Genomic DNA, 115,343 nt, shown 5'->3' with positions numbered 1-115,343 from the left:
ACCAAATTGGTACTGGGTGATGCCTTGGCGTTCGAGCATCAGCTCAAGAATCTGCCTGGCCGTTTTGTGCTGGAAGATGCGCCAGTTGGAGCGCAGGCGAGCCCGGGCCAGTTGCGGCTCGACGAGTGCTTTGTAACGCGTACGATGAAAGCCGGTATCGCCTTGAGTGAAGCTGCTGACCAGGCCGTGCACATACCGCACCGGACGCTCGCCACGCCAGATGGTGAACAGCACAGGTTTGTCGAGCAGGTGACCGAAGTTTATAACGTGCTCGAAACTGACCAATTCCAGCGTCAGGGTGAATGGCTGGCTCAGTTCCTCTTTGAGCGTGAACGACACCACATCGAATTCGCCATCGCCCACAAGCGGCTGAAAGGTGTAACGCAGATCGGATTGGCTAGACACGGTTCCTCCTGGAAGCAGTCATCCCGTTACTGCTGCAAAATGAGGTCGAGGGATTCGAGGACTTCTGCGGTGAGCAAGCTCAGACGGAAGCTGTAATAGTTGTACACGGCCACCATGGCCAAAGCGGATATCACCAGCGGACTCCACCAAGGCAGCCAATTGCGTGGCTTTCTGTACGGGCGCACAACGACATTGGTGTAAGGGTCGCAAACGTGTTCAGGCACAGGGCCGCGAAGTTGACGGATGATGCCGTGAAGTTCCGTTATCAGTGCTTCGAGCGTTTCATCGCCTTTGGGCTCTATGGCGTACTTGCCTTTCAGGCCAAAGCACAGGCACAAGTAGAGAAATTCCAGAACATCCTGGAAACGCTTTGGCTCTTGCATCATGCGCGAAAGCACCGCAAATACTTTTTCGCCACCCTGAGTTTCCTGATGAAAATCGCTGAGCAATGTTCGGCCACTCCAGACGGAGTTGCTGCCCCACGGTGTGGCCATGACGGTTTCGTCGAGGTGCAGGCACAAGGCATAGGAGTAGGCCTGCATCTGGGCGGCCTCGTAGCCGCGCTGGCCCAGCTCTTCGAGGATGGCGGAAATCTGCGTGTGCACCTGCTGGCGTACCTGCGCGATATTGGGGAGTGCGTCCAGGGTGCGAAGGCGCATGGCCAGGCCAAACAGAGGCCTGGCTGCATCGATCATCAGGTTGTTGTGGCCGCCCCTTAGCTGGAATTGCGGGTCGGCTGGATAGCCGGAAGCGTTGATATCAGCGCTTGTTGAAGAGGCTTGAGCCGATGAGGGGGGATCGCCCCAATCCGACTGTTTGAGCAGCAAATTTGCTCTGCGCTCGGTTACGTCATAAGGGGGAGGGTTCGAATCGCCCGTTCCAGTGCATCGCCTTGTTTTATCCGGCATTGGTCATCCTCGCGCACTGTCAGTGCCCACGTTTTAGCTGTGGACCTAACACTAACGGGGAAGTGATTCTTGGGGCAGTATTCGGCGTCCTAAAATGATGTAGGAATTGTCGCTGTTATAAGCGTGTGATTGTTGCAGAAAATTACGGCAACAATTAATCAGCTTGAAGTAACAGTTGGCAACATGGGCAACTCACCCAGGTTTGCGCAATGTCTTCTGCTTCAGGATATACAGGCTGACCAGCACCGCACTGGTCAGCATGAATGCCCGCGCCCAGAACAGCGGTACCAGGTAGCACGACAGGCCAATGCTCGCCCACATCAGGCCGATGGCGTAGACCTTACCCTTCAGCGGGATGCCTTCACCACTCAGGTAGTCGCGGATCCACGGCCCCAGCTTGGGGTGGTTGACCAGCCAGTGATGAAAGCGGGGCGAGCTGCGGGCGAAGCAGGCGGCCGCCAGCAGTAGAAAAGGGGTGGTGGGCAACACCGGCAGGAAGATCCCCAACACCCCCAGCGCGACGCTGAGCCAGCCGATGGCCAGCAGCAGGTAGCGCACGGCCGACTCAGTGGTGGCGTGGCTTGAGCAGTGCCGGCTTCTCGTCTGGGGCGTGCAGCAGCAGGAACAATGCGCTCAGCGCCTCCGGGATCTGCACGATCATGTCGTCCTGCAGGTTGGCGTTGCTGGCGATATCGGCGAACTCGGGTTGTTCGTCGAACAGGCCCGAACCGACCATGATCGGCAGCAGCATCTCGCTGACTTCCTCTTCGGCGTTCTCGAACCACGCCTCTTCGCGCAGGAACACGCCTTCCATGAAGCCGATGCACCAGCCGCGCAGGTCGGAATCGTCCGGCTCTTCGGTCAGGTCCAGCTCGCATGGCAGGTCGAATTCTTCATCGCTGGCCAGCTGGCGGGCGATATGGCCCTTGAGTGCCACCAGGGTCGCTTCGATTTCGGTGCGTTGGGCATCGCTGGCGTAATGGGGCTCTTCGGCGAACAGCGCGTCGATCCATTCACGCTCAGGGACGTCTTCCGAGCTGATCGACAGCGCGGTCAGGTAGCCGTGGGCGGCGACGTAGTCCAGCGCTTCTTCGTGCAGCTCATCGGCGTCGAGGAAGGCTTGCAGGCGGGTGAGTTGCTCGGCGAAGGACATTACAGGGCTACCTTGGGGGAATAAACGATAATGAATTCTAGCACCTTGAGGCGATGGCGGGGCAAAGGGAACGTCTGTCACAGGGGCATCCTGTGAGGGATGGCACTGCGGTATACTTCGCGATTTTTCACCCAGGGGCGGGGTTTCCGGCCATCTGGCAAAAGCCGCTTACGCATTTGGCGTGTGCGGGGCGGGTTTTTCGTCCAGCCTGTGCGCAGGGTGGTACGGCGATTTACGGAGTTGCACATGCTCGAACAGGCTCAGCGCGTTCTCAAGGATATCTTCGGCTACGACAGTTTCCGTGGGCGCCAGGCAGCGATCATCGAATGCGTGGCCAATGGTGGCGATGCCCTGGTGCTGATGCCAACCGGTGGCGGCAAGTCGCTGTGCTTCCAGGTGCCGGGGCTGTTGCGCCCGGGCCTGACGGTGGTGGTGTCGCCATTGATCGCGCTGATGGACGACCAGGTCGCCACCCTGGATGAACTCGGTGTCGCGGCCGCAGCGCTGAACTCCACCCTGAGCGCGGAGCAGCAGCGCGAGCTGGCCGGGCGCCTGCGCCGCGGCGAAGTGAAGATGCTCTACCTGGCACCGGAGCGCTTGGTTCAGCCGCGCATGCTGGACTTCCTGCGGGGGCTGGACGTTTCGCTGTTCGCCATCGACGAGGCACACTGCGTATCGCAATGGGGCCATGATTTCCGCCCGGAATACCTGCAGTTGGGCCAGTTGGCCGAGCTGTTCCCGCATGTGCCGCGCATCGCCCTGACCGCCACCGCCGACATGCGTACCCGCGAGGAGATCGTCCAGCGCCTGCACCTGCAAGGTGCTGAGCGCTTCCTGTCGAGCTTCGACCGGCCGAACATCTTCTACCGCATCGTGCCCAAGGAGTCGCCGCGCAAGCAACTGATGGCGTTCCTCGGCGAGCGCCGCGGCAATGCCGGCATCGTTTACTGCCTGTCGCGCAAGAAGGTCGATGAAACCGCGGCCTTCCTGTGCGAGCAAGGCTTCCCGGCGCTGCCGTACCACGCCGGCCTGGCCGCCGAGACGCGCTCCGCCAACCAGCACCGCTTCCTCAACGAGGAAGGCCTGATCATGGTCGCCACCATCGCCTTTGGCATGGGTATCGACAAGCCGAACGTGCGTTTCGTCGCCCACCTCGACCTGCCCAAGTCGCTGGAAGCCTATTACCAGGAGACCGGCCGTGCCGGCCGTGATGGCCTGCCGTCCGACGCCTGGATGGCCTATGGCCTGCAGGACATGGTGATGCTCAAGCAGATGCTGCAGAACTCCGAAGGGGATGAGCGCCACAAGCGTGTCGAGCAGCACAAGCTCGACGCCATGCTGGCACTTTGCGAAGAAACGCGCTGCCGCCGCCAGGCGTTGCTGGCCTACTTCGATGAAGTGCTCGAACAGCCGTGCGGGCACTGCGACAACTGTGTCGACCAGATCCAGACCTGGGATGCCACCGAGCCTGCACGCCAGGCCTTGTCGGCGGTGTTCCGCACCGGGCAGCGCTACGGGGTCGGCCACCTGGTCGACGTGCTGCTGGGCAAGGACAACGAAAAAGTGCGCAATTTCGGCCACGAGAAGCTGTCGGTGTTTGGCGTCGGCAAGGCGCTGGGCGAGGTGGAATGGCGTTCGCTGTTCCGCCAGCTGGTGGCGCGTGGCCTGGTTGACATCGACCTGGAGGGCTATGGCGGCCTGCGCCTGTCCGACAGCTGTCGGCCGCTGCTGCGCGGTGAAGTGACCTTGCAGCTGCGTCGCGACCTCAAACCGCAAACCGTGGCGAAGTCGTCTTCCGGTGGCGGCAGCCCGGCCAGCCAGCTGGTACGTGCCGAGGAGCGCGAGCTGTGGGAGGCGTTGCGTACCCTGCGGCGCAAACTGGCCGAAGAGCACAGCGTGCCGCCTTACGTCATCTTCCCCGACTCGACCTTGCTGGAAATGCTGCGCAGCCAACCGACCAGCTTGAGCGACATGGCCCAGGTCAGTGGTGTGGGTGCACGCAAGCTGGAGCGCTACGGCCAGGCCTTCCTCGAGGTGCTCAACGGCGCTGGCGGCACCGAGGAGGCGCCCAAGGTGGTGCTCGACCTGCGCCACGAACTGGTCAGCCTGGCCCGCGCCGGCATGACCCCGATGCAGATTGCCGGCCAGCTCAATTGCAGTGAAAAGAACGTCTACAGCCTGCTGGCCGAGGCCATTGGCCGCCAGGAACTGAGCCTGGATCAGGCCCTGGACCTGCCCGAAGAACTGATGATGGAAGTGCAGGATGCCTTCCTTGACGGCGAAGGGGAGCTGCCGCCGGTCTCGGCCATTGCGCCGCTGTTCGGTGCGCGGGTTCCCGAGGGCGTGCTCTACTGCATACGCGCGGCGTTGGCGGCAGAGTTCGAGCTCTGATCGGGGACATTTCGGACATCCACTGATCGTTGTCATCCTTTTTGACGATTATCGGACGTTTGCGGGCAGGGCAGCCTTGCCTGATGGGCCGGGGCATGGTTAGCTGACTAACAATTAGTTCTAGTCAATGAGTTGCTTATGCCCCTGACCGACAATCAACACCGCTTCGGCATGCAGCTGGCACAGATGTCCCGCGGCTGGCGCGCCGAGTTGGATCGCCGCCTGGCCGGGCTCAATCTGTCCCAGGCGCGCTGGCTGGTGTTGCTGCATCTGGCGCGCTTTGAAGAAGCGCCCACCCAGCGCGAACTCGCCCAGAGTGTCGGCGTTGAAGGCCCCACGTTGGCGCGGCTGCTGGACAGCCTGGAGGCGCAGGGCCTGGTGCGGCGCCAGGCGGTGCTGGAGGATCGGCGGGCGAAGAAGATCCAGCTGTGCCCGCCAGCCAAGCCCTTGATCGAGCAGATCGAAACCATCGCCAACGCGCTGCGCCTGGAGTTGTTCACCGGGGTGGATGAAGCGGATCTTGAGGTGTGCATGCGTGTGCATGCAAAGATTCTGGCCAACCTCGAAAAATCCTGAAATTCACGCGCCCATTCGCGGGGCAAGCCCGCTCCCACAAGGACAGCGCTGAACCCGTGGGAGATTACCCAGCCCTTCGGGCTGCGCTGTCGCGCAGAAAACAAGCCCGCTAGCGCGCCGCATACCCTGTAGGAGCGGCTTCAGCCGCGAAGCAGGCGCTGCGGTGGATGGCACCGGCTTCGCCGGTGTTCGCGGCTGAAGCCGCTCCTACAGGATCCGCGCCAAATCAGTAAGTTAGCGTTTATTCTGTGGGAGCGGGCCTGCCCCGCGAATGGGGCGCGAAGCGGCCCCTGCGGTTTAGAACGTATGCCCCAGGTTCAGGTACACCGCCTGCTCATGCGCACTGTTGGCCCCATACGTCAGGTTCAGCGGCCCCAACGGCGTATCCAGCCCCAGGAACACGCTCGCCGCATTGATGTACCCGCTGTCGAATTCATTGTCGTTGTTCCACGCCCGCCCGCGCTCGAGCGAACCACCGACATACAGCGGCAAGTCCAACGGCAGGTAGCCCCGCGGTGTCAGGCGCCGGTAATAGACCATACGCAGCAGGCTCACGTTTTGCCCAGACACCGAGTCCTGACGGAAGCCCGAAAGCTCCCGCGCACCGCCCATCACGAAGCTCGAGGTGACCACCTCGGTCTGATCCAGCGTGCGCCCGTAGCGGCCGCCGAATACCCAGGTGTTCGGCCCGCTGCTGATCGCCTTGTCCAGGTTGAGCAGCCACTGCCGGTAGTTGCCGTCCGAGTCGAGCGATTTGTCGTACTTGCGCAGGGTCAGGCCGATGTCTTCACCACTGTGCGGGAAGTACACGTTGTCGAGGGTGTCGAACGAGTACTTCAGCTCATAAAACCCTTCGTTGAAACTCACCTTGGGCAAGTCCTGATCGCCGATGCGCACCTCGGCTTCGCCCCACGCCTTGCCCGCGCCCAGGCGCACTTCGCCATAGGTGCCGATCTGGCGGCCGACGTTGACGCCGAAGCCGTAGCGCGCGAGGCGGTATTCGGCCACGGGGTCGTTGTCCAGCGTCGCCTCAATGTTCTGTGAGCCGATGTCCAGATAGGGCGCGATGAAGTAGCGCGAGCCCACGTCCAAAGGCTGGTAGAACTCGCTGTACAGCTCTTGCTGGTCGCCGATCTGCGCGCGTGTCAGCCACTCAGCGCCCAGCTTGTTGATGCCATTGACGCGGTAGCTGGCGCCCAGGTTGAAAGCGCTGTCACCGCGCAGGTCGTCCGACAGGTTCAGGCCCAGGCGCAGGTAGTCGGTACCGCCGCGCTTGCCGCGGGCGTTGATCACCAGGGTGTGGTCGTCGCCCTTGTGCACCACGCGGTACTGAACGCGGTCGAAGTAGTCCAGGCCATATAGCGTGCCCATGTCGGTCTGCAGGCGCTCGAGCTCCAGCGGTTCGCCGATCGGCTGGCGGATGTAGTAGCGGATCACATCGTCGCTGACCTTGGAATCATTCTCCACCCTGATGGCAGTGATCACCGGCGTGCGCTGGCGCGGGGAGCGTGCCACGGCCAGGTCGGCATCACCTTCGGGGTGGCGCAATGCGGCCAGGCGCGGTTCGAGCAGGCGCGCGGCGCGGTAGCCCGCGTCGATCATGTCGTGGGCGCGGCCAAAATCGGTGACACCGTAGGCGGCCAGCTGAGGCTGGATCAGGATGTCGTCGCGGTGCAGGCTGGCCAGCTGTTCTTCGGAGTTGCGCCGGGTCATCAGGGTGATCGACTGGTTCAGCACGTCGACCACCGTGGCCAGTTGCTTGCGGTCGCGCAGTGGGGTGCCGATGTCGACCACGATGGCCAGGTCTACGCCCATCTCCCGGGCCACGTCCACCGGGATGTTGTCGACCATGCCGCCATCCACCAGCAGCCGGCCGTCCAGTTCGACTGGGGCGAACACCGCCGGGATCGACATGCTGGCGCGGATCACCTGGGGCAGGTGGCCGCGGCTGAACACCACTTTTTCGCCACTGGCGATGTCGGTGGCCACGGCGCGGAACGGGATCGGCAGCTTGTCGAAGTCGCGCGTGTCGGCAGTGTGGGCCAGTTTGCTTTCCAGCAGCAGTGCCAGGTTCTGGCCCTGGATCACGCCCAATGGCAGGCCAAGGCTGCCGTCGTCGCGAAAGCTCAGTTTCTGTTTCACCAAAAAGTCGCGGTCATCCTGCTTGCGCCTGAACGGCACGTCCTTGCGCGGGGGCGCGTCGGAAAGCGCCTGCTGCCAGTCGAGAGTGGTGGCGAGGTGTTCCAGCTCCTCGACGCTGTAGCCGGACGCATACAACCCGCCTACCACCGCACCCATGCTGGTGCCGGCGATGGCATCGATGCGCACGCCCTGTTCCTCCAGGGCCTTGAGTACGCCGATGTGGGCCAGGCCACGGGCGGCGCCGCCAGAGAGCACCAAGCCGACCTTGGGCCTGGTTTGCTCGGCGGCGAGCACGGAGAGGGAGGTGAGCGTCAGCAAAAGGCAGAACAGCAGGCGGCGCATCGTGAGTCTCAAACCGAGGGCGAAAGACCGCTAGTATAAGCGGCCACTTACCTGGAGATCGCTCAGCATGGCCGACAACAAGCCGGAAATAGTCATCACATATTGCACCCAGTGCCAGTGGCTGCTGCGCGCCGCCTGGTTGGCCCAGGAACTGCTCAGTACGTTCTCCGACGATTTGGCCCAGGTGGCGCTACAGCCGGGCACCGGCGGCATCTTCCGCATTACCTGTAATGGCGTGCAGATCTGGGAGCGCAAGGCTGACGGTGGTTTCCCCGAGGCCAAGGTGCTCAAGCAGCGGGTGCGTGACCAGATCGACCCGCAGCGCGACCTGGGCCACAACGACCGCTGATCAGGCCCCCTCGGCGACTGCCGGTCGCTTGGGTGGCTGCTCGGCCGCCAGGCGGCTGGACAAAACGATGGCGAAGATGATCAGCGCACCGCCCAGCAGCATGCGCAGGGTCGGCGTTTCGGCGAACACCGCCCAGGCCACGGCAATGCCATAGATTGGCTCCATGCCGAATACCACTGCGGCGGTGCGCGCCTTGATCACCGCCAGGCTGGCGACGAACAGGCTATGGGCGACGCCGGTGCAGAACACCCCGAGCAGGCCGATCCACAGCCAGTCCATCGGCGCCACTGCGCCCAAGCCCGGCGCGGCCACCGGCAGCAGGCACAGGCCGACCACCAGGTTTTGCCATAGCGCGGCCTGCACGGCGGGCAAACGGCCCGAACCTGCGCGGTTGGTCAGCGACAGCAGCGAGAACAGCAGGCCGGAAAGCAGCGCCCAGAGCAGGCCGCCGGTGGCTTCACTGGCCAGGTCGAAGGAAGGCGCCACCAGCACCAGGCCGATGCTCACCAGCACGACCAGGATGGTTTCGTTGCGGCGGATGCGTTCGCGGAACAGTAGCCCTTCGAGAATCACGGTAAAGGCCGGGAAGCTGGCAAAGCCCAAGGTGGCGATGGCCACACCGCCGACTTTCACCGCGACGAAAAAGCTGACCCAGTGGCCGGCCAGCAGCACGCCGCCGAGCAACAGGCGGCGCACGTCCTGGCCGCTGAGGCGTTGCCAGCCCGGGCCGGCCAGGCTGGCGAAGACGGCCAAGGCGAGCACCGCGAAGGCGGCGCGGCCAAAGACGATGATGGCCGGGCTGGCGCTGGCGGCCAGTTTGCCGAAGACGCCGGTCAGGCCGAAGAATAGCGCGCCGATATGCAGGGCGCCCAGGGCGGTGCGGTGGTTCATGGTGGTCCTTGGGTCTGTGTAGGAGCGGGTTTACCCGCGATGAGGCCAGCACAGCCAGTGTAAAGCCCCAGACAAACACAGTCTGTCGCCATCCTAGCGTGCTTTAACGCCAGACTCTCGCCGCAGCGCCCCCGGCGTACACCCGAACGCCCGCAGCATCGCCGCCGAAAACGCACTCTGCGAGGCATAACCCACCTGTGCCGCAATTTCACCCATGGGCAACAACGTCTGGGTTAGCAACCGCCGCGCCATGAGCAAACGTCGCTGGCGAACGTAGTCCATCGGCGTCATCGCGCATTCAGCGGTAAACCGCGCATGCAACCGGGCAACCGACAGCCCGGCAATCCGCGCCAGGTCGGCAACCTGCAGCGGATACGCCGCATGCTCCTCGATATGGCTGTCGAACGCCGCATAGGGCAGGCGATGGCTGGGTGTGACGATGGCCGTCGCCGTCGGGTTGAGGCTGGCCAGCAGCAGCACTGCACCCTGGCGGGCAATCAGCGGGTCCTCCATCGGGCTTGCCGCCAGCCAGTCCACCAACTGCTGCTGGCGATTGTCCAGGCCCACGGCGGCCGGGCGGTCAAGCAGGCGTTGGCTGGCGTCGGCATGCTCGCCCAGTTGTTCATGCAGCCAATGCTGGCCCGGCACATCGAGTACCAGGCAATGGCTGCCGGCATCACTGCCGCAGGTGTGATGCGCCACGGCCGGCACCACCATGAGGCCTTGGCGGTCGATGCGCGCACCGTGCCCCTGCACCTCGAAATCCAGGCGCCCGCGCAAGCCGAACACCAGCTGTGGGTGTTCGTGGCTATGGGCTATCAGGTCGTCGCGATAGTGGCGCAGGGAAAGTATCGGGCCGGCGGCCATGGGGCGTCCTCGCAGGGCAGGGCACCATTGTGCCGCATTAGTGGCAGGCCATCACCGGTCACATCGTTGCCCGTCAACAGCGCCGCAGATGTGCTGCGCGAACCTGCCTCGTGCGCCTAGAGGCTGATCCTTCCCAGCAGGATGTCGCGGAACATGGCGAAATCGCCGATCAGGCTATACAGCGGATGCTTGAAGGTCGCCGGCCGGTTCTTCTCGAAAAAGAAATGCCCGACCCAGGCAAAGCCGTAGCCGAACACCGGTACCGCCAACAGCAGCAACCATTTGCCACTGCCGATGGTGTACGCCAGCAGGGCGATGACCAGGCTGGTGCCGACAAAGTGCAGGCGCCGGCAGGTAGGGTTGCTGTGCTCTCCAAGGTAGTACGGGTAGAACTCGGCAAAACTGCGAAACTGCGCTGTGCTGTTCATGAGCAGTGCTCCGGGATTAACACTTTTTGACAGGATACACGGCGTGGAGCCTGAATCGAGTCTAGAGTCATTGGCGGGGCCGGCCAGTGACAATGGGCGCCAATTGAGTATCCTTCGAGTTCACCGCATGAAGCGGTCAGCATAAGAAGCTTGCCATGAGTGAGAGAACCACGTCAGCCAGCTGGGCATCAGGGATTGTGAAGGCGCTCGAGCTGGAGGGGCTGGATTGCCCGGCCATGTTCAAACAACTCGGCCTGGATTTCGCCGCCCTCGACGACCCGGACGCACGCTTCCCTCAAGACGCCATGACCCGCTTGTGGCAACTGGCCGTGGAGCTGTCGGGCAACGAAGCCATCGGCCTCAACATGGCGCGGGTGGTGCGGCCGGCGTCCTTCCATGTGGTCGGCTATGCACTCATGTCCAGCCGCACCCTGGCTGAAGGGTTCGAGCGCCTGGTACGTTATCAGCGCATCATTGCCGAAAGTTCCGACCTGAGTTTCCGCCTGGGCCCTGAAGGCTATTCGCTGATCCTCACCGTGCACGGCGATCACCTGCCACCCACCCGGCACAGCGCCGAAGCCTCGCTGGCCTGTGCGCTGGCGCTGTGCAAGTGGCTCAGCGGGCGAGCCATCCAGCCACGACGGGTGCTGGTGCAGGGGCCGCAACCTAAGAACGTGGAACCCTACAAAGTGGCATTTCATTCACCGCTGGTGTTCGATGCGCCGCACGATGCACTGGTGTTCGAGCGCGCTGACATGGAGGCGCCGCTGCCGACCGCCAACGAGGCCATGGCCATCCTGCACGACCGTTTTGCCGGGGAATACCTGGCACGCTTCTCGGAAAGTCGGGTGACCCACCGCGTGCGCCAGGTGCTTTGCCGCATCCTGCCCCAAGGTGAGCCCAAACGGGAAACCCTGGCCCAGGCGCTGCACCTGTCCCAGCGCACTCTGCAGCGCCGCCTGCAGGAAGAGGGCACCAGCTTTCAGGCGCTGCTGGACGATACGCGGCGCGAGCTGGCCGAACAGTACCTGGCCCAGCCCGGCATGACCCTGCTCGAAACCGCCTACTTGCTGGGCTTCGCCGACCCGAGCAATTTCTACCGGGCCTTCCGCCGCTGGTTTGACGTGACGCCCAGCGAATACCGCGCCCGTATGGGTACGGGCCCCGAAGAGGTCAGTGACGCCAGAACGCCGGCATGCACAACACCAGCACCGTGATGATCTCCAGGCGGCCGAGCAGCATGCCGCCGGCGAGAATCCATTTGGCGGCGTCCGGCAGCGTGGCGTAGTTGCCTGAAGGGCCGATCACTTCGCCCAGGCCCGGGCCTACGCCCGAAACGGTGCCGGCGGCGCCGGTCAGTGCGGTCATCCAGTCCACGCCCAGCAGCGACAGCAGCAAAGCCATCACGCAGATGGTGATGGCGAAGAAGAACGAGAAGGTCAGGATCGAGCGCACGATCTCTTCGTCCAGGCGGTGGCCGTTGTACTTCTGCTTTATCACCGCGCGTGGGTGAATCAGCTGATTGAGGCTGGCCTTGAGCAGGATATAGGCCACCTGGAAGCGGAAGATCTTGATGCCACCGGCGGTGGAACCGGAGCAGCCACCGACGAAGCCCAGGTAGAAGAACAGCATCAGCGAGAAGTTACCCCACAGGCTGTAATCGCCCAGGGCAAAGCCCGTGGTGGTGACCACCGAGGTCACGTTCAGCGCCACGTGGCGCAAGGCGTCCAGCCAGTGCAGGTTGGTGGTGGCCCAGTACCAGGTGCCCAGCACCAACCAGGTCACCACCAGCATGCCGAGCAGCCCCTGCACCTGCTGGTCGCGGATCAGCGCCTTGCGGTTGCCGCGCATAGTGGCCACGTACAGGGTGAACGGCAGGCTGCCGAGGATCATCACCACCACGGCGACCCAGTGCACGGCCGGGATGTCCCATTTCGCCAGCGACTGGTCGGAGGTCGAGAACCCCCCGGTGGAAATCGCCGACATGGCGTGGTTGATGGCATCGAACGGGCTCATGCCGGCCCACCAGAAGGCCAGTGCGCCCAGGACCGAAAAACCGACGTATACGCCGACGATCGACTTGGCGACCATGTGCGAGCGGGGCATGACCTTTTCCGAACGGTCCGATGATTCTGTCTGGAACAGGCGCATGCCACCGATGCGCAGCAGCGGCAGAATCGCCACGGCCATGGCGATGAAGCCGATACCACCGAGCCAGTGCAGCATCGAGCGCCACATCAGGATGCCGGGTGACATGTTGTCCAGCCCGCTGAGCACCGTGGCGCCGGTGGCGGTGATGCCGGACATGCTTTCGAAGAAGGCGTCGGTGTAGCTGATGTGCTGGGTGAGCAGGAAGGGCAGGGCGGCGAACACGCACACCACCAGCCAGCTGCTGACGGTTAGCAAGTACATGTCGCGCGGGCGCAGGTGCACATGCTCGGGGCGGCCCTGGACCACCATCAGCAGGCCGGCGACGAAGGTGATCAGGCTGGCCCAGAGGAACGACGGCATGTCGCCTGTGCGTTCGAAGATCACCAGGGTCGCCATGGGCACGACCATGCTCACCGCCAGGGTGATCAGGAAGATGCCGATGATGAAACCAATGATCCGTAAGGTCGGCAACGCCATGTGATCTGCTCTGACTCTGAACGAAGGGCGCCATTCTACCTATGGGTCTGGTGATGTAAACGCTAGAATGGCCGCACATTCACCTGCCAGGAGGGTAGCCGATGGAGGCTCTCGACGCATTGCTCAACCGTGTTTCCGTGCCACGCCTGACCGAACCTGCGCCCAATGACGCCCAGCGCGAGGCGTTGTTCCAGGCAGCGCTGCGCGCGCCGGACCACGGCCAGCTGCGGCCATGGCGCTTCCTGACCATCGAAGGCCAGGGGCGCGAAAAGCTCGGTGAGCTGTTTGCCGAAGCGGTTCAGCACAAGGGCGATGCCAGCCAGGCTGCACTGGACAAGGCCCGCGCCATGCCGCTGCGTGCACCGCTGCTGATTGTGGTGATTGCCAAGCTGCAAGACCACTTCAAGGTACCCAAGTCGGAGCAGCGCCTGGCGGCCGGGTGTGCGGCGCATGGCATCCTGATTGCGGCGCATGCCCAGGGGATTGGCGCGGTGTGGCGGACCGGGGACATGGCGTTCGATGCGCATGTGCACAAGGGGCTGGGGCTGGGCGAGAACGAGGAGTTGATCGGTTACCTGTATGTGGGCACGCCGGTGAACGAGCCGCGCACGGCGCCGGTGCTGGAGACTGCCGAGTTCGTTAGCGCCTGGGGCGAGTAACGCAAGGGCTGCACCGCAGCCCCCCTTCGAATTCAGCTGCCAATCTCCACCACCAGCGGCAACTCCAACCTGGCCACAAAGCCACCCTGCGGGTGATTGCCCAGCTCCAGGCTGCCGCCATGCCGTTCGGCCGCCTTGCGCGCAATTGCCAGGCCCAGGCCATGCCCCGCCGCATCCTGCCCCGGCGCCCGGAAGAACGGCTCGCCGAGTTGCGCCAGGTACTCGGCTGACACGCCTGGCCCATGGTCACGCACGCTCACGATGATCCGTTGCTGCTCACGCTCGGCACGCACCTCTATCGGCTGCCCCGCGGGGTTGAAGCGCAGGGCATTGCGCAGCAGGTTATCCACCGCGCGTTCGATCAGCGTCGGCCAGCCTTGCAGGGTCAGGCCCGGTTGCGCCTCCAGGCGGACCTCCTGCTCCGGCGCGCTGAGCTGGGCGTCTTTGCGCACGCTGCCCAGCAGGGCATTGAGGTCGACAGGTTCGGCGTGGGGCTGCTCGGCATCGACCCTGGCCAGGGTGAGGATTTCGCTGATCAGGTCTTCCAGGCGGTCGCATTCGCGGGTAAGGCGCGGCCACAGCGCCTGGCGCTGCTCGGCTTCGGCGCGTTCGGCCAGGGCCAGGGCGATGCGCAGGCGCGCCAGCGGTGAGCGCAGTTCGTGGGACACGTCGCGCAGCAACTGCCGTTGGCTGCCGATCAGGCTCTGCAGGCGGGCGCCCATCTTGTTGAAGTCCTTGGCCAGCACGCCGAACTCGTCCCGCCGGGCGGCCAGTTGGGCCAGGCTGTTCTGCTGGTAGCTGGCCTGGCCAAGGTCGTGCACCGCACCGCGCAGACGGCTGAGCGGGCGGGTGATGGACAGGGTCACCAGCAGGCTGAACAGGGTGAGTACCACCAAGGCAATGCCCAGCGCACTCAGCGGCCAAAGCAGGCTCTCGCGGTGCCAGGCGTCCAGCTCAGGGTGCGGTATACGGTAGATCAACAGGTAGGTTTCGCCGCTGTCGGGGCTGGTGTACTCCTCGGTCAGGCGACGCCACGGCAGGCGGCGTTCGTCATTGTGCTGGCGCGCCTCGAAGGCGGCGGCGCGGCGCGGGAAGGTGCCGGGCACCACGGCATCGCCGCTTTCGTCGAGCACCTGCACGTCGATCTTGAAGCGCTGCTTGCGGCGTTCGAGGAACTGCTGCGCCGACTCCAGGCCTTCCTGTTCATAGTGCTTGGCCCAGTGGCTGGCCAGGGTGTTGAGGCCTGGGTGGCGGCTGAGAATCCAGGCGTCCTGGTTGAGCATGTGGCCCAGCAGGATCGACAGGCCTGCGACCAGGGTGATAGCCAGCCAGAAGCTGGCCAGGATGCGCCAGAACAGAGAACGCAAGAGCACCTCCTGTAAACGGGAAAAGCCCGGCCCGCTTGTGGGCGGGCCGGGCGTTGGGGGGACAGCTTACTGGGCCTTGCCGGCTTTTTCAGCTTTCCAGGCCTGGAATTCCTTCCATTCAGCCTTGCGCGCTTCACGCGCTTTCTGCAGTTCGTCGAACTTCTTCTGCTGCTCGGGCTTGAGCAGTGCGCGCACCTGGCTGTCGGTCTTGTCGTGGCTGGCCTTGAGCTCGTCCTTCATGGCCTTCTGGTCGGCGGCTGGCAGTTTGGCCAGGTAGCGTTCGGTGATGTCGCGGCGGTTTTTCATCTGGTCGCCCATCAGCTTGCCGATCTGTTGGCGCTGATCGCGGCTCAGGTCCAATTGGGCGAAAGGCGCGTCACCGCGATGATGCGGGCCGTCGTGACGCGGGCCGCCTTCTGGCATGGCCATGGCCACGGTCGGCAGAGCAGCGGCGAACATCAGGGCGATTAGGGTCTTGCGCATGGTGTCTCTCCTGTCATGGGCCGGTGGTTACCGGATGAGCTCAGTCTAGGGAGATCAAGGTCAAGCGCAGTCAGCGGAGGGTAAAGGCTGGGTAAAGATGGCCAGGGCCGCAGCGCGCTATCGCCGCGGTGGATGGCACCGGCTTCGCCGGTGTTCGCGGCTCAAGCCGCTCCTACAGGATCCCCGCCAAATCAGTAAGGTAGCGTTTGGTCTGTGGGAGCCGGCTTGCCGTGGCGACGAACCGCGGCGATGGGGCGCGCAGCGGCCCCGTCAACCTTACAGGCTGTAGTAATAACCGCGGCTGCGCAGCGCAACGATGCGCGGGCGGCCATCGGCGTGCGGGCCGATCTTCTTGCGCAGGTTGCTGACGTGCATGTCTAGGCTGCGGTCGTAAAGGGTCAGCTTGCGGCCCAAGCCGATTTGCGCCAGTTCCTGTTTGTCCAGCGGCTCGCCCGGCTGGCGCAGCAGCGCCTCGAGGATGCGGCTTTCCGAGAGGGTCAGGCTCATCTCACGGCCATCGATGCTGACCACGCCGCGCACCGGGCTGAAGGCCAGGTCGCCGATCTCGACTTGGGTGGTGGTGGCAGTCGGGTGGCTGCGGCGCAGTACGGCGCGCAGGCGGGCGGTAAGTTCACGGGGGTCGCAGGGCTTGGCCAGGTAATCGTCGGCGCCCAGTTCCAGGCCCAGAATGCGGTCCAGCGGCTCGCCGCGGGCCGACAGCATCAACACCGGCAATTCGGCATGGTCGCTGCGCAACTGCTTGAGCAGCTCAAGGCCGCTGCCATCGGGCAGCATCACGTCGAGCACCACGGCCGCTGGCGCTTGTTCGGCCAACGCTTTGCGCGCGCTCTGGCCATCGTGGCAGGCGCGTACAACAAAACCTTCCTGGGTCAGCCAGCTGCCGAGCAGCTCGCAGAGTTCCTGGTCATCATCAATCAGTAACAGCTCGCTCATGACTCACTCAATTCAAATCGACGGCGTCTGACGCGCTCGCCAGTGGCAAAGATACCGCAGACGCCGCCAATTTATCGATCAGGGCAGAACTTGCTTGAATGGCTTGACGATCACCTTGTCGTACACGCCCGCAGCAATGTACGGGTCGGCGTCGGCCCAGGCCTGGGCAGCGCCCAGCGAATCGAACTCGGCGACGATCAGGCTGCCGCTGAAACCGGCAGCGCCCGGGTCGTTGCTGTCGATGGCCGGGTGCGGCCCGGCCAGCACTACACGGCCTTCGGCCTTAAGTTGCTGCAGGCGCTCGATGTGCGCCGGGCGTGCGGCCAGGCGGTTTTCCAGGGAATTCGCGACGTCGCTGGCAATGATGGCGTAAAGCATGTCAATCCTTGGTCTTGGTGGTGGAAGGGTCGTCGTGCAGGTGGCGCGACAGGTACACACCCTGCGCCACCAGGAAGAGCACGGTCATGCCCAGGCTGCCGAACACTTTGAAGTCGACCCAGAACGCCTGGAAGGTGAACGCAACGAACAGGTTGGCTGCGCCACAGAACAGGAAGAATGCGACCCAGGCCACGTTCAGGCGGGCCCAGATGGCATCGGGTAGGGTCAGGGCGTGGCCCATGATGCGTTTGATCAGCACCCGGTCGCCAATGAAGTGGCTGCCGGCAAAGCCCAGGGCGAACAGCCAGTTCACCACAGGTGCTTTCCATTTCAGGAAGGTTTCGCTGTGGAAGGTCAGGGTCAGGCCGCCGAACACCAGGCAGGCGATCAGGGTCAGCCACTGGCCTTTCTCCAGCTTGCGCTGGCGCAGGAACAGCGCGCCATACACCACCAGCGAACTGATGATGAGCATCGCCGTGGCGCTGTAGATGCCGCCGAATTCGAAGCTGTGGCCGGCCACTTCCACAGGGCGTGGGTCGAGCTTGTAGGTGATGAAGAACAGCAGCAGCGGGATGAAATCGATGAATTGTTTCACAATGGCAGCCAGAAAACGGGATGTGACGGCATAATAACAAACATCGATTACAGCGGTAGCGCTCCTCCATGAATGTTGATCTGCACTGTCACAGCACGGCCTCCGACGGCGCCCTGTCGCCCACGGCCCTTGTCACCCGGGCCCATGAGCACGGGGTGCAGACCTTGGCACTGACCGACCATGACACCCTCGAAGGCCTGGCCGAGGCCCGCCAGGCCTGCGCCGAGCGCGGCATGCGCTGGGTCAGCGGGGTGGAACTGTCGTGCACCTGGGGTGGCGCGACCATCCATGTGTTGGGTTACGACTTCCCGCTGGATGCACCGCCGCTGCTCGAAGCGATCGAGTCGCTGCACCGTGGCCGCTGGTTGCGCGCCGAGGAAATCGACAAACGGCTGGCCGCCAAGGGCATGCCCGGCACCCTCGACGGCGCCCGCGCCGTGCAACAGGAACTCGGCGACAGCGGCAACGCCCCGGCGCGCCCGCATTTTGCCGAATACCTGGTACGCGCCGGCCACGTCAAGGACCGTGGCGAAGCCTTCCGCAAATGGCTGGGTGCCGGCAAGCTCGGTGACGTCAAGCTGCACTGGCCGACCCTGGACGAAACCGTCGCCACGCTTCGGCGGTCCAAAGCCTGGGTGAGCCTGGCCCATCCGATGCATTACGATCTGACCCGCAGCAAGCGCAGGCGGCTGATTGCCAACTATATTGAGGCAGGCGGGCAGGCGCTTGAAGTGGTCAACGGGATGATGCCGGCCGAGCAGGTGGGCACGATGTCCATCCTCACCCGTGAGTTCGGCCTGCTGGCAAGCGCTGGCAGCGATTTCCACGGCCCCGGCACCTGGGGCGAGATCGGTGCCTACCGGCCATTGCCTGAGGATCTGCCACCTCTGTGGCGCCGATTCAGCCATGAACAGCCTATGGCGATATGAACAGGAAGACTTCGTGAGCCAATTTTTCCAGATTCATGCGGAAAACCCGCAAGCGCGCCTGATCAAACAGGCCGTTGAAATCATTCGCAAGGGCGGCGTCGTGGTGTACCCCACCGACTCGGCTTACGCTCTGGGTTGCCAGATCGGTGACAAGGCGGCCATCGAACGGGTGCGCCGCCTGCGCGGCCTGGACAAGACCCACAACTTCACCCTGATGTGCTGCGACATGTCGCAGCTGGGGCTGTACGCCAAGGTCGATACCGGCACGTTCCGCCTGCTCAAGGCCCACGTGCCGGGCCCGTACACCTTCATCCTCAACGGCACCCGTGAGGTACCGCGGCTGCTTCTGCATGAAAAGCGCCGCACCATCGGCCTGCGCGTGCCCTCCAACCCGATCGTGCTGGCGCTGCTCGAAGAGCTGGGCGAGCCGTTGATGAGTGTGAGTCTGATCTTGCCGGGCGACGAAGAACCCATGACCGACCCGTACGAGATCCGTCAGCGCCTGGAGCACCATGTCGACCTGATCATCGATGGCGGCTTCGGCGACCTCAAGGCGTCCACCATCATCGACCTGACCGGCGATGAACCTGTATTGGTCCGCGAAGGCTGCGGCGACCCTTCACCGTTTCTGGTCGGCGCGTGAACCAGGTGGATGCCCCTGAGGCACCGAGCATCGATGCCGAATTGCCTCAACAGTTGCAGTTGGCCCTGGTTTACGGCGAAGCCCTGACCGAAATGCCGGTGGACCTGTACATTCCGCCGGACGCGCTGGAAGTCATCCTCGAAGCGTTCGAGGGCCCGCTCGACCTGTTGCTGTACCTGATCCGCAAGCAGAACATCGACATCCTCGACATCCCCGTGGCGGAGATTACCCGCCAGTACATGGGCTATGTGGAGTTGATGAAAAGCGTGCGCCTGGAGCTGGCCGCCGAGTATCTGGTGATGGCGGCCATGCTCGCCGAGATCAAGTCGCGCATGCTGTTGCCGCGTTCTGCCGAAATCGAGGAAGAAGAAGGCGACCCACGTGCCGAACTGATCCGCCGGTTGCAGGAGTACGAACGCTTCAAGGCCGCCGCCGAGGGCATCGACGAACTGCCACGGGTCGGCCGCGACGTCGTCGTGCCACGCCTGGAAGCGCCCCAGGCCAAGGTGCGCAAGCTGCTGCCCCAGGTCAGCCTGGAAGAACTGCTGGTGTCCATGGCCGAGGTCATGCGCCGCAACGACCTGTTCGAAAGCCACCAGATCACCCGCGAGACGTTGTCCACCCGCGAGCGCATGAGCGAAGTGCTGGAGCGCCTCAAGGGCGGTGGTTTTGTGCCCTTCGTCGAGCTGTTCGCGGCCGAGGAGGGCAAGTTGGGTGTGGTGGTGACGTTCATGGCGATTCTGGAGCTGGTGAAGGAGTCGCTGATCGAACTGGTGCAGAATGAGCCTTTCGCCGCGATCCATGTCCGGGTGCGTGCCGAGCCTGTCGAAGAATTTGATGAATCTGAATGAACCCCGCGACCTGGCGTCGCTGATCGAGGCCTTTCTGCTGGCCTCGGGCAAACCGCAATCCCTCGAACGCCTGTACGAGCTGTTCGAGGAGGCCGAGCGCCCCGAGCCGAAAGTTTTCAAGAAGGCCCTGGAGGTGCTCGGCAAGTCCTGCGCCGGCCGTGCCTTCGAACTCAAGGAAGTCGCCAGCGGCTACCGCCTGCAGATACGCGAAAACTTTGCCCCGTGGGTAGGCCGCCTGTGGGAAGAACGCCCGCAGCGCTATTCCCGTGCGCTGCTCGAGACCATGGCGTTGATTGCCTACCGGCAACCGATTACCCGTGGCGAGATCGAGGATGTGCGGGGGGTGGCGGTCAACAGCAATATCATCAAGACCCTCATCGAGCGTGAGTGGATACGTGTGGTCGGCCACCGCGAGGTGCCTGGGCGGCCGGCGATGTTCGCCACCACCCGGGCGTTTCTCGACCACTTCAATCTCAAGAGCCTCGACGAGCTGCCGGCATTGGCCGAGCTGCGCGAAATGGAGCCGGAACCTGAGCCGTTGCTCGACCCGGACGATGCCCCAGTGCCGGCGCACTTGCAGGCATTGGCCGATGCCAGCCTGGGTGAAGCAGAGGAGGGTGCCGAGCCGAAGGAGGAGACCAGCTTCCGCAGCTTGCTGGTGGAGCTGGATGCCATGGAAGAGGGGCTGAAGACCGACTTCGATGACCTGCGCGAAGATGAGGTGGAGCCTGAACCCTCCGTGGAGAGCGCGGGCAAGTTGCCGTAACCGACCCGCACGCAGGCTGCCACTGCCCGCACACGAGCTGCCCGCGTTGCGAGGGCAGCCCGTTGCGTCAGGGTTTGCTCAGCGCCGCACCTGCTTGAGTGTTTCGGCGATCAGGAAGGCCAGCTCCAGTGACTGGTCGGCGTTCATGCGTGGGTCGCAGTGGGTGTGGTAGCGGTCTGACAACGCATCTTCGGTAATCGGCCGCGCGCCGCCGATGCATTCGGTAACGTTCTGCCCGGTCATCTCGATATGGATGCCGCCGGCATGGCTGCCCTCGGCCTGGTGCACCTGGAAGAACTGCTTCACTTCATCGAGGATCTGCGCAAAATCGCGAGTCTTGTAGCCGCTGCTGGCCTTGATGGTGTTGCCGTGCATCGGGTCCGAGCTCCACAGCACCTTGCGCCCCTCGCGCTCGACGGTGCGGATCAGCCCCGGCAGGTGCTCGCCCACCTTGCCAGCGCCCATGCGCACGATCAGGTTGAGGCGGCCGGGGTCGTTACTCGGGTTGAGGGTGTCGATCAGGCGGATCAGCTCTTCAGGGTTCATGCTCGGGCCGACCTTGACCCCGATCGGGTTGTGCACGCCGCGCAGGAACTCCACGTGGGCACCGTCGAGCTGGCGGGTGCGGTCGCCGATCCACAGCATGTGCGCCGAGCAGTCGTAGTAATCGCCGGTCAGGCTGTCCTGGCGCACGAAGGCTTCTTCGTAGTTGAGCAACAACGCCTCATGGGCGGTGAAGAAGCTGGTTTCGCGCAATTGCGGGGCGCTGTCCAGGCCGCAGGCGCGCATGAACGCCAGGGTTTCGTCGATGCGGTTGGCCAGTTGGTGGTACTTGTCGGCCAGCGCCGAGTTGGCGATGAAGTCGAGGTTCCACTTGTGCACCTGGTGCAGGTCGGCGAAACCGCCCTGGGCAAAGGCGCGCAGCAGGTTGAGGCTGGCTGTGGCCTGGTGGTAGGCCTGCAGCAGGCGGTCTGGGTCGGGGATGCGGCTTTTTTCATCGAAGCCGATGCCATTGACGATGTCGCCGCGATAGGCCGGCAGGGTGACGTTGCCAATGGTTTCGTCACCCGACGAGCGCGGCTTGGCGAACTGCCCGGCCATGCGCCCCACCTTGACCACCGGGCAACCGGCGGCAAAGGTCATGACGATGGCCATCTGCAGCAGGACCTTGAAGGTGTCGCGGATCTTTGCGGCCGAAAACTCGGCGAAGCTCTCGGCGCAGTCGCCGCCCTGCAGCAGGAAGGCGCGGCCTTCGGTGACCTCGGCAAACTGCCGGCGCAGCTCGCGCGCCTCCCCGGCGAACACCAGCGGCGGGTAGCTGGCCAGGGTCTGCTCGACCTTGAGCAGATGCGCGGCATCGGGGTAGGTCGGTTGCTGCTGGATCGGCAGGGCACGCCAGCTGTCAGGGCTCCACGGTCGGTTCATCACAGGCTCGGTATTGTCGGTTATAGGCTGTCTGCCATGGTAACAGTTGGCGCTGAGCTTGTTGCATCGAGGGTGTTGACGGACAATGCGCGTTTTTGCGCAGGCAGGTGGCAGGTACATGGCGACGGAGCGGGAAGAGCGGCTGCTGGCCCGGGTCGAGGATGCCTTTGGCGTCATCAGCGTGTACGAGGTGGATGACTACCGCTTTCTCGAGTTTGGCGATGCCATCGAGCAGAGCTGCGTGTTCACTGCCGACCCCAGCTGGCTGGAGTACGACTACACCCGCGCGATGCTGGTGGGCGCGTTGTGCCACGAGCAGCCCGAGAGCGCGCTGTTTCTTGGCTTGGGTGCCGGCACCCTGACCCAGGCCTGCATGAAGTTTCTGCCGCTGGACGACATCGAGGCCATCGAGTTGCGCCCGGATGTGCCGCGCCTGGCCATGGAGTACCTGGGCCTGGACGATGACCCGCGCCTTTACGTGCGCGTCGGCGATGCCCTGGAGCTGCTGCCCACGGCGGAAAAAGCCGACCTGCTGTTCGTCGACCTGTACACCGACCACGGGCCGGGCGTTGGGCACCTGGCCTGGACCTTCCTGGAAAACTGCCAGAAGCAGCTTAACCCCGGGGGCTGGCTGGTGATCAACCAGTGGGCCGGGGATGACGGCAGGCCGCTGGGCGCGGCGCTGTTGCGCGGGCTGTACCACCGGCATTACTGGGAACTGCCGGTGAAGGAGGGCAATGTGATTCTGCTGGTGCCGGCGGACCTTGAGCAAACATTGGACCTGGACAGCGTGCGAGCGCGGGCCGAGGCACTGGCGCCGCAATTGGGCTATAGCCTTGAGGCGTTGATCCGGGTGATTCGGCCGGCTACCTGAAGCCCGCAAACCGGCTTTCATAGAACAAACGCTAACTTACTGATTTGGCGGGGATCCTGTAGGAGCGGCTTCAGCCGCGAACACCGGCGAAGCCGTGCCATCCACATCACCCGGGCATTAACGTTTCAGCCCGCGTTGCTTGATGGCCCTGTACTGGCATTGCAGAGCGAAAATTTTCCTCACCCGTTCTGTTAATTCGGGTATAGTACGCGCCGGTCTTTTAGCGGACCTCAAAATCAGGTGGTGCAAATCCTCCGAGTCCAGCTTCGGCTGCACGTCCGCTAGGCGGACCTTCCCAAGTTTTTCTTTTTCAATCGTTTTCGCAAATCCCCGCCGCCAAAGCTGCCTGGGTGACCTTCTGGTCTTTCAAGGCATGTGCAGCTTTGGAGCATGGGTCTTTGCGGATGCACCTAGAGGCAGACCCATGACCCAGGAAACCGGCGGATTCGCCGCTCTCGATCTCAATCCGAATATCGTTGCAGCTGTCGTAGCCACTGGCTATGAAGAGCCGTCCGCTATTCAGCATCAGTCGATCCCGATCATCCTCGCCGGTCACGACATGATCGGCCAGGCGCAGACTGGCACCGGCAAGACCGCTGCCTTCGCCCTGCCGATCCTCAACAAGATCGACGTGAGCAAGCGCGAACCGCAAGCCCTGATCCTGGCGCCAACCCGTGAGTTGGCGCTGCAAGTCGCTACCGCTTTCGAAACCTACGCCAAGCAAATGCCAGGCGTTAACGTGGTAGCTGTATACGGCGGTGCCCCGATGGGCCCGCAACTGCGTGCCATCCGTAACGGCGCGCAAATCGTCGTCGCTACCCCAGGCCGTCTGTGCGACCACCTGCGTCGCGACGAGAAAGTCCTGTCGACCGTACAGTACCTGGTACTGGACGAAGCCGACGAAATGCTCAAGCTGGGCTTCATGGACGACCTCGAAGTGATCTTCGATGCCATCCCGGCCAGCCGCCAGACCGTACTGTTCTCCGCAACCCTGCCGTCGTCGATCCGCTCGATCGCCGAACGTCACCTGCGTGAACCGAAGCACGTCAAGATCCAGAGCAAGACCCAGACCGTTACCGCGATCGACCAGGCCCACCTGATGGTCCATGCCGACCAGAAGATCCCGGCTGTTCTGCGTCTGCTGGAAGTGGAAGAGTTCGACGCGCTGATCGCCTTCGTGCGTACCAAGCAAGCCACCCTGGACCTGGCCGCCGCGCTGGAAGCCAAAGGCTACAAGGCTGCTGCGCTGAACGGTGACATCGCCCAGAACCAGCGTGAACGCGTGATCGACTCGCTCAAGGATGGCCGCCTGGACATCGTCGTGGCTACCGACGTCGCTGCCCGTGGTCTGGACGTACCGCGCATCACTCACGTGTTCAACGTCGACATGCCGTACGACCCCGAGTCCTACGTTCACCGTATCGGCCGTACCGGCCGTGCCGGTCGCGAAGGCCGTGCGCTGCTGCTGGTCACCCCGCGTGAGCGCCGCATGCTGCAGGTCATCGAGCGTGTTACCGGTCAGAAGGTTGCCGAAGCGCGCCTGCCGAACGCTCAAGCGGTGCTGGATGCACGCATCAAGAAGCTGACTTCGAGCCTGGCGCCGCTGGTTGCCGACGCCGAAGCCACTCATGGTGAGCTGCTGGACCGCCTGACTGCTGACCTGGGCTGCAGCCCGCGCGCCCTGGCCTCGGCCCTGCTGCGCAAGGCCACCAATGGCCAGGCGCTGGACCTGGCTGCCGTAGAGCGTGAGCAGCCGCTGGTTCCGGGCTTTGCGCCACGTGGCGAGCGCACCGAGCGTCCTGACCGTGGCGAGCGCAGTGACCGCGGCGACCGTGGTGACCGCGAGCGTCGTGCGCCAATGCCGCTGGCCGAAGGCCGTGTGCGTTGCCGTACCGCCCTGGGTGCCCGTGACGGCATCGCTGCCAAGAACCTGCTGGGTGCGATCCTCAATGAGGGTGGCCTGGCCCGTGATGCGATCGGTCGCATCCAGGTTCGCGACAGCTTCAGCCTGATCGAGCTGCCGGAAGACGGCCTCGAGCGCCTGCTGTCCAAGCTCAAGGACACCCGCGTGGCCGGCAAGCAGCTGAAGCTGCGTCGCTACCGCGAGGATTGATCCTGGCGCAATAAAAAAATCCCCGGCCCAGGCCGGGGATTTTTTTTGCCTTTGCCGGCCCTTTCGCGGGACCGTTCAGTCGAACCGGTAAATATCCATCCCCAGCGCGCCGAGGGTGAAGCCTTGGTGCACGATACTGAATTTGTCGCCAGCCCCCAGCGCAAAGAACAGCGGCAAGAAGTGCTCGTCACTGGGGTGGTTGCGAGCGGCAAAGGGCGCCTGCCGCTGAAAGTCCAGCAGCGCAGCCTGATCATCCTTACCCAGTTTTTCCACCACCCAATCGCGAAACGCCAACGCCCACGGCTCGATCACATCTGGCCCGGCATGCCAGTCAAGCTCGCCCAGGTTATGCGTGATGCTCCCGGAGCCTATCAGCAGGATGCCCTCGTCACGCAGCCCCGCCAGTGCTTGGCCGACCTCGAGTTGCAGCTCAGGCCCACCGTGGCTTGGCAGCGAAACCTGGATCACGGGAATGTTCGCATCCGGATACATCAACGACAGCGGCACCCACGCCCCGTGATCGAACGGCCGTTGAGCGTCCAGGTGCGCCGCCAGCCCGGCAGCGTTCAGCAGTGCCTCGACCCTGACTGCGAGTGCGGGCTCCCCCGGCGCCGGGTACTGCACTGCATACAGCGCAGCGGGGAAGCCATGGAAGTCGTGCCAGGTTTGTGGTTGTGGGCCACCGGTCACCAGCAGTTCGCGGCTTTCCCAATGCGCCGACACCACCACGATTGCCTTCGGGCGGGGCAGGCTATTTGCCAGCCGGGCCAAAGCCGGCCCGCTGGCACCCGGTTGCAGGGCGAGCATGGGGGAGCCGTGGGAAATGAACAGGCTGGGCAGCATGGTGGTGTCCTGAAGGTTAAGATGCACTCATCTTCGATCAGTCAAAGATCGATATCCAATATAAGATTTTTGCGCAATCCATCGAAAAACCAGGAGGAAACATGGAGCCGGCGTTTTGGCATCGAAAGTGGGCCGACAACCAGATCGGCTTTCACCAGGCTGAGGCCAGCCCTTATCTGCAACGTTATTGGCCAGCCCTCGGGTTGGCGGCGGGCAGCCGGGTGCTGGTGCCGTTGTGTGGCAAGAGCCTGGACCTGGCCTGGCTGGCAGGGCAGGGGCACAGGGTGCTGGGCGTCGAGCTGTCGCGGCGGGCGTTGGAGGATTTCTTCCTGGAGCATGGGCTGGCTGCGCAGGTGTCCCAGCATGGCGCCTTCGAGGTGTGGCGCAGTGGTGATGTTGAGCTGTGGTGCGGCGATGTCTTCGCCTTGCAGGCCGAGGACGTAGCGGACTGTGCGGGGCTGTATGACCGTGCAGCCTTGATTGCGCTGCCAGCGCCGATGCGTGAGCGTTACAAGGCGATGCTTACGACGCTGATGCCGGTTGGAAGCAAGGGCATGCTGGTGACGCTTGATTACGACCAGGCGCTGTTGGCCGGGCCGCCGTTTTCGGTGAGGGATGCCGAAGTTCGCCAGGGCTTTGCTGATTGGAGGATTGAAGCCTTGGAGGTCAAGGAGCTAATCGAGGAAAGCCCGAAATTCCAGCAGGCGGGCGTGACGAGCCTGCTGGAGCGGGTTTATCGTTTGCATGTATGACAAAAAAGAAAGGGCGACCGAAGTCGCCCTTTCTTTATGCCTGAGGATCAACCGCGGCGGCGCAGGGCCTCGATACGGTCTTCCAGCGGCGGGTGGCTCATCAGCAGGCCAGCCAGGCCGTGCTTGAGGCCGCCATTGATGCCGAAGGCCTTGAGGGTGTCGGGCATCTGCACCGGCAGGCCTTGCTCCACGCGCAGGCGCTGCAGGGCGCCGATCATCGCGGCAGTGCCGGCCAGCTGTGCACCGGCTTCGTCGGCGCGGTATTCGCGGCGGCGCGAGAACCACATGACGATCATGCTGGCCAGGATACCGAGGATCAGTTCGGCGACGATGGTCGCCACGTAATAGGCAATGCCCTGGCCTTCTTCGTTCTTGAAGATGACCTTGTCGACGAAGTTGCCGATAATGCGGGCGAAGAACATCACGAAGGTGTTCACCACGCCCTGCACCAGCGCCAGGGTGACCATGTCACCGTTGGCCACGTGGCCGATCTCGTGGGCCAGCACGGCGCGCACTTCATCGGGTGAGAAGCGCTCCAGCAGGCCCTGGGAGACAGCGACCAACGCGTCGTTGCGGTTCCAGCCGGTGGCGAAAGCATTCGCCTCGTAGGCCGGGAAGATACCCACTTCGGGCATCTTGATGCCGGCTTCGCGCGACAGCTCCTCGACCGTCTGCAGCAGCCACTGTTCGTGGCGGGTGCGCGGCTGCGAGATGATCTGGGTGCCGGTGGACATCTTCGCCATCCACTTGGAGATGAACAGCGAGACGAGGGAGCCGGCAAAGCCGAACACGGCGCAGAACACCAGCAAGCTGCTGAGGTTGAGGTCAACCCCGTTGGCGGCCATGAACCCGTTGAAGCCGAACAGGCTCAGGGTAATGCTTGCAACCAGCACCACCGCAAGGTTGGTGGCTACAAACAACAGAATGCGCATCATGGTTGTTACGTTCTCCTGACGGATGAGTGTGTTGCGTATGCGGGGTATATAAGGGGCCGGTCGCTCGGATTCAATCAGGCGACTATTTCAAACTGTGTACGGCGGAGTATGGCAGAGGATGGGGTGGGGGCTGTGAGGTAGAGCATTGCAGGATGTAAGAATCGGTTTGTGAGATGTGTAGGGGGCTGCCTTGCAGCCCAATCGCCGGCAAGCCGGGTCCCACAGCAATCCCACAACCTTCAGGCCTTTGGTGATCCTGTGGGAGCCGGCTTGCCGGCGATGAGGCCTTCAATTACTGCGAATACGTCCGCAGGAAATTCCCGATCCGCCCAATCGCCTGCTCCAAATCATCCACCCGTGGCAAAGTTACCACGCGGAAGTGGTCCGGCCACGGCCAGTTGAACGCCGTACCTTGCACGATCAGCAGTTTTTCCGACAGCAGCAGGTCCAGCGCGAACTTCTCGTCGTTAAGGATCGGGCAGACCTTGGGGTCGATCCGCGGGAACGCGTACAGCGCGCCCATCGGTTTCACGCAGCTGACGCCCGGGATGGCGTTGAGCAGCTCATAGGTACGGTTGCGCTGCTCCAGCAGGCGGCCTGGCGGCAGCACCAGGTCGTTGATGCTCTGGTAGCCGCCCAGTGCGGTCTGGATGGCGTGCTGGGCCGGCACGTTGGCGCACAGGCGCATGTTGGCCAGCATGTCGATGCCTTCGATATAGCTCTGGGCGTGGTGCTTGGGCCCGGAGATGATCAGCCAGCCCGACCGGAAGCCCGCTACCCGGTATGACTTGGACAGGCCGTTGAAGGTCAGGCACAGCAGGTCGGGGGCCAGCGAAGCGGTGCTGATGTGCACGGCCTCGTCGTAGAGAATCTTGTCGTAGATTTCGTCGGAGAACACCACCAGGTTGTGCTGGCGCGCCAGCTCCAGCATGCCCAGCAGCAGCTCCCTGGAGTACACCGCGCCGGTCGGGTTGTTCGGGTTGATGATCACCAGCGCCTTGGTGTTCGGGGTGATCTTGGCCTTGATGTCCTCAAGGTCGGGGAACCAGTCGGCCTGCTCGTCGCACAGGTAGTGCACCGGCTTGCCGCCGGCCAGGCTCACGGCAGCGGTCCACAGCGGGTAGTCGGGGGCCGGGATCAGCACTTCATCGCCGTTGTTGAGCAGCGCCTGCATCGACATGACGATCAGCTCGGAGACGCCGTTACCGAGGTAGATGTCCTCGATGGTGACGCCTTCGATTTCTTTCTGCTGGCAGTACTGCATCACCGCCTTGCGCGCGCTGAACAGGCCTTTGGAGTCGCTGTAGCCCTGGGCGGTAGGCAGGTTGCGGATCACATCCTGGAGAATTTCGTCCGGCGCTTCGAAGCCAAACGGCGCCGGGTTGCCGATGTTCAGCTTGAGGATGCGGTGGCCTTCCTCTTCCAGGCGTTTGGCGTGCTTGAGCACCGGGCCGCGAATGTCGTAGCAGACATTGGCGAGCTTGTTCGATTTGCTGAACTGCATGATGTGATCCCGATTGAGAATACGCGGTGCGCCGCCGTCGAAAGGTTTGAAAGGGCGGGGCGCGGGTGCCAGACTTGGAGCCCGTGCACACGAAGCCAACTAATATACGTGCCACCCGCGCTACGGAAAAGACGGCGCGAGGTGAAATTCAGCCTGCCGAGGTCCCCACATGCAAAAGATCGACAAAACCCTTGAAGAATGGCGTGCGATGCTCGACCCGGAGCAGTACCAGGTGTGCCGCCTGAAGGGCACCGAGCGGCCGTTCAGCGGCAAGTACAACAGCGAGCGCCGCGAGGGCATCTACCACTGCATCTGCTGCGACCTGCCGTTGTTCGATTCGCACACCAAGTTCGACTCCGGCTGCGGCTGGCCGAGCTTCTATGCGCCCCTGGCAGAAAGCGCGATGGTCGAGATTCGTGATACTTCCCACGGCATGATCCGCACCGAGGTCACTTGCGCCCAGTGCGACGCCCACCTGGGCCACGTGTTCCCAGACGGCCCGCCACCGACCGGCCTGCGCTACTGCATCAACTCGGTGTGCCTGGATTTCAAACCGCGTAACGGAGCCTGAACATGGCTGGATCGATGCTGGACATCCCCTGCGTGACGATCGGCGGCGAGCACAAGGTGCTCGGCGATTTTGCCGGCAAGGCGCTGCTGGTGGTCAACACCGCCAGCCAGTGCGGTTTCACCCCGCAGTACAAGGGGCTGCAGCAGCTGTGGCAGGATTACCGCGAGCGAGGCCTGGTGGTGCTGGGTTTCCCGTGCAATCAGTTCGGCAAGCAGGAACCGGGTGACGCGCGCGAGATCGCGCAGTTCTGCGAGCGCAACTTCGGCGTGAGTTTTCCGCTGTTTCGCAAGGTCGAGGTCAATGGCCCCGGTGCCCATCCGCTGTTCGTCGAATTGAAGCAGCGCGCACCGGGCCTGTTAGGGTCGCAGAAGATCAAGTGGAACTTCACCAAGTTCCTGGTCGACCCGGCCAGCGGCAAGGTCGTGCGCTACGCACCGACCACCAAGCCCCAGGCCCTGGAGGCCGATATCGAGCGCCTGCTCAGCCGCTGAGCGGCACCCAGTGGTCGATCAGCGCCAACAGCTCTTCGCGGCGGAACGGCTTGGCCAGGTAGTCGTTCATGCCCGCCGCCCGGCAGCGTTCGCGCTCCTCGGGCATGGCGTTGGCGGTCAGGGCGACGATCGGCAGCTCTGGCCAGCGGCCACTCTGGCGGATACGCCTGCTAGCCTCGTAGCCGTCCATCACCGGCATGTTGCAGTCCATCAGCACCATGTCGAAATCCGCCTGCTCCAGCCATTCCAGCGCCTCGGCGCCTTGGGTGGCCAGCTGCACCTGGCAGCCGAGCTTGGCCAGCATGCCCTTGGCCACCAGCTGGTTCACCGGGTTGTCTTCCACCAGCAGAATGCGCGCGCGGCCGCTAGCGGCGGTTAGCGATGGCGTGGCCAGCGGGTGCTCGGGGGCATGGCCCTGCAAGGTGCGGCGCAGGGTCTGGTACAGGGCATTGCGCGCCAGTGGGCGGGCCAGCTGGTGCAGAGGCGCCAGCTGCGCTGACTGCTCGGCGGGCAGGAAGTTGCCATAGGCGGTCACCAGCAGGATTGGCGTTTTGAGCGCAGGGCGCAGCTGGAACAGATGCTCCAGGTCGTCGGTGATCAGCAGGTCGATCGCGCGGCCATCCAGTGCCGCCGTGCTGTCTTGCCGTTGGTACGCCAGCCCCCAGGCCGGCAGCACGTTCTGCAGCAGTTCGCACAGGCCGCTGCCTGCATTGCTTAGGGTCACGACCCGGCCTTGCAGCGGTGCCGGCGGGATGGCTTCGGTATGGGTGGCCAGCGGCAATTCGGCGCTGAACACGCTGCCAAAACCTGGTGCGGAGCGGATATGCAGGTGGCCCTGCATGGCCTTGCACAGGTTGCGGGTCAGGGCCAGGCCCAGGCCGGTACCGCCATACTGGCGGGTGATACCGGCGCCGGCCTGGGTAAATGGCTGGAAAATCCGCGCCTGGGCATCTTCGGGTATGCCGATACCGGTGTCGCGCACCTCCAGGCGCACCCCGCCAACGATACGCGCCAGGTGCAGGTCGACGCGGCCGAAGCGGGTGAACTTGAGGGCATTGGACAGCAGGTTGCTGACCACCTGGCGCACGCGTGTGGGGTCGCCCAGCACTGAGCTTGGGAAGTCGCGGGCGATCAGGCAGGTCAGCTCGACGCTTTGCGCGGCGTTCTGTGACAGCAGGTTGGCGGTGTCCTCGACCATTGCGCCCATGTCGAAGGGTATGCGTTCGAGCTCCAGCTGCCCGGCGTCGAACTTGGACAGGTCGAGGATATCGTTGAGCAACTCCACCAGCACCTTGCCCGAGTCGTGGGCGATGGACAGTTGCTGGCGTTGCTCGCTGGCCAGGGGGCTGTCCAGGGCCAGGGCGATCATGCCAAGCATGCCGTTGAGCGGGGTGCGGATTTCGTGGCTCATGTTGGCCAGAAAGGCCGCGCGGGCCTGGGCCATGTCGAGGGCGCGCTGCCGGGCTTCGACCAGCTCCTGGTTGGATTGGCTGAGGCGGCTGTTGCTGGCCTTGAGTTCTTCGGTGCGAGCCGAGACGATATCTTCCAGCTCGTTGAGATACTGCGTCAGGCGATTTTCGGCGCTGCGCCGCTGCTGGATCTCGGTGGCCATGCTGACGAACTGCTGGTTGGCGACCTTGACCAGCACGCCGATCTCGTCCAGTTCGTGGCCATGGGGGCACTCCAGGCGGGTTTGCCCAGGCTGGCGCGGGTCACGCCCGCTGAGGGCGCCGATTACTGTCACTAAGGGCTTGGTCAGCATCATGTAGAACAGCGCCAGGAGAATGCCGGTGAGCACCAGGCTGCGGGCAAAACCGTTGAGCAGGGTGACCCCGGCACGCTCGAGGAAGCGGCTGCCAAAGGCGTAGGTGTCGACATCCAGGTAAAGGGTGCCGAGGTATTCCTCGGGCATATGGGTGAGGTAAAGACGCTCCTTGAACTGGCGCTGCTCGCCGAACAGGAAGTCGCTCAGGGGCCGGTAGCGGTCCTGCAGGGCCGCGCGCTGCACATCGGCCAGCACCGTCTCGTTGTTGTCGATCAAGCGCGCGCGGATGATCGCCGGTGACTGCAGCAGGCCGCGGGTCAGCTCCAGCGCCAGTTCCGAGTCGATGTTGTAGGCGATGCGCGAGGCCGGGTTGTGGCTGATTTGCAGCAACGCCTGCACTTCGCGGTTGATGGATGCGTCTTCGCTGGCATAATCGATGCCGATCTGGATGAGACTGAGCAATGTTCCCAGGATGAAGCCGACCAGGACTGTCAACCGGGCTTGCTTGTATGACAGGCGATTGGTGAACTTGATATCCATGGGTCCCGAGCCGGTTTCACGTCCCTTGCGCTGCGCAAGCATAGCCGATCAACCCCGGCTGCTGGTGGGCCTGTCACACATTCAGCCTTGATTGCTCAACTGTTAGTGCCGGCCTCTCGCGGGTAAACCCGCTCCTACAGGTCATATGCGTACCTGTGGCAGCGGGTTTACCCGCGAGAGGCCGGCACAGTAGCCCTGAACCTGAATTGCTAGGAGTCGTCATGGACGCCCGCTTGAATAGTTTCCTGGAACGCGCCGAGGCCGTGCTGGCGCGTCTCGAACCGCTGTTGCCGGCACCACGCCCGGACATCGACTGGGCCACCACCCTGGCCGCGCGCTGGCAGCGCGATGGCCGCACCGGTTATCTGATGCCGCTGCAGGTCAGCCTGGACATTCGCTTGACCGACCTCATCGGCGTCGACAAGCAACGTGACCAGCTGGGCCGCAACACCCACCAGTTCATCAATGGCCTGCCGGCCAACCACGCCTTGCTGTGGGGTTCGCGCGGCACCGGCAAATCGTCGCTGGTGCGTGCCTTGCTGGCCGAGCACGCGGGCGCCGGGCTGCGCCTGATCGAGATCGAGCGCGATCACCTGGCCGACCTGCCGCGCGTGGTCGAGCAGCTGCAGAAGCTGCCGCAGCGCTTTATCCTGTTCTGTGACGACCTCTCGTTCGAAGCCGGGGAGGGCGACTACCGGGTGCTCAAGAGCGTGCTCGACGGCTCGCTGGAACAGGCGCCAGATAACGTACTGCTGTACGCCACCTCCAACCGCCGCCACCTGGTGCCGGAGAAGGAGAGCGACAATGAGAACTGGAAGCGGGTCGATGGCGAACTGCACCCGAGCGAAGCGGTAGAAGACAAGATTGCCTTGTCCGACCGTTTTGGTTTGTGGCTGTCGTTCTACCCGTTCACCCAGGAACACTTCCTCAGCGTGGTCGAGCACTGGATCGGCCAGCTGGCGCAGCCTGCCGGGCTGGCCTGGCAGCGCACGGAAGCCCTCGACATCCTCGCCGTGCGCTGGGCCACCGGCCGCGGCAACCGTAATGGCCGTTGTGCCTATCAGTTCGCCCGCTACTGGGTCGGGCTGCAATTGCTGGAGCAGAAATAAATGATCGACCTCAATGCCAGTGGCGCTGGCCTAGACGGCTATGACCTGCTGGCTGCGCAAGTGCAGGCGCTGTTTGCCGACGAGCGCGACTTCATCGCCAATGCGGCGCAGTTTTCGGCGTTCCTGTACAACCAGGTGGCCGACCTGAACTGGGCCGGGTTCTACCTCAACCGTAACGAAGAGCTGGTACTGGGCCCGTTCCAGGGCCAGGTGGCCTGTGTGCGCATACCGTTCAGCCGCGGTGTGTGCGGCGCGGCAGCGGCCAGCCGGCAGACACAGCGGGTCGAGGACGTGCATGCGTTCCCGGGGCACATCGCCTGTGACAGTGCGTCCAACAGCGAACTGGTGATACCGCTGGTGAAGGAGGGCAGGTTGATTGGTGTGCTCGACCTGGACAGCCCGAAGGTCGGGCGGTTTAGCGAGGCGGACCAGGCGGGGCTGGAGCGGTTGGCAGCGGCCTTTCTGGAATTGACTGACTGCTGATGGGTGTTGACTGTACGGGCCTCATCGCGGGCAAGTCGGACCACGATGAGGCCAGTACAGGTTGATGCATCAGTCGTAGATCACCTTCTTCTTCCAGGTCTCTTCCTCATCGGTCTTGAGGCCATCGGTCAATTCGTTGTGCTCGTTCTCGGCCGGCTCCATCTGGTCCAGCACCTGGGCATTGGCACGCGCCAGCAGTTTCTCCAGGTACGTCAGCTGCTCTTCATACACTTTCGGTTCCGGCTGCTTGCGCAGGTACTGCACGCCGCGCTCGAAGGCCAGGCGGGCCTGGCCCGGCTGTTCCTGTTGCAGGGCCTGTTGGCCGAGGTTGTTGAAGAATTCGATGTGCAGTAGCACCAGCAGGTGGCGGATCTCCTTGACCCAGTGCTTGCCCTCGCTGGTTGGCAGGACGTTCTCCTGGGTGGCCTTGACGATCTGCGTGTGCAGCGCCTCCAGCAGGAAGCGCACGTCCTTGGCCTTTACCTCGGTCTGGATCGGGTTGGGTGGGTTGTTCACCGGGATGCTGTCGCCGAGCGCGATCAGCCCTTCAAGCTCGGCGATGCGCGCCTTGAGTTCGGCATTGTGCTTGTCCAGCGCCAGTTGGCGCTGGTTGAGGTTCAGCTCCAGGCGGGTCAGCAACAGCTTCAAGGCCGGGGTCATGAACTGGCCGGGGAAGGTCTCGGTGATTTCGCCACAGCGGCGCAGGCGGTCCGCCAGCTCGATCTTCAGCCGTGCGCGTTCCAGCTTGCTGTTTTCGACCACATTATTGAGGTAGCCGATCACGATCAGCAACGCGATGCCCGCCACGATGAGCAGGGTGATCAGAAGTGGTGTCACCGTTAATGCCTCATTGAAGAAGAATTACAGCCTTGAGTGTAGTGAGTTCGCCTGGGGACGAACAGCGCCTGTGCTGGCCTCCTCGCGGCTAAAGCCGCTCCCACAGGGCCCGCGCCAAGCTTGAGCGTGATGCAGTACCTGTGGGAGCGGCTTTAGCCGCGAAGAGGCCAGCACAGCGCTCCCTCTCTTTATATCGACAACGCGGCCCGCATCTGCACCCCCATCCACCCGGAAGTCATTGATTTAAATAAATTTCTACAAAGGGGTTGACGGGTGTTCGAACCATCCATAGAATGCGCGCCACTTGCAGCGTAAAGCACACAGCGAAACGCGGCAGGGAGTGAAAGCAGGCAGTAATGCCAGCAGCGTGTCCCCTTCGTCTAGTGGCCTAGGACACCGCCCTTTCACGGCGGTAACAGGGGTTCGAGTCCCCTAGGGGACGCCAATGCGGGAATAGCTCAGTTGGTAGAGCACGACCTTGCCAAGGTCGGGGTCGCGAGTTCGAGTCTCGTTTCCCGCTCCAATTTCTCCGGCAACGCTTAACGGCGAGGCAGGAAAAGAAAGCCCAGGTTGAATCGTGAGGTTCAATATCTGGCGCACTGAAAAGTGTTGTGTGTCCCCTTCGTCTAGTGGCCTAGGACACCGCCCTTTCACGGCGGTAACAGGGGTTCGAGTCCCCTAGGGGACGCCATTTGCGGGAATAGCTCAGTTGGTAGAGCACGACCTTGCCAAGGTCGGGGTCGCGAGTTCGAGTCTCGTTTCCCGCTCCAGTTTAAATACTGTGGCGTCTATGCGATGCAGTGGTGGTGAAGGTCTTTATGACGCTTCACGCCGATTAGCGGTAAAGCTTCAAATTGCGGGAATAGCTCAGTTGGTAGAGCACGACCTTGCCAAGGTCGGGGTCGCGAGTTCGAGTCTCGTTTCCCGCTCCAAATACAGGTTTACGGGGTTGAATCAAACTTTGTGAATCTTCGAAAAAGACGCTTCGGCGTCTTTTTTCGTTTCCGATCATTTGTTTTTATCGTCACACAGGCCGCAGGGTATTCACCCTGCGGCCTTTTTTTGCACGTTATTTGTAGCTTACGGTAAAGGTCAGCCCCCCCTCGGCCAAGCCCGGGGTTATCACTGGTGCGCTCTTGTAGTAGCGCGCCTGGAAGTCCAGATGGGTAGTGCCGACGCTTATTGGCTTGACCATTTCCTCCGATTGCAGTGGCATGGGCGAGCCATCGCTACGTAGCAGCTGGATTTCAACCCCGGCGGCATCGGAAGCGCCACCCAGGCTAAAGCGTCCCTCAGCTGGAACGGTCGGCACCGAGCCATTGGCGCCATCCAGCTCGATGTACACATTCGCGGGGTTGGAGCTGGGGTCTTTGCACTCGTTGAGTGTTATCTGGAAGGGAACGGGCGGGGTCGCGGGGTTTGCCCCTGTGAAATCGGCAGGGGTGTAATTGCCGAGGTTCACCAGGCCCTGGCTTACTGAGTTGGAATTCAGCGAACACTGCGCCTGGTACACCTTGGCGGTTATGCCGTACTCCAAGACCTCGCCCAGGTTATGCAGTTGCCCATGAAACACAGTGCTGTTGACGTCGTGGGAGCCGGGTGCGATTGGCCCGGTCTTGATGAGCCAGGCATTGCCCCTGATAAGCGACACAACGACGTTGTAAGGCTGGGTTCGCAGGGTCCCCGAATAGGGTATGACAGGGGAGGTGCCAGGATCAGGGACGAAGGAGTTGCCGGCCCGGCCGTCAAAAGGCCAACCAAGCTCCATGTACACACCAATCCCGGGAATGTTGGTTTCCAGGATGCGGCCATTGATGTTCTTGCCACCCAGGGGGGGCAAGGTGCCAGAGAAGAATGGCGCGGTATTGGTGAGCCTTGCCTTGGGCGGGTTGAGAGCGTCCGGCCGGCACGAGACGCTGGCGCCCTCCCTGTTGAACTCGTCCATTGGGTAGTTGCCGATCACGGTACCGTCTGGGGCATCGCGGGGTACCCAGAATGTCTTCATGTCAAGCGCGTAGGTCATGTAGGTGGCGCCCGTCTGGAACGTACAGGTGGCGTAAGCGTTGCCAGAGAACAGGCCCAGGGCCAGGCAGCAGGCGGTCAGGCGCAAGCTGCGGTCGATGTTGAAGGTGAACGCGGTCATCAGAGCATTTCCTGGGTATTGTCGCCGGGCAGCAGGGGCTGGCTGCTGGCTACGGGCAGTTGGCAGTGCAGGGTTTGCAGGCGATAGCCACTCTCTTGTGCGAGTGCTTGCGGGTCGATGTTCAGTGTGCAGGCTTTATCGCTGGCCTCGCCCCACAGCACGCGTATTGTTTGCGGGCCTGTGATGCGGGTAGACACCAGCGCCTGGCCGGCCTGGCCGACCACACCCAGGCTCTGGCCATCGGCATCGAGCACCTGGGCGCCAAACGGCACGGGTTGGCCATTGGCCTGCCGCAGGGTCAGCACCAGGCGGGCCACATGCTCGATTTCGTAGCTGGCCTTGACCACCGCGCCGCGGCGCGGCACCACTTGCTGGCTGGCATTGCCAATCACCACTTCCGGCGAAAGGTCGTCGGTTTGCAGTACCAGTGAATTCAGCCGATAGGGGCGCAGGTACGGCACCAGTGCATAACCCTGGGTATTGGTACGCGCCGAGGGGGTGTTCTGTACGCCGACGCTGGACACATCGGGCACGTGGACCAAGGCCATGGTTTCGCCCAGGTGGCTGCCAAACGCCAGGCCGTCGCCATGCAGCATCACGGCACCGCTGGCGTTCACCGACATGCTGCGGTAGTCGTTGCCTTCGTTGTAGCCCATGCCGACACTGGCCTGGCTGCCCTGGTAGTTGATAGACAGCCCACCGCTGTTACGCCCCTGGCCGTCGTTGGCCAGCAAGGTGCTGTAGCTGAGCTGGTTGTCCAGCAAGCCGCCGCTGAGGCTGGCGCGTTCGCTGGTCCGGCCATTGTTGTTGCGCACGTCGAAGCTCGCCTGATGCTGGCGGCCAAAGTCCAGTGGCAGGCTCAAGCTCAGGCCGAACATGCGGCTGTCGTCGTTTTTCGAGTCCAGGGCCTGCGAGGCAAACAGGTTGACCGCGACCTTGCCCAGGCGGGTGGTGTATTGCAACTGGTACTGGCGGCGCTGGTGGCTGGTTTGCCAGTAGGTGTCCTGAGATAAGGTCAGGTTGAGTGCGCTGCGGTCACCGACGCTCTGGTACACCGATGCTTCCAGGCGGCTGCGGCGGTTGCCAAGGTAGCTGCTGGCATTACTACGTTGCCGCACCGCTTCGTCGAAGTCGCGGTAGCCCTCGGTCGAGTAGCGATAACCGGCGAAGCGCAGGTTGGTGCGGCTCTGGAAGCTTTTGCCGTAGCGCAAGGCAAAGCTGTGGCCCTGGGCGTCGCCCAGCGTGGTGCCCAGGGCGCTGGAGGAGCGGGTGACATCGAACGACAAAGCGCCTATCTGGCCGATGTCGCGGCCCATGCCCAGCACGCTGGCGTTGTAGTACTCGCTGGAAAGCACGCCGCCATACAGCGTAGTGTCCCAGACACCGCCGCGGGCCAGGGTGGCCTGCCAGAACAGCGGATCGTCGAGTTGTTCGGCGCCATCGTAGCGGCCCACGGTCGCGCTGTAGCGCCACACGCCTTCGCGCAGCAGGCTGCCCATGCTCGAGTAGGGTTGAGTAAAGCGGCGGATCTGGCCATCGGCTTCGGTGATGACCACTTCCAGCTCGCCATGGCCAGAGCCCACGCTGAGGTCGTCGATGGCGTAAGGGCCAGGCGCAACGTAGCTGGAATAGATGGGGTAGCCATTGTGCAGGATTTCTACCTTGGCACGGCTTTGGGCTACCCCGCGGATTACTGGCGCGTAATGCTGCATTGCATCGGGCAGCATGCCCGAGTCGGACGCCACCTGCGCGCCTGTGAAGCGCACGCTGCGGAACATGTCGCTGTTGGTGAAGGTCTCGCCCAGGGTGAGGTTGGCCTGCAGGCCGGGCAGGTCGCGCTGCGCGAACGTGTCGCTACGGGTCCAGCGGCGTGCCCCATCGGCCTCCTCGCGCAGTGCCTGCTTGCTGCGCAGGCGCCAGGGCCCCAGGTTAACGCCGCTGTTCAGGTACAGGTCCTGGCTGCTGCGGCTGCGGCCATCGCGCTGGCTGCTGTGCTGGGCCGAAGCCTGGTAACTGATGAAGGCGGCGTTGATGCCGTTGCTCCAGCGGGCCTCGGGCACGCTGCCCGTACGGTCCTGGCGCAGGGCGATTTGCGGGATCGACAGCGACACGTGCAACTGTGCGGGGTCGAAATCGGCACTGGCGTGTGTTACCAGCTGCGCCAGGTCCACGCAGCTGTCGTCGACTGGCAGGGGTGTTTCCAGGGCCTGCTCGCGCAGCTCGAGGGTGCGTAGCAGTTCGGCCGTCAGGCAGGGCTGCAACCCTTTGCCATTCGGGCCCTCAATGAAGTCGATGTCCTGTTCGTGCAGGGGGCTGAGGTTGAGCGAGACCTGTACCCGGTAGCGCCCCGGCGGCAGGAGTGCCTGCGCGGCCAGGTTTTGCAGCGCCAAGGCCCCGGCCTCGGCGGACTGGCCGGGGGCCTGGCGCATGAAGCCGGGCTGGAAGGCAATGTCGGACGGGGCTGCCAAGGCAGGGTGGGCAAGGGCCAATGCCAGGCAGCCGCCAAGCAGTGGCGGCAGCGGGGCGAGGCGCGGGCGCAACGGCAAGAGCCTGCGCCGTTCGAGCTGGAGCATGAGCGTGTCCTGGGCGGCGCCGACGGACGATGCACAGTGGGCTCGTGGCAGGCGCCTGAAGCGAATGACGGGGCGTGCAGGCAGTTGTCTGCCGGGTCACGTTGAAAAGGCGGGGGCAGGTTAGAGGGCCGTCAGGGCTGGGGATGTAGGAAAAGGCTTCTGATTTCTTGGGATAAAAGGATGTTCTGGTGGTTATCTTGATGCTTGATGAGGCGTCTCGCTGCCAGAGGCAGCGAGACGTATAACCCGTTAGGGTGAGGGGTGAACTGGCCTACCGGTGTCCAAAATTACTTGGTCGCGTTAGGTGGGGCAGTGTAGAAACTTCCGTCATTAGCAGTATGCAATATGTACCTATTGTCCTCGCTCAGTGTTGTCAGATCAAGCTTGAAGCCATGGGGGGACGATGCTGCGCCGGTTGCGCTGCTAACGACATTCGTCTGAGAGACTGTGGAGGAACTTGTCCGAGAAGTGTTACTCGCCTGAGAAGCCGTGTTACTCGCCTGAGAAGACGTGCTAGAAGCCCTACTGCTTGTGGAGGACATCGACGGCGACCTTGATCTCACAGGTGATGACGTCCCAGGCTCAGTTATTGCGCGAATAGACGCACGAGTACGGCTGGGCTGAATTCTACCTGAGGTCTTTTGTATGAAGGTGTATGTTCGGTTATCAATATTTGTTACCACACTAGCATTGGTAGTTGCGGGCGCCGCTTGAGCACCCTTGGCAGCCGACTTTGCCGCTTTCGTAGCCCCAGCCGCAAATCCGCCCGCAAACATGCCGATAACGGAGAACACATTCGAGAAGTTGTGCAGCATGCCCGAAAGTTCCGGGTTTTCGTACGTGTAGTATGTCGCCACCCCCGCCAGGCCCGCAGCAGCGAGGTTGGCACCCGCGCTGATGGCGGCCGGAAGCGACCACGGCACGGTGAGCACCCCTACGACGAAAATGGCGGCGAGAGCAGCGACGCCCAACCAGGCATACCAAGGTACGTTGGGTGTGTCTTCTCTGCGCAGTTCCAGCGGTGCCTGGCGGCCACGGGTCACGGGTTCACCGCGATGGCCGGTGGGGTCGTGCCAGTAAACCGGATTGCCCAGGGCATACACGTACGGGTTGATGCCGGCCTCCTCAGGCGGCATCGAGTCTGGGCTGTGGAAGCGCATCAGGCCAGGGTTGTAGGCGCGGTAGCCGCTGCCCAGCAGGTACCAGCCCAAAGCGCGCTCGCGGGCTTCGCCGTTGAAGGCCAGCAGGCTGCGCAGGGGCTGCCCGGCGTCCTCGGGCAGTTGTTCACCGTACGGGGCGTAGTGGGCATGGCGCGTACCGTCGGCATCGTACTCGGTGTTCACGCTGCCTGCATGGTCGGTAAGCAGCAGTGTGGCTTTGCCGGCTTGTTGTTGTGCCCGAGGTTGGCCGCCGGCGTGCAGGTACTCGGTGAGCAGGCCGTCTTCCAATATGCTGTCCAGGCTATGGCCCAGGTAGCGGCGCTGCATCTTCGCGTCATTGCCCGAGTACAGCAGCTGATCATGCCCGTCATAGCGGTACTGCGCCGTCACCTGCCGGTTGGCGTCCTGCACCTGCTGCAGGCGGCCAAGGCTGTCGTAGTACAAGGTATTGCCGCGCTCATCGTTGAGCATGTTGCCCAGTTCGTCGTAGCTGAAGGTCTGTTCTTCCGGGTAGCCTTCAGGTGGCACATCATGGGTGACCTTTTCCAGTCGGAAGATGTCATGAGCGCTGTAGGTGAAGTACGCAGTGTCCCTATCGCCGTCATTGAACACTGTGCGGCAGCGTATGATGTTGTCTACCGCGTCGAACTGGAACATCTGGGTTGTGATCTGCCGGCCGCTGGCGGTTTCGACAGGGCAATCGTATTTGCTCAGGCGGCCAAGATTGTCATACTCGTACTTTTCCTCACGCAGTTTTTGCCCGTCTTGCCACAGAGTTCGCGAATGCAGCATGTCGTTGTCCAGCCACACTTGTACCAGCTGGCGTGCCTGGCCGTTGACGCACAAGGTGCGGCGGGTTTCCCTGCCCAGGCTGTCATAGTGCTGGGTGCACAGTGTCACATGTTGCTGTTGCGCGTCGGCGTTGCTGGTGTCGCGGGTTTCGGTGGTCTCCAGCAGGCCGGTGTCTTCGGCGTAGGTCAGCGTCGACTTGAGATTGCCCTGTACCACCGATACCAGCCGACCGTGGTCATCGAAGTCATAGTCGCAGGCTTGGCCATCGCTGTGCTTGCGCTGTGTCGGCAGGCCTTGCCAGGAGTGCTGGTAAGTGACGCTGTAAGGCGTACCCTCAGTCTCAGTCAGGTGTTCTTCGCTAATGTCGCCTTGGTCGGTGTACTTATAACTGCGTTTACCCAATGCATTGTTGGCGTGGGTAATTTCTGCGCTCTCGGGGTGATACACGAAGTCTGCGCTCTGCTGCTCCTCCTGGCGGGTACGGCCGTCCTCGTCCTCCAGTTTTGCAATAAGCTCGCTGGGTTGCTCGGTCAGTTCTGGCTTGTACTTATAGCTGATCACCCGCTTGCGGGTGCCTTTGTTTGTGGCCACCAGGCTGAACGCCGTGCGCTTGTCGACCAACTGGGTCAGGCCCTGATAGGTGTATTCCTCCACCCGCGAACCCACGGTCATGCTCACCAGGCGGCCAAGCCCGTCGAACTTGCGCTCGCAGAGCATCTGCACAGGTTTGTCTTTTTTCTCTTTCAACTGCAGTTCAGTGACGAGTTCGCCCATGCTGTGGGGGGCGAACGTGCGTATCAAGGTCGAGCCATCTGGCCGCTGATTGGTAGTCATGCGGCCCAAGGCGTCATAGGTGAACTTGCTGGTGCGTTTGATGACCTCGTTGTCGTCTTTCGGGTCCAGGATAGTTTCGGTCCGGCTCAGGCAGCGGCCGAGCCCGTCGTAGGTGAAGTCAGTGTGGCCGGCCCTGCGTGTAACCCGTTGCTTGCCTCCCTCAGGGGGATCCACTTCTTCCTCCAGCAGGCGGTACTCGTAAACCGGTTTGCTGAAGCGGTTGAGCTTGCTGACGGTCTGTTGCAGCCTCTGCCCGGGCGCTTTCGGGCTTTCGATCCAGCGGGTGACCAGTTGGCCACCAGGCTCGAGCGGCGTAGCGTCGATACATTCCTTGATGCCGTCAGGGCGCACTTCTTCACACAGTTGGCCCCAGCCGTCGTACTCGTAGCTTGACTTCAACTCGAGCACGCGCGGCTGTGGCTTGCCGTCTTTGTCCGGCAGGTAGTCATAGCCGATTTCGCTCACCAGGCGGCCCGCCGAGTCATAGTCCAGCTCGGCTACCTTGCGCGTCACGACCTCTTTTGTCACGGCGTCCCAGGCTTTACGCTCTTCCCGGATGGGGCGGTGGCAGCCATCGAATACGGTGCGGGTGACGACTTTCTTGCTGTCGGTGACTTCCTCACAACTACGTTTGCGCCCATCTTCTTCGAGCTGCGTGTAGACCGTGGTGCGTCTGGTGGCATGGCCGGCAGGGTTCGCGACTTCCGCGGTTACACGGCCCAGTACGTCATACTCATAGCTTGTAAATACGTTATTGGCATCGTGCTCCAATACCACCTGGCCGTTGTGCAGGGAATAGGTGGTGGCCGTTTTTTTCGCTAGCGTGTGGGTATGATCAGTAAAGGTTTCGGTGCTGCAACTCCAGGTGAGCTCGCCATTGCCGTCCTCGACCTTTTTGTAATTCCACTTGCTGGTGGTGCTTGCATCGTTGATTCGCGTTTCTTGTTCGTCCACCCGGCCATGCAGGAACGGGGTGTCGGGTTTATGCAGATAGTTGCGAATTTTGGTGTGCAGCAACTGGCGCGCATCGCCCTCGCCTTCGAAGATAGCTTCCCGTTCCAGCGACATCCATCCTGGCATTGTCAGGTCGGGGTCAACCTGTTGCAGTGCCGTCAGTTTAATCTAGAAGAATTCGCTGCTTATGATCTGGGCCTGCGGTTCGCCCGGGCTGGACGGGGCGGCAGGGTAGATGACGACGGACTTGAGGTTGCGTTCGAATTCCTCCGGGTCATCCGCACCACTGTAATACTCGCGCACCATGCGCGTGCCGTCGGCTTTGAGTTCCGTCAACACGTTGCCATAGCGGTCGTATGTGGTTTTCGTTTGCTCGTAGTCGCCTACCATTGGGTCATCCGCCTTCGTCCAGGATTTTGTCACGGTGTCTGGAAGCTGGAAGTGCTCAGGCTGGTATTTGAATTCTAGGTTATCTACTTCGTGATACTTCGTTGTAATGGTCTCGATGCAGCCATTGTCTGTGGTGACCTGGGACGTCATCAAATGGAAGCGGTTAAATGTGCTTACGACCGTCCGGTAGACGTCTTTATTCCGATAATGCTTGGCGGTAGAGCTGTATTTAAAGGTAGTGCCTGTATAGCGGTAGAGTTGGTCCGTGCCGTCTTCGTTTCCGTAAGTCAGGCCTGTGCCGTTGCCCAGGAAGTTGTCGGTGGAGTATGTGTATTTCGTAAGTATGTGAGTGCTCTCCTTCCGTATATCAGGCTTGACCCAGTGCTCATCAACTGAAGGTAGATACCGTGCGATACCAGGGTACTTATGGCCTCCAGTACCTTCGTGGTAAGTGATCGTCTCCACACCTTTGTCAGGGTTTTCGACGCTGGTCAGGAAGGGGAATCCGTCGTAAAAGTCGTAGTCCAGTTCCCAGTATTCTTCACTTGATGTAGGTAGGGTGACTTTTTGCAGTTTTTCTTGATGCAGGTCCAGTGTGTACCGGGCCGAGCTGCGGGTGTTCGGGTTGAACGTAAGCTCCGTCCGAAAGTCTGTGGGGTATTTTATTTCCAGCAGTATACGGCCAGTGTCATCGGTGATGTGTTCTAGGCGTACCTTGCTCGGGGTCTTATTGTCGTAGCATAGGGTGATACCGTGGCCAGAAGGCCCGATGACGCGCGTAGGCACGGCGACAGTAGTATCATTTTCCTGGGGCTCGAGTATTTCGACCAGGCCGCCTTTATGTGCAATACGAAAGCGCTCTTTATTGCCTGTGCTGATATTGCTGAAGTGAAAGCTGTCTATTTTTTTTTCTACGATAACGGGCTTGTTGCCAGGGCCGTTGTCTGCAACTAGGAAGGATTCACCCGTGTGCAGCGAGAGCATGCCGGGGTCGATCTTGAAACTGCTGAGTTTCAGGCTCCAGCCGATACCAAACCCTTTGTTATCTTTGCTCATTGGGTTAAAGCTCAATTGCAAGGGCAGGTCGGGGCCGCACAGGTCATTGGCGTTCAAGGCCGGAAGAGCAATGGACAGCGTGTACAGGCCAGTACGGGGGTCGACACTGCTCTGCATGAAACTTGAAAAATTGAAGGCATTCGATGTAGTTGCCATGATTGCAGGGTTCCTGAGTGTGCGCTATGCGTTTAATAGCCGGTGTGAAGCTATGGGGCCTATACCGGGCATGTTCGGGGGCGCGAGTTGGCGCTCCCTCTCACTGCCGCGAGGGCGTCAGGCTTAGTTCGAAACAACTGGTCTGCCGCGAAGACTAGGATAAAAAAATGATGTGCGCACCTGGCAGAATTACCAGGTACGCCTACCCCCACCGCCAGGGGTGGCGTGCGGGCTACCTGTTATTTTTGCCAGTTGTGCAGCAGGGGAGACTCCTCTAAAACTGTTGTGGCGAGCAACCAAGGTGGGTGACAGGCTGGAGCAGCGCCGTTAACGCTCTGTTTATTAATCTGCTCGACGAGTGTGCCTGCTTATCCAAGCAGCGTGCAGGCCCTCAACACTTCTTTTAATTGTTTATTCGGGCTGTTTACTTTTTTTGAGTGCAGGGCCCAGAGAGGGCGTGCCGCTACGTTATATGGAGATCTGTCATGGCTAGACCAACACTGGAGCAATATTACAAGTATTTGGCAGCGGCGCCTCGAACCTTCGGGTGGGGTGCGCTTTTGGTCTATGACCGCAAAAAGGCAAACCTTCTGCTAATGCAGGAGCATATTCTGCGCGCCGATAAAAAGGCCTGGATCGAACCGGTATCGGGTGAAACGGAGACGGAGAACGGAAAAGTTACCCGGCTGTCCAACTTTACGTTCGGTGCACCGGTACTGTCGTTCGAGAACGCGAACATAGGCAGCTCGATGGCCGCCTTGAGTATGCCAGTGGTGGGCGGCAAGCTGACCGAATGGAGCCGGGCGTCAGGTGCGACGTTGCCAACGCTGGTGGGTATCTCGCACCTTGACCCGCTGACCGCGCCCCGCGTGAAGATGAACATCAAGCTCAACGAGGGCAAAGGCGGTGTAGTTGGTGAAGACGGTCGCGTGTATCTGGACTTGTCGGATAGCACTGCTTATTACTTTGAAGTGAGCCAATGGGAAGAACTGAACATCAAGTTGGGTGATTTGATTGCGAAGAAGTTCAAGGATCCCGAGCGGGGCGAGCAAATTTGGGTGTTGAATACGCTGGCACCTGTCGAGGGCACATTGAACCCGACCACCTTCAGGGTTCGCACGCACTCCCTGGGCAAGGCGGGTAACCCGGTGGCCAGTACGAGCCTGGCAGAGCTGGACGACGGTGCGATCATTGTGGGTGTAGCGTTCAATGGCGCCCCGAATGGTGGGTTTCCTGGGGGGGATGAGGACATGCCGTATTTGCTGCCTGAGCGGCAGTCGGGTGCTCCGTATTCTTTGAACGTTGTTCTGAGTGACGAAGTGTGGGCAAAAAACGTTTTAAGTAGTTTGTTGGGCGGTCTTGCTGATACGGAATTCGTCCCCAGCGAGATTACGTACAGAAAAAATGCGCTGGGCTTCATTTCTGAGGCAGATGTGGGAGCGATTAAGTTTCAGTCGCAACATACGATGGTGCATAATTCCAATTTGAGGTGTGAATTCTATATCTATGGCGATTTAGGCCAGCTCACGGTGTCTTTCGCTCCTGGTAGGCTTGATCTCAAGTGGCATTATGCAGGGGAAATTGAGAATGGTATTCGGGTGGAGATAAATGTCGAGGGTTATTGGGAGAAACATGAAGTTCCATTGGGACTTGATCTTCATGCGTCCTGCTCTTTCTCAATAGGTTTGGAGGGCGGCGTAGCGACGCTGTCTAAGGGTAAGGTACTCGTTGGCGGTGATTGGAGCGGGTTTAAGTTAGATCCCGAAGAAGTAACAGAGAGGTGGGCCCGTTTTATAAGTTTTGTAGAGGGCCACGCTGGGAAGGTTTTCGATGAATTTGCGGGGAGGCTCGAAGTTGTTGACCTACTGCGCCTCAATGGCCTGCTCTTTCGCAATGAGCAACGCTCCGTAGCTGATACGCTCGCCACCCCTGGGGATGTGACGATGCTAGGCGAACTGGCCCCCACCCTCACTGCCTTCGCGATCGATCCGATCGAGAAAACTCTTATCGCCGGGGGCACGCATCCGCTAACTCTCACCCCCGCACCCCAGCCTGGCGAAGAGGTGAAATGGGAAGTCAAGGCGCTGCCAGGCGATCCCGAAAACCCCGAGGGGCCTGAGCAGTTGGGCGCAATCGTCGACGGCATATACACAGCGCCCAAGGCGGACACCATTACTGGCACGTTCCGTCAGGTCATCATCACCGCAACGGTGGGCGATACCAGCAGCAGCGCCCTGTTCACTGTCGTGCCCAGGTCCGTAGCGGTAAGGCCGATGCTGCTTAATGCACTCTATTCCAACCCCGGCCAACCGCAACGCTATGTGCTGGAGGGGGGAAGTGTCGATTCGGAATTGGTCTGGGCCAAGGGTGACGGTTTCAAAGGTGAGCTGCGTGACCCTATAGAGGACGAATATGACGAGTTGAAGATCCCCAGGGACAAGCAAGTTAAGGTCTATGTCGCCCCCCTGCGCGAACCGGCAACTGGACCGGTACTTGGCTCGCTCATGCAACTGGACCAGGTGCACGTTACTGGTGGAGGTCGTACCGAAACCATCGATATCACGGTTCTCTGGGCGCAGGCCTCTGCAACTTTGAAGGTGGAGGCACTGGATGGTGGAGCGCTGAAACTGGTGCTGAACGTTGCCGACTGGGAACACGGGTCGATAGACCTGCCTCCTGCGGAGACAAAATGGTTCGTGGCCAAGGGCAAAGAAACTGTTGATGAGGGCACGGGTATCTACAAGCCGGGGTTGGATGAAGGCGATTACGTGATCATTGCCGGTGTCGGGCGCGTTTCAGGTCAGTGGAATTACGCTGTTCTGCCGATCCCATACACCCCTGAAGAAGCCCAGGCGTTCGATGAGGTGAACCTAGCCATGAGTGGCACGAACGCCAACGCTCTTTACACTGAGGAGCAGATCAAGGCCTTTGAAGCGGTGAAAAAAGCCTTCAGCAGTTTTGGAGCTTCTCAACATGAATGAGCGGCTAGATCAAGACAAGGCTCTGGAGCTGGAGGCGCCCACGATTGAGGGCCTAACTGCATTCAATGAAATCGATGTGGATGCATTGGCCGGTCGCCCGCTGAAGACCTTAATCAAGTACACGGGCATGGCGGTACAGGACACGGTTGAGATGCTTTGGCTCGGTCGTGGCGCTGCCGGTGACGCCTGGGACCATGACGGAGTGCATGTCGTTCAGAGTTGGGATTTAGCAAATGGCTTCGAAGTCGAAATTGGCTACGACTATATCAAAGGTGCCGAGGGGGGGGAGGCCTTTTATTCCTACACTAGTAAGCCGAAGGACTCCCCGCAAATAGCAACATCATTACGAACCTTTTGTTATATCGGGGTAAGGGACCGCGGACAAGATGAAACGCTGTCTGTACTGCAAGTGGTAGACTCCCATGGCTTGATTATTCAGCCTGACAAGCTCCCGAGTTCAGGGATGCGTGTTGTAGTGCCCCCCTATCAGGCGATGCAGATAGGTGACAAGGTTACCCTGACAGTCGAATGCTATGAGCCGGACGGTAAGCTCGACGACACGTGGGAAGAAGAAGTAACCGTCGCAGAGGAGCATTTCGGAGAAAGCGCAATCAGTGGCGCGGTACCCAATGAATACTTTTACTGGATTGACCCAGGCTATGTACTTGCCTTCTATGAGATCGCATTTGCAGTGGGTGGGGATTTGAAATCGCCTGTGCAACGGCTGGAGGTCAAATCCGGCAGCGCCCTACCAGGCTATCTTGGCAAACCCACGATCGATGGGTACGTCGAAGGCCAGCCGCTGGACCCGCTGAGCTTCCCCGATGGCCTGCTGGTCAAGCTGCCGGCTTATCCTGGCATTGCAGATTCAGACTACCTCACCGTGCAGTGGTCCGTCCCCGGAGGCCACCTGCACATGCGATCGGCGCGGGTCGACCCTAGCACCCGGGCAGCCGCTTCGATCCCGTTTCATATCAGCCCGACAATGCTGGCTTTCAGCCAGGGCACCGATGTGAGCGTCTCTTACCTGTATGGGCGAGAAGGTGAAGCACTGCGTTCAGACGTTTTGCTAGTTACCGTGGAAGATGCACGCATGCTGGAGGTGCCGGTGATTGAGGGCGTTTCAAGGGATGGTGCAGCGGGCAGCGGCCATATATTGGCTGATCTGTCTACATCAGGTGTTTACGTCAATGTGCCGCGCGGCATCATGTTGCCGGATGAGGAGGCGCAGGTGCATTGGGTTGGTATTGGGCCGCTTGGCGAATACGTGGCCGAAAAGCCTGCCGCCCCGGACGAGCCGTTGCGTTTCCTTATTCCGCCCGAACAGGTGCCTGGCAACATGGGGCGTACCTCTGTGGATACCAGTTGGCGGTTCGAAGTGTTCTATAGGCTGTCGAACAAGGATACCGGCACGTACATCGATTCGAAGCCTTACATGTTGCGTATCAAACCATTGGATCGTGCAACGCTGCCGACGGTCGATTTGACTGATGGCCCCGTTTACCTCGGCCGGTTGCCTGAAGCTGGAGCCAGGTTGAACATGATTACCTGGCCGTTTATTGACAAGAGGCAACTGCTGACCATCGTGATGGAAGGGGTGAACCCTCGGGGTGAGGCTGTGCAGTATATTGTTCGGGACGGAAAGCCAATTACGGACGCCGAAGTGCGTAATGGCGTGAATGATGAATGGTTGCCCAAGTCCGAACTCCTAAAGCTGTCGGTAGGCGATAACTTCACTTTGTATGCTTGTGTGAGTTTCAATGATGGAGCGTTTTATTTGAAATTCCGGTCGCAGTCGACGAAGCTTAATCGGTAATTTTATTCGGGCTGTTTGCTTTTCTTGCGTGCAGGGCCCAGAGAGGCCGTGCCGCTACGTTATATGGAGTATTGCCATGGCTAGACCAACACTCGAGCAATATTACGACTATATGAAAGGGGCGCCTCGAACCCGTGGGTGGGGTGCACTTTTGGTCTATGACCGAAAAAAAGCAAACCTTCTGTTGATGCAGGAGCATATTGAGCGCGCCGGTAGAGAGGCCTGGATCAAACCGCTAACGGCTGACATGGCGACGGAGAACGGCAAGTTTTCCCGGTTGTCCAACTTTACCTTCGGTCCACCGGTACTGTCGTTCGAGAACTCGAGTATAGGCAGCTCTAAGGCCACCGTGAGTATGCCAGTGGTGGACGGCAAGCTGACCGAATGGAGCCAGGAGCCAGGTGCACGGTGGCCAACGCTGGTGGGTATCTCGCACCTTGACCCGCTGACCGCGCCCCGCGTGAAGATGAACATCAATCTCATGGAGGGCAAAGGTGGGGTGGTTAATGACGATGGTCGCGTGTATCTGGACTTGTCGGATAGCACTGCTTATTACTTTGAAGTGAGCCAATGGGAAGAACTGAATATCAAGTTGGGGCAGTTGATTGAGGCAGAGTTCAAGAATCCCGAGCGAGGCGAGCAAATTTGGGAATTGAATAAGCTGGCGCCTGTGGACAACCTATTGAACCCGACCACCTTCAGGGTTCGCACGCACTCCCTGGGCAAGGCGGGAAACTCGGTGGCCAGTACGAACCAGGCAGACCTGGATGAAGGTGCGATCATTGTGGGTGTAGCGTTCAATGACGACCCGAATGGTCATTTTCCTGGCGGCGATGCGGATATGCCGTATTTACTGCCCGCACGCGAGGCGGGTGGTTCATACTCGATGAACGTTGTGCTGTCTAACGAAGTGTGGCTTAAACAGGTGTTTTCAACGCTTCTCGGAGCAATGACTGATGTTGTCTCTTCTGGGTTCGAGTATAAGCGCGATGCCAATGGCTTTATTGTTGGGGGGACTGGGTGTCGGATCCGTTGTCAGGCAAAAAAGCATTTATTGAAGGTATCGGGTGGGCCGATCAAGGGGACCACTTGGAGTGCGATTATTGCACCTGAGGGTGCGGTGGGGGCTTATGAATTTACTGTGGATGACGACGGTATCCACGTTGACTGGAAGTCTGAAGATTCAATTGGTGTTCTAGAACGTGACATGGCCGGAGCAGGTTGTGCTGTGGTCTGGTGGCCGGTGCTCAAATCTAATCTTGGGGCGGAGATGACGATTAAGCTTGATAAGACAGGCTCCGTCCTTGCTTTGGTGAGAGGGGGGTTGAGGCTTCGGGGTGATGTATGGCTTGAGGGCTGGGACAGTGACGTGTTCGATGAATACCAAGAGTATGTTCCAACCACTAAGGATGAAATTTGGGCTGCACTTGCTAGGGCGTCCGGTTCCTTCGCCAACCGCGTAGAAGTGGTTGACCTCCTGCGGCTCAACGGCCTGCTCTTCCGCAACGGTCAACGCTCGGTCATGGACACGTTGTCGGTCCCCGGCGATGTCTCGATGCTAGGCGAACTGGCCCCCACCCTCACTGCCTTCGCGATCGAACCGATAGAGATAACTCTCCTCGCCGGGGCCACGCATCCGCTTACCCTCACCCCCGAACCCCAGCCTGGCGAAGAGGTGAAATGGGAAGTCAAGGCGCTGCCAGGCGACCCCGAAAACCCCGAGGGGCCTGAGCAGTTGGGCGAAATCGTCGACGACGTATACAACGCGCCCAAAGCAGACACCATTGCCAGCACGTTCCGTCAGGTCATCATCACCGCAACGGTGGGCGAAACCAGCAGCAGTGCCCTGTTCACTGTAGTGCCCAAGTCCGTATCGGTAAGGCCGATGCTACTTAATGCACTCTATTCCACCTCCGACCAACCGCAACGCTATGTGCTGGAGGGAGGAAGCGTCGACTCGGAATTGGTCTGGGCCACGGGTGCCGGTTTCAAAGGTGAGCTGCGTGACCCTGCAGCCGGCGAATATGACGAGTTGAAGATCCCCAGGGACAAGCAAGTTAAGGTGTATGTCGCACCCCTGCGCGACCCTACAACTGGGCCGGAACTTAGCACGTTCATGCAACTGGACCAGGTGCACGTTACCCGTGGTAGTCGTACCGAAACCATCGATATCACGGTTCTCTGGAAGCCAACTTCTGCAACTGTGAATGTGGAGGCACAGGAAGATGGTGCGCTGAAACTGGTGCTGACCGTTCAGCCTTGGGGAGAAGAGGAGCAAGCCCTGCCCCCTGACAAGACAAAATGGTTCGTGGCCAAGGGCAAAGAAACTATTGATGAGGGCACGGGTATCTACAAGCCGGGGTTGGATGAAGGCGATTACGTGATCATTGCCGGTGTCGGGCCCGATTCAGGTCAGTGGAATTACGCTGTTCTGCCAATCCCGTACACCCCTGAAGAAGCTCAGGCGTTCCATGAGGTGAACCAGGCCATCAATGGCAAGAACGCCAACGCTCCTCACACTGAGGAGCAGACCGAAGCCATGGAAGTGGTGAAAAAAGCCTTCAGCAACCAGAGTGCGGCGAGGACCTGACCATGACCACCATTACCAAAGAGGCATTGCCCGAAGAGCTGGCAAAAGGCGGAGTGCGTCTGCTTATCCACACGGCGTGCAGGCCCTCAACACTTTTTGGAACTGCTCGACATGAATGGGCGGCTAGATCAAGGCAAGGCTCTGGAGCTGGAGTCGCCCACGCTTGAGGGCCTAACTGCATTCAATGAAATCGATGTGGATGCATTGGCCGGTGACCCCGTGAAGACTTAATCAAGTACACGGGCATGGCGAGAAATGACCGCGTGCAGGTGCGTTAGTTCGGTCGTAGTGCTGCCGGTGAAGCCTATGACTTTGACGCGGTGCATTGGTGTCGGAACGAGGATTCAGTAGATGGCCTCAAGGTTATATGGAGAACTATCATGGCCAGACCAACATTAGAGCAATATTACGAGTATTTGAAAGGGGCGCCTCGAGCCCGTGGGTGGGGTGCGCTTTTGGTCTATGACCGCAAAAAAGCAAACCTTCTGTTGATGCAGGAGCATATTGAGCGCGCCGGTAGAGAGGCCTGGATCAAACCGCTAACGGCTGACATGGAGACGGAGAGCGGCAAGTTTTCCCGGCTGTCCAACTTTACCTTCGGTCCACCGGTACTGTCGTTCGAGAACTCGAGTATAGGCAGCTCGAAGGCCACCGTGAGTATGCCAGTGGTGGACGGCAAGCTGACCGAATGGAGCCAGGAGCCAGGTGCACGGTGGCCAACGCTGGTGGGTATCTCGCACCTTGACCCGCTGACCGCGCCCCGCGTGAAGATGAACATCAATCTCATGGAGGGCAAAGGTGGGGTGGTTGATGGCGACGGTCGCGTGTATCTGGACTTGTCGGATAGCGCTGCTTATTACTTTGAAGTGAGCCAATGGGAAGAACTGAATATCAAGTTGGGGCAGTTGATTGAGGCAGAGTTTAAGAATCCCGAGCGGGGCGAGCAAATTTGGGAGTTGAATAAGCTTGCGCCTGTTGAAAATCTATTGAAGCCGACCTCCTTCAGGGTGCGCACGCACTCCCTGGGCAAGGCGGGGAACCTGGTGGCCAGTACGAGCCAGGCAGAGCTGGACGACGGTGCGATCATTGTGGGGGTAGCGTTCAATGACGCCAAAAATGGTAGCTTTCCTGTGGACGATGGGGATATGCCGTATTTGCTGCCTCAGCGGCAGTCGGGTGTTCCGTATTCTTTGAATATTGTCCTGAGTGACGAAGTGTGGGTGAAAAATGTTTTTAATAGTTTGTTGGAGGGGCTTGCTGGTACGGCTTACGTCCCCAATGAGTTAACGTACAAGAAAAATGAGTCGGGCTTCTATGTCGGGGTGGACGCGGGCACGATTAGCTTTGAAGGGAGTTGGGTCGTTATAGATGTGCCACGTGTTAAGATTGTCTTGACAGTTGCAGCCAATCTAGGTCGGCTCTTGTTTTCTTTCGCTCCTGGTAAAATCGATTGCACATGGAGTTTTGCAGGAGTTCTTCCGAGGGCTATTAGGACTAGGGAAAATTGGGGCCATGGTTGGGAGAATAGGGAGATAGATTTGAATGTTGATTTTCGTGCATCCTGCTCCTTCGTAATCAGTACGGAAGGCGGCGTGTACAGCCTCACTAAGAGCGACGTAGTCACTGACGGTGGCTGGGATATTGACTTCGATGAGTATGGCGAAAATGACGTTCTTATCCAGTTCCTGCGCTACTTGAATAGCCGATTTGAAGAGGTTTTCGAGCGTTTGGCGGGAAAGATTGAAGTTGTTGACTCCCTGCGCCTCAACGGCCTGCTCTTTCGCAACGGTCAACGCTCCGTAGCTGATACTTTCGCCACCCCTGGCGATGTGACGATGCTGGGCGACCTGGCCCCCACCCTGACTGCCTTCGCGATCGAGCCGATCGAGAAAACTCTCATCGCCGGGGGTACGCAAAAGCTTACCCTCACGCCCGAACCCCCGGCTGGGGTTGTGGTGGAGTGGACAGTGAAGGCGGTGCCAGAAGAGCCAGAAGAGCCAGAAGAGCCAGAAGAGCCAGAAGAGCCGGAAGAGCCGGAAGAGCCCGAAGACCCTGAGCAGGTGGGCAAAATTGTCGGCGACATATACAACGCGCCCAAAGCGGATGCCATTACTGGCACGTTCCGTCAGGTCATCATCACCGCAACGGTGGGCGAAACCAGCAGCAGCGCCCTGTTCACTGTAGTGGCTAAGTCCGTATCGGTAAGGCCGATGCTACTTAATGCACTCTATTCCACCTCCGACCAACCGCAACGCTATGTGCTGGAGGGGGGAAGTGTCGATTCGGAATTGGTCTGGGCCCCGGGTGCCGGTTTCAAAGGTGAGCTGCGTGACCCTAAAGATGACGAATATGACGAGTTGAAGATCCCCAGGGACAAGCAAGTTAAGGTGTATGTCGCACCCCTGCGCGACCCTACAACCGGGCCGGAACTTGGCACGTTCATGCAACTGGACCAGGTGCACGTCACCCGTGGTAGTCGTACCGAAACCATCGATATCACGGTTCTCTGGAAGCCGACTTCTGCAACTGTGAATGTGGAGGCACAGGAAGATGGTGCGCTGAAACTGGTGCTGACCGTTCAGCCTTGGGGAGAAGAGGAGCAAGCCCTGCCTCCTGACAAGACAAAATGGTTCGTGGCCAAGGGCAAAGAAACTATTGATGAGGGCACGGGTATCTACAAGCCGGGGTTGGACGAAGGCGATTACGTGATCATTGCCGGTGTCGGGCCCGATTCAGGTCAGTGGAATTACGCTGTTCTGCCAATCCCGTACACCCCTGAAGAAGCTCAGGCGTTCCATGAGGTGAACCAGGCCATCAATAGCAAGAACGCCAACGCTACTTACACTGCGGAGCAGATCGAGGCCATGGAAGTGGTGAAAAAAGCCTTCAACAACCCTAGTGCGGCGAGGACCTGACCATGACTACCAATACCAAAGAGGCATTGCTCAAAGAGTTGGGAAAAGGCGACAGCATGCAGTCCTGGGGCGCGGTACTGGCGCTAGGCCGTGATGCTGTCAACGTTGCGTTGCAGGCCCATTTTGTCGAGCAATTCGATCTGCGTGGTGGCTTGCCGATCATCGAGGGTGAGTATTTTATCGACCCCACCGCCCGCACTGAAAAGGTGGCCTTCGAAAACCTCACCCTGGGCCCGCCGCAGTTGTCTTTCAAAGGCGCCTCAGGTGCTTCGACCCAGGTGCGGGTGAGTATGGAGTTGATCACCGGGCAGTGTGTTTCGTCGACGCTCATGTCGGCCAACGTCGAGCAATTCAGAAGAAGCCATGTGCTGGAAATGGGTCTGGGTTATCAGTTCGAAGTGTATGGGCGCCTGAAAGTGCAGCCACACGCGTATCTGGACAAGTACCAGGTTGTGCTCGACCTTACCGGTAGCAGCGAAGCCACGTGCACGCTGGGCGGCAATGGCACCGCTGCGCGGATGATGGGAGCGTTCATCCTCGAACAATTGCAGTACGAGTGGGTTATCACCAGCCCATTGCCGGTGGTGGCGTTTGACATTTTCGGGCATAGCGCCTTGTCCACCACTCGCATCGACGTGCTTGCGCAGCAAGCACCCGCAGGGGCGGGCGGTGGTTCAAGCCCGGACGACGATGGGGCGCTGCTGGTGTTCATGCAACTGATTGAAGGTGTCGAAGCTCGCCTACCAGACCCCCCCTTGCCTTATTTGTTGCCGCGCAAGAATGATACCGCCAACTACGGCAGTGCGCTGTTGATCAGCCGGGAGCGTGCGCCGCTTGCCAAAGGCCGCCCAGCCGTTGCACTGGAGCAACTGATGTTGCCTGATGACAACGCGGTCGTGCTGGAGAACGACGAGTATAACCCCCATGACATGATCGTTTTCGGCGATGTCCAAGCCACTGCCTTTTCCAGTCAGCCGCAACCGCGCATTGGCAAAGTGGCTGCGGGCAAGCGCGCCGAGTTCACGGTCGCGAATCAGTCGGTGAAAGCCTGGACTGCCCTGGATGTGCACAACCCACGCAATTCTGGTGAGATCGAAGCTGGCACTTATTGGGCGCCCGCTGCAAGCACGTTCCCGCTTCGGCAACGCCTGATGAATATCAAGGCCCATTTTGCCAATGAGCAGGAGGGGGCAAGCAAGTCGGCGTTGGTGGTCGCTTCTTCTGATGACCTGGTCATTTCGCCGCGGGTAGTCATCTGGGCCAAGGGCGACGATCCCGTCCGGCTGACCGCATCGCAGGGTGGAAGGCTGGAGTGGGACACTGATGGCGACAAGTTCGGCAGCATCGTGCGGGACCCGGCGGACGACAACGACACGCCGCACGCTCTTTTCACCCCGGATACACCCCCGAACAATGAACCCATTCGCCTTCAGCGCATCAAGGTAACCAACGGGGAGGGTGAGAGTGGCTACGCGACAGTGGTCATCCTCGCCATGCGCGCGCCGCTGCGGTTGGAACCCTTCTACGTGCCGAACATGCGCGCTTCTGGCTTGCAAAAGTTCACCCTCACCGAGCCGCTCACCGAGCCGCTCATCGGGCAGGCCTTGGATGAGAGATGGGGTGACCGCCCTGCGGAACTAAGCACAGTGTGGCAGCTGTACGGCGAAGGCGAGCTCATCAATGGGAAGTACACCGCGCCGGAGTCGAACCCAGGACAAGTCAGTGTGGTGGCGGGTGTTTATGGTGGCCAGGCTGGCATTGCTGTTATCGAGCATAGTGTTTATGCGAATACAATCGGTTCCGAGCGCTGGAAGGCTCTGAATCAATTCAAGCTGTTCCTTAATGACACGACGCGAAAAAAAGCGTGGGCAAACGGCAGGCAACAGGTGGCTGTCGATATCCACATCGAGACTAAACCATTTGAGGTTGATGATGAGGAATTGTATGACCCGGTAAGCGATGCAGAGCTGGCAACGTTGCAGCTTACTGATCGGAATGGCACACCGATCGAGTGGTTACCTGCTGATACTGAAGTAATCGCACCTGGTGGAAAAAACTGGGCCGCCAGTAAGTTTCGCAACCGCTTTGAGTACCTACCCGCTGGCGAAGCATTGGTTTCTGTAAAAGAGGCGCAAGAGGCGCAGGCGAGAAAGGACCAGTCAAAGGCGGTGGGGGTAATGGGGAAGGAGGAGGCGTTGCGCATTGTAACGGTTTACCTTCAAACCAAAGAAGCCGAGGTACTCTGGATTCGGGCCAAGTTTCAAGCCCATGACAAAAAGACGTACTCCTCTCACATAGTTAACCCAGGTGGTGATGGTGAGTTAGAACTGGGTGGGCTGGTACCCAAGAAACTGGATGTCGCAGACCTGGAAGTTTTTACGGGAAATCGCGTGGCTGCACGCCGTGGGTCTGACATCGTCGATAGCAACGGAAACGTTGTCGACCGCCACAACTACTGGCACTACACCACGGATTATTGGACATTGCGTGCCCGGGGGCAGCGCAGCTTTGTCGATATACGCTTCGATCATGTTTCAATCCTGAAGTATGAAAGTGAATTACTCCATGAAACGTTCGCCAGCTATGTCGGCGTTGCCTATGTGCCGCGGGTGCTGCCGGGGCGCACCGCTGATCGACGCATTGAATACCAGGCTCAATTGGAGTTGTTGGCGTTGCAGCACGCGGGCACACCCTTGAATCGAGATTTTGCAGAAGGTGAGCATTTCTCTGCAGGCACATTACTGGTGTCGCTCGAACGCGTTTCGGACCTGAAGTACTGGTACGACCAGCAGGGTATCAGGTGGCGTGAGCCGCTGAGCAAGCCATTGACTTTTACGCTGATCGATAACTACGGAACGCAAAGTGCGCTCTATATCAACTGGGGCCGGCAGTTGAACGATGGGTCGATAAGCCCGGTTGACCCCCGCAACTTCCTGTACTGGAAGTTCCAATGAGCACGGCTGCCCCCCCTAGGGGGGCAGTACCTTTCTTGAGTTGAGGAATAAACAATGACTACGAATTCGCTGGTGCATTCCAATGCATTCAATTTCATGAGCTTCGTTCAAGGCGGCGTCGATCCACGGACGGGGCAATACAATGTGTCGATAGAGTTGCCTACATTGGCGGCCAACCACTTGAACGGCCCCAACTTGCCCTTGCGCATTGGGTTCAACCCGATGAACCCCGAGAACTCAGGCTTTGGTGCTGGCTGGCGCTTGAATCTGAGCGAGTACGACCCGGATGACAGCCAGATGCTCAGCCTGCACAGCGGTGAGCGTTTCAAGGTGTTCGACAACGGCCCGGGTGAGCAGGCTGTGATACCGGAGCGCAAGATCGACAGCTTTCACTTCGAGAATATTTCTTCTGGCACTACCACCCTTTATCGTGTAGCACACAAGTCGGGCATGATCGAAGTGCTTGGGTTGCACGAGGTCACCGAGGCGGGCAAGCCCCCTCGGAATGTGGCATTGCCCATACGGGTGCTGGCACCGACCGGGCATGGTATTACCTTGAAATACCGCCCGGTGGATTTGCCCCCTCCAATGCCGGGTATTCCAGGCAAGCGCGTGCCTTGCCTGGAATCGGTAGAAGATGACACCAAGCGAATACTACTGGAAATCGATTATTCGAACCTCAGCCAGGTCCGGGTTAAGCTCAATCCAGCCACGGTGGCGGAAGCTGTCTATACGCTGGAGTGCCACGACAGTGAACTGCTCAAGGTTATTTTGCCGACTGCGGACAAGGGGCGTTGGAAGTTCGAATATAAGAGGATCGGCACCGTACGTTGCATTGAACGTATGTGGACACCGGTCAATGGCGTTGAAGAAATCGTCTACAAGGAAGCTGGGCATGCCCTGCCCGGCGTCGAGCGCAGGACACTGCCTCATGTAGAGCGTCACCTGGTTACCCCTGGGGCCAACCAGCCGCAAGTGCGTACTGACTACATGTTCAGCTCGAACAATTTCCTGGGCAACAACACCGCTATCTCCTGGGCAGATGACGGCCAAGACAACCTCTACAAAGTCACAGGTGCGGGCTATTTTTACGACGGTACAGCCACGCATTACCAGGGTGACAAACCGGCGTACACGGTCAAGACCTCATTCAACCGCTTCCATTTGATGGTTGAGCAGGTCACCACGCAGAAGGATTGTATCGAAACCCAGACCCTCGAGTACCCGGAAGTTGCCGACCGGGAGTTCAAGTACCAGCCCAATAACTTCCAACTGGTTGAGACTACTACCACTTCCTGGGGCAAGGGGGTGGGTAGCACTTCACGCAAGGAGGTGGAAGTTACTTATTACGACGAGCATGGCAACCTGCTGGAAAAAATAGAAGCCAACGGCAAGCATACAGTAATGACGTACTACCCAGCCGCCGCCGACCCGGAAGAGTTTGTGCGTATGCTCAAGACCGAGGAGGTTAGACCGGGGCCTGGCGAAGCTGGCGCCGAAACCTTGCGCAACGAGTATACCTACGAGTTGGTTGCATCGCGGGATAAAGACGGGTATGCACGCGGCGCTTCATTGCGTAGCCTTGACCAGCAGTTGCGAGTGCGCGATGGGGCGACGTTGTCGGAGTTGGATACCCTCCACCACGACGAGCCCCTCAATTTGCTGGAGCATGGTCGTCCCCGTGAGCAAAAGCTGACACTCAATGGCAAGGTAACCCGCACTGAATACGCATACAGCGAGATCTCGGTAGAAGGCCACCCTGCAGTCCAGACCAAGGAAACCCTGACTGGCTTCGACCACGGCTCAACTTTGCCGGCCCGTGAGTTGAAGTACACTAAGGGGAACAAAAAGGAGGAATTGGTACGACACGCCCAGAAGGTCAACACCCTGCAGCATTCGATACTGATTGGCGAACCGTTGCTCAACTACGACGACAATCAGGTGCAGATTGCCTACGTGTATGACGAACTGCGTCGCGTAACGCGCGAAACGGTCGACCCTAAGGGCAAGTACGAGGCGTCACGCAATTACAGCTATTACCTGTCGTCCGATGGCCAGCAGGCATGGCAGAAGCAGGTTGATGTGAAAGGGGTGGCAACGTGGAGCTACGTGGACGGGCTAAACCGCCCTGTACGGGTGACGCGCCAGGACCCGGACTTTGGCCCCACCAAAACAGCCAAGGAACAAGAACGGTTAACGTACAGTGCTCGCTATGACGCGCTTGGCAACTTGGTGGAAGAGGTCGAATACGACTGGTTGGAGCTGAAGAATCTGCCGCTGAAGACCCTGTATGAGTATGACGACTGGCGCCAGCGCAGCAGTGAAATGGGGCCGGACAAAGTGCGTGTGTGCACGCAGACCGACCCGGTAGGGCTACCTGACTGCTTTGGGCCCGTACGCAAGGAGTGGCGTGAATCCATCCAGCGCAAGCTGCTCACTGGCACTACCGTTACCCGGCTGAACCTGTTCGAGCAACCCGTGGATGTGGAGCGCCTGGACAGCAAAGGTGCCCGTGTCAGCTTGCACCGGTACTTCTACGATGGCCTAGGGCGTACCGTGCGGGAAGTGGATGCACGGGGTCATGAAACGGCCACTACCTACGATGAATTTGACAGGCAAGTGGACCAGACGCTGCCAGATGGTTCGGTGGTACACCGTGACTATGCGTTGCACAGCAAGGGCGATTTGCCAACCTTGATCAAGGTGCTCGAGCGCAACCCCGTTGGGGATCACGTGCTGGGCACGCAGACCTTCGATGGCTTGGACCGCATGATCGAGTCGGTTACTGGCGGACGCCCGCGCACCATGCTGTATGGCATCGGGCAGCGTCAGCCAGAGGCGGTGATCACCCCAGCAGGTAACCGCATCGACTATGAATACGTTCCGCAACTGGGCGAGGAGCCATTAAGCCGCAGGACGACGAACCAACAAGCGGACTATGTATATGACCAACATAATGGCCGCCTGTTGCACTGTACCGAAAACAACGAGACGCTCAAGCGTGAGTATTTCAGTACCGGTGAACTGAAAGTTGAAAAGCGCCAACACACTGGCGATGCAGAACCGTATGAGATGGCGTATGTACACAGCCTGAAAGCCCGTATGCTGAGTTATACCGATGTTCTGGGCAAGACACAGGTTTATGAATACAACCCGTCTGGGCAGTTGCAGCAGACCACACTGGAGAATGTTACCAGTACCTTCGGTTACGATGCACTGGGCAGGACCGCCAGTATCCTGACTCAAACCGAGGACCCGGACGGGAGCGTGCGCAGCCTGGAAACGACGCTGTTCTATGACGAGTTTGATCGCGAAATTCGTCGTCGCTTCGACTTTGGCGACGCGGTGCAAACGTTGGTGCAAACGTATAACGAAGTGGATGGCATTGTTAGTAAAACGCTGACAGAGGGTGAGGAAGATGGAAGGCCGCTGCGCCATGAAACCTTCCAATACGATAACCGGGCCAGGTTGTCGAGATACGACTGTGAAGGTGACAGCGAGTATGTGCCTGTCGACCCTTACGGTAACAAGATAAAAAGTCAGCTATTCCGCTTCGATGGACGCGACAACATCACCCGGGTCAGGACTTCTTTTGAAGGTGGCACGCTCGATGCCACGTATCTGTTCACCGATGAAAAGGATCCGGTGCAATTGAAGGGTATTGAATTGGAGTGGAAGCTCGATGATAAACAGGGTGTAGAGCAAGAGGCGCCTGAGAAGGCGTTTATCGAACTGTGCTATGACCCCGACGGTAACCTGATTCGGGACGAGGAAAAGCGTGAACTGACCTATGACCCACTAGGGCGCCTGGCGCGGGTGTATGTGCCTGCGCAAGGCATTACTGCCCACTATGGGTACGACGCGGTGGACCGCTTGGCGTCTCAGGATGCCTGATCCGGTCAGTGAGTTACGTGATTGTTGCTAGTATGCGAGGGCCTGCACATGTGCAGGCCTTTTTTGTGGTGCTCGTCTTGAAAGATGCAGCGCCTGTTTGATCCCGCGCCGCGCGGGCGGCGCGCGATTTACGCATCACCTCAAAACTCAAGACAGGCACCCGCTACCCTACCCATCTTCCGGCCGGCGCATATCGTTTCCAGCATTCCGTGAGGAACCTTTTTCGGGATTTTCTCTTCATTCACCTGATAAAAATGCCAGTTGCCGGCCACGTGTGGGTGGTGTTGAATCATAAAACGTTGGCGCGATGGCGCAGCGCTAATACCGGGTTTTATATTTGGAGGTGGGTGTGGCACATTCCAATAGATTGAGTAAGCGTTCGCTGGACGCGCGAAGTGCATTCAGGCTTGATCGGGCAAAATTATTGGGTACTAACAATGAGCCGCGTCAGTTGGAAGACCTCATTGTTGATGATGAGCTGTTTGCGGATAAGCGTGATGGGACAATCAAGAGTTCATATTTGCTGCCCGACGGCCCCGATTTTATTATTAAGGTACCCGCCTGGCTTTTTACGGATGAGGACCTGCTCAAGATCGAACATTCCCGAGACGGTTCGGCGTTTGTGGCCATTCACGAGGAAACGATCAGGTACTATGATGATTTACCAGACATGCCTTACCCTATAAAGTTGAATGTTTCGCACGATGCCCTGAGTCCCGAGGGGGATCATCATTTCAGGAGCTATGTGTATACCGATAATGAGGAGGAGGTGTGGTCGGACACACTGACTCTGCGCTTTGACCGTGTCCCACCGTACGCCCCTACGTTGCCCACCAAATTTCTTGCCGTACCGGTGGTGACTGACGACAGCCTTACGGCAAACGGCAATAAGGTCATCCTCCAGTTACCGGCTTACACGGATTGGGAGGAGGGTGATATCGTGCTCTGGTATTGGTTGAAAGAGGTACCCAATGACATCGGAGACATCCGGGAAGTCGATACTGTGCTAACCACCGGGCAAGTGCAAGCACTGGAAGTGCCAGAAGCCATTGTTCGGGAAGTGGGCGATGGGGGGGTGTTTGCCGTTTATGTGTTGGTGGACAAGGCCGGCAACATCAGCCAGATCTCCGATTATGTGGCTATCGATGTGGCGCTGGGCCAGTTGCCGACTGTCTTTGAAGACCCTGTGGTGCCGTTGGCGACAGACATGGACGGTCACTTGATTGACCAGGCCGATGCCCTGGAGGGTGTCGAAGTCTGGGTGCCGCTGTTCGAGCACTGGAAAAAAACCGATACGGTACAGGTAACCTGGAAAACGGCCGAATTGGTGGAAGAGCAAGTGGGCAGCTCTCCGACCAATCACATAAGGGTCAAGGTCGACAGCGCAACGTTGCTGCAGGAGTACGACGGTACAACAGTGCCGGAAGAAATCACGGTGCGTTATGACGTTTATCGCGGTACGCATAAACTGGGTGGCGCAGAGACAACAGTATACGTGAACTTTGATTCGATTGACCCCGGCTGGCCAGGCGGCGATTGGCCGGACCCGGTGCACCCCGACCTGGAACTTGCGCATGTCAAAGGGCGTGGCGGTAGCAGTAATGAAGATGAACTCGACAACGGCGACACCGGACAGGACGCTGACATCAAAATTGTGTTGAGCCCCCTCATTGAGCCAGATGATATCTTGACACTTGATTGGGGGGGGCAGGCAGAGGCGGCCACACATGAAGTCACTCAAGACAATAAAACGGATGGTTATGCTGAGTTCTCTGTCCCGTGGTCCGCTATAGAGGCGGAGGGTAACAAGACAGTGCTAATTCATTACTGGGTGAGCCGACCTGGGGTGCTTAACCCGATCAGCTCGGACGATACTCCGGTGGCGGTAAGCGCCGTCGTGATCACGTCCGATCCGGTAGATTTCCACGAAAAAAACACTCAAGGCCAACTGAACTGTACTTCGATCCGAAACAGTCTCCCGCACGCTGACAACGGGGCAGTGCAACTGGTCGTGCCTGACCTGCGTGAATATGAAAAATATGGCCCCATCACCGAGGTTGAGATTACCTGGTGGGCTGTCAAAGGTGGTCAAGACAGCCAAGGTGAAGATGAGGTGCCTGGCGTAAGAGAAACATTCACGGTGCCCATTGGAGAGGACTATCCGTTAGAGGGCTTCATATGGCGTGTACCGTACGAAAAACACGTAGCGCCGACATTCGACCCAAGTAATCCGTTGTTTTATAGAGCGCGTGCACGTGTGACTTACAGATTCAAAGCCGGAAGCGAAAATATTGTCTCCGAGCTCGGCAAAATTGTGCTGGCAATGTATGCGGGCGATGGCGCCTGTCAGTTTACATAAGGCAGGGCCGAGTCGCGAAGGACAGTCAAAAGATGACTTTTCCCAGCTTCATGTAGGGCATTTCCTACAGAGTAGTAAGGAAATGCCCTGTAGCCTCGTCGAAAACATCTGCGGTGAATCTGCATGAGAGCAATCCGAATTTCGACTTGGGCGAGGATGACACATGAAAACACACAGAGCACCTTTCATGAAGGCAGGTAAGCATGCCTTTGCACTGGCGTTGGCGCCGCTCTGCCTGGTGAGCGAAGCCACGTTGGCATTGACGACTATCAGGGAAGATCAAACCATCGACGCCTCGGTAGCGCTGGACAGCTACCAGGTACTGACAGGGGCCACGCTTACGGCCAATGGCGCCGCCACCCAGCAAATCCAGCTGCGAGCAGGCTCGGCACTGGGCTTCAGCGCCGGCTCCATGATTGCTACCGGTGATGCGTTGCTGGTGGGCAGCGGTGCCGTGGCCAGGGTCACCGGCAGTACCATCGTCAGCGAGGGACGAGGGATTGCCGCAGCACGTACCGGTGAGGTGGGGTCCACGGTCGAGCTGGTGGGCAGCACTGTAACAGGGAGGCAGGGCGGGGCAGCGGTCGCCAGCAACTCGCGGCTGAGCCTGAGCGACAGCCTGTTGCGGGGAGATGGTGCGGGAAGCTTTGGTGTGCGCATGTTCAACGGCCAGCTGGATGCGTTGAGCAGCCAGATCATCGGTGCCCAGCAAGGCATCCTGGTCAATGCCGACGCGGCGGTGGCAGGGCAGGCAGCCATCAACCTGCAAAATACCTTGGTCGAAGGGCAGGCAGGGGCCGCAATCGTCGTGGCCGGCAGCGCTGCAGCGCCGGCGTCGGCGAAAATTAACGTGGGTAACGGTTCGCGCCTGGTGGGCAGTGATGGCACATTGCTCGAGGTGCGTAATGCGTCGTCTGCGGATATGACGGTCGATAACGCGCACCTGGTCGGCAATGTCAATGTGGAGGACGGCTCCAGTGCCACATTGACGTTGAACAACCGGTCGAGCCTTACTGGGCATCTGGACGGTGTTTCGAGCCTGAGCATCAAGGACCAGTCCACCTGGATAATGACCCAGGATGCCAGCGTCGGCGACCTGGCGCTCAATGATGGCAACGTCCAGTTCGGCCAGCCGGATGCGTACCACCGGCTTACCGTGGAAAACCTGTCGGGCAGCGGCACCTTCGTGATGCATGCGGACTTTTCTACCGGTCAGACGGACTTCCTGGATGTTACTGGCCAGGCCACCGGCAATCACAGCTTGCTGATCGGCAGCTCTGGCAAGGACCCTGAGGCAGAGAACCAGTTGCATGTGGTGCATGCCGCCAGCGGTGACGCAACGTTCTCGCTGCTCAATGGTCGGGTTGACCTGGGGGCGTTCTCCTATGGTCTTGTACAGCGCGGTGAGGACTGGTTCCTCGACGGTTCGCGCAAGGTAATCAGCCCGGGTACGCAGTCGGCGCTGGCGTTGTTCAATGCGGCACCCACTGTGTGGTATGGCGAGCTTGCCTCGTTGCGCAGCCGCATGGGCGAGTTGCGTTTGCAGGGTGGTCAACCCGGTGCCTGGGTGCGGGCCTATGGCAACAAATTCGATGTGGCAGCCAGTTCCGGGGTGGCCTACAAGCAGGTGCAACAGGGCATGTCATTCGGTGCCGATGCCCCGCTGCCGATCGGCGATGGCCAATGGCTGGTGGGTGCGCTGGCCGGTTACAGCCGCTCCGACCTGGACCTGTCCCAGGGTACGTCCGGTGACGTCGACAGTTACTACCTGGGCCTTTACACCACCTGGCTGGACAAGCAGAGCGGTTATTACTTCGACGGTGTGGTCAAGCTGAACCGTTTTGAAAACGACGCCAAGGTGGCCCTGAGTGATGGTGATCAGGCCAAGGGTGACTACAGCAACATGGGTGTGGGGGCGTCGGCCGAATTCGGGCGGCATATCGCCCTGGATAACGGCTATTTCATCGAGCCTTATACCCAATGGTCGGTGGCGCGGTTCGAGGGCAAGGACTACACGCTCGACAATGGCTTGCAAGCCAAGGGCGACGCTGTGCATTCGGTACTGGGCAAGCTTGGCAGTACGTTGGGACGTAACATCGATCTTGGTGAGGCTCGGGTGATTCAGCCCTATGTGCGCGCCGCTTATGCCCATGAGTTCATCAACAACAACCAGGTCAAGGTCAATGGCCACCGCTTCGATAACGACCTGTCTGGTTCGCGTGCCGAGTTGGGCGTTGGGGTGGCGGTTTCAATGGCCGAGCGATTGCAGGTGCATGCCGATTTCGACTACAGCGCCGGCGAGCACATCGACCAGCCTTGGGGGGTGAACCTGGGGTTGCGTTACAGCTGGTAAGTACGCCAGGAAGGAAGACGTCATGTCTTCCTTTTTTTTGGGGAGATCAAAAATGCAGGTGCCATGTAAGTTTCTGCGCAGTTTCATTGGCTTCTTCAAGAGGCCGTTCGGTGGTTTTGCAGCGCCTGGTGAGCCCCAGGCGCTGAAGCCGGTGACCGTGACGGATCTACTGCCCGATATTGAAGGAGGGGAGCGCAACTTGCTGCCTGTGAGGGCAACGCGCAGGCCCTTGCCCATCACCATACCCATGTGGTTGATCTCAGACCCCAGTGAGGACGAACCCGAACGGCTGGTAGTGAAGTGGGATGGGCAGACTTTCGCAGAGAAGGCCTGGACCACGCCAGTGCAGCCAGTGGACCTTGAGCTGGACGTGCCTGTAGCGTCGCTGGGGGAAGGGCGCCACACCTTGACGTACGAGGTGACGCTGGGTAACGAGGAAACCGCCTTTTCTGAAGAGCTCTCGTTGCTTATCGACAAGACCGCGCCCTTGCTGGGGGGGCAGCGTGGCAGGCTCGAACTTGTCGAGGACCCTGATGAGCTTGAGCGTGATGGCCTCACCGCACGGTATCTGGAGCGGCACGGTGATCGGCTGCGTACGCTGGTGCCGGCGTACGACAGCCCTGGCCCAGGCGATATCATCACGTGGTACTGGGGCGAAAAACCTGATGATTCAGAGCAGGTCGACAGCCGAACCTTGACCGAGGACGACTATTTGCTGCCGATTCATATCGACTTCCAGGGGGAAATGATTCGCCAGTCCAAGGATGGGGTGCGTCACGCGTATTACGAAATCGAGGACCGTGCGGGCAACCTGAGCAACCTGGCGAGATCGTTGGAGCTGGACGTCAAGGCGCAGCCGATACCGCGCCAGTTCGAGTGGGTGGAAATACCCCAGGCAACCGGAGAAAGCGGAGAACTTGCGCTAAAGCTGGATGGCTACGTCGAACCGCTGTTGGTCGCTTTGCCAGGCTCGGCTCAGTGGTTTCCGGATGAAACGGTTACGGTGATCTGGGGGGCACCTGGGGATTATGGTTACTACTCAACCTCTGAGGTGCATCCCGGGACTGAACGTTCCTATGCGATTCCCGAGAAATCTGTGCTTGCATACGGCAAGCGCACGTTGGTCGTGCGTTATGAAGTCAGCGACGGTGTCGAAGTGTTTCCTTCCGCCGTGACCAATCTGAAAGTGACTGAGTTCAAGGAGGGATTACCCACGGTAGAGCTGGACGGGGCCGATTCAAATGGATTCAGCCTGGGCTCGGCGCCGGATCAGGTGCCTGTCAGGATGGATGTGTGGCCGGGCATTGCGGTGCGGCAGCGGGTAAATATCACGGTAACGGGCGTGCTACCGGGCGGGGCAGATGCGCGCCCATACAATGTCTTGACCGCCCATTCGGTCACTGATGCGCAAGTGAGGCGGGGCATTGGCGCGAACAAGGATGTGACCCTCTCCAAAGCCTACCTTGCAACGCTTTGGCATGGCGAAAGGTTCACCTTCCATGTCGAGGTCAGTTTCGACGACGGTACGACGTGGATCAAATTTCCCCTCTACAGCCCTAAGCTCCTCCGGTGAGCGACCTTCACGGGCGCTGCACCGGTCGGGACAACTCGGGCGTGAGGCCACCGTAGTCATTGATGGTCGTGAAGTCGACCTTCAGGCCGTCTTGCACAGTCGAGGTTTTGAGGGGGTAGGTTTGCCTGCCCATGGGAATGGCCATTTTCCTGCCGTCTATTTTCTCGCTGCCCTTGGCGCTGCGCAGGGTCAGCTGGTTGAAGGTGAAGTAGTAAGGGGAGGGGTTGTCCACCACAAGGTGTGGCTTGCCTTCGAGTGTTTGCACTGACCAGGCCAGGTCCTGCAGGTGGTCCTGTGGGCGGCCTTTGAGCTGGGTTGGGCGGTAGAAAACCTTGATGCGGGTGCGCAGGGCGATGGTAAGGGTATTGTCAGGTTTGTCGTCTGCCTGCGGGATTTCCTGCAGGTTGAAATAGAATACCGATTCACGGTCCTGGGGCAGGTTGTTGGGCAGGCGGTTGAGCTGCACCGTCTGTTCACCGGCCGGATCGATGCGAAACAGCGCAGGTGAGGCGATCAAGGGTACTGCGGTGGTGTTGTCGTCTGCCTCTGTATTGATCCAGGCCTGGGCCGCGTAGGCGCGCTGGCTGGGGTTGCCGACCACGATGCTGGTGCTTTGCCGGTCGCCGGGCTGGATGACTCGGGTTGAGCTGATGGTGAGGGCGGCGTGGGCACTGGCTTGGATGAGCAAGGCAAGGCAGGTGCCGATTGCCAGGGCAAGCCTGGAGGCAATGGAGTTGGGGCGGGGCATGGGTATGTCTCTTTGCTACTTTTTGCAGGGGCTCCAGGTGCGTCCGCAGAAGCGCCTGGAGCGCAACGTATTACCTGATACTTACCGAGAAACGCACTTCCGATGCCGCGTCGCCGTCAGTTACCGGTCCGGTGTTCTCGTACATGGCGTGGAAAAGCAGTTCGTTCGCTTCGGTGGTTTTGAGCGGGTAGGGCGCCGATTCCCGGCCTGGGGCAAGGTTGGTCAGGCTCTTGTCCTGAATGGCCAGTGCCACTCCGGTAGCGCCGTGTGGCTTCAGTGAGTAAAGGTTGGTGCCTTCAGTGCCGTAGACCCCCGTGAAGGTGACATAGGCATCTGTGGCGGGGTTGATGGTGCAATGATCTGGGTCAATGCGCAGGGCGAACGTACGAGGGGTCGTCTGCTTGCCTGCAGTGGGGCCGAAGTACTCTGGGGGATAGCTCCCGAGGCCAATCTGAGGCAGGATGCTGCCGCCAGTGCCCGGCATGACCACTTCGATAGGGCAGGTACCACCTGGGGTGATGGTGCCGTGGAAGTTGATATTGCCGGTGTTTGCAAATGCTGCTGTGCTCGCCAGGCCCATGGCGAGGGCGATAAGTGTGTGCTTCATTGTTCATATCCTGGAGTGGGTGGCATTCGAACATGCGGGTGGATGTTCGGCTGGCAGGATATTCAGGGCGGGGCGGTGGGGGCTGTAGGTCAATGCCACAAGAGATATGGGAACAATGGATGCAGTAGCCGGGGCGGCGCAGCGGACCACGCCGGTCGGTTGGGCTCAGTGTTGCGTGTTACCGCGGGCTTGGCCCAGCAACTGCTTCTGCTGGTTCCAGTCAAAGGCTTCGCCGTTCTGTCCGGCCTCGTAACGGCATTCTTCCAGCTGTTGGTACAGCTCCAGCTCTTGGTCAGGCATGAAATGGAGGCAGTCGCCGCCGAAGAACCACAACAGGTCGCGTGGTACCAAGTGGGCAATTTGCGGGTAGCGCTGGATCACCTGGCAGATCAGGTCCTGGCCCAGGTACTGGCTTTGCAGCGGGTCTTGGGGTAGCAGCGTCAGCAGCTCGTCGAAGCGTTCGAGAAACAGGGCGTGGCTTTCCTCCGGTACCTGCTCGGCTTCACCCAGGGCCACCAGGATGGTCCGCAGGTGATGCAGCAATTGCAGGTGGTACTCCAGGTGGGGATTGACCATGGGGTGATCCTTGAGGGTAATTGAAACGGGGCCGAAGTATACGCCGGTTGTGGGCCTATTGTGGAAGGTCCGCGGGGGCAGCCCACTTGTTTGTCCATGATGCGTCCCTCGGCTCTGTACGAAAAGCCTTGATACTTGTCCATGCTGCGTTGAAAACAGCCTCGCCTGCCCCGCGTCTAAAGGCTTTTCGTACAGAGCCTACCTATCAATTCTGCCAGGTGCGTGCCCGCCTCCGTTGGTTTAGATTCAAGCCTGAACCAACGATGCGGCCTTTCCGCAGGTGGCGGGCGGTGTCGAAGGCATACAAACTTCTGAGCGAGGTTAGCACCATGGTAAGCGACAACACACCAAAGCAGAGCGGTTCTATCATCTTCTCGAGGGGCAGCGATGGCACTACCATCGGGCTCAATTTGCCGCCAGAAGGAAGTGGCGGAAGCGCTGAGAAGACAGTTTCCGCCAACCACAGCCTAATTGAGATGAGCGACATCCCCTCTGCCTCGACCATCACCTTGAACTACAGAACATCCCCGACCAGCGGGACAGTGCGATCATCCATCACACTGCGTACCACCCATAATAAAACCTCGCTTAACCGTACCGAATACAGTTATCTGTTAAATACGTATGCCGTCAACGACTTCGTCACTAGCGGCTTGGGGCTGAAGGTGATTGCGAAAAAGGAAGGACCTTCCCCTCAGGCTGATGTCAATGCAGACCATGAAATTGATTGTTACGTTACACTTTCCCCCTGGCCGCCAAGCGCCTGAACTGGTCTTGTCCAGGCATGTGATAAGTGGCGATTGCAAGGTGCGGGGCGTGCCGGGGACGACATGACGCTGCGTCTTGGCGAAGAGCCGCCCTCGCACTTGAATGGCTTATCCTCAGCGTACCTTGCCCTCTGCTGGTAGCAATTGCTCTTTGTCGAACGCGTCTACATCGATCACTGCGCGGCAGGTTTGCTCCGCTTCACGCAGCCGTTGCGCCTCGCCCGGTTGTACTAGGCCACTTTCGACTGCCGCATCGATTATCGATTGGCCAGGGACCATTTGCACCTTTCCCTCCTTGACGGCCTGATGCAGCACCTTGCGCACCGGCACCACTTCATCAAGTAAATCACAGGCCCGCTGCAGTGCCGCCACAGGGTCGCCCGCAGCTTGCGGTCGGAAGCAGCCGGCCAGCAACTCTTCCAGCGCCGGGTCGCCTTTGCTGCGCCCGATCAGTGCCGCCACTTCGGCATCCAGTTCATCGGTCGGGCCTGTATGACGACGGCCGAACGGGAATACCAGCACGCGCAGCGCGCAGCCGACAAAGCGGTTAGGAAAGTTGTCGAGCAGCCGATCCAGGGCTTTTTCCGCCTGGCCTAGGCATTCTTCCATGGCCCAGCGCAGCAATGGTTGCATGTGTTCAGGCGAGCCCAGGTCGTGATAACGCTTGAGTGCGGCCGATGCCAGATACAGGTAACTCAATACATCACCCAGGCGTGCACTCAGGCGTTCTCGGCGTTTGAGTGCACCGCCCAGCAGCATCATCGAAATGTCCGCGAGCAGGGCAAATGCAGCAGCCTGCCGGTTGAGGCTGCGCAAGTAGCCCTGGCTCAGTGCATCACCCGGCATGTTTTCCAGGCGGCCGAGCCCCAGGTTGAACACCAGTGTGCTGGCCGCGTTGCCGGCGGCGAACATGATGTGTTTCATCAGCAGTTCGTCGAACTCTTTCAGCGCCTGATCGTGGTCCTCCCGCCCGGCCAACGCCATTTCCTTCAGCACGAACGGGTGGCAGCGGATCGCGCCTTGGCCAAAAATCATCAAGTTGCGCGAAAGGATATTGGCGCCTTCGACCGTGATGAAAATTGGCGCCCCTTGCCAGTTGCGGCCTAGGTAATTGTTCGGGCCCATGATGATGCCCTTGCCGCCGTGCACGTCCATGGCGTGCTGGATGCATTCGCGGCCACGCTCGGTCAGGTGGTACTTGAGGATCGCCGATAGCACCGAAGGCTTCTCGCCCAGGTCCACGGCTTTGGCTGTCAACAGACGGGCACTGTCCATCAGCCAGGCGTTGCCGCCGATGCGTGCCAGTGATTCCTGTATGCCCTCGAAGGCCGCCAGCGGCACGTTGAACTGCTCGCGGATATTGGCGTACTGGCCGGTGACCAGGCTGGTGTATTTGGCGGCACCGGTGCCGACCGCCGGCAGTGAGATGGAGCGGCCCACCGACAAGCAGTTCATCAACATCATCCAGCCCTTGCCGAGCATGGCCTGCCCGCCGATCAGGAAGTCCAGCGGCACGAACACGTCCTTGCCGCTGTTGGGGCCGTTCATGAAGGCGGCGCCCAACGGCAGGTGGCGTTTGCCGATTTCGACACCGGGGGTGTCGGTGGGGATCAGCGCAAGGCTGATGCCCAGTTCTTCCTCTTCGCCCAGCAGGTGGTCAGGGTCGTAGGCCTTGAAGGCCAGGCCCAGCAGGGTAGCGACCGGGCCCAGGGTGATGTAGCGCTTTTCCCACTTCAGGCGCAGGCCCAGCACTTCTTCACCATTCCACTGGCCCTTGCAAATGATGCCGGTGTCGGGCATGGCGCCGGCATCGGAGCCGGCCAGTGGGCCGGTCAGGGCGAAGCAGGGGATTTCGTCGCCGCGAGCCAGGCGTGGCAGGTAGTGGTTGCGTTGTTCATCGGTGCCGTAGTGAAGCAGCAGTTCGGCCGGGCCTAAAGAGTTGGGCACCATCACCGTGGAAGCCAGGTCGCCGCTGCGTGTGGCCAGCTTCATCGCTACCTGCGAGTGCGCGTAGGCGGAAAAGCCTTTGCCGCCGTATTCCTTGGGAATGATCAGCGCGAAGAAGCCATGCTGCTTGATGTGGTCCCAGGCTTCGGGCGGCAGGTCCAGGTCCTGGCCGATCTGCCAATCGCTGACCATGGCACACAGGTCCTCAGTGGGGCCGTCGATGAAGGCCTGTTCTTCTTCGGTCAGCTTCGGTGCCGGGTAAGCCAGCAAGGTGCGCCAGTCGGGGCGCCCGCTGAACAGCTCGCCATCCCACCATACGGTGCCGGCGTCGATGGCTTCGCGCTCGGTCTGCGACATGGGCGGCAGGGTGCGCTGGAACCATTTGAACACCGGGCCCGTGAACACCTTGCGGCGCCACTCAGGCAGCACCAGTAGCGCGGTTTTGGCTGCGAGTATCAACCAGATCACCGTCAGCAGCCAGCCAGGGGCCTTGCTGAAGATGCCCATCAGCAGTGTATAGATGGCGATGATGCCGAGTATCTGCAAGGGCGGCAGGCGCCGGTGCGTGAGGTACGCAGCGCCTATCACCAGAACCACCAACCACAACAGCAACATAATCACTCCTCCTTGGAACCAGGGCTTGAGCCATCCCACAGAGCTTAGACGCAACGCTATGAACGGCATCGTCAGAACAGTGACAGGGTGTGGCGGCGGGAGTTTCAGTTCAATTTTTGCCTGCACCGGCCTCTTCGCGGGTAAACCCGCTCCTACAGGAGTATCGATGGCTTGAAGATTGAGGCGGCCCTGTAGGAGCGGGTTTACCCGCGAAGAGGCCGGTACAGGCGGCGAATGTCTGGAGTAGACTGCACCATCTGCGCATTCATAAGGACGTTGTCATGCTGAAGATCTGGGGCCGCAAGAACTCAAGCAATGTGCGCAAGGCGCTTTGGATTGCCCAGGAGCTGGGCCTGGACTACGAGTCCATCGACGCCGGTGGTGCCTTCGGCGTGGTCAACGAGCCGCACTACCGCGCCCGCAACCCCAACGGGTTGGTGCCCATGCTCGAAGATGGTGACCTGACCCTGTGGGAGTCCAACACCATCGTCCGCTACCTGTGCGCCGAGTACGGCGCCGAGCAGGGCTGGTATTTGGACGACCCGCGCCAGCGCGCCCTTGCCGACAAATGGATGGACTGGACCACTTCGTCCTTCGCCGCACCGTTCCGTCCGCTGTTCTGGGGCCTGCTGCGCACCCCGGAAGACCAGCGCGACTGGGTGGCGATCAACGCCGCGCACAAGCAGTGCGCCCAGCTGCTGGCCATAGCCGATGAAACCCTGGCCAAACAGCCGTACTTGTCCGGTGACCAAATCGGCATGGGCGACATCCCACTGGGTAGCTTTGTCTATGCCTGGTTCGAAATGCCCATCGAGCGCCCGGCCATGTACCATCTGGAAGCCTGGTATGAACGCCTGAAACAACGCCCGGCCTACCAGGCTGCGGTGATGACTGCACTGACCTGAGCACAGGCGTCGGCTATTTTCGAACCCTCGTTAATAGCCACTATCAATACACATGACTGTACTTGTGCGGCCCGGCCTTGCACCATGGCCGCACTCACTGCGCCAGTGACTTTACCTGGCGTGTCCTGCACCTTTTTCCTTGGTAAATGACCCGCTATGAGTTCCGCCCTGTCCATCCGACAGCTCACCAAGACCTACGGCAATGGCTTCCAGGCCCTCAAAGGCATCGACCTCGATGTTGCCGAAGGTGACTTCTTCGCCTTGCTCGGCCCCAACGGTGCCGGCAAGTCCACTACCATCGGCATCCTCTCGACCCTGGTCAACAAAACCAGCGGCACGGTGAATGTATTCGGCCACGACCTCGACCGCGAACCTTCGGCGCTCAAGCGCTGCCTGGGCGTGGTGCCGCAGGAATTCAACTTCAACCAGTTCGAGAAAACCTTCGACATCGTCGTCACCCAGGCCGGTTACTACGGCATCCCGCCGAAGCTTGCCAAGGAGCGCGCCGAGCAGTACCTGACCCAGCTGGGCCTGTGGGACAAGCGCGATGTGCAGTCTCGTTCGTTGTCTGGCGGCATGAAGCGCCGCTTGATGATTGCCCGCGCGCTGATTCACGAGCCGCGCCTGCTGATCCTCGACGAACCCACCGCAGGTGTGGACATCGAACTGCGCCGCTCGATGTGGAGCTTTCTCACCGAGCTGAACCAGAAGGGCATCACCATCATCCTCACCACCCACTACCTGGAAGAGGCGGAGCAGCTGTGCCGCAACATCGGCATCATCGACCACGGCACCATCGTCGAAAACACCAGCATGCGCCAGTTGCTGGGCAAGCTGCATGTCGAAACCTTCGTGCTGGACATCAAGCAGGACCTGGCCAGCGCGCCGGTGCTGCAAGGCTACCCGTGCCGGCTGCTGACCCCGCACACCCTTGAGGTGCAAGTGGAAAAGGACATCGGCATTACCGCGCTGTTCGGCCAGTTGGCGTTGCAGAACATTGAGGTGCAGAGCCTGCGCAACAAGACCAACCGACTCGAGGAGCTGTTTGTGTCCCTGGTGGAAAAAAACCTGTCGAAGGTGGCTGTATGAGTGTGGAACTGCGCACCAACTGGGTCGCCCTGAATACCATCGTCTACCGTGAAGTGAGGCGCTTCTTGCGCATCTGGCCGCAAACCTTGCTGCCGCCGGCGATCACCATGGTGCTGTACTTCGTCATCTTCGGTAACCTGATTGGCCGGCAGATCGGCGACATGGGTGGCTTCACCTACATGCAGTACATCGTGCCGGGGCTGATCATGATGTCGGTGATCACCAACTCCTACGGCAACGTGGTGTCGAGCTTCTTCGGCAGCAAATTCCAGCGCTCGATCGAAGAGCTGATGGTGTCCCCGGTATCGCCGCACACCATTCTTGTCGGCTATGCGCTGGGTGGCGTGCTGCGCGGTCTGGCGGTCGGGGTGATCGTCACCATCCTGTCGATGTTCTTTACCGATCTGCAGGTGCACCACCTGGGCGTGACCGTGGTCGTGGTGCTGCTGACGGCCACGATCTTCTCGCTGCTGGGCTTCGTCAACGCCGTGTTTGCACGCAATTTCGACGACATCTCGATTATCCCGACCTTTGTGCTGACGCCGCTGACTTACCTGGGCGGGGTGTTCTACTCAATCAACCTGCTGCCGCCGTTCTGGCAGACCGTGTCGTTGGCCAACCCGGTGCTGCACATGGTCAACTCGTTCCGCTACGGCATTCTAGGGGTGTCGGATATCAGCATTGGTACGGCGATTACCTTCATGCTGGTCGCCACTGCCGTGCTCTACATGCTGTGCGTCCGCCTGCTGGTCAGCGGCCGCGGCATGCGTGCCTGAGCCTTTCGGCGAGCACTTGAGCTTGCGCCGGCGCCACTGCCGGCCAATCCACCAGCGCCAGTACAGCAGGGTGGTGAAGTAGGCGGCAATGCCCAACACCACCCCGCACACCACCGAGCCCAGCAGGAAGGGTTGCCACACAGTCGACAGCTGGTCGGTGATCCACTCGAACGTGAGGTTGTCGGGCAACGTGCGCGGGGGTGTCTGCAATAGCCAGGCGCCGGTCATGTAGGTGACGAAGAATACCGGCGGCATGGTCAGCGGGTTGGTCAGCCAGACCAGGCTGACAGCGATTGGCAGGTTGCCGCGTACCGGGATTGCCAGTGCTGCCGCCAACAGCATCTGCATGGGGATGGGGATCAACGCCGCGAACAGGCCCACACCCATGGCCCTGGCCACCGAGTGGCGGTTGAGGTGCCAGAGGTTCGGGTCATGAAGCAGCTTGCCGAAAAAGCGTAAGGACTTGTGTTCCCGAATGCTGGTCGGGTCCGGCATGTAGCGTTTGAACAGACGGCGCGGCATGTAGGCTCCCGGAGCGTTGATCGGGGAAGTATGCCTTGATTCCGGCTGAGCCTCTTTCAGAGTTTGTGACAATTGTTGAGCGAGCCAGGCCCGGTTTTAGGCTATGCCTCAGTGAGCGATTGTGCTCCGGGAGCTCTACCACATGCGCACAGGGATGTTTGCGCTCGCGCTCGGGCTGCTGTGCCTGGGTTTTCTGCCTTTATTGCCATCGGTCGGATGGTTGCTACTGCTGCTTGTCGGCGGGCTGGTCGGGCTGTGCACGCGGCTGTGGCCGGCAGGCTGCTTTATGCTGGGCCTGTGTTGGGCCTGCTGGTCGGCGCAGCAGGCTGTGGATGACCGCCTGGCGCATGCCCTGGATGGCCGCACGCTGTGGCTGGAGGGCAGGGTGGTCGGCTTGCCGGCCCGCACTGCGCAAGGTGTGCGCTTCGAGTTGGAGCAGCCCCAGTCACGACGTGCCGAGCTGCCCCAGCGCCTGCAGTTGAGCTGGTTCGACGGCCCGCCGCTGCGGGCTGGGGAGCGCTGGCGCCTGGCGGTCACCCTGCAGCGCCCGGCCGGGTTGCTCAACCCCCATGGGCCGGACCGCGAGGCGCAGCTGCTGGCGCGTCGCGTCGGCGCGACCGGCACGGTCAAGGCGGGCCAGGTGCTGGGTGAGGTGAGCCCAAGTTGGCGGGACGCGCTGCGCCAGCGCCTGCTGGCGGTCGATGCCAACGGTCGGGAAGCGGCCGTGGTGGCGCTGGTGCTAGGTGATGGGGCGGGGTTGGCCCGTGAAGACTGGCAGGTCTTGCAGGCCACCGGCACGGTGCACCTGTTGGTGATCTCCGGGCAACACATCGGCCTGGTCGCGGGCTTGTTCTATGCCCTGGTCGCAGGCCTGGCGCGTTGGGGCTTGTGGCCGCGAAGGTTACCCTGGCTGCCATGGGCATGCGGCCTGGCGCTGGCTTCTGCACTGGCCTATGGCTGGCTGGCCGGTGCCGGCGTGCCGGTGCAGCGTGCCTGCCTGATGTTGGCGGTCGTGTTGCTCTGGCGCCTGCGCTTTCGCCACCTCGGCGCAATGCTGCCGTTATTGCTGGCGCTGGTCGCGGTGCTGCTGGTCGAACCGCTGGCTGCGCTGCTGCCTGGGTTCTGGCTGTCGTTTGCCGCCGTGGCCACGCTCCTCTATTGCTTCAGTGCCCGTTTGGGTGGTTGGCGGCCCTGGCAGGCCTGGACGCGTGGGCAATGGGTCATTGCCATTGGTTTGCTACCGGTGCTGCTGGCTACAGGCTTGCCGGTGAGCCTGAGTGCGCCGCTGGCGAACCTTATAGCGGTGCCATGGGTCAGCCTCGTGGTGTTGCCGTTAGCGTTGCTGGGCACACTGTTGCTGCCGCTGGGCGGGGTAGGGGAGGCGCTACTGTGGCTGGCGGGCGGCCTTCTGGATGGGCTGTTCCGGCTGCTGGCGCTGGTGGCGCAGCAGCGCCCGGCTTGGGTGGCGCCGGCTCTGCCGTTGTGGGCCTGGCTGCTGGTGTGTCTGGGGGCTCTGTTGGTTTTGCTGCCCCGTGGTGTGCCGTTGCGCGGGGCGGGGGGGCTGATGCTGCTGGCCCTGTGGGTGCCCAGGGAGCCGGTGCCGCTCGGGCAGGTCGAGGTCTGGCAGCTGGACGTTGGCCAGGGCCTGGCGGTGTTGGTGCGTACCCGGCATCACAATCTGCTGTACGACGCAGGGCCAGCCAGAGGCGAAAGCGACCTGGGCGAGCGGGTGGTGCTGCCGACCTTGCGTAAGCTGGGGGTGAGCAGCTTGGACCTGATGGTGATCAGCCATGCGCATGCCGACCATGCGGGTGGTGCTGCGGCCATACAGCGTGGTCTGCCGGTCAGGCGGCTGATCGGCGGGGAAGCGCTGGAGCATGTGCCATTGCAGCCTTGCGCCAGTGGCGAACAGTGGGACTGGGATGGCGTGCGCTTTTCGCTGTGGCGCTGGGCCCAGGGACAAAGCAGCAATGATCGTTCCTGTGTGCTGTTGGTAGAGGCGCAGGGCGAGCGCTTGCTGCTGGCGGGGGATATGGAAGCTGCTGCCGAACGGGCCTGGCTGGCGCACACCGAAGCGCCGCGCATCGACTGGTTGCAGGCACCGCACCATGGCAGCCGCAGTTCGTCCACCGAAGCGTTCATCCGGGCTACCGCTGCGCGTGGGGTATTGATCTCGCGAGGGCGCAACAACAGCTTCGGGCACCCGCATGTTCAGGTGATGGAACGTTATCAGCGGCATGGGCTGGCGATGCATGACACGGCGGTGGAGGGGGCGTTGCGGTTGGTGCTGGGGCGGTATGGGGAGGTTGAAGGTATGAGGGGGCAGCGGCGGTTTTGGCGGGTTCGAGCTGAGTAAGGGGGAGGCTGGCATACATCTCCCAGCTCTGCACGCCAATTCCCTGACCTTCGGCAGATGAGGGCCCTGCGCGCGTATGGTAGAGTGGCGGCCTTTTTCCAAAGGGGCGTTTACTGTGTGGGAATTGGTCAAGTCCGGTGGTTGGATGATGCTGCCGATCATTCTGAGTTCCATCGCTGCCATGGCTATCGTCGTCGAGCGCCTGTGGACCCTGCGCGCCAGTCGCGTTACCCCGCCGCACCTGCTGGGCCAGGTATGGATGTGGATCAAGGACAAGCAACTTACCAGTGACAAGCTCAAGGCCTTGCGCGCCGATTCGCCGTTGGGTGAGATCCTTGCGGCGGGCCTGGCCAACTCGCGCCATGGCCGCGAAATCATGAAAGAGTGCATCGAGGAGGCCGCCTCGCGTGTCATCCACGAGCTCGAGCGCTACATCAGCACCCTCGGCACTATTGCCGCCATGGCTCCGCTGCTTGGCCTGCTGGGCACCGTGCTGGGCATGATCGACATCTTCAGTGCCTTCATGGGCTCGCAGATGACTGCCAATGCCTCGGTACTGGCCGGCGGTATCTCCAAGGCGCTGGTGACCACTGCAGCCGGCCTGATGGTGGGTATTCCGGCGGTGTTCTTCCACCGCTTCCTGTTGCGCCGCATCGATGAGCTGGTGGTGGGCATGGAGCAAGAGGCGATCAAGCTGGTGGAAGTCATTCAGGGCGACCGCGAAGTCGAAGTGGCCGGAGGCAAGGCGTGAAGTTTCGGCGCAATCGCCAGCGGGAGAACGTCGACATCAACCTCGCGTCGCTGATCGACGTGGTGTTCGTCCTGCTGCTGTTCTTCGTGGTCACCACCACCTTTACCCGCGAAACCCAGCTGCGCGTCGAGCTGCCCGAGGCCGCCAGTGCCGAGCAGCCTTCAGCTGACCAGGACAAGCTGGTGGAAGTCACCATCAGCGCCGATGGGGTGTATTCGGTGAACAACCACCTGCTGCCCAAGAGCGACCTGGCTACCCTGACCGAGGCGATCGAGCGGGAGTCCGGTGGCGACAACAAGCTGCCGCTGGCGATCAGTGCCGACGGCAAAACCCCGCACCAGGCCGTGATCACTGCAATGGATGCCGCCGGCAAGCTCGGTTTCAGCCACTTGCGCATGACCACCGTCGAGGCAGCCCAGGGGACACCTTGATGGCGCTTGCCGACCGTCTGCTTGCCGCCTGGTACGCCGGGCATCCGGCCCTGGCCCTGCTGCGCCCGCTCGAGGCACTGTACCGCCGCGTGGTGCTGCGCAAACGCGCGCGTTTTCTCAGTGGTGAAAGTGCCAGCTACCGTGCCCCGGTGCCGGTCATCGTGGTGGGCAACATCACTGTCGGGGGCACCGGCAAGACACCGATGATCCTCTGGCTGATTGAGCATTGCCGCCGCCAGGGGCTGAAGGTCGGTGTGGTCAGCCGTGGTTATGGCGCCAAACCACCGCAGTTCCCCTGGCGCGTCGAGGCGCAGCAGGGTGCCGAACAGGCCGGCGATGAACCCTTGCTGATCGTCCAGCGCACGGGCGTGCCGCTGATGATCGACCCGGACCGTTCCCGCGCCGTGCAAGCCCTGCTGGCCAGTGAACCGCTGGACCTGATCCTGTGCGATGACGGCATGCAGCACTACCGCCTGGCGCGTGACCTTGAGCTGGTGCTGATCGACGCCGCCCGCGGCCTGGGCAACGGCCGTTGCCTGCCAGCCGGGCCGTTGCGCGAGCCGGCCGAGCGCCTGCAGGCGGCTGATGCGGTGCTGTTCAACGGTGCCAGCGGCGACCGCCCCTACGGTTTTGCCTTGCGCCTGCAGCCCAGTGCCTTGGTCAACCTGCGCAGCGGTGAGCGCCGCGCGCTCGACCATTTCCCTGCAGGCCAGCGCCTGCACGCGGTTGCCGGCATCGGTAACCCGCAACGTTTCTTCAATACCCTGCTGGGGCTAAACTGGCAGCCGGTGCCGCACCCGTTTGCCGACCATGCGCAGTTCAGCGCGCAAAGCCTTGCGTTCAGCCCGCCGCTGCCGCTGGTGATGACCGAGAAGGATGCGGTGAAATGCCGGGCCTTCGCCGCCGATGACTGGTGGTACCTGGCCGTTGAAGCACAGCCTGGGCCAGCCTTCAGCGCCTGGTTCGACAGCCAGCTGCAACGCTTGCTGCCAGGGCACCGAACCCCCTGAGCCCTATTCAATTTCCGGCCACCTGGCCTCAAGGAAGCTTTCATGGACACCAAACTGCTCGATATCCTCGCCTGCCCGATCACCAAGGGCCCGCTCAAGCTCAGCGCTGACAAGACCGAGCTGATCAGCAAGGGCGCAGGCCTGGCCTACCCGATCCGCGACGGCATCCCGGTGATGCTGGAAAGCGAGGCGCGTACCCTGACCGACGACGAGCGTCTGGACAAATGAGCCTGAATTTCACCGTGGTGATTCCTGCCCGGCTGCGCTCCACACGCCTGCCGGGCAAACCTTTGCTGCTTATCGCTGGCAAGCCGATGGTCCAGCTCGTCTGGGAGCAGGCGCGCAAGAGCGGCGCCAGCCGTGTGGTCATCGCCACCGACGACGCCAGTATTTTCGAGGCTTGCCAGGGCTTTGGCGGTGAAGTGCTGATGACCCGCGTCGACCATGAGTCGGGCACCGACCGCCTGGCCGAAGTGGCCGCCCAGCTCGGTTTGAGCGCCGATGAGATCGTGGTCAACGTGCAAGGTGACGAGCCGTTGATTCCGCCGGTGATCATCGACCAGGTGGCCGCCAACCTGGCCGCGCACCCGCATGCCGGTATCGCCACTCTGGCCGAGCCGATCCATGACCCGGAAACCGTGTTCAACCCCAACGCGGTCAAGGTTGTCAGCGACAAGAACGGCCTGGCCTTGACCTTCAGCCGTGCGCCACTGCCGTGGGCGCGTGATGCCTTCGCCAACAAGCGTGATCAACTGCCCGAGGGTGTGCCGTATCGTCGCCACATCGGCATGTACGCTTACCGTGTCGGCTTCCTCCAGGACTTCGTCAGCTGGGGCCCGTGCGGGCTCGAGCAGACCGAGGCACTGGAGCAGTTGCGGGCGCTGTGGCATGGCGTGCGTATCCATGTAGAAGACGCCATCGAGGCGCCGGCCGTGGGTGTCGACACACAGGAAGACCTTGAGCGCGTACGGCGCTTGCTGGAGGCCTGATGCGCGTCCTGTTCGTTTGCCTGGGCAATATCTGCCGTTCGCCCACTGCCGAGGGCGTGCTGCGCCATCAGCTGCAGGCTGCTGGCCTGGGCGATCAGGTTCACGTGGCCTCCGCCGGTACCGGTGACTGGCACGTGGGCAAGGCGCCCGACAGCCGTACCTGCAAGGCCGCGCTGGCGCGGGGGTATGACCTTTCGCAGCAGCGCGCCCAGCAGGTCAAGGCGGCGCATTTTGCCGAGTACGACCTGATTCTGGCCATGGATGAGAGCAACCTGGGCCACCTGCGCGCCATGCGCCCGCACACTGCCCAGGGCGAACTCGACCTGTTCCTGCGTCGCTATGGCGCCGCCCTCGATGAGGTCCCGGACCCGTACTACGGTGGTGCTGACGGCTTCGAGCAGGTACTCGACCTGGTCGAGGCGGCCTGCCGTGAGCTGGTCGTGGAAATCAAGGGGCGGTTATGACGGCGCGCTGGCAGGAGCAGGTTTCGCTCAAGCCTTACAATACCTTTGGCATCAATGTGAAAGCCCGCTATTTCACCCAGGCACACAACGATGATGAGCTGCGTGAGGCATTGTCGCAGGCACGCCAGCGTGGGGTTGCGGTGCTGGTGATGGGGGGGGGCAGCAACCTGCTGCTGACCCGTGATGTCGATGCACTGGTGCTGCACGTGGCCAGCCGCGGCCGCCGGGTGCTCAGCGATGATGCGGGCCGAGTGGTGGTCGAGGCTGAAGCCGGTGAGCCTTGGCACCCGTTCGTGCAGTGGTCGCTGCAGCAAGGCTTCTGCGGCCTGGAGAACCTCAGCCTGATCCCTGGAACCGTGGGGGCTGCGCCGATGCAGAACGTGGGCGCCTACGGGGTCGAGATCAAGGACGTGTTTGCCGGGCTGACGGCGCTTGATCGGGAGACCGGCGAGCTGCGTGATTTCAGCCTGGAGGATTGCGCCTTCGGTTACCGCGACAGCCTGTTCAAGCGTAACCCTGGGCGCTGGTTGATTCTGCGAGTGCGGTTTGCTTTGAGCCATAGCCTGCAGGCACATCTGGACTACGGCCCGGTCCGTCAGCGCCTGGCAGAACAGGGCGTGCAGGCGCCGACTGCGCAGGCCATCAGCGATGCCATTTGCAGTATTCGCCGCGAGAAGCTGCCAGACCCGGCCGAGCTGGGTAATGCCGGCAGCTTTTTCAAGAACCCGGTGGTGCCCGCTGATCGGGTGGTGCGCATTCGCGCGGCGTATCCAGGGGTGGTGGCGTACCCCCAGGGTGACGGCTGGGAGAAGCTGGCGGCAGGCTGGCTGATCGAGCAGGCGGGGTGGAAGGGCTATCGTGATGGCGATGCCGGGGTGCACCGTTTGCAGTCGTTGGTGCTGGTCAACCATGGCCAGGCGAGCGGGGCGCAGTTGCATGCCCTGGCGCAGCGCATCCAGGCGGATATCCTGGCGAAGTTCGGGGTTGAGCTGGAGATGGAGCCCAACCTGTACTGAGCCTCCTGCAGGAGTAGGCGCCGGCACTGATAAAAAAGCCCGCCAAGAAAAAGCCCCGCCAGTTCGCACTGGCGGGGCTTTTTCATTCAGCCGTGGCTATCAACCGTGATGAGGCTTGTGCTCATCGGCAGTTTCCAGCGCTGGCTCGGCAGCGGCAGCTTCCTGCGCAGCCTTGGCGGCAGCTTCGGCTTCACGCTTGCGGCGGCGCACTTCACGTGGGTCGTTAGGCGCGCGGCCGTTTGCCAGCATCACGGTAGCGGCTTCGACCACGGCCGGTGTTTCGACCGGGGCGGGCTCGGCAACCACAGGTGCTACCTCGGCAGCGACAGGTGTTGCTTGGACAGCGACTTGAGGCTGGGCTTCGACGACCGGAGCAGGTTGCTCGGCAACCGGCGCTTGTTCGACGACAACTGGCGCTTTCTCGGCTTCACCGGCCTCGACGGCTGGCGCTTCGACCGCGGCCTCGACAGGCGCCTGGGTAGCGACTACCGGCTCAACTGCTGGGGCTTCTTCGACAACAGGCTGCGGCGTTACTTCGACCACAGGCTCGGCAGTCACTTCAACCGCGGCGACTGGCTCGCTGACCGGCTGCTCGACCACTGGCGCGATGGCAACGTCTTCAGCCTGGGCAACAGGTTCAACCTGCTCGGCCGCCTGGGCAACTTCGCTGTTGTCGGTGGCAGCCGTTTCGGCGCTGGCACGTTCGGCTTGCTGGTTGGCTTCGGCTTCGGCACCGGCACTGATGTTGCTGGTGGCGACTGCGGCGGTGACGGCCAGGCCGGCGGCCAGTTCGGCACCCAGCTCGGTAGCCTGGTGCTGTTGTGGTTGCTCGTCGCTGCCTTCTTCGTCGCTGCCGTCGATCAGGTCACCATTGGCATTGCGCTGGCGCTCACGACGGTTGCTGCGACGACGCTGGCCACGGGAGCGGCGGCGTGGACGTTCGTCATCCGAACCTTCCTGCTCGTCCTGCAGCAGCTCTTCGTTTGGCAGTTGCTCTTCGGCAAGCTCGGCAGCCTTTTCTGCGGCCTGTTCGGCTTCGAGGGGCTGACGTTCTTCGCGGGCAGGGCGTGGCTGGCGTTCTTCACGTGGTGCGCGCTCTTCGCGAGGTGCGCGTTCTTCACGTGGAGCGCGTTCTTCGCGAGGTGCACGCTCTTCGCGTGGGGCACGTTCTTCACGTGGGGCGCGTTCTTCGCGAGGTGCGCGTTCTTCACGCGGTGCACGCTCTTCGCGTGGGGCACGTTCTTCACGTGGTGCACGCTCTTCGCGAGGTGCGCGTTCTTCACGTGGCGCGCGCTCTTCGCGGGCTACCGGTGCTGCGTCCAGAGGTTCGCGCAGTTCGCGGACGCGTTCCTCGCGGTTGCCGCGGCGGTCTTCGCGTGGCTGGCGTGGTGCGCGTTCCTCGCGAGGTGCGCGCTCTTCACGGGGTGCGCGTTCTTCGCGTGGGGCACGTTCTTCACGAGGGGCGCGCTCTTCGCGGGGCGCACGTTCTTCGCGCGGGGCGCGTTCGGTACGTTCTTCGCGCGGTGCACGTTCTTCACGTGGCTTTCGCTCTTCGTCACGACGGCCGTTGCGGTTGCGGCTCTGCTGGCGGCCGTTGCGACGCTCTTCGTTGCGTTGAGTGCGCTCGGCAGCTGGCTTCTCGGCAGCGACGACAGGCGCGGCGGCAGGCTCTTCCTTGCCTGCGAAAAGGCTGACCAGCGACTTCACCAGGCCTTTGAACAGGCTTGGCTCTGGCACGCTTGGTGCTGGCGCTGCAGGCGCAGCAGGCTGTTGCTCTTCTGCGGCGCTCGGTACCGGGGCATTGGTGCGCGGCGGGGCAGTCTTGACGGCAGCTTCCTGGCGAACCAGGGTGCGCGTGGCGGCCTGCTGCGGCACTTCTTCGGTTTCGGTGGCGGCGATTTCGTAGCTGGACTGGTTGTTCAGCACTTCGGGGTTGTCGTCGCGCAGGCGCTGGACTTCGAAGTGCGGGGTTTCCAGGTGATCGTTCGGCAGAATGATGATGCGCGCACGGGTGCGCAGTTCGATCTTGGTGATCGAATTGCGCTTCTCGTTGAGCAGGAACGCGGCCACCGGGATCGGCACCTGGGCACGCACCTCGGCGGTACGATCTTTCAGGGCTTCTTCTTCGATCAGGCGCAGGATCGCCAGCGACAGCGACTCGACATCACGGATGATGCCGGTGCCCGAGCAGCGTGGGCAGACGATACCGCTGCTTTCGCCCAGCGATGGGCGCAGGCGCTGGCGGGACATTTCCAGCAGGCCGAAGCGCGAGATGCGGCCAACCTGGACGCGGGCGCGGTCTGCCTCGAGGCACTCGCGCACACGCTCTTCGACGGCGCGCTGGTTCTTCGCCGGGGTCATGTCGATGAAGTCGATGACGATCAGGCCGCCGATGTCACGCAGGCGCAGCTGGCGGGCGATTTCTTCGGCCGCTTCCAGGTTGGTCTGCAGTGCGGTTTCCTCGATGTCGCTGCCTTTGGTGGCGCGCGCCGAGTTGATGTCGATGGATACCAGGGCTTCGGTCGGGTCGATCACGATCGAGCCGCCGGACGGCAGGTCAACGACGCGCTGGAAGGCGGTTTCGATCTGGCTTTCGATCTGGAAGCGGTTGAACAGCGGCACGCTGTCTTCGTACAGCTTGACCTTGCTGGCGTACTGCGGCATCACCTGGCGGATGAAGGTCAGGGCTTCTTCCTGGGCATCGATGCTGTCGATGAGTACTTCGCCGATGTCCTGGCGCAGGTAATCGCGGATGGCGCGGATGATGACGTTGCTTTCCTGGTAGATCAGGAACGGCGCGGCACGGTCCAGGGACGCTTCCTTGATGGCGGTCCACAGCTGCAGCAGGTAGTCGAGGTCCCACTGCATTTCTTCGCTGCTGCGGCCAAGGCCGGCAGTGCGCACGATCAGGCCCATGTCGCCCGGCACGGTCAGGCCGTTGAGGGCTTCACGCAGCTCGTTGCGCTCTTCGCCTTCGATGCGGCGGGAGATGCCGCCGGCGCGCGGGTTGTTCGGCATCAGCACCAGGTAGCGGCCAGCCAGGCTGATGAAGGTGGTCAGGGCGGCGCCTTTGTTGCCGCGCTCTTCCTTCTCGACCTGGACGATGACTTCCTGGCCTTCGCTCAGGACTTCCTTGATGTTGACGCGGCCTTCAGGGGTTTTCTTGAAGTATTCGCGGGAGATTTCCTTCAGCGGCAGGAAGCCGTGACGTTCGGAGCCGAAGTCGACGAAGGCGGCTTCGAGGCTGGGCTCGATCCGGGTGATCTTGCCTTTGTAGATGTTGGCCTTTTTCTGCTCACGCGCACCGGACTCGATGTCCAGGTCGTAGAGACGTTGGCCGTCCACCAGGGCTACACGCAACTCTTCGGGTTGAGTTGCGTTAATCAGCATTCTTTTCATGTTGTACCGTCGGTTTCCGGGCTGCCGGAAACGGCGTTCGGCACACACGACTTCTCATGGTCGGTGCCAAGGTGCGCAAAGGGTGGCCGGGCCACCCCCGTGTCGAGCAACGTTCGGCACCAGCCGGTTGCCCAGCCTGCCGTTGTCGCGACGACGCGTCCTGTTTGCTGCGGTGCCAAGAGGCCCCTGCGGTATCTGCAGAGATATCCGAATCGATATCCGAATCAACCCAGCAGGCCTCGTGCACTCAGTCAGGAGGAGGAATCAACCGTCAGCCGTGGACGCCCGAGGGGCATCTGTTCAGGACCTTATCCGCTCGCCGGCCATTCACTGGGCCGGTGGCCGGACGCGGTGCTACACGGTCCGAGGGCTGTGCATCTCCACCCTGCACGTATCCCTGATAATTCGGGTGCTGCCGCGCGCTGAATCCGCAACGGGTTGCATTTTTCGCCAGCGCTGGTTTGGCGCTGACGCCATTCATGTCCAAGGCAGGTATTTCCGAAGTATTCGCCGTGCGTTGCGTGGAAGCGACGGGCGGGCAGAGGTGCAGCGAAAAGAATCGGGTAAGCAGGTGAAACACCGCACTTGTCGTTTTTTTTCGGTCTTCTCTACACAGCGCTGGTGGCGATTCCAGGCAATTCGGTAAACTGGCGAAAACCCCGTAGGACGGCCTCGCGTCCTGCAGAATTGCGTAGGTCAGGGACCGGCTAAGGGCCTGGTGCCGCTGGCCTGCCGCTTTTGGCGGCGTTCGCGACTATAGCAGCAATGATTAAGTGCTTCAATTCCATAAAAAATTGTTATCATTCCCGCCATGACGACCAATACCCCTCCGACTTCCGGCGTGCAGCTGATCGAAGTCGCGCCGGAGCTTGCCGGCCAACGCATCGACAATTTCCTTATCACGGCGCTCAAGGGCGTGCCCAAGACGCTGGTCTACCGCATCCTGCGCAAAGGCGAGGTGCGGGTCAACAAGGGCCGCGTCAAACCTGAGTACAAGATCCAGGCCGGCGACATCGTGCGCGTGCCGCCTGTGCGCTTGCCTGAGCGCGACGAGCCGGCGCCGGTGGCCCAGGGGCTGCTGCAGCGCCTGGAAGCCGCCATTGTCTACGAAGACAAGGCGCTGATCGTGATGAACAAACCTTCTGGCATTGCCGTGCATGGCGGCAGCGGCCTGAGCTTTGGTGTGATCGAGGCGCTGCGCCAGCTGCGCCCGGACGCCAAGGAGCTGGAGCTGGTGCACCGCCTGGACCGTGACACGTCGGGCCTGCTGATGATCGCCAAGAAGCGCAGCATGCTGCGCCACCTGCACGCCGCCTTGCGCGGCGATGGCGTCGACAAGCGCTACATGGCGTTGGTGCGCGGCCATTGGCCTACCGCCAAAAAGCAAGTCAATGCGCCGCTGCTCAAGAGCAACCTGCGCTCAGGCGAGCGCATGGTCGAGGTGAACGATGAAGGCAAGGAAGCGCTGACCCTGTTCCGCGTGCTGCGCCGTTTCGGCGAGTTCGCCACCATTGTCGAGGCGCGGCCGATCACTGGGCGTACCCACCAGATCCGCGTGCATGCGCTGCACGCCGGCCACATGATCGCCGGCGACAGCAAATACGGCGATGAAGACTTCAGCCGCGAGATTCGCGAGCTGGGTGGCAAGCGCTTGTTCCTGCATGCCTATGCCCTGACCGTGCCGCTGCCCGATGGGGGTGAGCTCAAGCTGGAGGCGCCAGTGGATGAGGTGTGGGCAAAAACCGTGGAACGTCTGAGTGCGACCTGATTCATGAAAAAACCTTATGAGCTGCTGATCTTCGACTGGGACGGCACGCTGGCCGACTCGATCGGCCGTATCGTCGAAGCGATGAATGCCGCCGCCGAGCGGGCAGGCGAGGCGCCAAGCCCTGAAGTGGCAGTCAAGGGCATCATCGGCCTGGCCCTCGGCGAGGCTATCTCGACCCTGTATCCTCACCTCGATACCGTGCAGGTCGAAACCTTCCGCCAGCACTATGCCAACATCTATATGGCGCTCGATCAGCAGCCTTCGCCGCTGTTCGAGGGTGTGGTCGAATCGCTGGATGCCCTCCGGGCCGAGGGCTATCGCCTGGCGGTGGCGACCGGCAAGGCGCGCCGCGGGCTCGACCGGGTGCTCAAGGCCAATGGTTGGGAGCAATTCTTCGACATCACTCGGGCTGCCGATGAAACCCGCGGCAAGCCACACCCGCTGATGCTCGAGGAGATCCTCAAACACTGTGGCGTCGAACCTGGCCGAGCCGTGATGGTCGGAGATTCGGCGTTCGATCTGCAGATGGCCAGCAATGCCGGTATGCATTCGGTGGCGGTGGGTTATGGGGCCATGTCACTTCAGGCATTGTCCGAATTCGGTCCGCAAGTGTGCATCGATCATTTTTCCCAGTTGCGCGAGTGGCTGGGTGGTTCTGCGCAAATCCAAATCCAAGGTAGGTGAGCATGGCTGAAGAGTGGAAGGCACCTGAGTCTGAACCCGAAGAGCGCGAAGAGCGCAAAAGCTGGAAGCTGCTGGAGAAGACCCTGCTGGCCGGTGTCCAGGAGCAGCGCCGGGCGCGGCGCTGGGGGATCTTCTTCAAGCTGCTGACCTTCGTCTATCTGTTCGGCATATTGGCGCTGTTCCTGCCGTTCACGGACATGGACAAGGCCGCCTCGCGCAGTACCAACCATACGGCGTTGGTGGAGGTGCGCGGGGTTATCGCCGACCAGGAGGCCGCCAGTGCCGACAACCTGGTCAAGAGCCTGCGCGATGCGTTCAAGGACCCCAAGACCAAAGCGGTGATCATGCGTATCAACAGCCCGGGCGGCAGCCCGGTGCAGGCGGGTTATGTGTATGACGAAATCCGCCGGCTGCGCGCCGAGTATCCGGCCATCAAGCTGTATGCGGTGATTGCCGACCTGGGTGCCTCTGGCGCTTATTACATTGCCAGTGCGGCCGACGAGATCTATGCCGACAAGGCCAGCCTGGTGGGCTCCATTGGCGTGACCGCGGCCGGTTACGGTTTTGTTGGGTCGATGGAGAAGTTGGGTGTCGAGCGGCGTACCTACACCGCGGGTGAGCACAAGGCGTTCCTGGATCCGTTTTCGCCGGAGAAACCGGAAGAGCGTGCGTTCTGGCAGGGTGTGCTGAACACCACGCATCAGCAGTTCATTGCCATGGTCAAGCAGGGCAGGGGTGATCGCCTGAAGGATAAGGAGCATCCCGAGTTGTTCAGCGGCCTGGTGTGGTCTGGCGAGCAGGCCAAGGCGCTTGGCCTGGTGGATGGGCTGGGCAGTGCCAGCTACGTGGCGCGTGAGGTTGTGGGGGAGAGGGAGCTGGTCGATTTCACCGTTCAGGAGTCGCCGTTTGATCGCTTCTCCAAGCGCATCGGCGCCAGCGTGGCGGAGCATCTGGCCCTGTACATGGGGCTTCAGGGCCCTACTCTGCGCTGATATGCGTTACGGGGCCACCAGTCGGCCCCCATTTCTACTTCAAGGGATCACCACGCCTTCTGCGGTCAGCATATCCACCAGCCGAATCAGCGGCAGGCCGATCAGGCTGGTGGCATCGCACCCGTGGGTGCTCTTGAACAAACTCACGCCCAGCTCTTCGGCCTTGAAGCTGCCTGCGCAATCGAGCGGCTGCTCTGCGGTCACGTAGCGCTCCACGCGCTCCCGGTCCAGTTCCCGCATCGTCACGGTAAACGGCACGCAATCGACCTGGCATTGCCCTGTGGCACTGTTGAGCAGCGCCAGGCCGGTCAGAAAGGTAACTTGCTGCCCGCTGGCCTCGAGCAACTGCTCGCAGGCGCGCTCGAAGCTATGGGGCTTGCCGAGGATCTGTTCACCCAGTACCGCGACCTGGTCGGAGCCGATGATCAAGTGCCCTGGATGGCTGCTGGCCAGTGCTTCGGCCTTTAGCTGTGCCAGGCGCCGCACCAGTGCCGTAGCGGGCTCGTTATCCAGGCGCCGCTCGTCTAGATCGGGGCTTGCGCAGGTAAAAGGCAGGCGCAGGCGTGCGAGCAGGTCGCGCCGATAAGGTGAGCTGGAAGCCAGCAACAAAGGCAGCATGGTAGACTCCTGTTGAAGTAACCCAAATTCTACCATGCAAGATGCCGCCTAATTTCCTTTGACAGAGGCGGGGGGCATCCCTAGAATGCTGCGCCTATGTTGAATGACCCGATTCCACCTCACGTTGACCCGCGCAAATTAGCCGATCGTGGCGTAACCCTTAACGGTTCGCTGCAACTCGCTGATTTGGAAAGACTCTGCGACCCGCTTTCCGACAATGTCGGTACGGTGCAGGCGAAGTTCGATTTTGAACGAGACGAACAGCACGTTGTGGTTATCCACAGCGAACTGGATGTCGAAGTCAAAATGGTTTGCCAGCGTTGTCTTGAGCTGGTCACCCTGCCGATTCACAGCGAATGTTCATACGCTGTGGTGAAGGAGGGTGCGAATACCCAGTCGTTGCCGAAAGGCTATGACGTGCTGGAACTGGGCGAAGATCCATTGGATCTGCAGGCCTTGATCGAGGAGGAGCTTCTGCTCGCCTTGCCCATTGTGCCTGCTCATCATCCGGAAGAATGCCAGCAGCCGGCGGGCGCAGACGAGCCCGATTCGAGCAAGGACGAGGTATCGCGGTCCAACCCGTTCAGTGTTTTGGCGCAGTTAAAGCGTGACCCAAACGTTTAGGAGTTAATCAATTATGGCTGTTCAGCAGAACAAAAAATCCCGCTCTGCCCGTGACATGCGTCGTTCGCACGACGCCCTGTCCGAAAACGCACTGTCGGTAGAAAAAACCACCGGTGAAATTCACCTGCGTCACCACGTTTCGCCAGAAGGCGTATACCGTGGTCGCAAAGTGATCGACAAGGGCGCTGACGAGTAATCCTTGTCCGCTCAGATCATCGCGATCGACGCAATGGGCGGGGACTTCGGTCCCCGCAGCATTGTCCAGGCTAGCATTGCCTGCCTTTCGGCTACCCCCTCGCTGCACCTGACCCTCGTCGGTCAACCCTCCCTCCTGGAAGATCTTGTCAGTGGCCTTGCGGCTACGGATCGCGCACGTCTGCAAATTGTTGCGGCGAGTGAGGTGATCGGTATGGACGAGCGGCCATCCCAGGCGTTGCGCGGCAAGCCGGACTCGTCGATGCGCATTGCCCTCGAACTGGTGCGTGATGGCAAGGCTCAGGCCTGCGTCAGTGCCGGTAATACCGGTGCACTGATGGCGCTGTCGCGCTTCGTGCTCAAGACCCTGCCGGGCATTGATCGGCCGGCCATGGTGGCGGCTATCCCGACCCAGGCGGGTTACTGTCAGTTGCTCGACTTGGGTGCCAACGTCGACTGCAGCGCCGAGAACCTCTACCAGTTCGCCGTGATGGGCTCGGTGGCCGCCCAGGCCTTGGGTATTCATCGGCCGCGGGTGGCGTTGTTGAATATCGGTACCGAGGACATCAAGGGCAACCAGCAGGTCAAACTGGCCGCCACACTGCTGCAGAATGCACGCGGCCTCAACTATGTCGGCTTCGTCGAAGGTGATGGCCTGTACCGCGGTGAAGCGGACGTGGTGGTGTGCGACGGCTTTGTCGGCAACATCCTGCTCAAATCCAGCGAAGGCCTGGCGACCATGATCGGCGCTCGCATCGAAAAGCTGTTCAAGGGTGGTGTGCTGGCGCGTGCTGCCGGGGCCATGGCCATGCCGTTGCTCAAGCGCCTGCAGGCCGACCTGGCGCCGGCGCGGCACAATGGTGCAAGTTTTCTCGGGTTGCAGGGTATCGTCATCAAGAGCCATGGCTCGGCCGGCGTGCAGGGGTTCCAGAGCGCCATTCAGCGCGCACTGATCGAGATCCAGGAAAACCTGCCGCAGCGCCTGCATGGGCGCCTTGAAGACCTGTTGCCTTAGGCATTTCGCCGATGAAGTGCTTAAATGTGACCGCTTGGTCTGTGTTTCCATCCAAGTTTTCAGATTCTGCGTCTAGCCTCGGGCTCGGCGCACCCTATCCGACGACAAGATCATAAGGGCTTGTTCAATGTCTGCATCCCTCGCATTTGTCTTTCCCGGTCAAGGTTCCCAGTCGCTGGGCATGCTCAATGAACTCGGCGCCGAGAAGCCGGTAATCGTCGAGACCTTCAAGGAAGCGTCCGAAGCTCTGGGCTACGACCTGTGGAAGCTGGTCCAGGAAGGGCCGGAAGAGCAACTCAATCAAACCGACAAGACCCAGCCGGCGATCCTCACTGCCTCCATCGCGCTGTGGCGCCTGTGGCTGGAAGAGGGTGGCGCGAAGCCGGCCTTCGTTTCCGGCCACAGCCTGGGTGAGTACAGTGCGTTGGTCGCGGCTGGCAGCCTGTCGCTCAAAGATGCAGTGAAGCTGGTCAAGCGCCGCGGCGAACTGATGCAAGAGGCTGTGCCTGCCGGTCACGGTGCAATGGCCGCGATTCTTGGGCTGGACGACGCAGTCGTTGTCGATATCTGTGCCAAGGCTGCCGAAGACGAAGTGGTCAGCGCAGTGAATTTCAACTCCCCAGGCCAGGTCGTGATCGCCGGTAACAAGGCGGCGGTAGACCGCGCCATGGCGCTGTGCAAAGAGGCCGGTGCCAAGCGCGCGCTGCCTCTGGCGGTCAGCGTGCCGTCGCACTGCGCACTGATGAAGCCGGCTGCCGAGCGTTTTGCCGAATCGGTCAACGCCATCGAATGGAAGGCCCCACAGATTCCGGTGGTGCAGAACGTCACCGCCGCCATCGCCGCCGACCTCGATGCGCTCAAACATGACTTGCTGGCGCAGCTGTACCAGCCGGTACGCTGGGTCGAGTGCGTGCAGACGCTCGCCGCAAATGGCGCGGTCAACCTGGTCGAGTGCGGCCCGGGCAAGGTGCTGGCTGGCCTGAACAAGCGTTGCGCCGACGGCGTGACCACCTACAACCTCAATACCCCTGACGCCGTCGCCGCCACCCGCGCGGCGCTGGCCTGAATTTGGAGAAGCTTGCATGAGCCTGCAAGGTAAAGTTGCACTGGTTACCGGCGCCAGCCGTGGTATCGGCCAGGCCATCGCCCTCGAGCTGGGCCGCCAGGGCGCGACCGTGATCGGCACCGCCACCTCGGCCTCCGGTGCCGAGCGTATCGCCGCCACCCTCAAAGAGCACGGCATCACCGGTACCGGCATGGAGCTGAACGTGACCAGCGCCGAGTCCGTCGAAGCGGTGCTGGGCGCCATTGGCGAACAGTTCGGTGCGCCGACCATTCTGGTCAACAACGCCGGCATCACCCGCGACAACCTGATGCTGCGCATGAAGGACGACGAGTGGTTCGACGTGATCGACACCAACCTGAACAGCCTCTACCGTTTGTCCAAGGGCGTGCTGCGTGGCATGACCAAGGCGCGTTGGGGTCGTATCATCAGCATCGGCTCGGTCGTTGGTGCAATGGGTAACGCCGGCCAGGCCAACTACGCGGCCGCCAAGGCAGGCCTCGAAGGCTTCAGCCGCGCGCTGGCGCGTGAAGTGGGCTCGCGCGGTATCACCGTCAACTCGGTAACCCCGGGCTTCATCGACACCGACATGACCCGCGAACTGCCAGAAGCTCAGCGCGAAGCGCTGCAGACCCAGATTCCGCTGGGCCGCCTGGGCCAGGCTGACGAAATCGCCAAGGTGGTTTCCTTCCTGGCGTCCGACGGCGCAGCCTATGTCACCGGCGCTACCGTGCCGGTGAACGGCGGGATGTACATGTAATACTGCAACTCAATGTGACGGATTGCTTAAAAAAAGAGTCATACTCCGAGCCTAAAATCCGTTATAAAGCTGCAACCAGATTCCGGACAGAGGGTCGGGTGACTGAACTGAAGGTGTGTTCCGCTTGAAAAGCGAACGTCTTTCTATAAACTTGGTCACCGGCCAGCTGCCTGACATATGTCCATTAGGAGTGAAAACTAGGTATGAGCACCATCGAAGAACGCGTCAAGAAAATCGTCGCCGAGCAACTGGGCGTCAAGGAAGAGGAAGTGACCAACGAGAAGTCCTTCGTCGATGACCTGGGTGCCGATTCGCTTGACACCGTTGAGCTGGTGATGGCTCTGGAAGAGGAATTCGAGACCGAAATCCCTGACGAAGAAGCCGAGAAGATCACTACCGTTCAAGCTGCAATCGACTACGTCAACAGCCACAAGGCCTAAGACGCTGTAGTCGTCGCTTCTTGACGAGAAAAACCGCACTGCCTTTACCGGCGTGCGGTTTTTTCTTTGCGAAGGCCCTGCGTCGATCTGCGGGCTTCGAGAGCCTGTTGCCATTTCATTCCATTGCCTGAATGCAATGGCAAGAGACTCTGTTATTAGAAAAGGAGAGTACTGTGTCGCGTAGACGCGTCGTGGTCACCGGTATGGGTATGCTGTCGCCACTGGGTACCGATGTACCGAGCACCTGGCAGGGCATTCTGGCTGGCCGCAGTGGCATTGGTCCGATCGAGCACACGGATCTGTCTGCCTACTCCACCCGTTTTGGCGGCTCGGTGAAGGGCTTCGAGGTTGAGCAGTACCTGTCGGCCAAGGAAGCTCGCAAGCTCGACCTGTTCATACAGTACGGCTTGGCGGCCGGCTTCCAGGCAGTGCGCAATGCCGGCCTGGAAGTCACTGACGCCAACCGTGAGCGCATCGGCGTGGCCATGGGGTCGGGCATTGGTGGCCTGACCAACATCGAAGAAACCAGCCGTACCTTGCACGAGCAGGGCCCGCGGCGTATTTCGCCGTTCTTCGTGCCGGGTTCGATCATCAATATGATTTCCGGTTTCCTGTCGATCCACCTGGGGCTGCAGGGGCCGAATTACGCCATTGCCACGGCCTGCACCACCGGTACGCACTGCATCGGCATGGCCGCGCGCAACATCGCCTACGGTGAAGCCGACGTGATGATCGCCGGTGGCGCCGAAATGGCGGCCTGCGGTCTCGGCATGGGCGGCTTCGGAGCTTCGCGCGCGTTGTCGACCCGCAACGATGAGCCAATGCGTGCCAGCCGTCCGTGGGACAAGGGCCGTGATGGCTTCGTGCTGTCTGACGGCGCCGGTGCCCTGGTGCTCGAAGAGCTGGAGCACGCCCAGGCTCGCGGTGCGACCATCTACGCCGAGCTGGTCGGCTTCGGCATGAGCGGTGACGCCTATCACATGACTTCGCCGCCCGACAGCGGTGAAGGCGCTGCCCGCTGCATGGCCAACGCCCTGCGTGACGCCGGCGTTCAGCCAAATGAAGTCAGTTACATCAATGCCCACGGTACCTCGACCCCGGCTGGTGATGTCGCCGAAGTCGCGGCGATCAAGCGTGTGTTCGGTGACCACGCCTACAAGCTGGCAGTCAGCTCGACCAAGTCCATGACCGGCCACCTGCTGGGCGCCGCTGGCGCGGTAGAGGCGATCTTCAGCGTGCTGGCAATCAACAGCCAGATGGCGCCGCCGACCATCAACCTGGATGAGCCGGATGAAGGGTGCGACCTCGACTTCGTGCCGCATCAGGCGCGCAGCATGCCGATCGACGTGGTGCTGTCCAACTCGTTCGGCTTTGGTGGCACCAACGGCTCGCTGGTGTTCCGCCGGTTCGCCGGTTGATGCACAGCTGGATCGACGGCCAGCCTGCGACTGCAGTCAACCTGCAGAACCGCGGCCTGGCCTATGGCGATGGCCTGTTCGAGACCATCGCTGTGCGCAATGGCCAGCCCAGCTTGCTGGATGGCCACTTGGCGCGCCTGGCGCTGGGTTGTCAGCGCCTGGCAATCGACGCCGACCTGGCATTGGTGCGTGACGAAATTCTGCGCTATGCCAGCCAGCTCGGCGACGGTGTCGCCAAACTGATCCTCACCCGCGGCGACAGCCAGCGTGGCTACGCCCCGGTTGCCGGTGCCGCGCCGCGCCGTATCCTTCAGGGCAGCCCACTGCCCAGCTATCCTGCCGAACACGCAGAACACGGCGTGCGCCTGTTCCCTTGCCAGACCCGGCTTGGGGAACAACCCCTGCTGGCAGGCCTCAAACACCTCAACCGCCTGGAGCAAGTGCTGGCCCGTGCCGAATGGCAGGACAGCGAACATGCCGAGGGCCTGATGTGTGACGGGCAGGGCAGGGTGGTCGAAGGCGTGTACAGCAATCTTTTCCTTGTACGCGACGGCGTGCTGCTTACCGCCGATCTCAGCCGCTGCGGCGTTGCGGGTGTGATGCGTGGCGCCTTGTTGCAGCAGGCTTACGCACTGGAAATCCCGGTGCAGGTGTGTGACTTGCCATTTGCAGCACTGGAGCAGGCAGACGAAGTGTTCCTCTGCAACAGTGTTTATGGCGTTTGGCCTGTGCGGGCATTTGCTGCGCTGAACTGGTCGCCGGGCCCGCTCACCCGTAAACTGCAGGCCGTTGCCCGTACGTTACTGGATACCTGAATTCGTGAGACGCAAATTCCTGCTGCTGCTGGAAATGGGGTTGATCCTGGCCGGCCTGGCTTTGGGCTGGTCGGCCTGGAAGGTCAACTCGGTGCTGGAGCAGCCGCTGCACGTGACGCAGGAGCGCCTGCTCGACGTGCCCAACGGCACCAACCCCAACCGCATGTTCTACCGCATGCAGAGCGAGGGGTTGCTCGATGACGCCTTCTGGCTGCGTTTGTACTGGCGCTTCAACATGGCTGGCACGCCGCTGAAAACCGGCGAATACCGCATCACGCCTGGCATGACCGTGGAAGACCTGTTCGATGCCTGGCGCCGCGCTGACGTGGTGCAGTACAACTTGACCCTGGTCGAGGGCTGGACTTTCCGTCAGGTCCGTTCGGCGATCGCCAAGCACGAAAAGATCAAGCATACCCTCGACGGCCTTTCCGATTCGGAAGTCATGGACAAGCTCGGCCATACCGGGGTGTTCCCCGAGGGGCGCTTCTTCCCTGATACCTACCGCTTCGTGCGGGGCATGACGGATGCCGAGCTGCTGCAGCAGGCCTACATGCGCCTGGATGAAGTGCTGGCCAAGGAATGGGCCGAGCGCACCACCGACCTGCCTTACCGTGACCCTTACCAGGCGCTGATCATGGCGTCGTTGGTAGAGAAAGAGACCGGCATCCCCCAGGAGCGCGGCCAGATTGCCGGCGTATTCGTTCGTCGCCTGCGGCTGGGCATGATGCTGCAGACTGACCCTACCGTGATCTACGGCATGGGTGAACGCTACAACGGCAGGATTACCCGCGCCGACCTGCGTGAGCCAACCCCGTACAACACCTACACCATCAGTGGTCTTCCGCCTACGCCGATCGCCATGGTCGGGCGCGAGGCGATCCACGCTGCGCTCAACCCGTCCGATGGCACCAGCCTGTATTTCGTCGCCCGTGGCGATGGCAGCCATGTGTTCTCCGACGACCTTGATGATCACAACTCGGCGGTGCGCGAGTTTCAGCTCAAGCGGCGGGCCGACTACCGCTCCAGCCCGGCACCCCAGGTGCAAGAGGGTGCCGAGGAGGCGCCGGCTGAAGCGCCCCCCGCGCCGAGCGAACCTTCTACAGACGACCCGGCACCGGCCAGCGAACCCGCCCCGGCCGAAACGCCGGCGCCTGACGAACAACATTAAGGACTGCCTGTGAGCGGCTTGTTTATTACCCTTGAAGGCCCCGAAGGCGCGGGCAAGAGCACCAACCGCGACTACCTGGCCGCCCGCTTGCGTGAGCAAGGGCTGGACGTGGTGTTGACCCGCGAGCCCGGCGGCACGCCGCTGGCCGAGAACGTCCGTGAACTGCTGTTGGCACCGAGCGATGAAGTGATGGCCGCCGACACCGAGCTGCTGTTGGTGTTCGCCGCCCGTTCACAGCACTTGGCGCAGGTGATTCGCCCGGCGCTGGCCCGGGGTGCCGTGGTGCTGTGTGATCGCTTTACCGATGCCACCTACGCTTATCAGGGCGGTGGCCGTGGCTTGTCGGTCGAGCGTATCGCCACCCTCGAGCAATTCGTTCAGGGCGACCTGCGCCCAGACCTGACCCTGGTGTTTGATCTGCCGGTGGAGATCGGGTTGGCCCGTGCCGCCGCACGTGGCCGCCTGGACCGTTTCGAGCAGGAAGGCCAGGCCTTCTTCGAGGCCGTGCGCCAGGCCTACCTGCAGCGCGCCCAGCGCGAGCCGCAGCGCTACCAACTGCTGGATGCCGCGCAATCGCTGGAAGCCGTGCAGCGCGCCATTGATGCACTGCTGCCTGGCATCCTGGAGCGTTGCCGTGGCTGAGGCCTACCCCTGGCAGCAGGCGCTGTGGCAGCAATTGGCGGGGCGTGCCCAGCATGCCCACGCCTATTTGCTGCACGGGCCGCAGGGTATCGGCAAGCGCGCCTTGGCCGAGCGCCTGATGGCAAGCCTGCTGTGCCAGCAGCCGCAAGGGCGGGATGCCTGCGGGCAGTGCAAGTCGTGTTTGCTGCTCAAGGCAGGCAGCCACCCGGATAACTTCGTGCTCGAGCCTGAAGAGGCAGACAAGCCGATCAAGGTCGACCAGGTGCGTGAACTGGTGTCCTTCGTGGTGCAGACCGCGCAGCTTGGCGGGCGCAAAGTGATCCTCATCGAACCGGTGGAGGCGATGAACGTCAACGCCTCCAACGCCTTGCTCAAAAGCCTGGAAGAGCCCTCCGGCAATACGGTGCTGCTGCTGGTGAGCCACCAGCCCAGCCGGTTGCTGCCGACCATCAAGAGCCGATGCCAGCAGGTCGTGTGCCCGCAGCCCAGCCTGGCCCAGAGCCAGGCCTGGCTGGCGACGGCGCTTGCCGATAGCGACGATGCCGAACGCGAAGAGCTGCTGACGCTTGCCGCCGGCTCACCGTTGATGGCAGTGAAGCTACAGGCTCAGGGCGTGCGCGAGCAGCGTGCGCTCGTCAGCGATGGGGTAAAGAAGCTGCTCAAGCAGCAGCAATCGCCCACGCAACTGGCAGAAGCCTGGAACAGCGTGCCGTTGTTGTTGCTGTTCGACTGGTTCTGCGATTGGTCGCACCTGATCCTGCGTTATCAATTGACCCAGGACGAGGAGGGGCTAGGCTTGGCCGATATGCGCAAGGTGGTGCAATACCTTGCACAGAAGAGCCGGCAAGCCAAGGTGCTCGAAGTTCAGGCGTGGATCCTCGAGCAGCGCCAGAAGGTGCTGGGCAAGGCCAACCTCAACCGCGTCCTGCTGCTGGAAGCCTTGCTCGCCCATTGGGTGCAGCTGCCGGGTTCCCGCTGATTTTTCCATTTATTCACGTGTGCCGTCTCCCATGCTCGTAGATTCCCATTGCCACCTCGACCGTCTTGACCTCAGTGCCCACCAGGGCTCCCTCGATGCCGCCCTGCAGGCGGCGCGCGAGCGAGGGGTGGGGCATTTTCTGTGTATTGGCGTGAGCGCCGAAAATGCCGGTGCGGTGAAGGCGCTGAGCGAGCAGTACACCGATGTCGATTGTTCGGTGGGTATACACCCGCTCGACCTGGCGCCGGGCGAAACCCCGGCGCTGGAGTGGTTGCTGCGCGAACTGGCGCACCCGCATGTGGTGGCGATTGGTGAAACCGGGCTGGACTATCACTACGAGCCAGAGGCTGCCGAGCTGCAACAGGCGTCGTTCCGCTTGCACCTGGAAGCGTCGCGGCAGACCGGCAAGCCGGTGATCGTGCATACCCGCGCGGCCCGGGCGGACACCCTGGCGCTGCTGCGCGAAGCCAGCCTGCCCCAGGCCGGCGTGCTGCACTGCTTCACAGAAGACTGGGAGATGGCCAAGGCGGCGCTGGACCTGGGCTACTACATCTCGCTGTCCGGCATCGTCACCTTCCGCAATGCCGACGCGTTGCGCGAGGTGGCGCGGCAGGTGCCGGCAGACCGCCTGCTGGTTGAAACCGACTCGCCCTACCTGGCGCCCATTCCCTACCGTGGCAAGCCGAACCTGCCGCAGTATGTGCGGGAGGTGGCAGAGTATGTGGCGTCGTTGCGTGGGGTAAGTTACGCGCAGCTGGCCGAGCAGACTACCGCCAACTTCAAGCGCCTGTTCCCCCTGGCCCGGGTTGCCTGAGCACCCGTCGGGGCATTCGATCAGGCAAAAAAAACCCGGGTTCTGGGGGAGGAATCCGGGTTAAGACCATTAGGAGTAAAACAAAGGTACGCGGTCCCTGAGCACCTTTATCGGCGCGCCACTTGGGGGGGATGCGCCGCGCCAACACTTCAAGTATTGGTCAGGTTTGGCACAGTGCCAGTGCGTGCTGGTCGTTTTTTAAACAGATTTGGAATACGCCCGGTGTTCCTTCCTTCCTCAATGCATGGCAAGCCGCCTCACTTGCTGTACAGCTTCATCGATAAGCCGCTCATTGGTATAGAAATGTGGCGAAAAACGCACACCGGGGCCCCTCAGTGCGCAAATCGTGCTTTCAGCGGTCAAGCTGCGATAAATAGCGGCGCTGTCTTGCCCTGTAATACTGAAGGTGACAATGCCCGCCCGCCGTTGCGCGGTGCCTGGGCTATGCAGTTGCACGCCAGGAATACTCGCCAAGCCTTGGTGCAACTGCTCGACCCGCTGTTGCAAAAGCCGGGCAACCTCATCCATGCCGATTTCCTCCAGCAATGACAGGCTTGCCTCCAGCGCACAAGCGCCGAGCATGTTCGGGCTGCCGCACTCGAAGCGCCGTGCGCTGCGCGCCGGTCGCCACTGGCGGCGCTCGAAGTCGCCCAAATGCTCCAGCATGTGCCAGCCATAGGCATTGAGCCTCAGTTGCGGGCGCACTGCAGCGCGGCAGTAGAAAAGGCCGAGGCCTTCAGGGCCAAGCATCCACTTGTGGCCGTCGGCCATGGCGAAATCGCACTGGTAGTGCTGCACGTCGAAGGGCAGGGCGCCGATCTGCTGGATGGCATCGACGCAGAACAATACGTTGCGCGCCCTGCAGCCCTCGCCGAGGCGCGCAAGGTCCAGGCGCAGGCCGCTACCGAACTGTACGGCGCTGACTGCCAGCAGGCGCGTGCGCTGGCCGCAGGCCGCCAGCAGCGAAGCCTCCGGGTCGGCGCCGGCCAGGCTCGCCTGAACCACTTCGACACCACGATCGGCCAAGGCCTCCCACACGATCCGGTTGGAAGGGAATTCCTCGTCACTGATCACCACCTGGTCGCCGGCTTGCCAGTCGAGGCCGAATGCGACAAGGGAGAGCGCTTCTGATGTGTTCTTGACCAGCGCGATATCGCCGCGTGAAGGTGCATTGATCAGCCGCGCCAGGCGATCGCGCAGGCGCCGCTCGGTGGCCAGCCATGCCGGATAGTCGCTGGCGCCCAGTTTCATGTTGTCCCGCGCAAAGCGCGCCACCGCGTCGCTGGCCCGCCGTGGCCAGGGGGCGATGGCCGCATGGTTCAGGTAACGCAGCCCCGGCGCCTGGTCGAACTCATCATGAAACATAGACATGGTTGGATGATCCGTGCAATTTGCTGCAAGTTAGGCATAATAAACCGCTTCAATGTCATCCAGTCCTTCCCATGCAGAAAGAACCTCGTAAGGTCCGTGAGTTTCGCCGTCGCGAACAGGAAATCCTCGATACTGCGCTCAAGCTGTTTCTCGAACAGGGTGAAGATAGCGTCACCGTCGAGATGATCGCTGACGCCGTAGGTATCGGCAAAGGGACGATCTACAAGCACTTCAAGTCCAAGGCGGAGATTTACCTGCGCCTGATGCTCGACTACGAGCGTGACTTGAACGCGCTGTTGCACTCGGCCGATGTCGACCGCGACAAGGAGGCGCTCTCGCGCGCCTATTTCGAGTTCCGCATGCGCGATCCGCAGCGTTACCGCTTGTTCGATCGCCTGGAAGAAAAGGTGGTCAAGGGCAACCAGGTGCCGGAGATGGTCGAGGAGCTGCACAGCATTCGTGCCTCCAACTTCGATCGGCTGACTCAGCTGATCAAGGGCCGCATCAGCGAAGGCAAGCTCGAAGACGTGCCGCCGTACTTCCATTACTGCGCCGCCTGGGCGCTGGTGCACGGTGCCGTGGCGCTGTACCACTCGCCGTTCTGGAGCAATGTGCTGGAGGATCAGGAAGGCTTCTTCCAGTTCCTCATGGACATCGGCGTGCGCATGGGCAACAAGCGCAAGCGCGACCCGGAACCCGCGACCTAAGCGTCTCGTATCGCTTGACTGAAACCGGTGTGGTGGCGGGGCTTGCAAAAACCTGAATTTTGAGTCAGGTTTTGCCAGCCCCGATTCACCCATGCCGGAGTCATTCATGATTGTCGATCGTCAAGGCAGGCGTTTTCGCAACCTGCGCGTCAGCCTGACGGCTGCCTGTAACTATGCCTGCAGCTACTGCGTGCCCAATGGCAAACGGCTGGTTGCGGCGCAGGATGAGCTGTCGGGTGAGGCGTTGGCGCGTGGCGTGGCATACCTCATCGAGGCCGCCGGCATCGAGCGCCTGCGCATCACCGGTGGCGAGCCACTGATCAGCCCCCGGCTGGACGCGTTTCTGGCCGCAGTGGCCAGGCTCGGCCTGCAAGACATCACCCTCACCACCAATGGCCAGCTGCTCTCACGCAAGTTGGCGCTGCTGCAGGCGGCAGGCATTCGCCGTTTGAATGTATCCCTCGATACCCTCGACCCCGAGGCCTTCCGGCGCATCGCCCGCGGAGGTGACCTGGCCAGCGTCCTGGCCGGCATGCAACAGGCCAGTGCCATGGGCATGCAGATCAAGGTGAACATGGTGCCTATGCGCGGGCAGAACCTGGATCAGGTGCTGCCATTGCTGGACTACTGCCTGGCCCGTGGTTTCGAGTTGCGTTTCATCGAGCTGATGCGTATGGGGCATCTCGCCCGTGACCCTAATGCTTTCCTGCAGCAGTTCGTCGGGCTCGATCAGCTGCTGGCCCTCATCGGCCGCGAGCACGGCTATCAACAGGTCGATGCGCCGCTGGACGCCACCGCACTGCGCTACCAGGTTCCAGGGAAAGGCCATTTCGGAGTGATCGCCAACGAGACTGTGCCGTTCTGCCGGACGTGCTCGCGGCTTAGGTTGTCCTCCACCGGTTGGCTGCATGGCTGCCTGTCGTCGAGCAATCGTCACTTTGTCGGCGACCTGCTGGAACAGCCGCGTCACCAGGCGTTGCCTGCCTTGCAGCGGCTACTGGTCAGCGCCTTGGCAGACAAGCAGGAGGTGGCGTTTTCCGGGGATGTGATGGTGATGAAGGTGATTGGCGGCTGATCTGGCGCAAAAGCTGCATCCGCCGGCTATTCGCCGGTTTTTCGTCACCGGCCACTGGAGGAAAGATGCGTAGCCTGGTCTTGCCCCTGGCGCTGTTGGCGCTGGGCGGCTGCATGAATGTCAGCGATATGGGCGAAGGCGTCCGTTACCACATGAGCGATGCTGGCCTGCTGGACCACAGCGACACCCGCCGCACGCTGTCGATCCGCCTGCAGCCCGATTCGTTCATCTTCATTGGCCAAGGCGCATTCACGCCGCCGGGCAAAGGCCCTGTGCCGAAACAGAACGTGGTGGCCGAGGAGGCATTCAAGAGTTTCGTCGAGTATTTCCCGCTGGTGCGCCGCGCCCAAGGCCCGTTGGGGCTCGAGGAAGCGATAGCACAAGCGCGTTCGGTCGGCGCCGACTATGTGTTGTATACCCGTTTCGCCCGCACCGACGACCGTATCGGCAATGGCGATGAGTGGTATGACGAACAGGCAGTCGACCGGCTGGGCTGGGACACCGGTGTGGTGCAGATGATGCTGATCGAAACCAGTACCCGTTACTTGATCGACACCGCCAGGATCAAAAGCCGTGGCGGTTTGTTGACGTTCCACGACAACACCCCTCAGGATTTGCTCGCAGCACCGATGCGCGAGTACGCTCGTAGCCTTCTGGGCATGAGTCAGTGAGGGCAGGGTGATGACCGATTCCGGCAAGGCCAACGATATTCTGGCGCAGATCCCCAAGCACAAAGGGTTGCCGCCGGTGCATCTGTGGAACCCGGATTTTTGCGGTGATATCGACATGCGTATCGCGCGCGATGGCACCTGGTACTACCTGGGCACGCCGATCGGGCGCAAGCCCATGGTACGCCTGTTCTCAACGATCATCCGCCGCGATGGTGATGACTACTTCCTGATCACGCCGGTGGAAAAGGTTGGCATCCGTGTCGATGATGCGCCGTTCGTTGCCGTGACGCTAGACGTGCAGGGCAGTGGTGAGCAGCAGGTATTGAGCTTCACCAGCAATGTCGAGGATCAGGTGGAGGCGGGTCCGGAAAATCCGTTACGGGTTGAGACAGACCCCGTGACCCAGGAGCCATCGCCCTACGTGCTGATGCGCAACAATCTCGAAGCGTTGATCCATCGTAATGTGTTCTACCAGCTGGTCGAACTGGCGGTGCCGCATGAGATCGATGGCGAAGAATGGCTTGGCGTCTGGAGCCATGGCGCGTTCTACCCAATCGGCCGTAGCAGCTGAATCACCGGGCGAGGCGAAGCGGCCCCCTGCTTTTTCCCTGAATTGGCCATTTGCCTGCCGTGCCCTAGGGCCTAACCTGCTGGCAGATGCCCATCAGGAGAAGCCCCATGAAACCCTCGATGCTTTCCCTTGCCTTGCTTGTCGGTGCCGGTCTGCTCGCCGGGCAGTCCCGCGCTTGGGCGCATGGCGATGCCGCAGACCAGGTCAAGGTCCTGCAGCAGCAGCAACCCAGCAACGCGCCCGGCAAGAGCGCCGTCATGCTTACCGTCAGCTATGCGCCTGGCCAGGCATCGCCCGCTCACCAGCATCCAGGCGCGGTAATGGCCTATGTGCTTGAGGGTGCAGTGGTGTCGAAGCTCAATGATGAGCAGGAAAAGACCTACAAGGCCGGTGAGTACTGGTACGAAGCACCGGGCACGGTGCACAGCGTGTCGCGCAATGCCAGCCAGTCCATGCCTGCCAAATTGCTGGTCTGGAGCCTTGTGGATGAAGGCAAGCCGGTGACCGAGCCGCTGCAGAAATAGCGGGTGCGGAAATAAAAAAACCTCCAGTGCTTGCGCATCTGGAGGTTTTTCAGAATTTGGCTCCGCGACCTGGACTCGAACCAGGGACCCAATGATTAACAGTCATTTGCTCTACCGACTGAGCTATCGCGGAATCTGCGCATATCTTACTGATTGCCGAGGGCAAGTCAACCCCGCCCTTGGCAATTCAGCTAGCCAAATCAAGCAGTTACAGCACTTCGACGATGGCCTTGGTGACCACGTGGATGTTGCTCTGGTTCAGCGCAGCGACAGCGATACGGCCGGTGTCCAGCGCGTAGATGCCGAACTCGTTCTTCAGGCGCGCCACTTGCTCGACGGTCAGGCCCGAGTAGGAGAACATGCCCGCCTGGCGGCCGACGAAGCTGAAGTCGCGCTTGGCGCCGTATTCGGCCAGCAGGCTGACCATCTGCTGGCGCATGCCGTGGATGCGCTGGCGCATCTCGCCCAGCTCCGCTTCCCACATGCTGCGCAGTTCGGCGCTGTTGAGCACGGTGGCGACGATAGTCGCGCCGTGGGTTGGCGGGTTGGAGTAAGTGGTGCGGATGACGCGCTTGACCTGCGACAGTACGCGGGTGCTTTCGTCCTTGCTGCCGGTAACGATCGACAGCGCACCTACGCGCTCGCCGTACAGCGAGAACGACTTGGAGAACGAGCTGGAAACAAAGAAGTCCAGGCCCGACTCGGCGAACAGGCGCACAGCGAAGGCATCTTCGGCGATACCGTCACCAAAGCCCTGGTAAGCCATGTCGAGGAATGGCACGTGGCCTTTGGCCTTGACCACTTCCAGGACGTTTTTCCAGTCATCCAGGCCCAGGTCGACGCCGGTCGGGTTGTGGCAGCAGGCGTGCAGCACTACGATCGAGCCGGACGGCAGGGCGTTCAGGTCTTCGAGCATGCCGGTGCGGTTGACGTCGTTGCTCGGGGCGTCGTAGTAGCGGTAGTTCTGTACCGGGAAACCGGCGGTTTCGAACAGGGCGCGGTGGTTTTCCCAGCTCGGGTCGCTGATGGCAACGACGGCGTTCGGCGACAGGCGCTTGAGGAAGTCGGCGCCGATCTTCAGAGCGCCGGTGCCGCCAACGGCTTGCACGGTAACCACGCGGCCAGCGGCCAGCAGTGGCGACTCGGCGCCGAAAATGAGTTTTTGCACGGCCTGGTCGTAGGTGGCGATGCCGTCGATCGGCAGGTAGCCGCGCGAGGCGTGCTGTGCGGCACGCTGGGTTTCGGCTTCGATCACGGCGCGCAGCAGCGGAATGCGGCCTTCCTCATTGCAATACACACCCACGCCCAGGTTGACCTTGTCGGTACGTGGGTCGGCGTTGAATGCTTCGTTGAGGCCCAGGATAGGGTCGCGGGGTGCCAGCTCGACAGCGGAAAACAGGCTCATTGTTACCTTGGCTCTGAATGGAGAGTGATAGGGCGTACACGCTCCAGCCGAATGCACTGAAGCGGTGCACAAACGGGGAGTCAGTATAGTGATACCGACCGGCCACTGCGACAGTGTGGCGCAGCTTTTCCGGTGTTTTGCGTAAATTTTTTTCAACCATTGGTCGAATTGCCGTGTCCATCGCAATGAGCGCTCACACCTGGGGCTTGAATCCGGCACCGGGCGGGCGCATTTGGGTATAGACTACTGGCTAAATTTACAGTTACTGCGTTACCGCGAGGTCCGACATGTCCGAGTTCCAGCTCGTCACCCGTTTTCAGCCGGCCGGCGATCAGCCCGAGGCCATCCGCCAGATGGTCGAGGGTATCGAGGCGGGCCTGTCGCACCAGACCCTGCTGGGGGTAACCGGTTCGGGCAAGACCTTCAGCATCGCCAACGTCATTCAGCAGGTGCAACGCCCGACGCTGGTGCTGGCGCCGAACAAGACCCTGGCCGCGCAGCTTTACGGCGAATTCAAGGCATTTTTCCCGAACAACGCGGTGGAGTATTTCGTTTCCTACTACGACTACTACCAGCCCGAGGCCTATGTGCCATCGTCGGACACCTTCATCGAGAAGGACGCCTCGATCAACGACCACATCGAGCAGATGCGCCTGTCTGCGACCAAGGCGCTGCTGGAACGGCGCGATGCGATCATCGTCACCACTGTGTCGTGCATCTATGGCCTGGGCAGCCCCGAGACCTACCTGAAAATGGTCCTGCACGTCGACCGCGGCGACAAGCTCGACCAGCGCGCACTGCTGCGCCGCCTGGCCGACTTGCAGTACACCCGCAACGAGATGGACTTCGCCCGCGCCACCTTCCGAGTGCGCGGTGACGTGATCGATGTGTTCCCCGCCGAATCCGACCTCGAAGCCATCCGCATCGAGTTGTTCGATGATGAGGTAGAGAACATTGCCGCGTTCGACCCGCTGACCGGCGAAGTCTTCCGCAAGTTGCCGCGTTTCACCTTCTATCCCAAGAGCCACTACGTCACCCCGCGGGAAACGCTGATGGAGGCCGTGGAGGGTATCAAGGAGGAACTCAAGGACCGCCTCGAATACTTGCACAAGGCCAACAAGCTGGTAGAGGCCCAGCGTCTGGAGCAGCGCACCCGCTTCGACCTGGAGATGATTCTGGAGCTTGGGTATTGCAACGGCATCGAAAACTACTCGCGCTATCTTTCCGGGCGCCCGGCCGGCGCGCCGCCACCCACCCTCTACGATTACCTGCCGGACGATGCGCTGCTGGTGATCGACGAATCCCACGTCAGCGTTCCGCAGGTCGGGGCCATGTACAAGGGCGACCGCTCGCGCAAGGAAACCCTGGTCGAGTACGGCTTCCGCATGCCGTCGGCTTTGGACAACCGGCCAATGCGTTTCGATGAATGGGAAGCGGTGAGCCCGCAGACCATTTTCGTTTCCGCCACCCCGGGGCCCTACGAAGCCGAGCATGCTGGCCGTGTGGTCGAGCAGGTAGTGCGCCCGACCGGCCTGGTCGACCCGCAGGTCGAGGTACGCCCGGCGCTGACCCAGGTCGACGACCTGCTGTCGGAGATCCGCAAGCGCGTGGAGGTGGGCGAGCGGGTGTTGGCCACCACGCTGACCAAGCGCATGGCCGAAGACCTCTCCGACTACCTGGCCGATCATGACGTGCGGGTGCGTTACCTGCACTCGGACATCGACACCGTGGAGCGGGTCGAAATCATCCGCGACCTGCGCCTGGGTACCTTTGACGTGCTGGTGGGCATCAACCTGCTGCGCGAGGGCCTGGACATGCCAGAGGTATCGCTGGTAGCAATCCTCGATGCCGACAAGGAAGGTTTCCTGCGCTCCGAGCGTTCGCTTATCCAGACCATCGGCCGCGCTGCGCGAAACCTCAATGGCCGGGCGATCCTTTACGCCGACCAGGTGACCGGCTCCATGCAGCGTGCCATCGACGAGACCGAGCGGCGCCGCGAGAAGCAGGTCGCGTTCAACCAGGCCAACGGCATCGTGCCCAAGGGCGTGGTCAAGGACATCACCGATATCATGGAAGGGGCAAACGTGCCGGGGTCGCGCAGCAAGAAGCGCAAAGGCATGGCCAAGGCCGCGGAGGAGAGCGCCCGCTACGAGGCCGAACTGCGTACGCCGGGCGAGATCACCAAGCGCATCAAGCAGTTGGAAGAGAAGATGATGCAGTTTGCCCGCGACCTGGAGTTTGAGGCGGCGGCGCAGCTGCGCGACGAGATCACTCAGCTTCGGGAGCGGTTGATTACCAGCTGAGTGTTCTTCAGTTGCGGCCCTATCGCCGGCAAGCCGGCTCCTACAGGTACCCCACGGTTCTCAGGCGATGTGCAGCCCTGTAGGAGCTGGCTTGCCGGCGATAGGGCTGTACAGGCAGCATTGATTCAATGTGCTTCACCCGCCTTGAGCCCCTCCGGCAGCTTGCGGGTCAACAACACCGCCACCATGCTCACCGCCAACCCGATCCCCACAAAATGGAACGCGTCGTTGTACGCCATGATCATGGCCTGCTGGTGGGTAATCTCGCTCAACTTGCCCAACGCCGCACTGTCGTTGCCCAGCCGCTCCGCCAGTTGCGCCATGCGTTCGGCCACCTGTGGGTTGCTCGGCACCACTGCCTCACGCAGGTAATCGAAATACACCTTGGTCCGCGCATCCAGCAGGGTGGCGAGCAAGGCGATGCCGATGGCGCCCCCCAGGTTGCGCAGGATATTGAACAGGCTCGACGCCGAGCCGGCATCCTGCTGCTGGATATAGGCCGTGGCGATCAGTGAAATGGTCACCATGATCATGGGTTGGCCAAGGGCGCGGATGATCTGGATGTGGTTGAACTGCTCGCCGGCAAAGTCGGGGTTCAATACACCGGACCCGAAACTGGCGACGCCGAACAGGCAAAAGCCCAGCGCGCAGAGTAATTTTGGTGGGATCACCTTCATCAACTGCGGCACCAGCGGGATCAGGAACAGCTGCGGCACGCCCATCCACATGATTACCTCGCCGATCTGCAGCGCGTTGTAGCCCTGGATTTGCGCAAGGTAAAGCGGTAGCAAGTAGATCGACCCATATAGCCCGACGCCCATGCCCAGGCTGGCGATGCTCGACAGGCCGAAGTTGCGGTTGCCGAGAATGCGCAGGTTTATCAGCGGGTGCGCCTTGGAAAACTGCAGGATGACAAAGGTGATCAGGCTGACCAGGGCAATGCTGCCCAAGGCGACGATCAGGTTCGACTCCAGCCAGTCCTTGCGGTGGCCTTCTTCAAGAAACACCTGCAGGCACCCCAGGCCGACCCCAAGGGTTACGATGCCCGCGTAATCTGTGCTTTTCAGCAATTCCCAGTGCGCTTCTTTCTTCTCCAGGCCGTACATCAGCCCAGCGATCATCACCAGGCCAGGTGGGATGTTGATGTAGAAGATATATTCCCAGCCCCAGTTTTCAGTCAGCCAGCCGCCCAGGGTGGGGCCGATGGAAGGGGCGAACGTGGCGGTCATGGCGAACATGGCCATGCCCTTGGCGCGATGATGCTCGGGCAGCTTGATCAGGGTCAGTGTGAAGGCCAGCGGGATCAGCGCGCCGCCGGTAAAGCCCTGCAGGGCGCGGAAAAGGATCATGCTCTCCAGGTTCCAGGCCATCGAGCAGAGCAGCGACGACACCAGAAAACCTGCCGATACCCACACCGCCAGGCGCCGGGCGGACAGCAGCTGCACCAGCCAGGCGGTCAGCGGAATCATGATGATCTCCGCCACCAGGAAGACGTGGAGATCCACGAGCCTTCCTCCAGGGTCGCCGACAGCGCTCCCTGGATGTCCTTGAGCGAAGAGTTGGTGATCTGGATGTCCAGCACTGCCATGAAGGCGCCCAGCATGACGCTCATCACTGCAATCCAGTCGCGCCGGGTAGGCTCCGCAGTCGGCCGGAGCAGCTGATCACCGGCCATTCTGGCCTTCATCCTCGGTGCGCAGGTCGACAGTGGCGGTCACCGACATGCCCGGGCGGATTCGGCCATGCAGCGGGTTGTCGGCAGCGAACGTCAGTTTCACGGGGATGCGCTGCACCACCTTGGTGAAGTTGCCGGTGGCGTTGTCCGGTGGCAACAGGCTGAACTGCGCACCGGAGGCGGCGAACAAGCTGTCGACGCGGGCCTCGATCGGGGTGTCGGGGTAGCTGTCGAACAGCAGCTCGGCGCGCTGGCCGGGTTGCATGTGGCCAATCTGGGTCTCTTTGAAGTTGGCCTGCACCCAGATGTCCGCGTCGGGCACGATCGACAGCAAGTAGGCGCCAGCCTGCACCACTTGGCCAGTGCGGGCATTACGTTGGCCGATCATGCCGCTGATGGGGGCGCGGATTTCGCAGCGGGTCAGGTTCAGCTCGGCCTGGGCAAGCTCGGCACGGGCGTTGGCGATTTGTGCATCCAGGCGCTTGAGGTCGGCGCTGAGGGCGTTGACCTGCTGGCGCTGGCTTTGCAGGTCGGCACGCGCCTTGTCGACCTGGGAGCCGGCAACGTGGCTCTCAGCCGACAGCGTGGTGACTTGCTGTTCAGAGACGAAGCCTGGCTTGCGCAGCTTTTCTACCCGGTTGAGGTCGAGGCGTGAGCGGTCGAATGTTGCCTGGTTGGCGGCCACCTGCGCCTGGCCTGCAGCAATCAGGCTGCCTTGCTGGGTCAGGCGGCTTTCAGCTTGCGCGTGCTCGGCTTCGCGGGTGGCCAGGGCGGCGCGGGCACGCTCCACGGCCAGTGCAAAGTCGGCGACCTCAAGGCGCACCAGCAGCTCGCCTTTGCGCACATGCTGGTTGTCTTCCACGCGCACGTCGTCGATACGTGCGCCGAGCTGGCTGGAGATCCTCGTGATCTCGCCTTGCACGTAGGCATTGTCAGTGCTCTCGTAAAAGCGGCCCTTGAAATACCAGTGGGCCAGGAAGGCGAGGGCGATGAGCGCGACCAAGGTGAAGAAGATCAGCAGGCGGCGTTTGAGTTGAGCAGGCATGGGGACTATCGTTCCAGAAGTGTAAGCAAATTTAACAGCGATACACCGCCCGCCCACAAGTGACGTTAGCGCCATTGCTGGAGCCCGATGCCCGCTCCCTGCTAACATCCCGCCTTTGTTTCATCTTTCGTTCGAGACTCTCCATGACCACCGTACGCACGCGTATCGCGCCATCGCCTACCGGCGACCCCCATGTCGGCACCGCCTACATCGCCCTGTTCAACTACTGCTTCGCCAAGCAGCATGGCGGTGAGTTCATCCTGCGCATCGAAGACACCGACCAGTTGCGCTCGACCCGCGAGTCGGAGCAGCAGATCTTCGACGCCCTGCGCTGGCTTGGCATCGAATGGAACGAAGGCCCGGATGTCGGCGGCCCGCATGGCCCTTACCGGCAGAGTGAGCGCGGCGAGATCTACGCCGAGTACGCCAAGCAACTGGTCGATGCCGGCCATGCGTTCTACTGCTTCTGCACCGCCGAAGAGCTGGAGCAGATGCGCGCCGAGCAGATGGCCCGTGGCGAAACCCCGCGCTACGACGGCCGTGCGCTGCTGCTGAGCGACGAGGAAGTGCAGCGCCGCCTGGCTGCTGGTGAGCCCCACGTGATCCGCATGAAGGTGCCCAGCGAAGGCATCTGCGTGGTTCCGGACATGCTCCGTGGCGACGTCGAGATCCCATGGGACCGCATGGACATGCAGGTGCTGATGAAAAACGACGGCCTGCCGACGTACTTCCTGGCCAACGTGGTCGACGACCACCTCATGGGCATCACCCACGTGCTGCGCGGCGAAGAGTGGCTGCCGTCGGCACCGAAACTGATCAAGCTGTACGAATACTTCGGTTGGGAGCAGCCCAAGCTGTGCTACATGCCGCTGCTGCGCAACCCCGACAAGAGCAAGCTGTCCAAGCGCAAGAACCCGACGTCGGTGACCTTCTACGAGCGCATGGGCTTCATGCCCGAGGCAATGCTCAATTACCTCGGCCGCATGGGCTGGTCGATGCCAGATGAGCGCGAGAAGTTCTCCCTGGCCGAAATGGTCGAGCATTTCGACCTGTCGCGTATCTCCCTGGGCGGCCCGATCTTCGACATCGAGAAGCTGTCGTGGCTCAATGGCCAGTGGCTGCGCGAACTGCCGGTGGAGGAGTTCGCCGCACGCGTGCAGAAGTGGGCGTTCAACAGCGACTACATGATGAAGATCGCCCCGCACGTGCAGGGCCGGGTCGAGACCTTCAGCCAGGTCGCTCCGCTGGGTGGTTTCTTCTTCGAAGGTGCGCTCAAGCTCGACGCCAAGCTGTTCGAAAGCAAGAAGCTGTCCGCCGACCAGGTGCGCCAGGTGATGCAGTTGATCCTGTGGAAGCTCGAGAGCCTGCGCCAGTGGGAAAAAGAGCGGATCACCGGTTGCATCCAGGCCGTTGTCGAAGCGCTGGAACTCAAACTGCGTGATGCCATGCCGCTGATGTTCGCCGCCATCACTGGCCAGGCCAGTTCGGTCTCGGTGCTCGACGCCATGGAAATCCTTGGCCCGGACCTGACCCGCTACCGCCTGCGCCAGGCACTGGACCTGCTGGGCGGCGTATCCAAGAAAGAAAACAAAGAGTGGGAAAAGCTGCTGGCGAACATCGCCTGATTCAGCTTTACACCTGACCTGTGGGGGCGGGCTAGCCCGCTCCCACAGGCACAGCTAACCCTGAAGAACCGGGGGCAGGGCGGTAAGTGATTGTTATCTGTGAAAAAACTTTTGAATAATTTCAAAATTTCGTTTGACAGCCTTGCAATCCGATCTTAATATGCGCCCCGTCCACAGCGATGAACGAAAACGAAACGCCAGGCACCCAGCCGGTGATTCGGTTCAAAGCGACATAGTGGGGCTATAGCTCAGCTGGGAGAGCGCCTGCATGGCATGCAGGAGGTCAGCGGTTCGATCCCGCTTAGCTCCACCAAATTCCGCTTGGCAGCCAAGGCTGTCGAGCAAGACCGGGTCCAGCAACCGGGTCTTGAAGGTAAGAAGGTTCGTCCCCTTCGTCTAGTGGCCTAGGACACCGCCCTTTCACGGCGGTAACAGGGGTTCGAGTCCCCTAGGGGACGCCAGTTTTGCACAAGCGATGTTTCACTATGTCGCTGGGCCGAGAGGCTAGAAATCCGGGGCTATAGCTCAGCTGGGAGAGCGCCTGCATGGCATGCAGGAGGTCAGCGGTTCGATCCCGCTTAGCTCCACCAATTTAGCCAGGGTTCGCATCAGCGAATCTTCGCGAAGGTTACGTCCCCTTCGTCTAGTGGCCTAGGACACCGCCCTTTCACGGCGGTAACAGGGGTTCGAGTCCCCTAGGGGACGCCACTTTTACCCGCGCTTTGCGGGACTTAAAGAGGCTCATTCGCATATTGGATGAGCCTTTTGTTTTCGGGGCTATAGCTCAGCTGGGAGAGCGCCTGCATGGCATGCAGGAGGTCAGCGGTTCGATCCCGCTTAGCTCCACCAATTTAGCCAGGGTTCACATCAGTGAATCTTCGCGAAGGTTACGTCCCCTTCGTCTAGTGGCCTAGGACACCGCCCTTTCACGGCGGTAACAGGGGTTCGAGTCCCCTAGGGGACGCCAC

Annotated in this window: 92 protein-coding genes, 12 tRNA genes and 2 pseudogenes (1 of these 106 only partly in view); 70 read left to right on the top strand and 36 right to left on the bottom strand. The window is 61.2% G+C overall.

All coding sequences use genetic code 11. From position 1 onward, the window contains the following. From ACFY68_RS12615 to ACFY68_RS12600, 4 genes are all read right to left on the bottom strand, one after another. On the bottom strand, window positions 1–405 hold the start of the coding sequence (locus tag ACFY68_RS12615) for a type VI secretion system Vgr family protein (RefSeq protein ID WP_387527500.1). The gene continues 1,698 nt to the left of window position 1, outside the view; the window shows 405 of its 2,103 coding nt (coding positions 1–405); its start codon is at window positions 403–405; the stop codon falls past the left edge of the window. Window positions 406–431: 26 nt separating this feature from the next. Beyond that, on the bottom strand, window positions 432–1,313 hold the full coding sequence (gene icmH / locus ACFY68_RS12610; protein WP_387527497.1) for a type IVB secretion system protein IcmH/DotU: 882 nt from the start codon (window positions 1,311–1,313) through the stop codon (window positions 432–434). 192 nt (window positions 1,314–1,505) lie between these two features. Then, on the bottom strand, window positions 1,506–1,871 hold the full coding sequence (locus tag ACFY68_RS12605) for a YbaN family protein (RefSeq protein WP_387527494.1): 366 nt from the start codon (window positions 1,869–1,871) through the stop codon (window positions 1,506–1,508). 7 nt (window positions 1,872–1,878) lie between these two features. Next, window positions 1,879–2,466, bottom strand: a complete 588-nt coding sequence (locus ACFY68_RS12600; protein WP_346615179.1) for a YecA family protein — start codon at window positions 2,464–2,466, stop codon at window positions 1,879–1,881. A 246-nt stretch (window positions 2,467–2,712) separates the two neighbouring features. On the opposite strand from ACFY68_RS12600, the gene recQ reads away from it, so the two are divergent. Together recQ and ACFY68_RS12590 are read left to right on the top strand one after the other, a co-directional pair. After that, on the top strand, window positions 2,713–4,857 hold the full coding sequence (gene recQ, locus ACFY68_RS12595) for a DNA helicase RecQ (protein WP_387527491.1): 2,145 nt from the start codon (window positions 2,713–2,715) through the stop codon (window positions 4,855–4,857). A 138-nt stretch (window positions 4,858–4,995) separates the two neighbouring features. Continuing rightward, window positions 4,996–5,433, top strand: a complete 438-nt coding sequence (locus ACFY68_RS12590) for a MarR family transcriptional regulator (protein WP_346615177.1) — start codon at window positions 4,996–4,998, stop codon at window positions 5,431–5,433. A gap of 297 nt (window positions 5,434–5,730) precedes the next feature. On the opposite strand, the gene ACFY68_RS12585 is transcribed toward ACFY68_RS12590, so the two are convergent. Next, window positions 5,731–7,917 (bottom strand): patatin-like phospholipase family protein, encoded by a 2,187-nt coding sequence (locus tag ACFY68_RS12585; protein ID WP_387527487.1) that lies wholly within the window; start codon window positions 7,915–7,917, stop codon window positions 5,731–5,733. 67 nt (window positions 7,918–7,984) lie between these two features. On the opposite strand from ACFY68_RS12585, the gene ACFY68_RS12580 reads away from it, so the two are divergent. Then, window positions 7,985–8,266 carry a SelT/SelW/SelH family protein gene (locus ACFY68_RS12580; RefSeq protein ID WP_346615175.1) on the top strand — a complete coding sequence of 94 codons (282 nt, stop codon included), beginning with the start codon at window positions 7,985–7,987 and terminating at the stop codon, window positions 8,264–8,266. On the opposite strand, the gene ACFY68_RS12575 is transcribed toward ACFY68_RS12580, so the two are convergent. The 3 genes from ACFY68_RS12575 to ACFY68_RS12565 form a co-directional block, all read right to left on the bottom strand. Continuing rightward, on the bottom strand, window positions 8,267–9,157 hold the full coding sequence (locus ACFY68_RS12575) for a DMT family transporter (RefSeq protein ID WP_387527484.1): 891 nt from the start codon (window positions 9,155–9,157) through the stop codon (window positions 8,267–8,269). It abuts the gene before it with no gap. 93 nt (window positions 9,158–9,250) lie between these two features. Next, complete coding sequence (locus tag ACFY68_RS12570; protein WP_387527481.1) at window positions 9,251–10,024, bottom strand: helix-turn-helix transcriptional regulator; 774 nt, start codon at window positions 10,022–10,024, stop codon at window positions 9,251–9,253. Window positions 10,025–10,140: 116 nt separating this feature from the next. Next, window positions 10,141–10,452, bottom strand: a complete 312-nt coding sequence (locus ACFY68_RS12565) for a DUF962 domain-containing protein (protein WP_346615172.1) — start codon at window positions 10,450–10,452, stop codon at window positions 10,141–10,143. A 155-nt stretch (window positions 10,453–10,607) separates the two neighbouring features. On the opposite strand from ACFY68_RS12565, the gene ACFY68_RS12560 reads away from it, so the two are divergent. Next, window positions 10,608–11,669 carry an AraC family transcriptional regulator gene (locus ACFY68_RS12560; protein WP_387527478.1) on the top strand — a complete coding sequence of 354 codons (1,062 nt, stop codon included), beginning with the start codon at window positions 10,608–10,610 and terminating at the stop codon, window positions 11,667–11,669. Here the strand turns inward: ACFY68_RS12560 and ACFY68_RS12555 are convergent. Further along, entirely contained in the window at window positions 11,626–13,080 is a 1,455-nt protein-coding gene (locus ACFY68_RS12555; RefSeq protein WP_346615170.1) for a TrkH family potassium uptake protein, read from the bottom strand. The genes ACFY68_RS12560 and ACFY68_RS12555 overlap by 44 nt on opposite strands. A gap of 101 nt (window positions 13,081–13,181) precedes the next feature. Between ACFY68_RS12555 and ACFY68_RS12550 the strand changes: the two genes are divergently transcribed. Continuing rightward, window positions 13,182–13,739: an NAD(P)H nitroreductase gene (locus tag ACFY68_RS12550; RefSeq protein WP_387527475.1), complete on the top strand. Its 558-nt coding sequence runs from the start codon at window positions 13,182–13,184 to the stop codon at window positions 13,737–13,739. Window positions 13,740–13,771: 32 nt separating this feature from the next. On the opposite strand, the gene ACFY68_RS12545 is transcribed toward ACFY68_RS12550, so the two are convergent. The 5 genes from ACFY68_RS12545 to ACFY68_RS12525 form a co-directional block, all read right to left on the bottom strand. Beyond that, window positions 13,772–15,112: an ATP-binding protein gene (locus tag ACFY68_RS12545; protein WP_387527472.1), complete on the bottom strand. Its 1,341-nt coding sequence runs from the start codon at window positions 15,110–15,112 to the stop codon at window positions 13,772–13,774. A gap of 60 nt (window positions 15,113–15,172) precedes the next feature. Beyond that, window positions 15,173–15,589 (bottom strand): Spy/CpxP family protein refolding chaperone, encoded by a 417-nt coding sequence (locus ACFY68_RS12540; RefSeq protein WP_039604113.1) that lies wholly within the window; start codon window positions 15,587–15,589, stop codon window positions 15,173–15,175. 276 nt (window positions 15,590–15,865) lie between these two features. Continuing rightward, the gene (locus ACFY68_RS12535) at window positions 15,866–16,543 is read right to left on the bottom strand and encodes a response regulator transcription factor (RefSeq protein WP_387527468.1); all 678 of its coding nucleotides are present in this window, start codon (window positions 16,541–16,543) and stop codon (window positions 15,866–15,868) included. A gap of 78 nt (window positions 16,544–16,621) precedes the next feature. Further along, window positions 16,622–16,921: a YciI family protein gene (locus tag ACFY68_RS12530; RefSeq protein ID WP_387527465.1), complete on the bottom strand. Its 300-nt coding sequence runs from the start codon at window positions 16,919–16,921 to the stop codon at window positions 16,622–16,624. Between the two features lies 1 nt (window position 16,922). Beyond that, entirely contained in the window at window positions 16,923–17,516 is a 594-nt protein-coding gene (locus ACFY68_RS12525) for a septation protein A (RefSeq protein WP_387527462.1), read from the bottom strand. A gap of 68 nt (window positions 17,517–17,584) precedes the next feature. Here ACFY68_RS12525 and ACFY68_RS12520 point away from each other — a divergent pair, with 68 nt between their 5' ends. The 4 genes from ACFY68_RS12520 to scpB all read left to right on the top strand — a co-directional run bounded on the left by ACFY68_RS12520 (window position 17,585) and on the right by scpB (window position 20,705). Further along, on the top strand, window positions 17,585–18,445 hold the full coding sequence (locus ACFY68_RS12520) for a PHP domain-containing protein (RefSeq protein ID WP_387527459.1): 861 nt from the start codon (window positions 17,585–17,587) through the stop codon (window positions 18,443–18,445). Between the two features lie 13 nt (window positions 18,446–18,458). Continuing rightward, on the top strand, window positions 18,459–19,088 hold the full coding sequence (locus ACFY68_RS12515) for an L-threonylcarbamoyladenylate synthase (RefSeq protein WP_346615163.1): 630 nt from the start codon (window positions 18,459–18,461) through the stop codon (window positions 19,086–19,088). A gap of 125 nt (window positions 19,089–19,213) precedes the next feature. Continuing rightward, window positions 19,214–19,939 carry a ScpA family protein gene (locus tag ACFY68_RS12510; RefSeq protein WP_346615221.1) on the top strand — a complete coding sequence of 242 codons (726 nt, stop codon included), beginning with the start codon at window positions 19,214–19,216 and terminating at the stop codon, window positions 19,937–19,939. After that, window positions 19,926–20,705: an SMC-Scp complex subunit ScpB gene (gene scpB / locus ACFY68_RS12505; RefSeq protein ID WP_387527455.1), complete on the top strand. Its 780-nt coding sequence runs from the start codon at window positions 19,926–19,928 to the stop codon at window positions 20,703–20,705. Before ACFY68_RS12510 ends, scpB begins: the two co-directional genes overlap by 14 nt. 78 nt (window positions 20,706–20,783) lie before the next feature. Here scpB and ACFY68_RS12500 read toward each other — a convergent pair whose 3' ends face one another. Then, window positions 20,784–22,130: a class II 3-deoxy-7-phosphoheptulonate synthase gene (locus ACFY68_RS12500; RefSeq protein WP_346615161.1), complete on the bottom strand. Its 1,347-nt coding sequence runs from the start codon at window positions 22,128–22,130 to the stop codon at window positions 20,784–20,786. Window positions 22,131–22,248: 118 nt separating this feature from the next. Between ACFY68_RS12500 and ACFY68_RS12495 the strand changes: the two genes are divergently transcribed. Beyond that, window positions 22,249–23,004: a spermidine synthase gene (locus tag ACFY68_RS12495; RefSeq protein ID WP_387527452.1), complete on the top strand. Its 756-nt coding sequence runs from the start codon at window positions 22,249–22,251 to the stop codon at window positions 23,002–23,004. A gap of 390 nt (window positions 23,005–23,394) precedes the next feature. Then, window positions 23,395–25,117: pseudogene (locus tag ACFY68_RS12490) on the top strand (DEAD/DEAH box helicase). Between the two features lie 75 nt (window positions 25,118–25,192). Here the strand turns inward: ACFY68_RS12490 and ACFY68_RS12485 are convergent. Then, window positions 25,193–25,960 (bottom strand): dioxygenase, encoded by a 768-nt coding sequence (locus ACFY68_RS12485; protein WP_387527449.1) that lies wholly within the window; start codon window positions 25,958–25,960, stop codon window positions 25,193–25,195. Window positions 25,961–26,061: 101 nt separating this feature from the next. Between ACFY68_RS12485 and ACFY68_RS12480 the strand changes: the two genes are divergently transcribed. Further along, entirely contained in the window at window positions 26,062–26,712 is a 651-nt protein-coding gene (locus tag ACFY68_RS12480) for a thiopurine S-methyltransferase (RefSeq protein WP_387527446.1), read from the top strand. 47 nt (window positions 26,713–26,759) lie between these two features. Here the strand turns inward: ACFY68_RS12480 and htpX are convergent, their stop codons facing one another. Together htpX and ACFY68_RS12470 are read right to left on the bottom strand one after the other, a co-directional pair. Then, entirely contained in the window at window positions 26,760–27,647 is an 888-nt protein-coding gene (gene htpX, locus ACFY68_RS12475; RefSeq protein WP_387527443.1) for a protease HtpX, read from the bottom strand. Window positions 27,648–27,939: 292 nt separating this feature from the next. Then, a complete protein-coding gene (locus tag ACFY68_RS12470) occupies window positions 27,940–29,151 on the bottom strand; it encodes a pyridoxal phosphate-dependent aminotransferase (protein ID WP_387527440.1) in 1,212 nt (403 codons plus the stop codon). Window positions 29,152–29,320: 169 nt separating this feature from the next. Here ACFY68_RS12470 and msrB point away from each other — a divergent pair, with 169 nt between their 5' ends. Continuing rightward, window positions 29,321–29,722 (top strand): peptide-methionine (R)-S-oxide reductase MsrB, encoded by a 402-nt coding sequence (msrB, locus tag ACFY68_RS12465; protein ID WP_387527437.1) that lies wholly within the window; start codon window positions 29,321–29,323, stop codon window positions 29,720–29,722. Window positions 29,723–29,724: 2 nt separating this feature from the next. Further along, window positions 29,725–30,213: a glutathione peroxidase gene (locus ACFY68_RS12460; RefSeq protein ID WP_387527434.1), complete on the top strand. Its 489-nt coding sequence runs from the start codon at window positions 29,725–29,727 to the stop codon at window positions 30,211–30,213. Here ACFY68_RS12460 and ACFY68_RS12455 read toward each other — a convergent pair. Then, window positions 30,203–32,560, bottom strand: coding sequence for a response regulator (locus ACFY68_RS12455; protein WP_387527431.1), 2,358 nt, complete (start codon window positions 32,558–32,560; stop codon window positions 30,203–30,205). The two genes, ACFY68_RS12460 and ACFY68_RS12455, sit on opposite strands and share 11 nt — an antisense overlap. A gap of 179 nt (window positions 32,561–32,739) precedes the next feature. Between ACFY68_RS12455 and ACFY68_RS12450 the strand changes: the two genes are divergently transcribed. Next, window positions 32,740–33,627, top strand: a complete 888-nt coding sequence (locus ACFY68_RS12450) for an ATP-binding protein (RefSeq protein WP_387527428.1) — start codon at window positions 32,740–32,742, stop codon at window positions 33,625–33,627. Next, a complete protein-coding gene (locus tag ACFY68_RS12445) occupies window positions 33,628–34,110 on the top strand; it encodes a GAF domain-containing protein (RefSeq protein WP_387527425.1) in 483 nt (160 codons plus the stop codon). 69 nt (window positions 34,111–34,179) lie between these two features. On the opposite strand, the gene ACFY68_RS12440 is transcribed toward ACFY68_RS12445, so the two are convergent. Beyond that, window positions 34,180–34,947: a hypothetical protein gene (locus ACFY68_RS12440; RefSeq protein WP_387527422.1), complete on the bottom strand. Its 768-nt coding sequence runs from the start codon at window positions 34,945–34,947 to the stop codon at window positions 34,180–34,182. Window positions 34,948–35,316: 369 nt separating this feature from the next. On the opposite strand from ACFY68_RS12440, the gene ACFY68_RS12435 reads away from it, so the two are divergent. From ACFY68_RS12435 to ACFY68_RS12415, 5 genes are all read left to right on the top strand, one after another. Then, window positions 35,317–35,392, top strand: a tRNA-Glu gene (locus tag ACFY68_RS12435). 2 nt (window positions 35,393–35,394) lie between these two features. Continuing rightward, window positions 35,395–35,470 (top strand) — tRNA-Gly (locus ACFY68_RS12430). Window positions 35,471–35,562: 92 nt separating this feature from the next. Beyond that, window positions 35,563–35,638: transfer RNA gene (locus ACFY68_RS12425), tRNA-Glu, on the top strand. A 3-nt stretch (window positions 35,639–35,641) separates the two neighbouring features. Then, a tRNA-Gly gene (locus tag ACFY68_RS12420) sits at window positions 35,642–35,717 on the top strand. A gap of 86 nt (window positions 35,718–35,803) precedes the next feature. Next, window positions 35,804–35,879 (top strand) — tRNA-Gly (locus ACFY68_RS12415). Between the two features lie 137 nt (window positions 35,880–36,016). Here ACFY68_RS12415 and ACFY68_RS12410 read toward each other — a convergent pair. The 4 genes from ACFY68_RS12410 to ACFY68_RS12395 form a co-directional block, all read right to left on the bottom strand. Then, entirely contained in the window at window positions 36,017–37,090 is a 1,074-nt protein-coding gene (locus ACFY68_RS12410; protein WP_387527419.1) for a fimbrial protein, read from the bottom strand. Next, window positions 37,090–39,663 (bottom strand): fimbria/pilus outer membrane usher protein, encoded by a 2,574-nt coding sequence (locus ACFY68_RS12405; RefSeq protein ID WP_387527416.1) that lies wholly within the window; start codon window positions 39,661–39,663, stop codon window positions 37,090–37,092. Before ACFY68_RS12405 ends, ACFY68_RS12410 begins: the two co-directional genes overlap by 1 nt. 287 nt (window positions 39,664–39,950) lie before the next feature. Then, window positions 39,951–43,517 carry an RHS repeat-associated core domain-containing protein gene (locus tag ACFY68_RS12400; protein WP_387527413.1) on the bottom strand — a complete coding sequence of 1,189 codons (3,567 nt, stop codon included), beginning with the start codon at window positions 43,515–43,517 and terminating at the stop codon, window positions 39,951–39,953. Window positions 43,518–43,571: 54 nt separating this feature from the next. Beyond that, window positions 43,572–45,005, bottom strand: a complete 1,434-nt coding sequence (locus ACFY68_RS12395) for a hypothetical protein (RefSeq protein ID WP_387527410.1) — start codon at window positions 45,003–45,005, stop codon at window positions 43,572–43,574. 485 nt (window positions 45,006–45,490) lie between these two features. Between ACFY68_RS12395 and ACFY68_RS12390 the strand changes: the two genes are divergently transcribed. From ACFY68_RS12390 to ACFY68_RS12350, 9 genes are all read left to right on the top strand, one after another. Next, entirely contained in the window at window positions 45,491–47,986 is a 2,496-nt protein-coding gene (locus tag ACFY68_RS12390; protein WP_387527407.1) for a hypothetical protein, read from the top strand. Further along, window positions 47,979–49,802 (top strand): hypothetical protein, encoded by a 1,824-nt coding sequence (locus ACFY68_RS12385; RefSeq protein ID WP_387527404.1) that lies wholly within the window; start codon window positions 47,979–47,981, stop codon window positions 49,800–49,802. Before ACFY68_RS12390 ends, ACFY68_RS12385 begins: the two co-directional genes overlap by 8 nt. Window positions 49,803–49,878: 76 nt before the next feature. Beyond that, the gene (locus ACFY68_RS12380) at window positions 49,879–52,392 is read left to right on the top strand and encodes a hypothetical protein (RefSeq protein ID WP_387527401.1); all 2,514 of its coding nucleotides are present in this window, start codon (window positions 49,879–49,881) and stop codon (window positions 52,390–52,392) included. Window positions 52,393–52,772: 380 nt separating this feature from the next. Next, complete coding sequence (locus tag ACFY68_RS12375) at window positions 52,773–55,307, top strand: hypothetical protein (protein WP_387527398.1); 2,535 nt, start codon at window positions 52,773–52,775, stop codon at window positions 55,305–55,307. A 2-nt stretch (window positions 55,308–55,309) separates the two neighbouring features. Beyond that, entirely contained in the window at window positions 55,310–58,261 is a 2,952-nt protein-coding gene (locus ACFY68_RS12370; protein ID WP_387527395.1) for a hypothetical protein, read from the top strand. A gap of 54 nt (window positions 58,262–58,315) precedes the next feature. Next, the gene (locus ACFY68_RS12365; RefSeq protein WP_387527392.1) at window positions 58,316–62,155 is read left to right on the top strand and encodes an RHS repeat domain-containing protein; all 3,840 of its coding nucleotides are present in this window, start codon (window positions 58,316–58,318) and stop codon (window positions 62,153–62,155) included. Window positions 62,156–62,504: 349 nt separating this feature from the next. Further along, window positions 62,505–64,514 (top strand): hypothetical protein, encoded by a 2,010-nt coding sequence (locus tag ACFY68_RS12360; protein ID WP_387527390.1) that lies wholly within the window; start codon window positions 62,505–62,507, stop codon window positions 64,512–64,514. 163 nt (window positions 64,515–64,677) lie between these two features. Continuing rightward, window positions 64,678–66,867: an autotransporter outer membrane beta-barrel domain-containing protein gene (locus tag ACFY68_RS12355; protein ID WP_387527387.1), complete on the top strand. Its 2,190-nt coding sequence runs from the start codon at window positions 64,678–64,680 to the stop codon at window positions 66,865–66,867. Between the two features lie 22 nt (window positions 66,868–66,889). Beyond that, window positions 66,890–68,440 carry a hypothetical protein gene (locus tag ACFY68_RS12350; RefSeq protein WP_387527384.1) on the top strand — a complete coding sequence of 517 codons (1,551 nt, stop codon included), beginning with the start codon at window positions 66,890–66,892 and terminating at the stop codon, window positions 68,438–68,440. A gap of 7 nt (window positions 68,441–68,447) precedes the next feature. Here the strand turns inward: ACFY68_RS12350 and ACFY68_RS12345 are convergent, their stop codons facing one another. The 3 genes from ACFY68_RS12345 to ACFY68_RS12335 all read right to left on the bottom strand — a co-directional run bounded on the left by ACFY68_RS12345 (window position 68,448) and on the right by ACFY68_RS12335 (window position 70,371). Next, window positions 68,448–69,188, bottom strand: coding sequence for a molecular chaperone (locus ACFY68_RS12345; RefSeq protein WP_387527381.1), 741 nt, complete (start codon window positions 69,186–69,188; stop codon window positions 68,448–68,450). A gap of 70 nt (window positions 69,189–69,258) precedes the next feature. After that, window positions 69,259–69,795, bottom strand: a complete 537-nt coding sequence (locus tag ACFY68_RS12340) for a fimbrial protein (protein WP_387527378.1) — start codon at window positions 69,793–69,795, stop codon at window positions 69,259–69,261. Window positions 69,796–69,960: 165 nt separating this feature from the next. Then, the gene (locus ACFY68_RS12335; protein WP_387527375.1) at window positions 69,961–70,371 is read right to left on the bottom strand and encodes a PA2817 family protein; all 411 of its coding nucleotides are present in this window, start codon (window positions 70,369–70,371) and stop codon (window positions 69,961–69,963) included. Between the two features lie 329 nt (window positions 70,372–70,700). Here ACFY68_RS12335 and ACFY68_RS12330 point away from each other — a divergent pair, with 329 nt between their 5' ends. Then, window positions 70,701–71,138, top strand: coding sequence for a hypothetical protein (locus ACFY68_RS12330; RefSeq protein WP_387527372.1), 438 nt, complete (start codon window positions 70,701–70,703; stop codon window positions 71,136–71,138). A 114-nt stretch (window positions 71,139–71,252) separates the two neighbouring features. On the opposite strand, the gene ACFY68_RS12325 is transcribed toward ACFY68_RS12330, so the two are convergent. Then, a complete protein-coding gene (locus tag ACFY68_RS12325) occupies window positions 71,253–73,700 on the bottom strand; it encodes an acyl-CoA dehydrogenase (protein ID WP_387527369.1) in 2,448 nt (815 codons plus the stop codon). A gap of 281 nt (window positions 73,701–73,981) precedes the next feature. On the opposite strand from ACFY68_RS12325, the gene ACFY68_RS12320 reads away from it, so the two are divergent. From ACFY68_RS12320 to ACFY68_RS12310, 3 genes are all read left to right on the top strand, one after another. Continuing rightward, a complete protein-coding gene (locus ACFY68_RS12320; RefSeq protein WP_387527366.1) occupies window positions 73,982–74,605 on the top strand; it encodes a glutathione S-transferase in 624 nt (207 codons plus the stop codon). Between the two features lie 156 nt (window positions 74,606–74,761). Beyond that, entirely contained in the window at window positions 74,762–75,694 is a 933-nt protein-coding gene (locus ACFY68_RS12315; protein ID WP_019473812.1) for an ABC transporter ATP-binding protein, read from the top strand. Next, on the top strand, window positions 75,691–76,470 hold the full coding sequence (locus ACFY68_RS12310) for an ABC transporter permease (RefSeq protein WP_387527362.1): 780 nt from the start codon (window positions 75,691–75,693) through the stop codon (window positions 76,468–76,470). Before ACFY68_RS12315 ends, ACFY68_RS12310 begins: the two co-directional genes overlap by 4 nt. Here ACFY68_RS12310 and ACFY68_RS12305 read toward each other — a convergent pair. Beyond that, entirely contained in the window at window positions 76,354–76,992 is a 639-nt protein-coding gene (locus ACFY68_RS12305; protein WP_387527359.1) for a DUF2062 domain-containing protein, read from the bottom strand. The genes ACFY68_RS12310 and ACFY68_RS12305 overlap by 117 nt on opposite strands. 142 nt (window positions 76,993–77,134) lie before the next feature. Between ACFY68_RS12305 and ACFY68_RS12300 the strand changes: the two genes are divergently transcribed. The 8 genes from ACFY68_RS12300 (at window position 77,135) to murB (ending at window position 84,009) form a co-directional block, all read left to right on the top strand. Further along, the gene (locus ACFY68_RS12300; RefSeq protein WP_387527356.1) at window positions 77,135–79,348 is read left to right on the top strand and encodes a DNA internalization-related competence protein ComEC/Rec2; all 2,214 of its coding nucleotides are present in this window, start codon (window positions 77,135–77,137) and stop codon (window positions 79,346–79,348) included. A 115-nt stretch (window positions 79,349–79,463) separates the two neighbouring features. Beyond that, window positions 79,464–80,099 (top strand): MotA/TolQ/ExbB proton channel family protein, encoded by a 636-nt coding sequence (locus ACFY68_RS12295; protein WP_028614013.1) that lies wholly within the window; start codon window positions 79,464–79,466, stop codon window positions 80,097–80,099. Beyond that, a complete protein-coding gene (locus ACFY68_RS12290; protein WP_346613709.1) occupies window positions 80,096–80,530 on the top strand; it encodes a biopolymer transporter ExbD in 435 nt (144 codons plus the stop codon). The genes ACFY68_RS12295 and ACFY68_RS12290 overlap by 4 nt, the downstream gene beginning before the upstream one ends. Further along, complete coding sequence (gene lpxK / locus ACFY68_RS12285) at window positions 80,530–81,540, top strand: tetraacyldisaccharide 4'-kinase (protein ID WP_387527352.1); 1,011 nt, start codon at window positions 80,530–80,532, stop codon at window positions 81,538–81,540. The genes ACFY68_RS12290 and lpxK overlap by 1 nt, the downstream gene beginning before the upstream one ends. A gap of 42 nt (window positions 81,541–81,582) precedes the next feature. Further along, the gene (locus tag ACFY68_RS12280; RefSeq protein WP_003247142.1) at window positions 81,583–81,768 is read left to right on the top strand and encodes a Trm112 family protein; all 186 of its coding nucleotides are present in this window, start codon (window positions 81,583–81,585) and stop codon (window positions 81,766–81,768) included. Next, complete coding sequence (gene kdsB / locus ACFY68_RS12275) at window positions 81,765–82,529, top strand: 3-deoxy-manno-octulosonate cytidylyltransferase (protein WP_387527349.1); 765 nt, start codon at window positions 81,765–81,767, stop codon at window positions 82,527–82,529. Before ACFY68_RS12280 ends, kdsB begins: the two co-directional genes overlap by 4 nt. Further along, entirely contained in the window at window positions 82,529–82,993 is a 465-nt protein-coding gene (locus ACFY68_RS12270; protein ID WP_387527346.1) for a low molecular weight protein-tyrosine-phosphatase, read from the top strand. The genes kdsB and ACFY68_RS12270 overlap by 1 nt, the downstream gene beginning before the upstream one ends. Next, a complete protein-coding gene (murB, locus tag ACFY68_RS12265; RefSeq protein ID WP_387527343.1) occupies window positions 82,990–84,009 on the top strand; it encodes a UDP-N-acetylmuramate dehydrogenase in 1,020 nt (339 codons plus the stop codon). The genes ACFY68_RS12270 and murB overlap by 4 nt, the downstream gene beginning before the upstream one ends. 99 nt (window positions 84,010–84,108) lie before the next feature. Here murB and rne read toward each other — a convergent pair whose 3' ends face one another. Continuing rightward, complete coding sequence (gene rne, locus ACFY68_RS12260; RefSeq protein WP_387527340.1) at window positions 84,109–87,408, bottom strand: ribonuclease E; 3,300 nt, start codon at window positions 87,406–87,408, stop codon at window positions 84,109–84,111. An 811-nt stretch (window positions 87,409–88,219) separates the two neighbouring features. Here rne and rluC point away from each other — a divergent pair. From rluC to ACFY68_RS12245, 3 genes are read left to right on the top strand one after another with little or no spacing between them, the layout of a single operon-like run. Beyond that, window positions 88,220–89,176: a 23S rRNA pseudouridine(955/2504/2580) synthase RluC gene (gene rluC, locus ACFY68_RS12255; RefSeq protein ID WP_346613715.1), complete on the top strand. Its 957-nt coding sequence runs from the start codon at window positions 88,220–88,222 to the stop codon at window positions 89,174–89,176. Between the two features lie 3 nt (window positions 89,177–89,179). Next, on the top strand, window positions 89,180–89,860 hold the full coding sequence (locus tag ACFY68_RS12250) for an HAD family hydrolase (RefSeq protein ID WP_387527336.1): 681 nt from the start codon (window positions 89,180–89,182) through the stop codon (window positions 89,858–89,860). A gap of 2 nt (window positions 89,861–89,862) precedes the next feature. Then, entirely contained in the window at window positions 89,863–90,852 is a 990-nt protein-coding gene (locus tag ACFY68_RS12245; protein WP_387527333.1) for a S49 family peptidase, read from the top strand. Window positions 90,853–90,891: 39 nt separating this feature from the next. Here ACFY68_RS12245 and ACFY68_RS12240 read toward each other — a convergent pair whose 3' ends face one another. Beyond that, window positions 90,892–91,470, bottom strand: a complete 579-nt coding sequence (locus tag ACFY68_RS12240; RefSeq protein ID WP_387527330.1) for a Maf family protein — start codon at window positions 91,468–91,470, stop codon at window positions 90,892–90,894. Between the two features lie 96 nt (window positions 91,471–91,566). Here ACFY68_RS12240 and ACFY68_RS12235 point away from each other — a divergent pair, with 96 nt between their 5' ends. From ACFY68_RS12235 to ACFY68_RS12180, 12 genes are all read left to right on the top strand, one after another. Then, entirely contained in the window at window positions 91,567–92,094 is a 528-nt protein-coding gene (locus tag ACFY68_RS12235; RefSeq protein ID WP_346613719.1) for a YceD family protein, read from the top strand. 13 nt (window positions 92,095–92,107) lie between these two features. Continuing rightward, window positions 92,108–92,290, top strand: a complete 183-nt coding sequence (rpmF, locus tag ACFY68_RS12230) for a 50S ribosomal protein L32 (protein ID WP_016485486.1) — start codon at window positions 92,108–92,110, stop codon at window positions 92,288–92,290. Window positions 92,291–92,293: 3 nt separating this feature from the next. Then, window positions 92,294–93,304, top strand: coding sequence for a phosphate acyltransferase PlsX (gene plsX, locus ACFY68_RS12225; RefSeq protein ID WP_346613721.1), 1,011 nt, complete (start codon window positions 92,294–92,296; stop codon window positions 93,302–93,304). A gap of 127 nt (window positions 93,305–93,431) precedes the next feature. Continuing rightward, complete coding sequence (gene fabD / locus ACFY68_RS12220; RefSeq protein WP_346613722.1) at window positions 93,432–94,370, top strand: ACP S-malonyltransferase; 939 nt, start codon at window positions 93,432–93,434, stop codon at window positions 94,368–94,370. Between the two features lie 16 nt (window positions 94,371–94,386). Further along, entirely contained in the window at window positions 94,387–95,127 is a 741-nt protein-coding gene (fabG, locus tag ACFY68_RS12215; protein ID WP_387527323.1) for a 3-oxoacyl-ACP reductase FabG, read from the top strand. A gap of 203 nt (window positions 95,128–95,330) precedes the next feature. Then, a complete protein-coding gene (acpP, locus tag ACFY68_RS12210) occupies window positions 95,331–95,567 on the top strand; it encodes an acyl carrier protein (RefSeq protein WP_008096410.1) in 237 nt (78 codons plus the stop codon). A 173-nt stretch (window positions 95,568–95,740) separates the two neighbouring features. Continuing rightward, window positions 95,741–96,985, top strand: a complete 1,245-nt coding sequence (gene fabF / locus ACFY68_RS12205) for a beta-ketoacyl-ACP synthase II (protein WP_387527319.1) — start codon at window positions 95,741–95,743, stop codon at window positions 96,983–96,985. Continuing rightward, window positions 96,985–97,800, top strand: coding sequence for an aminodeoxychorismate lyase (gene pabC / locus ACFY68_RS12200; RefSeq protein ID WP_387527317.1), 816 nt, complete (start codon window positions 96,985–96,987; stop codon window positions 97,798–97,800). Before fabF ends, pabC begins: the two co-directional genes overlap by 1 nt. Window positions 97,801–97,804: 4 nt before the next feature. Then, window positions 97,805–98,968 carry an endolytic transglycosylase MltG gene (gene mltG / locus ACFY68_RS12195; RefSeq protein WP_387527314.1) on the top strand — a complete coding sequence of 388 codons (1,164 nt, stop codon included), beginning with the start codon at window positions 97,805–97,807 and terminating at the stop codon, window positions 98,966–98,968. 9 nt (window positions 98,969–98,977) lie between these two features. Further along, entirely contained in the window at window positions 98,978–99,610 is a 633-nt protein-coding gene (gene tmk, locus ACFY68_RS12190; RefSeq protein WP_387527311.1) for a dTMP kinase, read from the top strand. After that, on the top strand, window positions 99,603–100,589 hold the full coding sequence (locus ACFY68_RS12185) for a DNA polymerase III subunit delta' (protein WP_387527308.1): 987 nt from the start codon (window positions 99,603–99,605) through the stop codon (window positions 100,587–100,589). The genes tmk and ACFY68_RS12185 overlap by 8 nt, the downstream gene beginning before the upstream one ends. A gap of 31 nt (window positions 100,590–100,620) precedes the next feature. Continuing rightward, entirely contained in the window at window positions 100,621–101,403 is a 783-nt protein-coding gene (locus ACFY68_RS12180; RefSeq protein WP_387527305.1) for a TatD family hydrolase, read from the top strand. A gap of 237 nt (window positions 101,404–101,640) precedes the next feature. Here the strand turns inward: ACFY68_RS12180 and ACFY68_RS12175 are convergent, their stop codons facing one another. Continuing rightward, complete coding sequence (locus ACFY68_RS12175) at window positions 101,641–102,774, bottom strand: aminotransferase class V-fold PLP-dependent enzyme (protein ID WP_387527302.1); 1,134 nt, start codon at window positions 102,772–102,774, stop codon at window positions 101,641–101,643. A 71-nt stretch (window positions 102,775–102,845) separates the two neighbouring features. Here ACFY68_RS12175 and ACFY68_RS12170 point away from each other — a divergent pair, with 71 nt between their 5' ends. The 5 genes from ACFY68_RS12170 to ACFY68_RS12150 all read left to right on the top strand — a co-directional run bounded on the left by ACFY68_RS12170 (window position 102,846) and on the right by ACFY68_RS12150 (window position 106,322). Next, entirely contained in the window at window positions 102,846–103,481 is a 636-nt protein-coding gene (locus ACFY68_RS12170) for a TetR/AcrR family transcriptional regulator (RefSeq protein WP_387527300.1), read from the top strand. Between the two features lie 106 nt (window positions 103,482–103,587). Further along, complete coding sequence (locus ACFY68_RS12165; RefSeq protein WP_387527297.1) at window positions 103,588–104,556, top strand: GTP 3',8-cyclase MoaA; 969 nt, start codon at window positions 103,588–103,590, stop codon at window positions 104,554–104,556. 65 nt (window positions 104,557–104,621) lie between these two features. After that, window positions 104,622–105,227, top strand: coding sequence for a DUF4823 domain-containing protein (locus ACFY68_RS12160; protein ID WP_387527294.1), 606 nt, complete (start codon window positions 104,622–104,624; stop codon window positions 105,225–105,227). A 10-nt stretch (window positions 105,228–105,237) separates the two neighbouring features. Beyond that, on the top strand, window positions 105,238–105,798 hold the full coding sequence (locus ACFY68_RS12155) for a DUF1285 domain-containing protein (RefSeq protein WP_387527291.1): 561 nt from the start codon (window positions 105,238–105,240) through the stop codon (window positions 105,796–105,798). A gap of 107 nt (window positions 105,799–105,905) precedes the next feature. Further along, on the top strand, window positions 105,906–106,322 hold the full coding sequence (locus ACFY68_RS12150) for a cupin domain-containing protein (protein WP_387527288.1): 417 nt from the start codon (window positions 105,906–105,908) through the stop codon (window positions 106,320–106,322). 57 nt (window positions 106,323–106,379) lie between these two features. Here the strand turns inward: ACFY68_RS12150 and ACFY68_RS12145 are convergent. Then, a tRNA-Asn gene (locus ACFY68_RS12145) sits at window positions 106,380–106,455 on the bottom strand. 75 nt (window positions 106,456–106,530) lie between these two features. Further along, complete coding sequence (locus ACFY68_RS12140) at window positions 106,531–107,727, bottom strand: amino acid aminotransferase (protein WP_346613737.1); 1,197 nt, start codon at window positions 107,725–107,727, stop codon at window positions 106,531–106,533. 287 nt (window positions 107,728–108,014) lie between these two features. Between ACFY68_RS12140 and uvrB the strand changes: the two genes are divergently transcribed. Continuing rightward, window positions 108,015–110,030: an excinuclease ABC subunit UvrB gene (uvrB, locus tag ACFY68_RS12135; protein WP_346613738.1), complete on the top strand. Its 2,016-nt coding sequence runs from the start codon at window positions 108,015–108,017 to the stop codon at window positions 110,028–110,030. Window positions 110,031–110,155: 125 nt separating this feature from the next. Here uvrB and ACFY68_RS12130 read toward each other — a convergent pair. After that, a pseudogene (locus ACFY68_RS12130) lies at window positions 110,156–111,645 on the bottom strand (MDR family MFS transporter). Window positions 111,646–111,694: 49 nt separating this feature from the next. Next, window positions 111,695–112,750, bottom strand: a complete 1,056-nt coding sequence (locus ACFY68_RS12125; RefSeq protein ID WP_387527283.1) for an HlyD family secretion protein — start codon at window positions 112,748–112,750, stop codon at window positions 111,695–111,697. A 143-nt stretch (window positions 112,751–112,893) separates the two neighbouring features. On the opposite strand from ACFY68_RS12125, the gene gltX reads away from it, so the two are divergent. From gltX to ACFY68_RS12090, 7 genes are all read left to right on the top strand, one after another. After that, window positions 112,894–114,375, top strand: coding sequence for a glutamate--tRNA ligase (gene gltX, locus ACFY68_RS12120; protein ID WP_346613740.1), 1,482 nt, complete (start codon window positions 112,894–112,896; stop codon window positions 114,373–114,375). A 237-nt stretch (window positions 114,376–114,612) separates the two neighbouring features. Beyond that, window positions 114,613–114,688: transfer RNA gene (locus ACFY68_RS12115), tRNA-Ala, on the top strand. A 72-nt stretch (window positions 114,689–114,760) separates the two neighbouring features. Further along, a tRNA-Glu gene (locus ACFY68_RS12110) sits at window positions 114,761–114,836 on the top strand. Between the two features lie 53 nt (window positions 114,837–114,889). After that, a tRNA-Ala gene (locus ACFY68_RS12105) sits at window positions 114,890–114,965 on the top strand. Between the two features lie 42 nt (window positions 114,966–115,007). Next, window positions 115,008–115,083, top strand: a tRNA-Glu gene (locus ACFY68_RS12100). 65 nt (window positions 115,084–115,148) lie between these two features. Next, window positions 115,149–115,224, top strand: a tRNA-Ala gene (locus ACFY68_RS12095). Between the two features lie 42 nt (window positions 115,225–115,266). Beyond that, a tRNA-Glu gene (locus ACFY68_RS12090) sits at window positions 115,267–115,342 on the top strand. Window position 115,343 lies beyond the last annotated feature (1 nt).

It is taken from the genome of Pseudomonas sp. NPDC012596 (assembly GCF_042902325.1).
Taxonomy (GTDB): Bacteria; Pseudomonadota; Gammaproteobacteria; order Pseudomonadales; family Pseudomonadaceae; genus Aquipseudomonas.
This window is presented reverse-complemented; position numbering and strand designations above follow the sequence as displayed.

What these genes read in the sequence shown, in the direction of transcription:
- icmH (WP_387527497.1), bottom strand. Translation starts at nt 1,313, where the DNA reads ATGCCGGATAAAACAAGGCGATGCACTGGAACGGGCGATTCGAACCCT.
- ACFY68_RS12600 (WP_346615179.1), bottom strand. Translation starts at nt 2,466, where the DNA reads ATGTCCTTCGCCGAGCAACTCACCCGCCTGCAAGCCTTCCTCGACGCC.
- recQ (WP_387527491.1), top strand. Translation starts at nt 2,713, where the DNA reads ATGCTCGAACAGGCTCAGCGCGTTCTCAAGGATATCTTCGGCTACGAC.
- ACFY68_RS12590 (WP_346615177.1), top strand. Translation starts at nt 4,996, where the DNA reads ATGCCCCTGACCGACAATCAACACCGCTTCGGCATGCAGCTGGCACAG.
- ACFY68_RS12585 (WP_387527487.1), bottom strand. Translation starts at nt 7,917, where the DNA reads ATGCGCCGCCTGCTGTTCTGCCTTTTGCTGACGCTCACCTCCCTCTCC.
- ACFY68_RS12580 (WP_346615175.1), top strand. Translation starts at nt 7,985, where the DNA reads ATGGCCGACAACAAGCCGGAAATAGTCATCACATATTGCACCCAGTGC.
- ACFY68_RS12575 (WP_387527484.1), bottom strand. Translation starts at nt 9,157, where the DNA reads ATGAACCACCGCACCGCCCTGGGCGCCCTGCATATCGGCGCGCTATTC.
- ACFY68_RS12570 (WP_387527481.1), bottom strand. Translation starts at nt 10,024, where the DNA reads ATGGCCGCCGGCCCGATACTTTCCCTGCGCCACTATCGCGACGACCTG.
- ACFY68_RS12565 (WP_346615172.1), bottom strand. Translation starts at nt 10,452, where the DNA reads ATGAACAGCACAGCGCAGTTTCGCAGTTTTGCCGAGTTCTACCCGTAC.
- ACFY68_RS12560 (WP_387527478.1), top strand. Translation starts at nt 10,608, where the DNA reads ATGAGTGAGAGAACCACGTCAGCCAGCTGGGCATCAGGGATTGTGAAG.
- ACFY68_RS12555 (WP_346615170.1), bottom strand. Translation starts at nt 13,080, where the DNA reads ATGGCGTTGCCGACCTTACGGATCATTGGTTTCATCATCGGCATCTTC.
- ACFY68_RS12550 (WP_387527475.1), top strand. Translation starts at nt 13,182, where the DNA reads ATGGAGGCTCTCGACGCATTGCTCAACCGTGTTTCCGTGCCACGCCTG.
- ACFY68_RS12540 (WP_039604113.1), bottom strand. Translation starts at nt 15,589, where the DNA reads ATGCGCAAGACCCTAATCGCCCTGATGTTCGCCGCTGCTCTGCCGACC.
- ACFY68_RS12535 (WP_387527468.1), bottom strand. Translation starts at nt 16,543, where the DNA reads ATGAGCGAGCTGTTACTGATTGATGATGACCAGGAACTCTGCGAGCTG.
- ACFY68_RS12530 (WP_387527465.1), bottom strand. Translation starts at nt 16,921, where the DNA reads ATGCTTTACGCCATCATTGCCAGCGACGTCGCGAATTCCCTGGAAAAC.
- ACFY68_RS12520 (WP_387527459.1), top strand. Translation starts at nt 17,585, where the DNA reads ATGAATGTTGATCTGCACTGTCACAGCACGGCCTCCGACGGCGCCCTG.
- scpB (WP_387527455.1), top strand. Translation starts at nt 19,926, where the DNA reads ATGAATCTGAATGAACCCCGCGACCTGGCGTCGCTGATCGAGGCCTTT.
- ACFY68_RS12500 (WP_346615161.1), bottom strand. Translation starts at nt 22,130, where the DNA reads ATGAACCGACCGTGGAGCCCTGACAGCTGGCGTGCCCTGCCGATCCAG.
- ACFY68_RS12495 (WP_387527452.1), top strand. Translation starts at nt 22,249, where the DNA reads ATGGCGACGGAGCGGGAAGAGCGGCTGCTGGCCCGGGTCGAGGATGCC.
- ACFY68_RS12485 (WP_387527449.1), bottom strand. Translation starts at nt 25,960, where the DNA reads ATGCTGCCCAGCCTGTTCATTTCCCACGGCTCCCCCATGCTCGCCCTG.
- ACFY68_RS12480 (WP_387527446.1), top strand. Translation starts at nt 26,062, where the DNA reads ATGGAGCCGGCGTTTTGGCATCGAAAGTGGGCCGACAACCAGATCGGC.
- htpX (WP_387527443.1), bottom strand. Translation starts at nt 27,647, where the DNA reads ATGATGCGCATTCTGTTGTTTGTAGCCACCAACCTTGCGGTGGTGCTG.
- ACFY68_RS12470 (WP_387527440.1), bottom strand. Translation starts at nt 29,151, where the DNA reads ATGCAGTTCAGCAAATCGAACAAGCTCGCCAATGTCTGCTACGACATT.
- msrB (WP_387527437.1), top strand. Translation starts at nt 29,321, where the DNA reads ATGCAAAAGATCGACAAAACCCTTGAAGAATGGCGTGCGATGCTCGAC.
- ACFY68_RS12460 (WP_387527434.1), top strand. Translation starts at nt 29,725, where the DNA reads ATGGCTGGATCGATGCTGGACATCCCCTGCGTGACGATCGGCGGCGAG.
- ACFY68_RS12455 (WP_387527431.1), bottom strand. Translation starts at nt 32,560, where the DNA reads ATGCTTGCGCAGCGCAAGGGACGTGAAACCGGCTCGGGACCCATGGAT.
- ACFY68_RS12450 (WP_387527428.1), top strand. Translation starts at nt 32,740, where the DNA reads ATGGACGCCCGCTTGAATAGTTTCCTGGAACGCGCCGAGGCCGTGCTG.
- ACFY68_RS12445 (WP_387527425.1), top strand. Translation starts at nt 33,628, where the DNA reads ATGATCGACCTCAATGCCAGTGGCGCTGGCCTAGACGGCTATGACCTG.
- ACFY68_RS12410 (WP_387527419.1), bottom strand. Translation starts at nt 37,090, where the DNA reads ATGACCGCGTTCACCTTCAACATCGACCGCAGCTTGCGCCTGACCGCC.
- ACFY68_RS12405 (WP_387527416.1), bottom strand. Translation starts at nt 39,663, where the DNA reads ATGCTCCAGCTCGAACGGCGCAGGCTCTTGCCGTTGCGCCCGCGCCTC.
- ACFY68_RS12400 (WP_387527413.1), bottom strand. Translation starts at nt 43,517, where the DNA reads ATGTCGCTGGAACGGGAAGCTATCTTCGAAGGCGAGGGCGATGCGCGC.
- ACFY68_RS12395 (WP_387527410.1), bottom strand. Translation starts at nt 45,005, where the DNA reads ATGGCAACTACATCGAATGCCTTCAATTTTTCAAGTTTCATGCAGAGC.
- ACFY68_RS12390 (WP_387527407.1), top strand. Translation starts at nt 45,491, where the DNA reads ATGGCTAGACCAACACTGGAGCAATATTACAAGTATTTGGCAGCGGCG.
- ACFY68_RS12385 (WP_387527404.1), top strand. Translation starts at nt 47,979, where the DNA reads ATGAATGAGCGGCTAGATCAAGACAAGGCTCTGGAGCTGGAGGCGCCC.
- ACFY68_RS12380 (WP_387527401.1), top strand. Translation starts at nt 49,879, where the DNA reads ATGGCTAGACCAACACTCGAGCAATATTACGACTATATGAAAGGGGCG.
- ACFY68_RS12375 (WP_387527398.1), top strand. Translation starts at nt 52,773, where the DNA reads ATGGCCAGACCAACATTAGAGCAATATTACGAGTATTTGAAAGGGGCG.
- ACFY68_RS12370 (WP_387527395.1), top strand. Translation starts at nt 55,310, where the DNA reads ATGACTACCAATACCAAAGAGGCATTGCTCAAAGAGTTGGGAAAAGGC.
- ACFY68_RS12365 (WP_387527392.1), top strand. Translation starts at nt 58,316, where the DNA reads ATGACTACGAATTCGCTGGTGCATTCCAATGCATTCAATTTCATGAGC.
- ACFY68_RS12355 (WP_387527387.1), top strand. Translation starts at nt 64,678, where the DNA reads ATGAAAACACACAGAGCACCTTTCATGAAGGCAGGTAAGCATGCCTTT.
- ACFY68_RS12350 (WP_387527384.1), top strand. Translation starts at nt 66,890, where the DNA reads ATGTCTTCCTTTTTTTTGGGGAGATCAAAAATGCAGGTGCCATGTAAG.
- ACFY68_RS12345 (WP_387527381.1), bottom strand. Translation starts at nt 69,188, where the DNA reads ATGCCCCGCCCCAACTCCATTGCCTCCAGGCTTGCCCTGGCAATCGGC.
- ACFY68_RS12340 (WP_387527378.1), bottom strand. Translation starts at nt 69,795, where the DNA reads ATGAAGCACACACTTATCGCCCTCGCCATGGGCCTGGCGAGCACAGCA.
- ACFY68_RS12335 (WP_387527375.1), bottom strand. Translation starts at nt 70,371, where the DNA reads ATGGTCAATCCCCACCTGGAGTACCACCTGCAATTGCTGCATCACCTG.
- ACFY68_RS12330 (WP_387527372.1), top strand. Translation starts at nt 70,701, where the DNA reads ATGGTAAGCGACAACACACCAAAGCAGAGCGGTTCTATCATCTTCTCG.
- ACFY68_RS12325 (WP_387527369.1), bottom strand. Translation starts at nt 73,700, where the DNA reads ATGTTGCTGTTGTGGTTGGTGGTTCTGGTGATAGGCGCTGCGTACCTC.
- ACFY68_RS12320 (WP_387527366.1), top strand. Translation starts at nt 73,982, where the DNA reads ATGCTGAAGATCTGGGGCCGCAAGAACTCAAGCAATGTGCGCAAGGCG.
- ACFY68_RS12315 (WP_019473812.1), top strand. Translation starts at nt 74,762, where the DNA reads ATGAGTTCCGCCCTGTCCATCCGACAGCTCACCAAGACCTACGGCAAT.
- ACFY68_RS12310 (WP_387527362.1), top strand. Translation starts at nt 75,691, where the DNA reads ATGAGTGTGGAACTGCGCACCAACTGGGTCGCCCTGAATACCATCGTC.
- ACFY68_RS12305 (WP_387527359.1), bottom strand. Translation starts at nt 76,992, where the DNA reads ATGCCGCGCCGTCTGTTCAAACGCTACATGCCGGACCCGACCAGCATT.
- ACFY68_RS12300 (WP_387527356.1), top strand. Translation starts at nt 77,135, where the DNA reads ATGCGCACAGGGATGTTTGCGCTCGCGCTCGGGCTGCTGTGCCTGGGT.
- lpxK (WP_387527352.1), top strand. Translation starts at nt 80,530, where the DNA reads ATGGCGCTTGCCGACCGTCTGCTTGCCGCCTGGTACGCCGGGCATCCG.
- ACFY68_RS12280 (WP_003247142.1), top strand. Translation starts at nt 81,583, where the DNA reads ATGGACACCAAACTGCTCGATATCCTCGCCTGCCCGATCACCAAGGGC.
- kdsB (WP_387527349.1), top strand. Translation starts at nt 81,765, where the DNA reads ATGAGCCTGAATTTCACCGTGGTGATTCCTGCCCGGCTGCGCTCCACA.
- ACFY68_RS12270 (WP_387527346.1), top strand. Translation starts at nt 82,529, where the DNA reads ATGCGCGTCCTGTTCGTTTGCCTGGGCAATATCTGCCGTTCGCCCACT.
- murB (WP_387527343.1), top strand. Translation starts at nt 82,990, where the DNA reads ATGACGGCGCGCTGGCAGGAGCAGGTTTCGCTCAAGCCTTACAATACC.
- rne (WP_387527340.1), bottom strand. Translation starts at nt 87,408, where the DNA reads ATGAAAAGAATGCTGATTAACGCAACTCAACCCGAAGAGTTGCGTGTA.
- rluC (WP_346613715.1), top strand. Translation starts at nt 88,220, where the DNA reads ATGACGACCAATACCCCTCCGACTTCCGGCGTGCAGCTGATCGAAGTC.
- ACFY68_RS12250 (WP_387527336.1), top strand. Translation starts at nt 89,180, where the DNA reads ATGAAAAAACCTTATGAGCTGCTGATCTTCGACTGGGACGGCACGCTG.
- ACFY68_RS12245 (WP_387527333.1), top strand. Translation starts at nt 89,863, where the DNA reads ATGGCTGAAGAGTGGAAGGCACCTGAGTCTGAACCCGAAGAGCGCGAA.
- ACFY68_RS12240 (WP_387527330.1), bottom strand. Translation starts at nt 91,470, where the DNA reads ATGCTGCCTTTGTTGCTGGCTTCCAGCTCACCTTATCGGCGCGACCTG.
- ACFY68_RS12235 (WP_346613719.1), top strand. Translation starts at nt 91,567, where the DNA reads ATGTTGAATGACCCGATTCCACCTCACGTTGACCCGCGCAAATTAGCC.
- rpmF (WP_016485486.1), top strand. Translation starts at nt 92,108, where the DNA reads ATGGCTGTTCAGCAGAACAAAAAATCCCGCTCTGCCCGTGACATGCGT.
- fabD (WP_346613722.1), top strand. Translation starts at nt 93,432, where the DNA reads ATGTCTGCATCCCTCGCATTTGTCTTTCCCGGTCAAGGTTCCCAGTCG.
- fabG (WP_387527323.1), top strand. Translation starts at nt 94,387, where the DNA reads ATGAGCCTGCAAGGTAAAGTTGCACTGGTTACCGGCGCCAGCCGTGGT.
- acpP (WP_008096410.1), top strand. Translation starts at nt 95,331, where the DNA reads ATGAGCACCATCGAAGAACGCGTCAAGAAAATCGTCGCCGAGCAACTG.
- pabC (WP_387527317.1), top strand. Translation starts at nt 96,985, where the DNA reads ATGCACAGCTGGATCGACGGCCAGCCTGCGACTGCAGTCAACCTGCAG.
- ACFY68_RS12180 (WP_387527305.1), top strand. Translation starts at nt 100,621, where the DNA reads ATGCTCGTAGATTCCCATTGCCACCTCGACCGTCTTGACCTCAGTGCC.
- ACFY68_RS12175 (WP_387527302.1), bottom strand. Translation starts at nt 102,774, where the DNA reads ATGTCTATGTTTCATGATGAGTTCGACCAGGCGCCGGGGCTGCGTTAC.
- ACFY68_RS12170 (WP_387527300.1), top strand. Translation starts at nt 102,846, where the DNA reads ATGCAGAAAGAACCTCGTAAGGTCCGTGAGTTTCGCCGTCGCGAACAG.
- ACFY68_RS12165 (WP_387527297.1), top strand. Translation starts at nt 103,588, where the DNA reads ATGATTGTCGATCGTCAAGGCAGGCGTTTTCGCAACCTGCGCGTCAGC.
- ACFY68_RS12160 (WP_387527294.1), top strand. Translation starts at nt 104,622, where the DNA reads ATGCGTAGCCTGGTCTTGCCCCTGGCGCTGTTGGCGCTGGGCGGCTGC.
- ACFY68_RS12155 (WP_387527291.1), top strand. Translation starts at nt 105,238, where the DNA reads ATGACCGATTCCGGCAAGGCCAACGATATTCTGGCGCAGATCCCCAAG.
- ACFY68_RS12150 (WP_387527288.1), top strand. Translation starts at nt 105,906, where the DNA reads ATGAAACCCTCGATGCTTTCCCTTGCCTTGCTTGTCGGTGCCGGTCTG.
- ACFY68_RS12140 (WP_346613737.1), bottom strand. Translation starts at nt 107,727, where the DNA reads ATGAGCCTGTTTTCCGCTGTCGAGCTGGCACCCCGCGACCCTATCCTG.
- uvrB (WP_346613738.1), top strand. Translation starts at nt 108,015, where the DNA reads ATGTCCGAGTTCCAGCTCGTCACCCGTTTTCAGCCGGCCGGCGATCAG.
- ACFY68_RS12125 (WP_387527283.1), bottom strand. Translation starts at nt 112,750, where the DNA reads ATGCCTGCTCAACTCAAACGCCGCCTGCTGATCTTCTTCACCTTGGTC.
- gltX (WP_346613740.1), top strand. Translation starts at nt 112,894, where the DNA reads ATGACCACCGTACGCACGCGTATCGCGCCATCGCCTACCGGCGACCCC.